Annotated in this window: 116 protein-coding genes, 5 pseudogenes and 1 other annotated feature (2 of these 122 running past the window's edge); of the genes and pseudogenes, 106 read left to right on the forward strand and 15 right to left on the reverse strand. The window is 48.3% G+C overall.

Features of this window, described 5'->3' with window-relative positions:
- From VN24_RS18400 to VN24_RS18585, 38 genes and pseudogenes are all read left to right on the forward strand, one after another.
- Window positions 1-679: the 3' portion of a sensor histidine kinase gene (locus VN24_RS18400; protein WP_148505273.1), read on the forward strand. It extends 1,160 nt beyond the left edge of the window; the window shows 679 of its 1,839 coding nt (coding positions 1,161-1,839); the start codon falls outside the window, past its left edge; the stop codon is at window positions 677-679.
- Between the two features lie 21 nt (window positions 680-700).
- Window positions 701-2,311, forward strand: a complete 1,611-nt coding sequence (locus tag VN24_RS18405) for a response regulator (protein WP_045671599.1) — start codon at window positions 701-703, stop codon at window positions 2,309-2,311.
- A 105-nt stretch (window positions 2,312-2,416) separates the two neighbouring features.
- On the forward strand, window positions 2,417-3,709 hold the full coding sequence (locus tag VN24_RS18410) for an ABC transporter substrate-binding protein (protein WP_045671600.1): 1,293 nt from the start codon (window positions 2,417-2,419) through the stop codon (window positions 3,707-3,709).
- Between the two features lie 344 nt (window positions 3,710-4,053).
- A complete protein-coding gene (locus VN24_RS18415) occupies window positions 4,054-4,935 on the forward strand; it encodes a carbohydrate ABC transporter permease (RefSeq protein WP_045671601.1) in 882 nt (293 codons plus the stop codon).
- Entirely contained in the window at window positions 4,935-5,768 is an 834-nt protein-coding gene (locus VN24_RS18420) for a carbohydrate ABC transporter permease (protein WP_045671602.1), read from the forward strand. Before VN24_RS18415 ends, VN24_RS18420 begins: the two co-directional genes overlap by 1 nt.
- 96 nt (window positions 5,769-5,864) lie before the next feature.
- Window positions 5,865-7,166, forward strand: a complete 1,302-nt coding sequence (locus VN24_RS18425) for an ABC transporter substrate-binding protein (protein ID WP_045671603.1) — start codon at window positions 5,865-5,867, stop codon at window positions 7,164-7,166.
- Between the two features lie 235 nt (window positions 7,167-7,401).
- Window positions 7,402-7,878 (forward strand): hypothetical protein, encoded by a 477-nt coding sequence (locus tag VN24_RS18430; RefSeq protein WP_045671604.1) that lies wholly within the window; start codon window positions 7,402-7,404, stop codon window positions 7,876-7,878.
- Between the two features lie 85 nt (window positions 7,879-7,963).
- Entirely contained in the window at window positions 7,964-8,326 is a 363-nt protein-coding gene (locus VN24_RS18435; RefSeq protein ID WP_045671605.1) for a hypothetical protein, read from the forward strand.
- 273 nt (window positions 8,327-8,599) lie between these two features.
- Window positions 8,600-8,884 carry a hypothetical protein gene (locus VN24_RS26495; RefSeq protein WP_052703036.1) on the forward strand — a complete coding sequence of 95 codons (285 nt, stop codon included), beginning with the start codon at window positions 8,600-8,602 and terminating at the stop codon, window positions 8,882-8,884.
- A pseudogene (locus VN24_RS26500) lies at window positions 8,881-9,608 on the forward strand (tyrosine-type recombinase/integrase). The gene VN24_RS26495 and the pseudogene VN24_RS26500 overlap by 4 nt, the downstream one beginning before the upstream one ends.
- 723 nt (window positions 9,609-10,331) lie before the next feature.
- Window positions 10,332-10,847, forward strand: a complete 516-nt coding sequence (locus VN24_RS18450) for a hypothetical protein (RefSeq protein ID WP_148505274.1) — start codon at window positions 10,332-10,334, stop codon at window positions 10,845-10,847.
- A gap of 190 nt (window positions 10,848-11,037) precedes the next feature.
- On the forward strand, window positions 11,038-11,589 hold the full coding sequence (locus VN24_RS18455) for a hypothetical protein (protein ID WP_045671608.1): 552 nt from the start codon (window positions 11,038-11,040) through the stop codon (window positions 11,587-11,589).
- 284 nt (window positions 11,590-11,873) lie between these two features.
- Window positions 11,874-12,920, forward strand: coding sequence for a DUF5677 domain-containing protein (locus VN24_RS18460; protein WP_045671609.1), 1,047 nt, complete (start codon window positions 11,874-11,876; stop codon window positions 12,918-12,920).
- A gap of 984 nt (window positions 12,921-13,904) precedes the next feature.
- The gene (locus VN24_RS18470; protein WP_045671611.1) at window positions 13,905-14,228 is read left to right on the forward strand and encodes a hypothetical protein; all 324 of its coding nucleotides are present in this window, start codon (window positions 13,905-13,907) and stop codon (window positions 14,226-14,228) included.
- Between the two features lie 247 nt (window positions 14,229-14,475).
- A complete protein-coding gene (locus VN24_RS18475; protein ID WP_045671612.1) occupies window positions 14,476-15,066 on the forward strand; it encodes an AAA family ATPase in 591 nt (196 codons plus the stop codon).
- A gap of 245 nt (window positions 15,067-15,311) precedes the next feature.
- Window positions 15,312-15,974 (forward strand): HAD family hydrolase, encoded by a 663-nt coding sequence (locus VN24_RS18480; RefSeq protein ID WP_045671613.1) that lies wholly within the window; start codon window positions 15,312-15,314, stop codon window positions 15,972-15,974.
- 136 nt (window positions 15,975-16,110) lie between these two features.
- Window positions 16,111-16,539 (forward strand): hypothetical protein, encoded by a 429-nt coding sequence (locus VN24_RS18485; protein WP_148505275.1) that lies wholly within the window; start codon window positions 16,111-16,113, stop codon window positions 16,537-16,539.
- A 231-nt stretch (window positions 16,540-16,770) separates the two neighbouring features.
- The gene (locus tag VN24_RS18490) at window positions 16,771-17,286 is read left to right on the forward strand and encodes a hypothetical protein (protein WP_045671615.1); all 516 of its coding nucleotides are present in this window, start codon (window positions 16,771-16,773) and stop codon (window positions 17,284-17,286) included.
- Window positions 17,287-17,531: 245 nt separating this feature from the next.
- Entirely contained in the window at window positions 17,532-18,083 is a 552-nt protein-coding gene (locus VN24_RS18495; RefSeq protein ID WP_052703038.1) for a nucleotidyltransferase family protein, read from the forward strand.
- Window positions 18,084-18,466: 383 nt separating this feature from the next.
- A complete protein-coding gene (gene tnpB / locus VN24_RS18500) occupies window positions 18,467-19,573 on the forward strand; it encodes an IS200/IS605 family element RNA-guided endonuclease TnpB (RefSeq protein ID WP_045671617.1) in 1,107 nt (368 codons plus the stop codon).
- 133 nt (window positions 19,574-19,706) lie between these two features.
- Window positions 19,707-20,081, forward strand: coding sequence for a VOC family protein (locus VN24_RS18505; RefSeq protein ID WP_045671618.1), 375 nt, complete (start codon window positions 19,707-19,709; stop codon window positions 20,079-20,081).
- Window positions 20,082-21,043: 962 nt separating this feature from the next.
- Window positions 21,044-21,214, forward strand: a complete 171-nt coding sequence (locus VN24_RS27045; RefSeq protein ID WP_274520451.1) for an HAD family hydrolase — start codon at window positions 21,044-21,046, stop codon at window positions 21,212-21,214.
- Window positions 21,215-21,318: 104 nt separating this feature from the next.
- Window positions 21,319-21,756, forward strand: coding sequence for a ribosomal-processing cysteine protease Prp (locus VN24_RS18515; RefSeq protein ID WP_045671619.1), 438 nt, complete (start codon window positions 21,319-21,321; stop codon window positions 21,754-21,756).
- A 224-nt stretch (window positions 21,757-21,980) separates the two neighbouring features.
- On the forward strand, window positions 21,981-22,364 hold the full coding sequence (locus tag VN24_RS18520) for a VOC family protein (protein ID WP_045671620.1): 384 nt from the start codon (window positions 21,981-21,983) through the stop codon (window positions 22,362-22,364).
- Between the two features lie 61 nt (window positions 22,365-22,425).
- Window positions 22,426-22,872, forward strand: coding sequence for an aminoacyl-tRNA deacylase (locus VN24_RS18525; protein ID WP_045671621.1), 447 nt, complete (start codon window positions 22,426-22,428; stop codon window positions 22,870-22,872).
- A gap of 75 nt (window positions 22,873-22,947) precedes the next feature.
- A pseudogene (locus tag VN24_RS27050) lies at window positions 22,948-23,079 on the forward strand (NUDIX hydrolase); the annotation flags it as partial.
- Between the two features lie 89 nt (window positions 23,080-23,168).
- A complete protein-coding gene (locus VN24_RS18530; protein WP_045671622.1) occupies window positions 23,169-23,594 on the forward strand; it encodes a GNAT family N-acetyltransferase in 426 nt (141 codons plus the stop codon).
- A gap of 232 nt (window positions 23,595-23,826) precedes the next feature.
- Window positions 23,827-24,342, forward strand: a complete 516-nt coding sequence (locus VN24_RS18535; protein ID WP_045671623.1) for a DNA topology modulation protein — start codon at window positions 23,827-23,829, stop codon at window positions 24,340-24,342.
- A gap of 15 nt (window positions 24,343-24,357) precedes the next feature.
- The gene (locus VN24_RS18540; RefSeq protein WP_045671624.1) at window positions 24,358-24,948 is read left to right on the forward strand and encodes an HD domain-containing protein; all 591 of its coding nucleotides are present in this window, start codon (window positions 24,358-24,360) and stop codon (window positions 24,946-24,948) included.
- A gap of 25 nt (window positions 24,949-24,973) precedes the next feature.
- Window positions 24,974-25,414, forward strand: a complete 441-nt coding sequence (locus tag VN24_RS18545) for a GNAT family N-acetyltransferase (protein WP_045671625.1) — start codon at window positions 24,974-24,976, stop codon at window positions 25,412-25,414.
- Between the two features lie 204 nt (window positions 25,415-25,618).
- The gene (locus VN24_RS18550; protein ID WP_045671626.1) at window positions 25,619-25,984 is read left to right on the forward strand and encodes a hypothetical protein; all 366 of its coding nucleotides are present in this window, start codon (window positions 25,619-25,621) and stop codon (window positions 25,982-25,984) included.
- 158 nt (window positions 25,985-26,142) lie between these two features.
- Complete coding sequence (locus VN24_RS18555; protein WP_148505276.1) at window positions 26,143-26,430, forward strand: hypothetical protein; 288 nt, start codon at window positions 26,143-26,145, stop codon at window positions 26,428-26,430.
- A 42-nt stretch (window positions 26,431-26,472) separates the two neighbouring features.
- Window positions 26,473-27,273 carry a phosphotransferase family protein gene (locus VN24_RS18560; protein WP_045671627.1) on the forward strand — a complete coding sequence of 267 codons (801 nt, stop codon included), beginning with the start codon at window positions 26,473-26,475 and terminating at the stop codon, window positions 27,271-27,273.
- Between the two features lie 21 nt (window positions 27,274-27,294).
- A complete protein-coding gene (locus VN24_RS18565; RefSeq protein WP_045671628.1) occupies window positions 27,295-27,810 on the forward strand; it encodes a DUF6886 family protein in 516 nt (171 codons plus the stop codon).
- Between the two features lie 105 nt (window positions 27,811-27,915).
- Complete coding sequence (locus VN24_RS18570) at window positions 27,916-28,194, forward strand: hypothetical protein (RefSeq protein ID WP_148505277.1); 279 nt, start codon at window positions 27,916-27,918, stop codon at window positions 28,192-28,194.
- Between the two features lie 92 nt (window positions 28,195-28,286).
- Complete coding sequence (locus tag VN24_RS18575; RefSeq protein WP_045671629.1) at window positions 28,287-28,901, forward strand: LysE/ArgO family amino acid transporter; 615 nt, start codon at window positions 28,287-28,289, stop codon at window positions 28,899-28,901.
- Between the two features lie 34 nt (window positions 28,902-28,935).
- A complete protein-coding gene (locus tag VN24_RS18580; RefSeq protein ID WP_045671630.1) occupies window positions 28,936-29,481 on the forward strand; it encodes a GrpB family protein in 546 nt (181 codons plus the stop codon).
- A 97-nt stretch (window positions 29,482-29,578) separates the two neighbouring features.
- Window positions 29,579-30,100 (forward strand): TetR/AcrR family transcriptional regulator, encoded by a 522-nt coding sequence (locus tag VN24_RS18585; RefSeq protein ID WP_045671631.1) that lies wholly within the window; start codon window positions 29,579-29,581, stop codon window positions 30,098-30,100.
- Here the strand turns inward: VN24_RS18585 and VN24_RS18590 are convergent.
- Window positions 30,097-31,005 carry a LysR family transcriptional regulator gene (locus VN24_RS18590; protein ID WP_045671632.1) on the reverse strand — a complete coding sequence of 303 codons (909 nt, stop codon included), beginning with the start codon at window positions 31,003-31,005 and terminating at the stop codon, window positions 30,097-30,099. The genes VN24_RS18585 and VN24_RS18590 overlap by 4 nt on opposite strands.
- 118 nt (window positions 31,006-31,123) lie before the next feature.
- Between VN24_RS18590 and VN24_RS18595 the strand changes: the two genes are divergently transcribed.
- The 15 genes and pseudogenes from VN24_RS18595 to sigK (VN24_RS18665) all read left to right on the forward strand — a co-directional run.
- Window positions 31,124-32,461, forward strand: a complete 1,338-nt coding sequence (locus tag VN24_RS18595) for an amino acid permease (RefSeq protein ID WP_045671633.1) — start codon at window positions 31,124-31,126, stop codon at window positions 32,459-32,461.
- Between the two features lie 193 nt (window positions 32,462-32,654).
- Window positions 32,655-33,356 carry an RNA polymerase sporulation sigma factor SigK gene (sigK, locus tag VN24_RS18600; protein ID WP_045671634.1) on the forward strand — a complete coding sequence of 234 codons (702 nt, stop codon included), beginning with the start codon at window positions 32,655-32,657 and terminating at the stop codon, window positions 33,354-33,356.
- Between the two features lie 351 nt (window positions 33,357-33,707).
- Window positions 33,708-34,508, forward strand: coding sequence for a GntR family transcriptional regulator (locus VN24_RS18605; protein WP_082083894.1), 801 nt, complete (start codon window positions 33,708-33,710; stop codon window positions 34,506-34,508).
- A gap of 337 nt (window positions 34,509-34,845) precedes the next feature.
- Window positions 34,846-35,646 (forward strand): creatininase family protein, encoded by an 801-nt coding sequence (locus VN24_RS18610; protein WP_052703041.1) that lies wholly within the window; start codon window positions 34,846-34,848, stop codon window positions 35,644-35,646.
- Between the two features lie 44 nt (window positions 35,647-35,690).
- On the forward strand, window positions 35,691-37,241 hold the full coding sequence (locus VN24_RS18615) for a glutathione ABC transporter substrate-binding protein (protein WP_045671636.1): 1,551 nt from the start codon (window positions 35,691-35,693) through the stop codon (window positions 37,239-37,241).
- 102 nt (window positions 37,242-37,343) lie between these two features.
- Window positions 37,344-38,159, forward strand: a complete 816-nt coding sequence (locus tag VN24_RS18620) for a carbon-nitrogen hydrolase family protein (protein WP_045671637.1) — start codon at window positions 37,344-37,346, stop codon at window positions 38,157-38,159.
- A 25-nt stretch (window positions 38,160-38,184) separates the two neighbouring features.
- A complete protein-coding gene (locus VN24_RS18625) occupies window positions 38,185-38,829 on the forward strand; it encodes an RraA family protein (RefSeq protein WP_052703042.1) in 645 nt (214 codons plus the stop codon).
- A 55-nt stretch (window positions 38,830-38,884) separates the two neighbouring features.
- Window positions 38,885-39,805 (forward strand): nickel ABC transporter permease, encoded by a 921-nt coding sequence (gene nikB / locus VN24_RS18630; protein WP_045671638.1) that lies wholly within the window; start codon window positions 38,885-38,887, stop codon window positions 39,803-39,805.
- Between the two features lie 14 nt (window positions 39,806-39,819).
- Window positions 39,820-40,725, forward strand: coding sequence for a nickel transporter permease (gene nikC, locus VN24_RS18635; RefSeq protein WP_082083897.1), 906 nt, complete (start codon window positions 39,820-39,822; stop codon window positions 40,723-40,725).
- Between the two features lie 29 nt (window positions 40,726-40,754).
- Window positions 40,755-41,768, forward strand: a complete 1,014-nt coding sequence (locus VN24_RS18640; RefSeq protein ID WP_045671639.1) for an ABC transporter ATP-binding protein — start codon at window positions 40,755-40,757, stop codon at window positions 41,766-41,768.
- The gene (locus tag VN24_RS18645; RefSeq protein WP_045671640.1) at window positions 41,749-42,714 is read left to right on the forward strand and encodes an ABC transporter ATP-binding protein; all 966 of its coding nucleotides are present in this window, start codon (window positions 41,749-41,751) and stop codon (window positions 42,712-42,714) included. The genes VN24_RS18640 and VN24_RS18645 overlap by 20 nt, the downstream gene beginning before the upstream one ends.
- Window positions 42,689-43,081 carry a thioredoxin family protein gene (locus tag VN24_RS18650; RefSeq protein ID WP_082083899.1) on the forward strand — a complete coding sequence of 131 codons (393 nt, stop codon included), beginning with the start codon at window positions 42,689-42,691 and terminating at the stop codon, window positions 43,079-43,081. The genes VN24_RS18645 and VN24_RS18650 overlap by 26 nt, the downstream gene beginning before the upstream one ends.
- A gap of 8 nt (window positions 43,082-43,089) precedes the next feature.
- A complete protein-coding gene (locus tag VN24_RS18655; RefSeq protein ID WP_238590941.1) occupies window positions 43,090-43,854 on the forward strand; it encodes a creatininase family protein in 765 nt (254 codons plus the stop codon).
- A complete protein-coding gene (locus tag VN24_RS18660; RefSeq protein WP_045671642.1) occupies window positions 43,841-45,067 on the forward strand; it encodes a trans-sulfuration enzyme family protein in 1,227 nt (408 codons plus the stop codon). Before VN24_RS18655 ends, VN24_RS18660 begins: the two co-directional genes overlap by 14 nt.
- A 215-nt stretch (window positions 45,068-45,282) precedes the next feature.
- Window positions 45,283-45,794: pseudogene (gene sigK / locus VN24_RS18665) on the forward strand (RNA polymerase sporulation sigma factor SigK); the annotation flags it as partial.
- Between the two features lie 108 nt (window positions 45,795-45,902).
- Here sigK (VN24_RS18665) and VN24_RS18670 read toward each other — a convergent pair.
- Window positions 45,903-47,030 (reverse strand): acyl-CoA dehydrogenase family protein, encoded by a 1,128-nt coding sequence (locus VN24_RS18670; RefSeq protein WP_045671643.1) that lies wholly within the window; start codon window positions 47,028-47,030, stop codon window positions 45,903-45,905.
- Window positions 47,031-47,635: 605 nt separating this feature from the next.
- Between VN24_RS18670 and VN24_RS18680 the strand changes: the two genes are divergently transcribed.
- From VN24_RS18680 to VN24_RS18720, 9 genes and pseudogenes are all read left to right on the forward strand, one after another.
- Entirely contained in the window at window positions 47,636-48,172 is a 537-nt protein-coding gene (locus VN24_RS18680; protein ID WP_045671644.1) for an NADPH-dependent FMN reductase, read from the forward strand.
- A 151-nt stretch (window positions 48,173-48,323) separates the two neighbouring features.
- A complete protein-coding gene (locus tag VN24_RS18685) occupies window positions 48,324-49,607 on the forward strand; it encodes a Rieske 2Fe-2S domain-containing protein (RefSeq protein WP_045671645.1) in 1,284 nt (427 codons plus the stop codon).
- 4 nt (window positions 49,608-49,611) lie between these two features.
- On the forward strand, window positions 49,612-50,814 hold the full coding sequence (locus tag VN24_RS18690) for a dipeptidase (protein ID WP_045671646.1): 1,203 nt from the start codon (window positions 49,612-49,614) through the stop codon (window positions 50,812-50,814).
- 91 nt (window positions 50,815-50,905) lie between these two features.
- Window positions 50,906-51,535 (forward strand): Crp/Fnr family transcriptional regulator, encoded by a 630-nt coding sequence (locus VN24_RS18695; RefSeq protein ID WP_045671647.1) that lies wholly within the window; start codon window positions 50,906-50,908, stop codon window positions 51,533-51,535.
- Between the two features lie 115 nt (window positions 51,536-51,650).
- Window positions 51,651-52,787, forward strand: coding sequence for a sulfite reductase subunit alpha (locus VN24_RS18700; protein WP_082083901.1), 1,137 nt, complete (start codon window positions 51,651-51,653; stop codon window positions 52,785-52,787).
- A 302-nt stretch (window positions 52,788-53,089) separates the two neighbouring features.
- Window positions 53,090-53,395 (forward strand): rhodanese-like domain-containing protein, encoded by a 306-nt coding sequence (locus VN24_RS18705; RefSeq protein WP_420798633.1) that lies wholly within the window; start codon window positions 53,090-53,092, stop codon window positions 53,393-53,395.
- Between the two features lie 22 nt (window positions 53,396-53,417).
- A pseudogene (locus VN24_RS18710) lies at window positions 53,418-53,630 on the forward strand (sigma factor-like helix-turn-helix DNA-binding protein); the annotation flags it as partial.
- A 74-nt stretch (window positions 53,631-53,704) separates the two neighbouring features.
- A complete protein-coding gene (gene mobB, locus VN24_RS18715; RefSeq protein WP_238590729.1) occupies window positions 53,705-54,208 on the forward strand; it encodes a molybdopterin-guanine dinucleotide biosynthesis protein B in 504 nt (167 codons plus the stop codon).
- 174 nt (window positions 54,209-54,382) lie between these two features.
- The gene (locus VN24_RS18720; protein WP_045671650.1) at window positions 54,383-54,745 is read left to right on the forward strand and encodes a group I truncated hemoglobin; all 363 of its coding nucleotides are present in this window, start codon (window positions 54,383-54,385) and stop codon (window positions 54,743-54,745) included.
- 189 nt (window positions 54,746-54,934) lie between these two features.
- On the opposite strand, the gene VN24_RS18725 is transcribed toward VN24_RS18720, so the two are convergent.
- Genes VN24_RS18725 through VN24_RS18735 form a run of 4 tightly spaced genes read right to left on the reverse strand, consistent with a single transcriptional unit; the run spans window position 54,935 to window position 57,324 of the window.
- Complete coding sequence (locus VN24_RS18725) at window positions 54,935-55,390, reverse strand: heme-degrading domain-containing protein (RefSeq protein WP_045671651.1); 456 nt, start codon at window positions 55,388-55,390, stop codon at window positions 54,935-54,937.
- Window positions 55,391-55,393: 3 nt separating this feature from the next.
- Window positions 55,394-55,624, reverse strand: coding sequence for a hypothetical protein (locus VN24_RS28270; protein WP_238590730.1), 231 nt, complete (start codon window positions 55,622-55,624; stop codon window positions 55,394-55,396).
- A gap of 29 nt (window positions 55,625-55,653) precedes the next feature.
- Window positions 55,654-56,574, reverse strand: a complete 921-nt coding sequence (locus VN24_RS18730; protein ID WP_238590731.1) for an MFS transporter — start codon at window positions 56,572-56,574, stop codon at window positions 55,654-55,656.
- 3 nt (window positions 56,575-56,577) lie between these two features.
- Window positions 56,578-57,324 carry an IclR family transcriptional regulator gene (locus VN24_RS18735; protein ID WP_045671652.1) on the reverse strand — a complete coding sequence of 249 codons (747 nt, stop codon included), beginning with the start codon at window positions 57,322-57,324 and terminating at the stop codon, window positions 56,578-56,580.
- Window positions 57,325-57,527: 203 nt separating this feature from the next.
- Here VN24_RS18735 and VN24_RS18740 point away from each other — a divergent pair, with 203 nt between their 5' ends.
- The 13 genes and pseudogenes from VN24_RS18740 (at window position 57,528) to VN24_RS18800 (ending at window position 72,557) form a co-directional block, all read left to right on the forward strand.
- Entirely contained in the window at window positions 57,528-59,627 is a 2,100-nt protein-coding gene (locus VN24_RS18740) for a bifunctional aldolase/short-chain dehydrogenase (protein WP_274520452.1), read from the forward strand.
- Between the two features lie 26 nt (window positions 59,628-59,653).
- Window positions 59,654-60,936 (forward strand): annotated as a pseudogene (rhaA, locus tag VN24_RS18745) (L-rhamnose isomerase).
- 15 nt (window positions 60,937-60,951) lie between these two features.
- A complete protein-coding gene (locus tag VN24_RS18750) occupies window positions 60,952-62,418 on the forward strand; it encodes a rhamnulokinase (RefSeq protein ID WP_045671654.1) in 1,467 nt (488 codons plus the stop codon).
- 38 nt (window positions 62,419-62,456) lie between these two features.
- Window positions 62,457-63,215, forward strand: a complete 759-nt coding sequence (locus VN24_RS18755) for a DeoR/GlpR family DNA-binding transcription regulator (protein WP_045671655.1) — start codon at window positions 62,457-62,459, stop codon at window positions 63,213-63,215.
- Between the two features lie 31 nt (window positions 63,216-63,246).
- Window positions 63,247-63,975 carry a (Fe-S)-binding protein gene (locus VN24_RS18760; protein WP_045671656.1) on the forward strand — a complete coding sequence of 243 codons (729 nt, stop codon included), beginning with the start codon at window positions 63,247-63,249 and terminating at the stop codon, window positions 63,973-63,975.
- Window positions 63,972-65,483 (forward strand): LutB/LldF family L-lactate oxidation iron-sulfur protein, encoded by a 1,512-nt coding sequence (locus tag VN24_RS18765; RefSeq protein ID WP_045671657.1) that lies wholly within the window; start codon window positions 63,972-63,974, stop codon window positions 65,481-65,483. The genes VN24_RS18760 and VN24_RS18765 overlap by 4 nt, the downstream gene beginning before the upstream one ends.
- Entirely contained in the window at window positions 65,476-66,210 is a 735-nt protein-coding gene (locus tag VN24_RS18770; RefSeq protein WP_045671658.1) for a LutC/YkgG family protein, read from the forward strand. Before VN24_RS18765 ends, VN24_RS18770 begins: the two co-directional genes overlap by 8 nt.
- A 356-nt stretch (window positions 66,211-66,566) precedes the next feature.
- Window positions 66,567-67,460, forward strand: a complete 894-nt coding sequence (locus VN24_RS18775) for a helix-turn-helix domain-containing protein (protein WP_148505278.1) — start codon at window positions 66,567-66,569, stop codon at window positions 67,458-67,460.
- 117 nt (window positions 67,461-67,577) lie between these two features.
- On the forward strand, window positions 67,578-68,414 hold the full coding sequence (locus tag VN24_RS18780) for an aldo/keto reductase (RefSeq protein WP_158453686.1): 837 nt from the start codon (window positions 67,578-67,580) through the stop codon (window positions 68,412-68,414).
- Between the two features lie 301 nt (window positions 68,415-68,715).
- A complete protein-coding gene (locus VN24_RS18785) occupies window positions 68,716-70,407 on the forward strand; it encodes an ABC transporter ATP-binding protein (protein WP_052703045.1) in 1,692 nt (563 codons plus the stop codon).
- A complete protein-coding gene (locus tag VN24_RS18790) occupies window positions 70,397-71,179 on the forward strand; it encodes an energy-coupling factor transporter transmembrane component T family protein (RefSeq protein ID WP_045671660.1) in 783 nt (260 codons plus the stop codon). The genes VN24_RS18785 and VN24_RS18790 overlap by 11 nt, the downstream gene beginning before the upstream one ends.
- A gap of 193 nt (window positions 71,180-71,372) precedes the next feature.
- Window positions 71,373-71,966 carry a hypothetical protein gene (locus VN24_RS18795; RefSeq protein ID WP_045671661.1) on the forward strand — a complete coding sequence of 198 codons (594 nt, stop codon included), beginning with the start codon at window positions 71,373-71,375 and terminating at the stop codon, window positions 71,964-71,966.
- Between the two features lie 147 nt (window positions 71,967-72,113).
- On the forward strand, window positions 72,114-72,557 hold the full coding sequence (locus tag VN24_RS18800) for a Fur family transcriptional regulator (RefSeq protein WP_045671662.1): 444 nt from the start codon (window positions 72,114-72,116) through the stop codon (window positions 72,555-72,557).
- An 84-nt stretch (window positions 72,558-72,641) separates the two neighbouring features.
- On the opposite strand, the gene VN24_RS18805 is transcribed toward VN24_RS18800, so the two are convergent.
- Window positions 72,642-73,643: a CobW family GTP-binding protein gene (locus VN24_RS18805; RefSeq protein ID WP_045671663.1), complete on the reverse strand. Its 1,002-nt coding sequence runs from the start codon at window positions 73,641-73,643 to the stop codon at window positions 72,642-72,644.
- A 195-nt stretch (window positions 73,644-73,838) separates the two neighbouring features.
- Here VN24_RS18805 and VN24_RS18810 point away from each other — a divergent pair, with 195 nt between their 5' ends.
- The 7 genes from VN24_RS18810 (at window position 73,839) to rpmG (ending at window position 79,567) form a co-directional block, all read left to right on the forward strand.
- Entirely contained in the window at window positions 73,839-74,921 is a 1,083-nt protein-coding gene (locus tag VN24_RS18810) for a CobW family GTP-binding protein (protein ID WP_045671664.1), read from the forward strand.
- 104 nt (window positions 74,922-75,025) lie between these two features.
- Window positions 75,026-75,538 (forward strand): Fur family transcriptional regulator, encoded by a 513-nt coding sequence (locus VN24_RS18815; RefSeq protein WP_045671665.1) that lies wholly within the window; start codon window positions 75,026-75,028, stop codon window positions 75,536-75,538.
- Window positions 75,529-76,236 (forward strand): metal ABC transporter ATP-binding protein, encoded by a 708-nt coding sequence (locus tag VN24_RS18820; RefSeq protein WP_045671666.1) that lies wholly within the window; start codon window positions 75,529-75,531, stop codon window positions 76,234-76,236. The genes VN24_RS18815 and VN24_RS18820 overlap by 10 nt, the downstream gene beginning before the upstream one ends.
- Window positions 76,182-77,072: a metal ABC transporter permease gene (locus VN24_RS18825; protein WP_045671667.1), complete on the forward strand. Its 891-nt coding sequence runs from the start codon at window positions 76,182-76,184 to the stop codon at window positions 77,070-77,072. The genes VN24_RS18820 and VN24_RS18825 overlap by 55 nt, the downstream gene beginning before the upstream one ends.
- Before the next feature lie 55 nt (window positions 77,073-77,127).
- Complete coding sequence (locus tag VN24_RS18830; RefSeq protein ID WP_045673461.1) at window positions 77,128-78,108, forward strand: metal ABC transporter substrate-binding protein; 981 nt, start codon at window positions 77,128-77,130, stop codon at window positions 78,106-78,108.
- Between the two features lie 66 nt (window positions 78,109-78,174).
- On the forward strand, window positions 78,175-79,386 hold the full coding sequence (locus VN24_RS18835; RefSeq protein ID WP_045671668.1) for a GTP-binding protein: 1,212 nt from the start codon (window positions 78,175-78,177) through the stop codon (window positions 79,384-79,386).
- Between the two features lie 31 nt (window positions 79,387-79,417).
- Window positions 79,418-79,567: a 50S ribosomal protein L33 gene (gene rpmG, locus VN24_RS18840; protein ID WP_045671669.1), complete on the forward strand. Its 150-nt coding sequence runs from the start codon at window positions 79,418-79,420 to the stop codon at window positions 79,565-79,567.
- A 102-nt stretch (window positions 79,568-79,669) separates the two neighbouring features.
- Here rpmG and VN24_RS18845 read toward each other — a convergent pair whose 3' ends face one another.
- Window positions 79,670-80,428 carry a YdcF family protein gene (locus VN24_RS18845; RefSeq protein ID WP_045671670.1) on the reverse strand — a complete coding sequence of 253 codons (759 nt, stop codon included), beginning with the start codon at window positions 80,426-80,428 and terminating at the stop codon, window positions 79,670-79,672.
- A gap of 148 nt (window positions 80,429-80,576) precedes the next feature.
- Here VN24_RS18845 and VN24_RS18850 point away from each other — a divergent pair, with 148 nt between their 5' ends.
- From VN24_RS18850 to leuS, 19 genes are all read left to right on the forward strand, one after another.
- A complete protein-coding gene (locus VN24_RS18850) occupies window positions 80,577-80,759 on the forward strand; it encodes a hypothetical protein (protein ID WP_045671671.1) in 183 nt (60 codons plus the stop codon).
- A gap of 213 nt (window positions 80,760-80,972) precedes the next feature.
- Window positions 80,973-81,428, forward strand: a complete 456-nt coding sequence (spoVAC, locus tag VN24_RS18855) for a stage V sporulation protein AC (protein WP_045673462.1) — start codon at window positions 80,973-80,975, stop codon at window positions 81,426-81,428.
- The gene (gene spoVAD / locus VN24_RS18860) at window positions 81,428-82,447 is read left to right on the forward strand and encodes a stage V sporulation protein AD (protein ID WP_045671672.1); all 1,020 of its coding nucleotides are present in this window, start codon (window positions 81,428-81,430) and stop codon (window positions 82,445-82,447) included. Before spoVAC ends, spoVAD begins: the two co-directional genes overlap by 1 nt.
- Window positions 82,444-82,794: a stage V sporulation protein AE gene (gene spoVAE, locus VN24_RS18865; RefSeq protein WP_045671673.1), complete on the forward strand. Its 351-nt coding sequence runs from the start codon at window positions 82,444-82,446 to the stop codon at window positions 82,792-82,794. The genes spoVAD and spoVAE overlap by 4 nt, the downstream gene beginning before the upstream one ends.
- Window positions 82,795-82,984: 190 nt before the next feature.
- Complete coding sequence (locus tag VN24_RS18870) at window positions 82,985-83,941, forward strand: AAA family ATPase (RefSeq protein WP_045671674.1); 957 nt, start codon at window positions 82,985-82,987, stop codon at window positions 83,939-83,941.
- A 1-nt stretch (window position 83,942) separates the two neighbouring features.
- A complete protein-coding gene (locus VN24_RS18875; RefSeq protein WP_052703046.1) occupies window positions 83,943-85,202 on the forward strand; it encodes a DUF58 domain-containing protein in 1,260 nt (419 codons plus the stop codon).
- Window positions 85,189-87,453 (forward strand): transglutaminase TgpA family protein, encoded by a 2,265-nt coding sequence (locus tag VN24_RS18880; protein ID WP_045671675.1) that lies wholly within the window; start codon window positions 85,189-85,191, stop codon window positions 87,451-87,453. Before VN24_RS18875 ends, VN24_RS18880 begins: the two co-directional genes overlap by 14 nt.
- A gap of 197 nt (window positions 87,454-87,650) precedes the next feature.
- Window positions 87,651-88,175 (forward strand): YqeG family HAD IIIA-type phosphatase, encoded by a 525-nt coding sequence (locus VN24_RS18885; RefSeq protein ID WP_045671676.1) that lies wholly within the window; start codon window positions 87,651-87,653, stop codon window positions 88,173-88,175.
- The gene (yqeH, locus tag VN24_RS18890) at window positions 88,172-89,308 is read left to right on the forward strand and encodes a ribosome biogenesis GTPase YqeH (protein ID WP_045671677.1); all 1,137 of its coding nucleotides are present in this window, start codon (window positions 88,172-88,174) and stop codon (window positions 89,306-89,308) included. The genes VN24_RS18885 and yqeH overlap by 4 nt, the downstream gene beginning before the upstream one ends.
- A 28-nt stretch (window positions 89,309-89,336) precedes the next feature.
- Window positions 89,337-90,251 carry a shikimate dehydrogenase gene (locus tag VN24_RS18895; RefSeq protein ID WP_045673464.1) on the forward strand — a complete coding sequence of 305 codons (915 nt, stop codon included), beginning with the start codon at window positions 89,337-89,339 and terminating at the stop codon, window positions 90,249-90,251.
- A gap of 32 nt (window positions 90,252-90,283) precedes the next feature.
- Entirely contained in the window at window positions 90,284-90,574 is a 291-nt protein-coding gene (yhbY, locus tag VN24_RS18900; protein ID WP_045671678.1) for a ribosome assembly RNA-binding protein YhbY, read from the forward strand.
- 58 nt (window positions 90,575-90,632) lie between these two features.
- Window positions 90,633-91,223, forward strand: a complete 591-nt coding sequence (gene nadD, locus VN24_RS18905; protein WP_045671679.1) for a nicotinate-nucleotide adenylyltransferase — start codon at window positions 90,633-90,635, stop codon at window positions 91,221-91,223.
- On the forward strand, window positions 91,213-91,782 hold the full coding sequence (yqeK, locus tag VN24_RS18910) for a bis(5'-nucleosyl)-tetraphosphatase (symmetrical) YqeK (RefSeq protein ID WP_045671680.1): 570 nt from the start codon (window positions 91,213-91,215) through the stop codon (window positions 91,780-91,782). Before nadD ends, yqeK begins: the two co-directional genes overlap by 11 nt.
- A gap of 52 nt (window positions 91,783-91,834) precedes the next feature.
- A complete protein-coding gene (rsfS, locus tag VN24_RS18915; protein WP_045671681.1) occupies window positions 91,835-92,182 on the forward strand; it encodes a ribosome silencing factor in 348 nt (115 codons plus the stop codon).
- A complete protein-coding gene (locus VN24_RS18920) occupies window positions 92,179-93,087 on the forward strand; it encodes a CvfB family protein (RefSeq protein ID WP_045671682.1) in 909 nt (302 codons plus the stop codon). The genes rsfS and VN24_RS18920 overlap by 4 nt, the downstream gene beginning before the upstream one ends.
- Window positions 93,088-93,090: 3 nt before the next feature.
- Complete coding sequence (locus VN24_RS18925; RefSeq protein ID WP_045671683.1) at window positions 93,091-93,864, forward strand: class I SAM-dependent DNA methyltransferase; 774 nt, start codon at window positions 93,091-93,093, stop codon at window positions 93,862-93,864.
- A 271-nt stretch (window positions 93,865-94,135) separates the two neighbouring features.
- Window positions 94,136-95,242: an IS200/IS605 family element RNA-guided endonuclease TnpB gene (gene tnpB, locus VN24_RS18930; protein WP_045671684.1), complete on the forward strand. Its 1,107-nt coding sequence runs from the start codon at window positions 94,136-94,138 to the stop codon at window positions 95,240-95,242.
- Window positions 95,243-95,740: 498 nt separating this feature from the next.
- Window positions 95,741-96,328 carry an adenylyltransferase/cytidyltransferase family protein gene (locus VN24_RS18935; RefSeq protein ID WP_045671685.1) on the forward strand — a complete coding sequence of 196 codons (588 nt, stop codon included), beginning with the start codon at window positions 95,741-95,743 and terminating at the stop codon, window positions 96,326-96,328.
- Window positions 96,329-96,374: 46 nt separating this feature from the next.
- Window positions 96,375-96,628, forward strand: a binding site (T-box leader).
- Window positions 96,629-96,723: 95 nt separating this feature from the next.
- Window positions 96,724-99,156 carry a leucine--tRNA ligase gene (leuS, locus tag VN24_RS18940; protein WP_045671686.1) on the forward strand — a complete coding sequence of 811 codons (2,433 nt, stop codon included), beginning with the start codon at window positions 96,724-96,726 and terminating at the stop codon, window positions 99,154-99,156.
- 64 nt (window positions 99,157-99,220) lie between these two features.
- On the opposite strand, the gene comER is transcribed toward leuS, so the two are convergent.
- Window positions 99,221-100,072 (reverse strand): late competence protein ComER, encoded by an 852-nt coding sequence (gene comER / locus VN24_RS18945; RefSeq protein WP_045671687.1) that lies wholly within the window; start codon window positions 100,070-100,072, stop codon window positions 99,221-99,223.
- Between the two features lie 141 nt (window positions 100,073-100,213).
- Between comER and VN24_RS26510 the strand changes: the two genes are divergently transcribed.
- From VN24_RS26510 to VN24_RS18965, 4 genes are all read left to right on the forward strand, one after another.
- On the forward strand, window positions 100,214-100,762 hold the full coding sequence (locus VN24_RS26510; RefSeq protein WP_052703047.1) for a ComEA family DNA-binding protein: 549 nt from the start codon (window positions 100,214-100,216) through the stop codon (window positions 100,760-100,762).
- A 61-nt stretch (window positions 100,763-100,823) separates the two neighbouring features.
- Entirely contained in the window at window positions 100,824-102,116 is a 1,293-nt protein-coding gene (locus VN24_RS18955) for a homocysteine synthase (protein ID WP_045671688.1), read from the forward strand.
- 203 nt (window positions 102,117-102,319) lie between these two features.
- Window positions 102,320-102,850 (forward strand): deoxycytidylate deaminase, encoded by a 531-nt coding sequence (locus tag VN24_RS18960; RefSeq protein WP_045673466.1) that lies wholly within the window; start codon window positions 102,320-102,322, stop codon window positions 102,848-102,850.
- A 315-nt stretch (window positions 102,851-103,165) separates the two neighbouring features.
- Window positions 103,166-105,862 (forward strand): ComEC/Rec2 family competence protein, encoded by a 2,697-nt coding sequence (locus VN24_RS18965; RefSeq protein ID WP_052703048.1) that lies wholly within the window; start codon window positions 103,166-103,168, stop codon window positions 105,860-105,862.
- Window positions 105,863-106,527: 665 nt separating this feature from the next.
- On the opposite strand, the gene VN24_RS27055 is transcribed toward VN24_RS18965, so the two are convergent.
- The 5 genes from VN24_RS27055 to VN24_RS18985 form a co-directional block, all read right to left on the reverse strand.
- Complete coding sequence (locus tag VN24_RS27055) at window positions 106,528-108,069, reverse strand: TniQ family protein (RefSeq protein WP_082083910.1); 1,542 nt, start codon at window positions 108,067-108,069, stop codon at window positions 106,528-106,530.
- Between the two features lie 156 nt (window positions 108,070-108,225).
- Window positions 108,226-109,371: a TniB family NTP-binding protein gene (locus VN24_RS18975; protein ID WP_045671690.1), complete on the reverse strand. Its 1,146-nt coding sequence runs from the start codon at window positions 109,369-109,371 to the stop codon at window positions 108,226-108,228.
- A gap of 6 nt (window positions 109,372-109,377) precedes the next feature.
- The gene (locus VN24_RS18980) at window positions 109,378-112,062 is read right to left on the reverse strand and encodes a DDE-type integrase/transposase/recombinase (protein ID WP_045671691.1); all 2,685 of its coding nucleotides are present in this window, start codon (window positions 112,060-112,062) and stop codon (window positions 109,378-109,380) included.
- Between the two features lie 130 nt (window positions 112,063-112,192).
- A complete protein-coding gene (locus tag VN24_RS27060) occupies window positions 112,193-113,527 on the reverse strand; it encodes a TniQ family protein (protein ID WP_082083913.1) in 1,335 nt (444 codons plus the stop codon).
- Window positions 113,528-113,686: 159 nt separating this feature from the next.
- Window positions 113,687-114,013, reverse strand: coding sequence for a hypothetical protein (locus tag VN24_RS18985; RefSeq protein ID WP_045671692.1), 327 nt, complete (start codon window positions 114,011-114,013; stop codon window positions 113,687-113,689).
- A 140-nt stretch (window positions 114,014-114,153) separates the two neighbouring features.
- Between VN24_RS18985 and VN24_RS18990 the strand changes: the two genes are divergently transcribed.
- Window positions 114,154-114,498 carry a helix-turn-helix domain-containing protein gene (locus tag VN24_RS18990; protein WP_045671693.1) on the forward strand — a complete coding sequence of 115 codons (345 nt, stop codon included), beginning with the start codon at window positions 114,154-114,156 and terminating at the stop codon, window positions 114,496-114,498.
- Between the two features lie 742 nt (window positions 114,499-115,240).
- Here VN24_RS18990 and VN24_RS18995 read toward each other — a convergent pair.
- On the reverse strand, window positions 115,241-115,343 hold the 3' end of the coding sequence (locus tag VN24_RS18995) for a hypothetical protein (RefSeq protein ID WP_052703049.1). The gene runs 419 nt beyond the window's last position; only the last 103 of its 522 coding nucleotides appear in the window; the start codon falls outside the window, past its right edge; the stop codon is at window positions 115,241-115,243.

The following is a 115,343-nucleotide window of genomic DNA, read 5'->3' on the forward strand; positions in this document are numbered from 1 at the left end:
AGAGCTCGTGCAGAAGGTCAATGATGAAGAAAAGCATAAGCGGGTGTTGGAGCTTCGGCTGCTGTACTCTCAAATCAAACCGCATTTTTTATATAACACGCTGGAAATGATTCGCTCGATGACGCTTATGATTGCGGCCCGGGACATTAGCAATACCGTGAAGGCGCTGGGCGATTTTTATCGAACGTCGCTTAACAACGGGGGAGAACTGACAACTGCCGCGGTGGAAAAAAAACATCTGGAAAGTTATCTGTTCATCCAAACAAAGCGCTACTCCCATATTCAGTACCGGATTGAATTTGATCAAAGTATCGAGTCATGCTGGATTCCGAAGCTGCTGCTGCAGCCGCTCGTGGAAAACGCCATCTACCACGGACTGCGGGAAAAAGCGGAAGGCGCCATGTGCGAAGTTGCCGGCTTCATTGAACCGCATGATGACGGCGACATCATCTGTTTTGTCGTCAAGGATAACGGCAAAGGGATGGATGCCGAGCAAATAAGCCGAATTTGGAGCCAGGGGCCGGACCGCCGCGACTTGTCCCATTTCGGAATTCGCAATGTGCAGGAGCGGATCTTGCTCCGGTACGGCGGCAAATACGGCATAACGATTTTGCCGGAGGCGGGCGGCGGCGTGCAGGTACAGGTGCGGCTTCCTATTCAAAGCGAGCGGAATGAATGAAACGGAAAGGATGTTGCTTCAATGGAGGGAGTCTTGACCGATACCGGTTTACGGGTTCTGATCGTCGATGATGAATATTACTTCCGCAAGCTTCTGGTCAATTTGATTGACTGGAACGCCTTAGGCTACGAGATTGCTTCCGAGGCGGAGGATGGTCTTGAAGCTTTGGAGCTTGCGTGCAAAGAGCATTTCCATCTCATTATCGCCGATATTAATATGCCCCGATTAACGGGTCTTGATTTTGCAAAGGAATTGAGAGCATCGAACAAGGAAACCAAAATTATTTTTATTACGAGCCACGATGAATTTCAATATGCGAAGCTTGCCATTGCACTCGGTGCATCCAATTATTTGATGAAGCCGGTTGATGAAGTGGAATTGGAAGATGCTTTAAACGAGATCCGCGATCAGATCGGCCAAATGCAAGCTTCCAAAAGACAAGCGGAGCTCGCGCTGCCGATTTTGGGCGAGAGGTTCGTCCGGCAGCTTTTGCTGAACGAGCTGCAGGAACCGCTGGAAGCCGTTCAGAAGCAAGCCAATGATTACAATATCGCTGCCACTGATAACGGTTATGCCGTCATTATCGTACAAATTGACGAGCTGCACGTCCGGTTTGAACAGGAGCGGGATCGCCGTGAGTGTTATGGTGCCGTTAAAAATATGATCGCCCAAAAACTGCAGCCTTTAGGGTCGTGTTATGCGGTCGTGGACGGGGACGAGGATAACATCATTATTTTGGCGGGAGTGAGCGAGGCAAAGGAAATCCTATTAAGCGATTACTGCGAGCTGGCCCGCTCCTTGCTCGATTCCGCCTTGCCGGGCATTCCTTGTACGTTTTCGTTCGGAAAAATTTATAAGCAAATGAACGAAGTCCATTTGTCCTATGCCGAGGCGCTTTATATGCTCAAGAGGAAGTTCGTTGAGGGCGGAAATCGTGTATTCGACTATTACAGCCAAACGCGGGAACACGCGTCTCACGGTGTCATTCAGCCGCTAATTATACGTAATGATTGGCTTAAACTTTTAAGGAACAGAGACGTGAAGTCGATCAATGAATCCATCGATGAACTGATCCGTATGCTTGTCGAAACCCGGGCAAGCAAAGATCGGGCGATTTTGGCGTTAATGGAGTGCATCTCGATCGGCTCCGCCGCGATTCTGGAACGCTATGAGTCGCTGCCGGCACAATGGATGAGCGAGGAACATCCGCACTTCCGCCAAATCCGCAGGCTGGAAACGGTGTTCGGCGTGGAGCAATGGATACGCGACTTTTTTCTTAAGATCGTTTTTCGTGCGCTAGACGGCCAAGAAAATTTGAACAGAAGATCGGACATCGTTCATCAGGCAATGGTGTTCGTTTCCGAAAATTTTATGAATGAAGGGCTGAATCTGCAGCAAACGGCGAAAGAATTGTTCGTCAATCCAAGCTATTTAAGCCATCTGTTTAAAAAAGAAGCCGGAAAATCTTTTGTCGAGTATTTATCCGATCTAAGACTGGAACGTGCGATGGAGCTTCTGAAATCGTCCTCGGACAAGATGGCGGATATCGCAAGTCAAGTAGGCTATTCCGATCCGTACTATTTCAGTAAATGCTTCAAAAAAAAGTTCGGAGTTGCGCCTAAAAACCTATAGCGTTTGATCATCTTCTAAAATTTTTCTGAAAAATCAAAAACGATTTCATTTGTTAGGAAAGCTTACATTGATATACTTTGGATATAAAAAAACAAGGAGGCGGACATGCTGAAGCGCGAGCGGTTATTGGCAATCGGTCTGATGATGACGGCAGCTGTCGTTTCGGCATGCCGCGGCGGTGGAGGGGACGAGGCATCTTTATCCGGCGACAAATCATCCCAGGTAAAGGAAACGTTGACGGTATGGGTTAATCGTCCGGATCCGTTGTATGAAAAGACGGCAAACGAAATCGCGGAAGAAATGAACGTCAGCTTGAAATATGAATTGACGAACGGAGACGATCTGTATACGACCAAACTTAAAACGGCTATCGTGGCGAACGAACTTCCGGACGTGTATATGCAAGACGCGGGACTTTCGGACCGCTCCATGCTGCTGACTTCAAAGTCGGCCGCACCTTTGAACGATACGCTGAAACAATTGGGAGCAGAATCGAAGTACTACAAGGGGCAGTTAACGAAAGATAAAGACGGCACCATTTATTCGCTGCCGTATCGTCCGGACACCGGATATGTACTGCTTTACAACAAAAAGCTGATGGCTAAGCTCGGCAAGCAGCCTCCGAAAACATACGATGACTTGTTGAATATATCCGAAGCGGCACTCGCAAACCGGCTGCTGCCGATCGCATTAGGCAATAAAGACCGATGGCCGGGCGATTTGCTCTATAACATGCTGGTGCTGCGGCAAGATACGGAAGCTTATGCGAAAGCGGCGAAGGGCGAAATGAAATTTACGGACAAGCCGTTTGTTCAGGCGGCGGAGCAGATTATTGAGCTCGTCCGATTAGGCGCTTTCGGTAACGAGGTGCTGGCAAACGGCGATCAAGAAGTGATGAATATGTTTTACAGCGGCAAGGCGGTTTTTTATCCGACCGGATCCTGGGTGTTTTTCAGCGGTGCGATTGAGCATTTGAAGAATGACCTCGGATTTGCGATTTTCCCGAAAACCGGTCCGGTAGATGATTTGTATCTGTCCTCCTTAAGCAATCATAACGATGAAGCGCCGTACGCGCTTTTTGTAAACCCAAGCTCGAAGCGGTTAGCGGAAGCGAAAGAATTCGCCGTTCGATTTTCGCTGCAGCTGAATGATGTGCAGGTGAAGTCGGGGCAAATTCCTTACGCGCAGACGGAAGCGAAGCCGGAGGGACCGATTTCCAAGTCATTCAGTGAGTTTGTGGGTTATACGTTAAAGCTTAAAGGAACCCAAACGTTCTGGTTTGATGTGCTCCCGCGAGAAAAAGGCGAACGTTTCCGTGACTTGACGCAAAAATTGTATACCGGAGATTTATCCGCTGCCGATTTTACGCTGCAACTGGAGGCTGTCATGAGAAAGTAGCCGCCGTTATCGTGGGGGAGGCTTCCCCCTGCCTACTAAACACTCTATCCGCTCCGGATGTTCCTCTTTCAATCCGCATTGTGGTTCGTGCGATCCAATTCCATCCATATGTAATTTTATAACTCGTTTTATTATTTATTATTCATTATATATTATCCCGTTTATTTTTTTAACTATTTCATAATAATTGATATAACTTATAAATATACATATTAATATATTTCACATTCATATTTCTTATGTCCAGATTCATAATAAATATTTAACATAATATAAAATAAAAGTTACTATTTAACTATAAATTATTATACACATACAGGTTGACTTCTGAAAGGAGTGACGGCATGAAAAGGTTTTTCACATCTCAATGGATGCAGCAGACCGTTTTTGTTGGTCCGGCTTTACTGGTCTACGCCGTAATCATTGCTTTGCCGTTCGTCTTTGGAATTTATTATTCCTTTACGAACTGGAATGGGGTTTCGGAAAGCTACGATTGGGTGGGCTTGCGAAATTTTGTAACGGTGCTGACGGACGATCCGCAATTCGGACAATCGTTCTGGTTCACGATCCGATTCACGGTATCCGTCGTCGTGATCAGCAATGTACTCGGGTTTATGCTGGCGTTTATCGTCTCCAAACAACTGAAATCCCGCAATGTGCTGCGGACGATCTTTTTTATGCCTAACGTGCTTGGCGGTTTGGTACTCGGCTTTATATGGCAGTTTATTTTCGTGCAAGGGTTCTCCGTAATCGGAACGAAAACAAACCTTCCATTTTTCAATTTGCCGTGGCTTGGGACGGAAGTAACCGCATTTTGGGCGCTCGTCATCGTAAGTGTGTGGCAAGGAGCCGGTTATCTGATGGTCATATATGTCGCCGGTTTGGCGAACGTGCCCAGCGATCAGATCGAGGCTGCATCGATAGACGGAGCAAACGGATGGCAGGTTATGCGGCACATTATTTTGCCGCTCATTATGCCGGCCGTGACGGTTTGTCTGTTTATTACGATTTCATGGACGTTCAAAATGTTCGATTTGAACTTCTCGCTAACAAAAGGCGGTCCGTACAACTCTACCGAATCGGTCGCGATGAATATTTTTGCCGAGGCGTTCCAAAACAATCGTTACGGGCTTGGGACGGCAAAAGCGCTTCTGTTCTTTATAGCCGTTACCCTGATTACATCCGTTCAGGTGTATCTTACGAAGAAACGCGAGGTGGAAATGTAATGTTGGAAAAACCGTATTCCTTCAAGGTGTTTGGAGTCGAAGCAATTGCAATTTTGCTGGCGTTGATTTTTATCGCACCGTTCTATTTTGTATTCGGGAACTCGGTCAAGAGCTTTGCCGAACTGCTGACGAATACGGCAAGCCTGCCGACGAGTCTGCACTGGGACAACTATTCCCGGGCCTGGGAAGCGCTGAACTTCCCGCTTGCATTGCGAAATTCGTTCGTGATTACCGTGCTGAGCAACATCGGCCTCGTATTCATTTCCTCCATGGCCGCTTACCGTTTGGTACGCCATCCGAGTCGTTTGAATCGGGTACTGTTCTCGTTGTTTGTCGCCGCGATGGTGATCCCGTTTCAAACGATTATGATTCCGATGGTGAAGCTGTTCAGCTGGCTCAGCCTGATCAACACCATACCGGGCATCGTCATTTGTTACATGGGACTGGGCGTTTCCTTCACCATTTTCTTGTACTGCGGTTTTATTAAGTCGATACCGAGGGAAATCGAAGAATCCGCCGTTGTGGACGGCTGTACGCCTTACGGCACTTTTTTCCGAATTATCGTGCCGCTGCTGAAGCCGATGACCGTCACCGCCATTGTGCTGAACAGCTTGTGGATTTGGAACGATTTCTTGACCCCGCTGCTCTTTTTGCAAAAACCGGGTCTGCAAACGATCCAGACGGCGACGAATACGTTGTTCGGTCAATATATGAAACAGTGGGATCTTGCACTGGCCGCGCTCGTGATGGGCATGATTCCGGTAATGGTGTTCTTCCTTTGTTTGCAGCGTTTTGTAATTAAAGGCATCGCAGATGGAGCGGTCAAAGGTTAAGTTGTTGCGGGGCAAGGCGAGAAAACTTGAGTGTCCGGTTTGTATAGGGCACCTTCACATACAGCCATAAACAACGCTAATGGGAGGTTTTTTCAGATGAAACGATTGGTAAATGTTGCTTTTGTTTCGGTTTTGATGGGGTCTGTGCTTGCGGGATGCGGTTCCGGCGGTTCGGCAAATAAAGAGAACAGCAGCGGTACAGGGGCTGAAAACACGGGTTCCAACAAGCAAGTTGTGGTGAAAGTGTTCCAACAGAAGGTTGAAATTGCCGACCAGCTTCCGGCGCTGGCAGCGGAATATGAGAAGACTCACCCGGGCGTCAAAATTGAATTCGAATCGGTACTGTCCAGCGATTATATGACAAAGCTGAAGGCGAAGCTGTCGGCGAACGAAATGCCGGATATTTTCAATAACGGCGGATACAGCGAATTGAACGTATGGAAGGACCAACTCGAAGATCTGTCCGATCAGCCTTGGGTGGGCGAAGCTCTTGACGTTGCGAAAGAACCGATGATGAGTGACGGCAAGCTGTACGGCATTCCGATCAACCTCGAAGGCGACGGTCTCGTCTACAATAAGGACATGTTTGCCAAAGCCGGCATTACCGAGCTGCCGAAAACCCGTTCGGAGCTGGAAGAAGTAAGCAAGAAGCTGCAAGCGGCAGGATTTACGCCATTTATTAATAACTACGACAGCGCTTGGACGCTCGGCATTACGATGTTCAACTATCCGATGGCGGAGCAGCAGGACCCGAACGCCTTTATTGCCGGCCTGAACGGCGGAACGGCCACGTTCAAAGACAATCCGTTGTTCAAGGAATGGACGAAATTTATCGACTTGAGTTTAAAGTACGGCAACAAGAATCCGCTGACGACCGACTACAACGGCTCGCTGGCGATGTTTGCATCCGAACAAGGCGCGATGACGGTTGGCGGCAACTGGATTCAGCCGGTCATCGACAAAATCAATCCGAATATTAATGCCGGCCTGATGCCGATTCCGATCAGCGACGACGCCGCATTGAATCAAAAAGCCGTGTTCGCCGGACCGACGACTTGGGTGGTGTACAAAAATTCGAAAGTAAAACCGGAAGCGAAAGAATTCCTGAACTGGCTCGTTACCTCCGCCGAAGGACAAGACTATCTTGTGAAAAAATTCAAGCTTATGCCGGCTTTCAAAAACGTTAAAGCCGATCCGGCCGATCTTGGCGGAATTGCCGGCGATATTCTACCTTATATCGCCAAAGGCGATATTCTCGGATGGCAGTATGCGAAATATCCGGACGGCAGCACGAAGGAATTCGCCGCTTCAATGCAAAAGTATATTGCCGGCAAATCAAACGGCGACCAAATGCTGGCTGAATTCCAGCAAACGTGGGACAAGCTGAAAAGCAAGTAATGACACTAGGAGAGTCATGCCTGTTAACTCCAAGCCTATAACTCAGAGTTATCGCTAGAGTTATCGATATGAACAACGGTTGCTTTACTGACGCCCGAATTATTTTGATGGTATGAATGTGGGGGAGCCGAAAGCTTCCCTTTTTTTCTCAGCGTGCCTCATCTATACGTGAACGATTTGAATATTTCCCCACTCCATCTTATATGTTACAAATATACATTAAGAAGGTCGTTACATGGATAAAACTTATCATATCGATGTGATTTTCAAACAAATTCCGTTGTTAAGAGATTTTGTCTATCATTACGTCGCTTACAAAGAGCTTTATTCCCGGGGCAGAGGACCTGAAGGAGAAGAGAAGTTTTGGACTTACATAGTAAATGCTCATCTGTCGCAAGCCATCATTAATTGGGTGACCGTATTCGAAGTCGTTAGCGATCAATCCCGTTGGAATAGAATGGATCTTAAATTGGATCCTAAACGGAAAACAAGGGAAGAATTTGTATCCGACCTGTTAACACATATCCAATTTACCGAACAAGAATGGAAACAATATTGGAACGAGGTCTCTGAATTCAGGGATAAGTTTGTAGCCTATGGGGATATTCTCTTTGAAAAGCCAGCGGCGTATTTAGACATTGCATATAAGGCAGCACGTTTTTACGATAGATGGATAAGGGAACAGGTTAACGGGATTCTTATAATGGACTAACACTCAAGGAAATGGAAGGTGTATACCACATATTATCTGCTCATTCCACATATTAATAGAGGAGTGAGAGGAGAGTGGATCCGGAATGGAATCGCTGGATGCCCATGAATGGGTCAAACGGTATACATCGCTCAAAAAACGCAAAACCGAGTTGGAGAACGAGATGAACCAACTGCGAAGCCAAATTATCGAATACTGCGAACAGCGGCATTTGACAGAATTTGAAACGGGACATTTCCGTGTGAAGCTGATCTACCAGGAACGAAAAGAATACGACGATCAGAAGCTGTACGAAGCTTTGCCTGATCCGGATGTTTGGCGCTACATATCCAAAGCCGACCCCGGTAAAATTTCAAGCTTATTGAAATTAAACGTTCTTTCCGAAGACCAATTGAGCAATACCTTTAAATTGAAACGTATTTCGCTGCTGCAGGTGGACAAACAATAGTATCTTACACCTCGAATTTCTTAACTGTGACATGGAAAGAGGCAATATGATAGGCGGATATCTGATGTATGTACCAAGGTCCGTGTCGCCATTGTTTCCGCAAAGAAATCTATCTTTTGTTTACCGCCTATCATACAAATGGTAGAATGAAAGTATGATTTTTAACAAAATTCCGAAAGCATCGGGAGATTTCAAAGTCCATTTGGGCTTTGTGATCTCCCTTTTTTAATTTCCAATATTTAGAATGGTTGCTATAATGGAAGGTGAGACGTGATGGAGATATCGCTAACAAAACGCGACGAGACAGCGTTGGCCGTAAAGTTCAACAACTTCAACCATAATGACATTGCCAAATTGAAGAGCTTATCGGGGAGAAGATGGATTCCTGAACAATCCATTTGGACAGTACCGTATACGATCCAAAAAGTCGACCAACTGTTAAACCTGTTTAACGACAGCATTTTTCATGTGGACGCGGAATTGCTAGAAGAGTGCTACATTCTTCAAGAACGGCTTAACTCACAAAAGCCTACTGCGATCAAATCGAACGATTTATGAATTATACGCAGGAACAAGCGGCTCACACACATCGTCAAATGATCGAGAACTATTCTCTCTTCTTGCTGGATCGAAAATGCTCGCATGCTTACGTTAATCAGGCTATCAGTGCAATCAAATTTTATTTTCAAAAGGTTCTTCAAAAATCCGCTTCATATGTAAGACCGAAAAAAGAAAACAAACTTCCTAATGTATTGTCTCTAAACGAATTGATCCTTATTTTGAAATCGATCCAAAACTTGAAGCATCAAGCTATATTATATTTAACGTATTCCTCCGGTTTACGGGTCGGAGAGGTCGTACGTTTGCGACTACAAGATTTGGACAAAGAACGTCAATCATTGCGTATTCGCCAAGGAAAAGGGAGGAAAGACCGCCTAACCTTGTTGTATGATCTGGCTTTTGAGATTGTTCAACGATACATACAGCAAGAAAGGACGGATGTATGGTTGTTTCCCGGTCAAACGGCGGGGAGGCATTTGACGGAACGATCTGTTCAAAAAATCTTTGAACGAGCATTAGTCTCGTCCGGTGTTATGAAGAAGGTCAGTGTACATTCGTTGCGCCATTCATTCGCCACTCATTTATTGGAAGAGGGATCGATATTCGCTATATTCAGGAGTTGCTTGGTCATCAAAGCACCCGTACAACGGAACGTTATACACATGTGAGTGTAAAAGATATTCGACGCATCAAAAGTCCGCTAGACCAAATGAATGATTAAACGCGTTGTTGACTGAAAAATCGCAAACCCAACGTTTTGGGTGGTTTGCCCGAAGTTCACAAATACCGCCTAGTAAGCAACATTTACGAATTTCGTGAAAAAGACGTTAGACGAAATACCCTGAAAGGATTGAAAACCATAGACATCGAAATCATTGAAGTGGATAAAACACATTCAAAAATCTTACATAGTAACGGAACCCTGGGGTACTGGGCCAGGTATCGACATTACTTTGTTGAGGGTTGTTGCTACTTTGTTCCGTATAACAGTCAACCTATAGAGCTATTTAAGAATTATTCAGTGGAGACAAGTCAAGAGTCAGTAATAAATATTAGGCATACAACTATAGAGAAGTATTCAATTAAATATATTGAGAAGATAAATACATATCAAATTATAGGGACTGTAAGTTTTATAAACGAGGATAAAGATCTAATAGTAGTTTCTGCTCAAGATGTTGATTTTTGTATAAGCAATGAGGAATACGAGATAAGTAATATAAGAATGAATGATTGGTTGGAGGTTGAGATTGAAGGATTATCATTGTGGGATGAGGGCATTTACTAGAAGACAGGGTACTTCGTCTAACACCGTATTCACGATGCGTCGCAGACGCTCCTTGGTTCGCCCGAGGCAATTTCATTGATGTTAGATCAGGCGAACAACCCTGCACCACCTAACCGCATCGCGACCGGCCTGACGGCCTTAAGGTGGTGAGGGTTCGTGAATACAAGAACGTTATACGACATACCACTGAGGGGTGATTCGATGAAGTTACTATTTAAAAAGCAGATTAAACCCAAGTTTATGTCTATTTATATAAAGTCAAATGATCATTTATATTTAGTTGCCAATTCATTTAATAAAGATAATTGGATTGTTGAAACCGATTTTTATAATGAAATCCCTTTAGAAGCTTCAGATAAAGAAATTTTAACCAAATTTAAAGAATGTCTAGATAATTGCAATAAAGCACTGCCTTTAGATTTAAATGATAAAACTCACTTAAAAGCAATTTGTAAAATAACAGGTTATAAATCTTACACAAGAGCAACACAAGGAATTAAATTAATATCAATAGAAGCAAATGATAATTGTGAGTATATAATCACGCCTACAGAGAAGAAGAAAGGTCAAGGTTATCTGCATATAGGAGAAAAGAAAATTATTTGTAATGAAGTTGATTTAATTCTATCAATAAGATTAGTAATAAAGATTGTTAGTATTTCAAGTGAGTAGTGGTACGTCATATAACAACGTGTTCACGCATCGGGCTACGCCCTCGGTCCGCAGAAGTTGAAGTCGAAGAAGGTTAATCAGCGGACACATCCATCCCCCTAAGATAAGAGCTATCTAAGGGGAATGGACGTCGTGAATACAAGAGACGTTATATGACATTCTCCAAGTGCATAAGAGAGGAAAAACCTAAATGTTTAACTTGTCAACATTAGCTCAACTTCTCAAACAAAAAAATGAAATAGACAGACAAATGGCTTCAATTTTGAGGCGTCCTGCAATGCTTGGTCATACTGGTGAATTCATTGCTTCAAATATTTTTAATATTACTCTTCAAGAGAGTGCCAACTCAAAAGGTATTGATGGATATTTTAATAAACAACCACTTCAAGGTTATTCGGTAAATATTAAATGGTATACCAAAGATTCAAGAATGCTTGACATTAATCCTAATGGATTACCAGATTATTTCCTTGTTTTGACGGGGGATGGAAATTATTCACTAGGATCTTCGAAAGGCACTCATGCTCCTTGGATTATTAAAAAGATTTATTTGTTTAATACAAAACTGCTGATGGAAAATTTGAAAACAAGGAAAGTAAAAATCGGTATTGCTACAAGTATTATTAAAACAGTATGGGAACAAGGAGAAATATACCCGGAAAACATCAATAAAGAATTAGTAATATCGAATGAACAAAGGGATCTTATAAGACTATTCGATGAAGCGGAGAACGTCATATAACACCATACTCCCGCTGCGTCGCTGACGCTCCTTGATAATCTGCCCGAAGATAAGTCGGAGAAGAAGAATCAGGCAGATAACCCTGCGAGGCTAAGTCTTCGACCCGTTCGCTGGCGCTCACTTAAGCTTTTCGGGTTCGGGAATACAAGAACGTTAGACGAAAGCACCTAGCCGGACAACCACTGCGAGCCTAAGTGTTTACGCACCCACTCCCGCTTGTTGTTTAAGGCTCTTAGGTTCGTGAATACAAGAACGTTAGACGAAATTTATTGGGGAGAGAAAATATGAAAAAAATGCCCTCACGAAATTCTCAATGTCCATGTGGTAGTGAAAAGAAATTCAAAAAATGTTGTATAAATAAAAATTTCAGTTGGATTTTAGATGATGACGGGATTTATAAACGTTCAATACCTATCAAAGATCCAGATTTAATAGCAGCTATAGAGAAACATCAAAACAGATTTGTTGAGATATATGGTAGAGAACCAAAGGACGACGACCTATTCTTCTATGATCAATATGTATCACCTATGGATGAAAATGAAGTTGAAAAAATGACGGTGAAATTATTAGAAGAAGTAAACGCAGACCCAGCATTTATCCATGCCTATAAGAAGACTGGTAGATTAGTAGTCAAGGGATATGAAGGGAATTTAACTGATGCAGAGTTAAGTGAATGGCGTAGTGCTTTGGCAGAGTATTATAAATTGAGTGAGGAACTTCAATTTGAAGAAACCGTATCAGAAAGTGAGAATAATGATTATCTGGTAGAATTTGAATCTTCACTCTATTTGTTTGGAATGATCATCGCAAAGTATGGCCATGTTGAGGGCATAAAGCTTACTCACAATGATTTTATTATGTTTTGTGTCACGAAGTCGTTTAAGACCTTTAAATCTATTCAAGTTCAATTAAAAGCCGGACTGATTGAAGATTCGCTCAATTTGTTAAGGTCGGTTTATGAAAATTATCTTAACATAATATATGTTTTACGATATCCCGAAAGATTAGATGATTTAGTAGCAGCAAGAATTGGTATGGAAGAAGGAACTCACGAGTATTTAACCCATAGTAGTGGTAAGTCTGATAAGAGGACTATCGTTGATAAAGTAACTGGGCAGAAATATATAGGTCATATCTCTACTTATTCAATGGCCACTGCAAGTCCCTACAAAGAAGATATATTAATATTTGATAAATTGTATGAAAAGCTATCGAGATTTACTCATCCAAACATATTAGTTTTTAAGCATTATGTTAGTAACGAAAAATTTAATCCACACCATCGGGGCAAAACTGACGATGTAATTATACTTTCTATATTTACTTAGCATGCTTCTGTTAGAACAACTGTTGAGTATCAACACAGACAAACAAATGAAACAAGACATAAGGAATCGTCTACTAAAAATGAAGAATATTATTATAGAAATATTTATTGATTTTGCTACTGAAGAAGATGAAATGTATGTTCTTGAAAAATCAATTTACGAAAGAATAAATAATATTGAGTAAACTCGATGAGGATTCAATAAACTTCGTCTAACACCATATTCACGCTTCGGGCCATTCGGCCCTCGGTCCGGACCGATGTAGAAGAGGCGTGGGTGAATTTAGCCGGACACATCGATCCCCCTAGGATAAGAGCTATCTAAGGGGGATCGACGTCGTGAATACACAAACGTTATGTGAAATGACCTTAAACCTTTAAACCAAGACTATAAAAACTGAAAGGAGGAAAACTTTCAATGTCATTTTCAATTTCAGTTTATTTACCTTTTACCGAAGCTCCATTACCGTCAGAATCACATGAGATAAATGAATGGATCGAAAACTAAAATAAATATATGAAAACCCACTCGGTTCTGATACGGACGTCTATGAATATTGGCATTGCCAGCACACGAAATTGGGTTAAGGCTAATATCAAAAATATATAATGAAGAGACTTAAAATAGCAGGCAAGGCTGAACTGAATGAATTAATAATTGAAATAAAGAAACTAGTAACATATTGGAAGAATAAAGACCTAGTAACAACAGTAAATGACTTAGAACAAAGAGCTAAGTATTTAATTGAAGGAATTGAAACCACTATGGAAATAAATGGAAAATTATAATATCTTGAATGAAATTCGATGGGGAAGATCACTTCACATAACACCGTATTCACGCGGCGTCTGCGGGATGCAATAAGCAGAGAAGCGAATTCAGCAGACAACCCGCTCACCCATCGCGTCCGGCACTAACGTGCCTTAAGGTGGTACAATAACGTTAGGTGAAATATATCATGAATGATTTTCGGAGGTGGATTAAATGACTATACAAAATTCAGATTTAGAAAAGCAAATCATTGAAGTGTGTAAAACCATAGTTGTACAACTGAGAGGAAATCAAGCTGGCGAAGGTAATACTATTATTAACTTGGAATTAATAAAAACACTTCATGAAATACTCGAATCTTATAAAGTTCATATTGATAACGAAGAATTTGTGAATAAGAATATTGTTGGGCTGCTATTTTATACTTGTTCGAGATTTTATATACAGAGCAAGTACTCGAAAAACTCTGCTGAATTACTAACAAACTTTGATAAACTTAACTTCAAATTAATAAAACTTTACACAACTAATTTATAGAAAATCTATTTAGGCGATTATTCTTCGAAGGACATACTTCACCTAACACTGTATTCCCACTTCGTCGCTTAAGCTCCTTAATCTGCCGGATGATAACTCAGGGAAGTAATCTCAGGCAGATAACCCTGCGAGGCTAAGTCTTCGACCCGTTCCAGTTGGTCACTTAAGCCCCTCGGATTCGTGAATACAACAACGTTAGCTGAAATCAATGCAGTGATAAATATATAAGTAAAAAGAGGCGAAACAATTGATCCTATGGATTAACGGAGCATTTGGGTCTGGAAAGACTACAATAGCTTACGAACTGAAAAAAAGAATTCCAAATTCGTTTGTTTATGATCCCGAGAATGCAGGATACTTCATTAGAAAAAATGCTCCTAAACAAATACTGAAAGACGATTTTCAAGAACATGGAATATGGAGAGAGATTAACTTTTCAATTCTAGAAACAATAAACAATGAATTTCCTGGAATCATTATTGTTCCTATGACAATAGTTAATCCTCAATACTTTCATGAAATCATTAATAAGTTAAGATCAAATGGAGTTGAAGTAAATCATTTTACTTTACTTGCAAACCGTGAAACATTAATAAAACGATTGAGAAGCAGAGGAGATAATAAAAACTCATGGCCTGCAAAACAAATCGATAGATGCATCTCTAGCTTATCTCAAGACATCTTTGAAATACATATTCATACTGACAACTTAACACCAGAAGAAATATTGGATCGAATAGCGAAAGAGGCTAACATTCAGTTACAACCGGACAATAGAGGAATCATAAAAAAGAAAATAGATCGATTAGTAGTGCAAATAAAACATATTAGAATCTAAGCTTTTAGAAGTATAGTCGAAGAAGGCAATGACTTCAGCTAACACCGAGTTCACGCTTCCGGGCTGACGTCCCTCGGTCTGCCAGAAGAGTTTTCAGGGAAGTGGAATCAGGCAGACAACCCTGCACCACTTGAAGGTGGTGCAGGGTTCGTGAATACAATAACCGCATCGCGGCCTTTCTTCGGGCTTAAGGTGGAGGGACGTCGTGAACGTTATCGGAAATTGCATAAGATCGGAGGAAAATCATGGAGGATATCAAAGCAGTCATATTTGACTTGGATAACACTATTTTGGATCGAACGAGTACCTTCCGTAATTTTACAAACACATTCTTGAAAACCTATTTTGATCATTTAGAATTGAAACAATACATATTTGACCGAATCATTTTTCTTGATCAAGACGGATACAAAGATAAACAGGAATTGTTTTCTGAGCTACTCGAAGAATTACCTTGGAAAGTGACGCCTCTAAAGACGGAATTATTAGATTTCTACAGCACTGAATATGTTAAGAATGCCGTTCTAATGGAGCATGCCAGAGAAGTAGTTCAGCACTTAAGAACGAAATACAAAACGGGACTAATTACAAATGGGAAAACCTTCATTCAATATGGGAAGATCGATCAATTAGGAATGAGAAGTGATTTTGATCTGATTATTGTTTCAGAAGAAGCAGGTGTCAAGAAACCAGATCCAAGGATATTTGAAATGGCATTAATGGAGCTGGAATTAAGACCAGAACAATGCATTTACATAGGAGATCATCCTGTAAACGATATAGAGGGAGCAGCAAAGATCGGAATGGAGACAATATGGATAAAAGTAAATCAACCCTGGAAAGACGGATTAACGGCCAAACCACTACATACAATTGAAAGATTAAGTACATTGATGAAGCTGATCTGAGAGGAAACATCCGATAACACCGCATTCTCGCTGCGGGGCTGACGCACCTTGGTTATCAGATGTATAATCATAGAAGTAAGCACAGACAACACACGACCCAGCCTAAGATAAGAGCTATCTAAGGCTGGGTCGCGTCGTGATGGCAAGAACGCTATGTGAAATATCTGCCAATACCATTGAGTTTTTTCGCGGAAAAGTATGGGAGAGTCCTGGATATGGTGAAATTGAACTTGGGGGAAGAGGGCCAGGAGCAAAAAAACTGATCCAAAGCTTAGGATTAATTATTGGAGAAAAATGCGAGTATGTATATGATTTTGGTTCCAGTGTCTATTGCACTGTTGAATTGGTAGGGATAGAAGAAGAAAATTGTGATATAAATTATCCTAGAGTCAGTGAGCAGAATAAGAAACGGAATAAATATTGTGATCGTTGCAACAATAATGGAAAGAAAGAAGTAGCATTGTACACCGTTTATGATTTTGAGGATGACTCTGTTGAACTTTTGTGTGAAGCATGCTTAGAAGAAGTATCAGAGGATGTTGATGTTTCGGAAATCGTATATTAAAGAGCTTTTGTAAGTAAACCCGAAGATGGCAGATAAATCACCTACCACCGCATTCACGCTGCGGGTTGATGCCCTTGATCTACCCGATGCATTTCGAGGAAGTGGAGTCAGCAGACAACCCTGCACGGGCTAAGTCCGACCCGGCTCCCGTTGGTCGTCTTAAGCCAGTGAGGGTTCGTGAATACAAGAACGTTATGTGAAATAGGGCAACAAATAAGGAGGCCAAGTTAAATGGCCAATAAATATCTAAGAGTCAGTTTTCTTTTAATAATGATTATTGTTGCTCTAGGAAGTGTATTTGGATGGTTGAAATACAAAGAAAATAAAAATTTTATGATTGAGCTATTGTTACACAAACCAATATCAAAAAATGACATTAAAGACACAAAAGCTAGTAAGGTAATTTACAAAAGTATGGGTTCAGGAATGGCAAAAGTTGAACATGTCGAAATTAATATAACTGAGGAAGAAATAAATAAATTGATAAGTTGGTTTAATTCAGTACCTGTTAACTCGGTTCATGAAGTTGGCTCAGTTGAGGGAAGTATTATTGCTGGAATCGTATTAGATATGAGATCTGGTTCTGAGGTTAGAATTCAATATAACTCAATTAATATATATGTAACAAGAAACGATATTAAAGGAAAAGGAATCTATATTAAATACATTATTGAACATGATTATATAAGGGAGTTTTTTGAAGGTTTAACGAAAGGATATTATTTTGGTCGTGATAAAGTAGCTTAATAGAATCTTTTTGAAATGAATGTTCGAAGATGGCTCCCAATCATATAACACCGTGTTCACACCAGCGGGCTGAGGCCCTTGGTCTGCAGAAGTATTCTCAGGAAGAAGAATCAGCAGACAACCCTGCACTGGTTAACTCGGTCGGACCCGCTCGCTATCGCTACTTAAGCCAGTGAGGGCTTATCAATACCGGAACGTTATGCGGAAGATCGAAGGATAGTATTTTATGTTAGGTGGATACAGAGATGTTACTTGAAAAACTTATCAAGATCATGCAAACCAACGAACACTTGATGAGGGATCTTCAACTTGTTCGACAATTGGATCTGCCTAATTGGTGTATTGCAGCGGGATATGTTAGAAATTTTGTTTGGGATTACTTACATGGTTATCCTAATCGAACTCCCCTGAATGATGTGGATGTGCTTTATTATGATCAAGATGATCTTAGCGAAGAAACTGAAAAGAAATTTGAAGTCCTACTAAAAAACCAATTGCAAGATTATAACTGGTCTATTAAGAATCAAGCCAGGATGCATGTAAGAAATCATGAAAACCCATATATGTCTGTAACAGATGCAATGAAGAGATGGCCGGAAACGGCAACTGCTGTAGGAATACATATTGATAAGAAGAATAATCTTGAAATAACAGCACCTCATGGATTGAATGATTTATTTGATATGGTGATTCGAAGAAGCTCGTATTATAAGGATAAAGACTATTTTTATACAAGAGTACAAAGCAAGAAATGGCTTGAAACATGGCCTAAATTAAGGTTAATTGAAGACAAGTAAAAATAATTTCGAGGGTAATTAAGGTCCTTCACATAACACCGTATTCCCGCTGCCCTTGGTCAATAGAAGTTAAGTCGGGGATGTAGAGTCAGGCGGACAATCCTGCAGGCTAAGTGGGGGAGATCACCTGGCTGCTGTGGCATCCTTAAGCCTCTCGGAATCGGAAACACAAGAAACGTTATTTGAAAGTCGGTAACAAACAATTGTAAACCCTTAACTATAATTTATCATAAGTAACGGAGAAGACCCCCAACTCTAAGCGAAGCGTAGGTGGCGGGATGAATCCGCTTCGGGTGTACCCGATATTTGTTGCCCCACCCGCGACAAATACGAACATATGTGCTATAATGAAGATGACTACCCGTGAAAGGTGGTGACTCTTCTTGCACAAAGCGTTCCGGTTTCGGATCTATCCCGATCGAGAACAACAAACGCTCATCAATCAAACTCTCGGATGCTCCCGATTCGTCTACAACCGTTTTCTCGCCCTTCGTACCCAAGTGTATGAGAACGAGCGGAAAACATTAACCTACAAAGCTTGTTCCCGAAAGCTTACGCTGCTTAAGCGCGAATCGGAATTCGACTGGCTGCGTAAAGTGGTTGCCACCGCCCTGCAAAGCACGCTAAAGTCACTCGATGATGCGTTTAAGCGGTATTTCTCCAAACAGAACGATTATCCGCAGTTCAAGCGAAAGCGTGCGCCCGGGCAGAGTTATACGACCAAGAACAATAAGAACGCGATTCGCGTGGAAGGAAACTGGATTCAGCTGCCCAAGCTTGGTCTCGTGCGATTTGCAAAAAGCCGCGAGATCGAAGGCCGCATCTTATCCGCCACCGTACGCCGGAACTCGAGCGGTAAATATTTTGTCTCGGTATTATGCAACATGCTCTACTGCCCCTATGTGCGGGTGGACAAGACGAAAAGCGTGGGCATCGATCTGGGTCTGAAGCATTTTGCGATCCTTTCTACGGGAGAAACCATCGACAATCCGAAGTATCTACGTAAGTATGAGACGAAACTGGCCTGTTGGCAGCGGAGATTATCCCGCCGGCAAAAGGGCGGTCAAAACCGTGCCAAGGCCCGAATGAAACTCGCCCGGCTGCATGAGAAAATCGCAAACTGCCGCGAGGATTTCCTGCACAAACTGTCGATCCGGCTGATTCGTGAAAACCAAACGATCTGCCTGGAAGACCTGCAAGTGGAAAACATGCTCAAGAATCATAAGTTGGCGCGGTCCATCGCGGACGCGTCATGGTCCAGGTTCGGCGAAATGCTCGCCTACAAAGCCGAGTGGCATGGGCGGAACGTCATCACGGTAAACAAGAGCTTCCCGTCAAGCCAGATATGCTCGGTATGCGGCCAGCGAAACCCGGATGTGAAAGATTTAAAGGTACGCGAATGGACGTGTCCGATGTGCGGCGCCGAACATGACCGTGACCATAATGCGGCGATCAACATCGAACGGGAAGGACTTCGTTTGTTGGAATGAAGGAAGTTGAACTGCCGGGACGGCAGGGATCGCCTGGTCAATTTCCTTTCGATAGAAGGGATTACCCAGGAATCCCCCGCCTCAAAGCGGATGCATAGGCGGTGGGAGGTTCAAGCTGAGGAGTGTGCCTGACATGAGCATTATCGAGAGAATTGATGGAATCTTTATTCCGGTTACCGACATGGACAGATCTGTAGAATGGTATAAAGAAATTCTTGGCTTGGATCTATTGTATAGATGGGAAGGCGGAGCTGGCTTCAAGGTATACAATGGAGAGAGCTTATTAGGATTAATTCAGGTTACTGAACATACACCCGCTTTCTTTAAAACTCAAACCAGTAAAATGCATTTCTTCAACTTTAAAACATTTGACATTGAGGAATCTTGTAACAAGCTCCGTGAACGAGGAGTAGATATTAATGAAATCGTAGATGCAGGGAAGGTTAAACTTGCATATTTTCTTGATCCTGATGGAAATCTTTTGGGGTTGTGTGAAGAAGTGAACTGAGATTGTGTGGGTAACACAAAGAATTCCGACCCATCATCTAACATCGCATCACCCATTTTCGCCCTCGGTCCGCGAGCAGCATAGGCAGAGGAGCAGACACCCACTGGCTAAGTCTGACGACCCGCTCGTTACGCTCACTTAAGCCAGTGGGGTTCGTGTATGCAGAAATGTTAGATGAAACCACCCAATATTATAATGAGGTGAGCTATGGATAAGTTTCATCATGCTCGAGCAGAAGAAATAACGTACCATGAACGATTTTATAATGAATCGGCTCTGTTTGAACCAGGTTCATGGTTATCAAAGCCAGTAAAGGTAATCATGGATTCTCTTAATGAACTCAGAAAGCGAAAGGCTTCAATGGCTTAGTGACATGTGTAGATTTGATACCCAGTGCCATAATTAAATTATTGGATAATGCAAAGAAATATAATGTTGAGGACACTATCATTGCTGAAACGGCCGACGCTGAATCATACGAAATCAAACAAGATCACTATACATACATAATAGCTTGCTCATGCCTTGAACATGTATCGAATGAGGAGGCATTACGGTTAGTAATAAAAAGGATGATACAGGGAAAAAAAGTAAATGGAATTAATAGTATATTAATGATTTGGAAACAGGAGAAGTAACGGATGGACTAATAGAACTTAATTTAAAAACTAAACAAGCGATTTCAGTTCTACGAGATTTATATAAGGACTGGGAGATTCTTATTGAAAGACATGCACCCCAGAAAATAAACGAACACAAGAATGGTAAGTACATCGAATTCAGAGGGGAATGGTTAACGTTTGTAGCTCAAAGAAGAGTTCGCATTATCTAACACCGTTTTCCCACTGCGGGCTTTCGCCCTTGGTCTGCAGAAGATTAAGTCGCTGAAGTGCAGATAGGCAGACAATCCTGCGAGGCTAAGTCTGGCGACCCGTTTGCTAACGCTCATAAAAGCCTTTCGATTGGTTTGTTTTGGAGATAACTTAAACTACTTACCCATGTTTGAAGTAGCGGATGAGAAATATGCAGTAAAAAATGCACATGAAATCGTTCTAAATATAGCGGACAAGATCATTGAATGTAACAATAATAACGGAGTAGCAAGATACTTGAAATCAGTATTGCAAGGCTAATCTCCGACCATTCGCTGGCAATACTTGCCCCTCGATTTGTGAATACAACATCGTTATGCAAAAGACTTAGTATTTATAAAACACTGAAGAAAAGGGCTGAATCAATGGAGTCTTCTCATGAGATTGAAATTCAAAGATCTATCATTGATTATGAAAGCGAGGAATATAATCCATTCGTTATAACTTTCTATTATAACAACAAAGATATATTATATGGTTTTGTAGCGAGAGGCGAAACTGGATTTACTCAGTATGGTCTCGATATAGTTGCGGCAGGTGTCTCGTCTTTAGTCATAAATACAATACACTCTATACAACACTTAACTAACGATCAAGTAGAATCGGAAGTGAAGCGTAATTTTACAAAATGCATTTTACCTAAACTTCAGGATAATAATGGGAGCCGAGAATCAATTGTATTATTAAAGTCTCTTAAGATAGGAATACATAGTATACAAAACACTTACGGACAAAAATATATAACCATAGAAGAAATTAAAGAGGAAAGGAAAACTTTAGTTCAGAGATTATTTGTAAGGTGACTTGACTCCAGTATCCGAAGAGGGTACTTCACATAACACGATGTTCCCGCTGCGGGGCTTTCGCCCCTTGGTTGTCGGATGTATAATCATGGAAGAAGCTCAGACAACACACGACCCGGCCTAAGATAAGAGCTATCTAGGGCCGGGTCGCGTCGTTTATTCAAACAACGGTATAAGAAACCTCCGCAAATAAAATAAAAATGCTAATGAAAGGACGAAAAGAAATGATGAATGAAAAAGAAGCGACGTTAATAAAACCGGAACTGGGAGGATACTTTCTGTATGTTAGGGATTTAAAGAAGGCCATTCAGATGTATTGCAGTTTATTTGAGTTCCCAGTTAAAGAAGAGGAAGTGCTATTTGGACATTTATACTTCATGCCGAATGGCATTATCATTGACAGCAATGACATGGAAGGCAGACCAATTCCAGAGTGGCTTCCGGTATCTTTGAAATTAAGTACGACGGATATTAATACAGCTTTTAACTATGTTCAGGAATTGGGATTTAATATTGTGTACGGAATTGACCGGAGTCCAATCGTATCATGGTTTCTCTTTAAGGATCCAGATGGAAATACATTAATGATGTGTGAAGACCACAAGTAATATTGTGAGGTAACTCAGCAGATAACCCTGCCATATCAATCCATACGAGAGAAGGAAGACTATGGATAAGTTAATTGCAATTCTTGCGAAACAGCAAGTTGAGTATGAGATCATAGAACATCGTAAACAAATTAATACAGCTCAAGAAGGCGCAGAGTATTTTGGAATTCACATTGGACAAACTGCCCCAACGTTGATATTAAGGACAGAAAAAGGCTATTATTCATTGATCATTTCAGGGGACTATGGACAAGTTGATTTGAAATCAATGAAGGATTTATTACAGGTGCAAGAGATTAAATTAGCCAAACCAAAAGAAGTTGAGCAAATTACTGGGAGTAGCATTGGAAGTGTGTCGTTAATTAATCCAGGGTTACCGACAATTTTTGATAGAGAGTTATATCGATATTCATATGTTTATGGAGGTACAGGTGTACCAAAGACGACATTAAAGATTTCGCCAAAGGATATAGAGGATTTAAATGAAATAATTAGCTACATTCGTTAAGTAATTTGGAATGATAACACATTCGCGTTGGATGAAATCAGAGCAAAATATCGAAATAATGAAAGGACTATTCTGATGCATTATCCTCCGAAGCATATTGTATTCGCCACCGCGGTTGTGCTGAATCATGAAAACAAGATTTTATTACTTAATGGGCCCAAAAGAGGGTGGGAAATGCCAGGTGGTCAAGTTGAGGAAGGTGAAGCTTAACGGCTGCTGCAATTAGAGAAAGAACGAATTGAATACTGTCTAAACCGACAAGAACCATTTTTAGTAGAATTTAAGGAGCTAACCCAATGAATCTTAACTTTGAACAATTTTTGATTAGTGATAATCAAGAATTATTAGATCTACCAACAATAAAAAGCTTCTTATCTAGAAGCTATTGGGCTAATAATCGACCAGAAGAAAGAATTGAAAGATCTATCCATAGCTCTGTATGTTATGGGATCTATGAAGATCAACGACAAATTGGCTTTGCCAGAATTGTAACGGATGAGGCAACAATGTACTGGCTCTGTGATGTATTTATAGACGAGGAATATAGAGGTAAAGGACTTGGCAAGAAATTGGTTGAGACAATAACGAGGTCAGAGCGATTCAAAGATTTGACGGGAATATTAGCAACTAGGGATGCCCACGAATTATATGAGCAGTATCATTTTATTAAAGACGGCGAACGGTTTATGAGAAGAACACCCGATTATATTAGAAATAAGTAAGGGCAGAGTTTTAAGCAAAGGGATATTAAATTTATTAAGGGATGATGGGACCCGTCCTTTAATAATGGCAGGATCCTGTGTTATTGTCCTCAATCATGAAGGACAGATACTGCTGTCAAGCAGCGGGTTATCGTCTAATGGAATGTTGAACATCAAGTAAATTAAAAGGCTTGATGTTTTTCTTTTTAAGAACGATAGCTGAATATGTAGCCTGAGAACAGGAGACCATTCAATGAACCGTGTATTAGTTTTAGGCTCGGCTGGATCGGGTAAATCAACTCTCTCTCAAAAGCTCGGTACGATTCTCGACCTTCCAGTAATTCATTTAGATAGCTATTATTGGAAACCGAACTGGGTTTCAACATCGAATGAAGAATGGGATCAAATTGTTGAAGAGTTGACTATGAAAGATCAATGGATTATGAACGGTAATTACTCAAGAACTATGGATATCAGAATAAAGAGAGCTGACATGATTATCTTTTTAGACATGCCAATGTTGCTATGTATTTACCGAGTTATTAAACGAAGACTAATGTATCATAAGAAAACTAGACCGGATATGAATGAGGGATGTCCAGAAAAATTAGATTGGGAGTTTTTTAAATGGGTCTGGAATTATAGAAAGAGAAGCAGAATGGGAACATTACATAAGCTTGAACAAGTAAAGAAAGATAAACAAATTATTATTGTAAAAACAAAAAAGCAAATTAACGAATTAATGAACACACTTGAGATTATGAATTAAAAGGAGCGAATTCAATTGAAAGAAAACACATTTCAAAAACAAATAAAGTTTCTAATCGAAATTGACAAATTAAAAACCATAGAAAGAAAGACGAGAATTATCCATGGACCACGTCTAGAAAATGATGCAGAGCATTCATGGCATCTAGCCATGATGGCACTGATTTTACACGAGCATGCAAATGCTGAAGTGGATATTTTTAAAGTAATTAAAATGTTATTGGTACATGACTTGGTGGAAATTGATGCTGGAGATACTTTTGCCTATGATGTGCAGGGGCAAGAAGACAAGTTTGAACGTGAGCATAGAGCAGCAAACCGACTTTTTGGATTATTACCAGATGAACAAAAGAACGAACTAATGGACTTGTGGGTTGAATTTGAGCAAAAAGAGACAAATGAAGCAAAATATGCGGCAGCATTAGATAGATTACAACCATTAATACATAATCACATGAATCAAGGCGACACTTGGAGGAAGTATGGAATTACAAGTAAACAAATATTAAACCGCAATTCGGAGATTGCTAATGGATCGGAAGAGCTATGGAATTATGCTCAAGAAATAATACAGAAATCTTTAGATGAAGGCATGTTATCTGAGTAAATATTGCTTTCGGGAGAGGATAACAATGATTGTTAGAAACTTTGAAAAGCAAGATCTGAAGAAATGTATTTCTTTATATATTGAAGTCTTTAACCAGCCGCCTTGGAACAATAACTGGACATACGAATTAGCTGAAGGTTTGTTTATGGATTTTTGTAATACACCAGGATTTTTGGGATATGTAGCGGTTGATGAAACTGAAGAAATAATTGCAGTCCTAATAGGGAAAGAGAAGAAGTGGTGGAGAGGTAAAGAATATGTTACTGAAGAATTTTTTGTTCGCCCTGAATTACAGGGGCAAGGTGTAGGTTCACACATACTTGATTTTATTTACAAGGATATCAAGGCGAAAGGGATAGAAAAAGTAACACTACTAACAAGTACCTTTACACCAGCCTATAAATTCTATTTAAACAAAGGCTATAAAGAGAATCAATCATTAAGACTATTGTATAAAAATATTTGAATCTAATCATAAATACACATTTTGGGCAAGGATTATTGACGAAGAATTCGCTTAACGAAGTATTCCCGCTGCGGGCTAGCGCCCTTGATCTGTCGGAAGATAAAGCGAAGAGGTTGTTCAGGCAGGGAATTCTGCTAGGCTAGTCCGGCGACCCGTTCGTATTGGCCCAATCGGATCAATTCAAAAAATATTAAGGAGAGATAGATGAGAATATTCCAATTTGATAAAGAAACTGGAAAATCGATTACTGATTATGGAAGTAAAAACTCTTTTTTCTCAAGAATAATCAAACATAACAAACCCATACATATCGGATGTATATTTGTTGGGCAAGATGGAGTTGTAGGATTACATGAAGCAACGATTAAACAGTTATTTTTAATTGTCAATGGAGAAGGATGGGTAAAAGGTAAAGAAGGAATTCAATACAACATTAAATCAGGATTTGCAGCATTATGGGAACTTGGAGAAGTACATGAATCAGGATCTGAATTAGGAATGACAGCAATAGTAATTGAAAGTGATGATTTAGAACCTCAAATGAATGAAGTTAATTTAGTTGACGGTTGAATATAAGAAGAAGCAGCAATGACTCTGACGCTCACTTAAGCCTCATGGATTCCGAATATAAGAGCGATGGATAAAATTACAAATAAATACTTATTGAATTTGATAATGAAGTGAGCTATTGCCTGGAACGATTATTTTAACTTTTTAGTCAATTGGGCTTGAAAGATATTGAGTGCAGGGTAAGTGATAAGGTAAATTTCCTCGACCAAAACATGGACTTGCAAAGTAGAGAAAAGCTTTTTAACTCTTTAAGAGAAGAAGGTCTTGGAGAAAAACCAAGTGAATTAGAGGAAATGGGAAATAATTTAGTGGAGCGAGGGTTAACTTTTGATGAAGCTCGGGAACAGTATGAGGCTGAATTATTATTTTCTGAGGAATTTGGAGTGGATTCTTTTTTAACATACGCACCAAATATGAAAATTACATTTGGGAAAGTAAAGAGATAATACTAATCCTTGAAATACAAATCCAATTGGAGATGGTAAAATTTGATACATATCGGGCAGGGTAGAACGGCCGATATATACAATATTCAAGAAAGCCAAATATTAAAGCTGTACAAGCAAGAGTTTCCTACAGGAGCAATACAGGACGAATTCTTGATTAGCAGGTTTGTCCACTCACTGGGGATTAGGACCCCGGAACCCATCGAATTTACCTCACAAGACAATAGAAACGGAATTCTATTTCAGAAAGTAGAGGGTGAATCTTTACTTAAGAGAATTGCGAAGAAGCCATTGTTCATCAAGAGGTATTCGATGATTGTAGCCTCATTACACCACGAGATACATACCCACAGTGCTGTTGGATTATTGAGAAAACAGAAAATGGTTCTAACTGATCAAATTATGGCGGCTTCCCTGTTAACAGAAGATGAGAAGTTTCGGATCATTACTTATTTGGAAGAATTACCTGATGGTAATATGCTGTGTCATGGTGACTTTCATCCTGACAATATACTAGTTGGTGAAGAAACTTGGATCATTGACTGGATGACAGGGATGGCCGGTAATCCCTCCGGTGATGTTGCGAGGACATTAGTTCTATTGAATTTTGGAACGATGCCAGAGGAAACACCGAGATTAATAAAATTCTTTGTTAACTTACTAAGGAAAAAAGTGCAGCGTGAATATCTGAGTCATTATTTAAAGCAATCGAAACAAGATTATATTGAAATCGATAGATGGATTTTACCGGTTGCTGCCGCAAGATTAGTAGAATGGATACCTAAAGAGGAACAAAATCAATTATTGTTGGAGATAAGGAAACGTTTAAGTGCGATCACATAGAAGGGCCATTTAGGAGGACGCATGAAGTTATTTCATTTCAGTGAAGAAAAGACGATTGAAATCTTTAAGCCCCGAGTAAAAGCGAATCGTACAGATATGTCGCCTGTCGTCTGGGTGATCGACGAAGAACACGAATTTACATTTTATTTTCCGAGAGATTGTCCCAGAATTGTCTACACGAAAGATGATGAAGTAACGGAAGAGGACAATCGTAAATTTTTTGGCCTGACAAGCTCAAATATTGTGGTAACGGTTGAAACTCACTGGTATGAGCGAATCATGAATACAACGATTTATAGATATGAGCTCCCTAGTGAAACTTTTAAGCTTTTTGATCAAACAGCGGGTTATTACATATCGACTGAAATCGTGAAGCCCGTGGAACGAGTAGAGATTAAAAATTCCCTTGAAAGACTAATGGGTATGAATATCGATGTTCGGTTCACACCCAATTTGCATCCTCTTAAAGAAGCGATATTAACTTCATCCATTAAGGATTTCGGAATACACAGATTTGCCAATGCAGCCAGTATGTAAGTTGAAAGATCTATTTATGACTATTTTTGGAACGATAATTGCGCTAGTAATATCGGTTGTAGCTTCTTTTTATTTGGGCCAATCGGAGTATGGATGTTGCTTTGTTTGATCTTTGGTGTCGTTTTTAGTACGAATGCGAGGAATAAGAGGATTGAAAATGATTTACAAATGATCAAGGAAAAGCTCGGGATCGTTCAAGAGAATAGAGATTTTAATTTGAGTGATGAGGAAATTGAAGAAGAATTGGAAAGAGACGCCTTACTTGAGAGAGAATCGAACGAAACAGGCAGAATCAATACAACGAATGAATTAAATGAACAGATCGAGAAAGAATTAGAAGAATATTTAGAACTCGACGATAAAGACAAGGACAGAAATAAATGAGGACTGAGCGGAATATTTCCGTCAGTTATTCCAAAATAATGATGACATCAGCTAAGTTGGTTTGGATAATATAAAAACAGGTGATCCTATTCATGATTACAGCATTTGTACACGGCATTTTTCTTGCTTTTGGATTGATTTTACCGCTAGGTGTTCAGAACTTTTTTGTATTTTCTCAGGGAGCTGTCAACAAGAGGTTAATCTCTGTATTGCCGGTCGTCGTCACAGCTTCTTTGTGCGATACCGTATTAATTATGCTTGCAGTGTTCGGTGTTTCCTTGGTTGTGATGAGCTTTTTCTGGATGAAATCATTGCTCGTTATAGGTGGATTTATCTTTTTAGTTTATGTTGGATTCGTGACTTGGAGAAGCAAGCCGGATCATAGCGACCTCAGTAAAAGCGATTCTCAACAAATAAGTTTTGGCAAAATTGTCAGTTTCACGCTCATGATATCGTTATTGAATCCTCATGCCATATTGGACACCATTGGAGTCATTGGTACAAGTTCGCTCCGTTACCAAGGAGTGAATAAAGCGGCATTTACGATCGCTTGTATCTTGGTTTCGTGGTGCTGGTTCTTTACATTGGCATTGCTGGGGCGGCTCATACGAAATAAAGACAAGACAGGGAGCTTTTCGAAAAATGTTAACAAAGTGTCTGCAATTGTGATGTGGGCGGCTGCGATCTATCTGGTCAGTACATTTTAGAAATGTTGTCATGACAGGTTGGTGGGTGAAGCATATGAAAGATCCGGTAATTATAGAGCCATACAATGAAGAATGGCCAGCGATTTTTTTTGAATTAGGCAAACGAATCAAAGAGGCTATTGGGGACCATGCGATAAGAGTCGACCATATCGGTTCGACGGCCGTTCCAGGTTTGGCGGCAAAACCGGTTATTGATGTTCAAATATCGATTCGAGACATCAACCATTTCGATTTGGTGAAAGATGGTCTTGAAACAATTGGGTTTCGTTATATCCAAGATAACCCCGATCGGACCAAAAGATATTTCAGAGAACAGCCTGGAATGAGAAGAACCCATATCCATGTAAGAGAACACGGTAGTTGGGCGGAGCAATTTAATCTGTTGTTCAGGGATTATTTGAGGACCCATGAGAAAGAAAGAGAAGAATATGCCGACCTAAAGAAAAAATTGAGTTTGATATTTCGAAATCAAAGAGAACAATATGTGGAGGGAAAAACGGAACTCATTTGGAACATCATGATGAAGGCAAGCAAGTGGAGTCAAGAAATCGGATGGAAACCGGATAAAGCGGATTTCTGATTGTCGTTGCATTCCGTCTGAGAATCGATTACAATGAACTCATTGGTAATTGGCCAATCAATAGCAATTGCTTTTTAAGTAAAGGAGAACTTCATTTATGGTCAAAAAAGCTGCAACTTCGGCTAACCGCCGTACCGACATTGTATCTGCAGCAATTGAAGTGTTTGCAGAAATTGGTTATTATCGGGCTACCACTGCGCAGGTGGCGGAGCGCGCAGCGATCTCGCAGCCATACGTTTACCGCTTCTTTACCAAGGAATCGCTGCTGGTGGAATCGCTGGAGGTCTCTTGGCAGCGGGTTCTTAAAGCGTTTCAACGCGTGATCGAATCGGCGCCGCCGGAGCATTTGGAGATCGGCTTGATCCGGGCGTACGAGGAGATTACAGCATCGCACCGCAATGAAATCCTGCTTCAAATGCAGGCACAAACGATTCGGGAAACGCCGATCCGCGAAGCAATGCAGCAGGGGATGAGCCAGGTGAAGCAGCTGGTACAAAATGCTTTTCAGCAGGCAGGGTTTGCGGATGCGAACAAGCGAACGTCTGATTTTTTGGCAAGAGGAATGCTGTGCAACGTATCGATGGCAATGGATATGCCGGATTTGATGGTAAAGAGTTAATTCGTTTCTTCTCGCCCCCACATTGAAGCATGCCTCCCGACAATAAGCAAAAACTCATTTAAAGCCGGAGATTTCCATTTTTTCATATGATAGACGATTTGAGTGGCCACGCGCTGCGATGTGTCATCCCAAGCCAATTTGGCCAGTTTGCCTTCACGAAGTTCATTTTGCACGGTAATCAGCGGCAAGAAAGAAATACCAAGCCCGGCCATCACGCACTGCTTGATGGCCTCGATGTTCCAAAATTCAAGATTGAGATCGGGAAATACGCCGTGACTGTTCAGGTGCCGTTCAAACAAAGTCCGATACGTGCAGCCGGGTTCGGTATGAAGTATCGTTTCATCTTTGAGATGGACGGGTTCAACCAGCTGCAAACGGGCGAGCGGGTGATCGACTGGTGCGACCAGCGCCATTTTTTCATGGATCAGGATTTCTTTATGAAGGTCCTTATCCTCCGTTTCAGGCTGCAGCAGGAAGGCGAGATCCAGCTCTCCCGAGTGGACCAGAGCGCTCAATTCCCAGCATACGCCGGGTTTTAACATAATTTTCACTTTCGGATACCGTTGTCGGTACTCGCGGATGATGCCCGGCAAGCGAAAAGCGGCCAGCGATTCGGGAGCGCCGATCACGAGCGTACCGGCTATTTCAGCTTGGGAACGAAGCGCATCCTTTGCCAGGGCGTGCATTTTGGAGATCTCCTGGGCGTACGGCAGCAAACGTCGGCCGGCATCGGTCAGGATCACTTTTTTGCTGATCCGGTCAAAAAGAGGAGCTTCCAATTCGGTCTCCAGTGCTTGAATTTGTGCGGTTATACTGGATTGGGCATAGTCAAGCTTCTGAGCCGCTCGTGTGAAACTGCCCGCTTCGACCACGGCCAAAAAAGTAAGCAAATGGCGTGATTCCATCGCTGCCTCCTTATGATCGATTTTTTGAATGGATACGATTCGATTTTTCCGTTTTTCCGATGGATCTATTATCTGATACCATGATGAAAAATACAACAGGAAAGCGAGACGAATCATCATGGATCATTCGAATAGACTTCAACGTACGATTGGGCTGCCGCAGGCCACCGCCCTGTATGTAGGCGCCGTGCTGGGCTCGGGTGTGCTGATTGTTCCTGGCCTGGCGGCGGAAATGGCCGGTCCTGCCTCACTGCTTGCATGGGGATTTATGACGCTGCTGCTGTTCCCGCTTGCCCTTTCCATGGGGCTGCTGTCGGCCAAATTTCCGAATGCCGGAGGTGTCTCCTATTTTGTGACGTTAACGTTCGGACAGAAGGCCGGAGCGCTGGTCGGCTGGTTTTTTCTCATGTCGGTACCGATCGGCGCTCCTGTGGCTGCGCTAACCGGGGCGGGATATTTGACGGCGGCGATGGGCTGGAGTGAAGGGGCCCGAATTGGGATCGCCGCTGTCATGCTATCGTTCGGTCTGTTGACCAATGTGATCGGCATGAAAGTGGCGGGTCGGGTGCAGATTGCCGTTGTGCTTGCCATAATCGCCGTTCTCATTGTGGTGATTGCAGCCGCTTTTCCCAATATTCGTGAGGCCCATTTCACACCGTTTGTGCCTCATGGCTGGGCGAGCGTCGGACAGTCGGCAGCAATTTTGTTCTGGTGCTTTATCGGCTGGGAAGCGGTATCCCACTTATCCGAGGAATTCGTTGACCCTAAGCGCGCGGCAATTAAAGGCGTCATGATCGCCGCCGTCATCGTCGGACTGCTCTATTTTCTGACGGCTCTGGCCACGGTCGGCACGCAAAGCTACATGAAGGCGGGCTCGGACGCTTCGCTTGTGTGGGTGATCAGCCAGTTAATGGGCAAATGGGGAGCGCTTGTTGCGGGAATGACAGGTATCTTTATTTGTACGACAGGTGTTATCGCTTATACAGGGGCTGCTTCACGGCTTGCGTATGCTTTATCGCGGCAGGGAGACGCTCCCGAGTGGATGGGGCGGTTGTCCGAACGTTATCGTACGCCTATTAGCGGAATCGCCTTTCTTGCTCTGTGCTTTATAGTGGTGCTGATACTGTATGGAAGCGGCGCTGTATCCCTCACCACACTTATCCAGCTGCCCAACGCAACCTTTATATTGACCTATCTCGGCGGCTGTGCAGCCGGAATCCGGCTGTTAAAGGGCAGTGTTTGGGGCGTGCTCATCAGCTGGGTGTCGTTTCTTGCGACAGCGATCGTGTTCCCTTTCGTAGGGTGGGCGATTGGATATCCGTTCGCCATTGTTACCGTATTCTGGATTGTGAATCTGGTGAAAAGCAGAAAGAGCAGCCAAGCGTTATATCCATCCGCCGGAAATCGGGCTGAAACGGCAGCAAAAACGGCTCCATGCAAGAGTGCTTTACATTAACCCAGCCCATTGCAAGCTCACGCTTCATACGAAAATAGGTGAGCTTATGAAGCTTCTTAATGTAGAAATTTGTCTGTAACGAGGAAGTACATGCACTTCTGGGCGGCCGCCCACATAAAATACAGAACAGACTTCATCGTGTACCGGAGCTTAAGGCAGCGCCGGTAATTACAGCATGGGGGTGGCCCGAATAATGCCTGGATTGTTTGCTGCAATCGCAATTTTTATTAAGCAGCTGTCACTGCTCGTCTCCTACGTCAAGAACAATGCGTTCCCTCAACCGCTTCGTGAAGAAGATGAAACAAGGCATCTGCAGCTGATGGCCGAAGGAAATCAACATTCCCGCAATGTGCTGATCGAGCACAACTTGCGGCTCGTGGCGCATATCGTCAAAAAATTCGATAACACTGGTGAAGATTTGGAAGACCTGATCTCGATCGGTACCATCGGCCTGATCAAGGCGATCGAAAGCTTTCAAACCGGGAAAGGTACTAAATTGGCGACGTTTGCAGCTCGATGTATCGAGAACGAAATTTTGATGCATCTGCGGTCGCTGAAGAAAACCCGAAAGGACGTATCGCTGCATGACCCGATTGGGACGGACAAAGAGGGCAATGAAATCACGCTAATAGATATTCTTGGCTCGGAAGCGGACGATGTGGTCGACAAGGTGCAGCTTAAAATCGAGAAGTCAAAGATTTATAAAAACCTGGAAATATTGGACGATCGGGAAAAAGAAGTCGTGATCAACCGTTTCGGATTGGAGCACGGCGGGGAAGAGCGGACGCAGCGCGAGATTGCGAAGGAGCTCGGGATCAGCCGCTCATATGTGTCACGGATCGAGAAGCGGGCGCTGATGAAGCTGTATCATGAGTTTTATAAGGCGAAGAAGTAAGAAATGTTGTACATGTTAGAAATAATGCGAAATGAAAGACCCGAAGCGGATAACAGCTCTGGGTCTTTTTTCATGTGGGGTTTAATCGGTTTATATTGATGAGAAACCGTTAATGTAGTTCCGGTCCCAGAACTCAAAAACAGAAATTACTCAAATCACTTCTCCAACATTAATCGCTGGTGTGGACATTGCTAAGTTCAAACATGTGGTTCGGGTACACTGACTTGCGTGTGGTCTAAGGATTCGTCCACAACTGGCTGGACCGCTACTTTCCTGAATTCCTCACGGTCTTTAAGGATTGGGAGTGTAAATCGGCCATTCAAAGTCCGGAGAGCAATGTAGACATCGTCTATGAATGAGTATAATATTATAATAATTGGTCTGCATCAATCAGGTGTAAACGCTAAACGAGGAGGGGATCTTCTGAAAAATCCACTGAATGTCATGATCTTTAATGACCTTTATAACAAAATTTTGACGAAATACTATGAACCTGGTGATATTCTACCGACCGAATTGGAAATGGAAAAAATATATGGGACGAGCAGGGCGCCGATTCGACAAGCATTAGCCAAACTTGAAATGGAAGGATTGATCCATCGAAAAGCTGGCAAGGGTACTTTTGTCGCCCAACATGAAGTTAGCGGTCCCTGGGTGCCCATGGGGGGCTTTGGTAGCGAATTCAGCAAGAAAGGCAGTCAAATCCGGCATCAGACCTTACTTGTCGAAAAGTTAATACCGGACAAGGACATCGCGCATTATCTCTCCTTGTCCAACCCGGATGAGGTTGTTCATATTGCGAGAATCCGCTACGTGGATGAAATTCCGATCTTTTATTTACATCATTATATCCCTAATTTGGATATGGATAAGATTAGTGGTCTTGGAAATATCAGTAGCATGAGGACGTTCATTCGGGAGAAATGCGGTTTTAATATCTGCTATGAATCGGAGGAACTCGCGGCTGTTAAAGCCGATGAGCATGTTTCCGGTATGTTGAAAGTGGAAAGCGGCTATCCCATAAACGAAATTGTGCGAATATCTTATAACGACGATTTCAAGCCGATGGTATTTGCGAGATATTACGTTAGAACGGACGTTTGGAAGTATAGGGTGATGTTTAGCAAGGACAACAACGGATTTCCTTTTTGATACGGATAGTAACATTTGAATGAGAGAGCTTGCTTCTTCTCCAGTGCCGGCAGATCGCCACCTCGGAGCGTCGGAGTAAGCTCTTCTTCATTTTATTTGAGTCTTTTTGTATGTCATGATACATGACGCTATCCGAAAAGTATCTTTACGAGCGATATGCTTTTATGGTTTTTTATATTGATATTTCAATCTAAATGTTATAATATTATAATAAATATAACATAAGATGACGTGAAGGGGGGGTGGTTGATGGATGGAACCCTAGTGAGAATGAAGTGTTTTGTTAAAGATTATAATATTATAACTTCTGGGATGGATAGACGGAGGAGAGACGGGATTGAGAAAGAAATATGCGCTTCATCACATGACTTGGAAAGAAATCGCGGAAGCATTTAAGCAAGATCCCATTGTTTTGATTCCATTGGGGTCCATGGAAGAACACGGTCCGCATTCGATTACCGGGGATTTCCTTGCTGCATCCGAAATCGTCAAGCAAATCGCCGAAAGAACGGGAGCGTATTATCTTCCGGTCATTCCTTTCGGTTACTCCGAACTATTCAGGGGCTACCCTGGCACTATCTCGCTCTCGCCTAACACGCTTTATGGATTGCTGATCGACATCTGCGAAAGCCTGATGGAACACGGGGTCACGAAGATGGTGATCTTTAACGGACATACCGGCAATTCACCCATCATTGGTCAGGCTGCCAGGAAAATAAAACGGGAAAGAGGTATTATGGTGGCCTCAATCAATCTGTGGCAAAGCATTCCAATGGAATTTAAAAAACATTTATATGGGAATAGCTTCAATCCGTCGGGGCACGGCGGCGAACCACTTACTTCGGTGATGCTTCATTTATATCCCGAAGACATGAGAATGGACATGTTGGCCGGATGGCGTAATCAGCAGGAAGTTCCCGAATGGGAAGGATTTCGGATTCACAGCCCCGCGACTGTAGAGACGGAGGATATTCAATTTCAGGTCTATTTAAATATGGAAGAGATTTCACGAGACGGGATTTTGGGTAACCCGTTGGCTGCATCGGCCGAGCGGGGGGAAGCAATAGTCGGCGAGCTTGTCCGGCGAGGGACCGCTCTGGTTGAGAAATTTACTCAGGCCAATACGATTGTTAAATAATTCTTGCCTATCAGCTTAGTAACATGATTGAGGAGGATTGGACGATGAAACGTATACCGGCTTCAAAACTTGCTATTGCCATGATACTCATTTTATCTCTTATCGCGACTGCTTGCAGTTCCGATTCATCGAAGGGAACCTCGAATGAAGGCAATGGGGCCCCTAATTTAACGATTGCCTTGGCGGGAGAACCGGAGGGACTGGATCCGCAAAATTCCAGCGACAATATTTCCAATATGATTACATACCAAATCGCAGACAATCTGGTAACCTTCAATCAAGATATGCAAATCGTTCCACAGCTGGCCGAAAGTTGGATGGTCTCGGATGATGAGAAGAGCTGGACCTTCAAGCTTAAGCAAGGCGTTACCTTTCAAGATGGAGCACCGTTTAATGCAGATGCGGTGAAAACCAGTTTTGAACGTGTCATCAACGAAAACAACAAATTAACTCGCTATTCATTGCTGGGTCCTTTCATCGATCACATCTCGGTCAATGGCGATACGGAAGTGACTTTCCATTTAAAAAATCCTCTCGGTCCCTTTCTGAATAACTTGGCGGCTCCCGGCAGCGCCATTCTTAGTCCGAAGTCGATAAAAGAAAACCCTGCCGGCATCGATAAAAATCCGGTGGGAACCGGCCCGTTCAAATTGAAGGAATGGAGCACGGGTAACCATTTGTTGCTGGAGGCCAATCCCGACTACTGGGGAGGAAAGCCGAATGTCGGCACGCTAACCTTCAAGCCGGTGCCTGACAACTCCGCGCGTGTCCTGATGCTGGAAACCGGAGAAGCGGATGTCATTCTTCCGGTCCCCACTTCGGATATTGACAGATTGGCCAAAAACGATCAACTGGCTATATCATCAAGACAAACGAACCGCGTCCTGTATATCGGGTTAAACAATGCCAAGGCCCCCTTAAACAATGTGAAGGTTCGTCAAGCTCTGAATTATGCGATCGATAAAGAAACGCTGGTAAACAAGCTGCTACAAGGGCGTGTAAAAGTGGCAACTTCGGCAATCGGTGAAAAAGTATTCGGATACAGCAATGTCGGAGCTATCCCTTATGACCCCAACAAAGCGAAACAACTGCTGCAGGAGGCCGGTGTCATAGAAGGCACGACTCTAAGATTCGTATATTCCAGCAATGTTCCCCAAGACCGTCAGGCGGCGGAATTTGTTCAAAATAGTTTGCAACAGCTGGGGCTTAAGGTTGAATTGAGACAGCTTGAACTGGGAACGTACACGGATACGATCAAAGATCCCGAAAGCTTTGAGATGTATTTAAGAGGAGCGGCTCCTCTTACCAATGACGCCGATTATGTGCTGCGTGCGCTTCTTTTATCCGGGAGCAAAAACAATTATAACGGTTTTGCAAATCCGGAAATCGACCGGCTTCTGGAGACCGGTTTTACGGTCACCCGACAAGAGGAGCGGGAAAAAATTTATGCCGATTTGTTGAAACGGATCAAAGAAGAGGCTCCGTGGATATTCCTCTATGAGGACATGGCGCATATAGGTATGAGAAAAAATGTGGAAGGCATTGGTCTTCTGGCTACGCAAACCATGGATTTCCGCAAGGTGATCAAAAGGTAAACCGACTTCGTAGCAAATCTGGAGCCGCCGACAGAGCTGCGGGCCAGTGGGATGGTCAATGACCATCCCATATGTTTACAAAATGAACAAAGGAGGCGGAAGATGTCTTTTCAATTGGTTATGGCTCAGTTGGAATCGACGGACAGCAAGCAGGTAAACTTGGAAAAAGCGGAACGCGCACTACAGGAAGCAACCCGTATTTACGGAGCCGACATGGTCGTTTTTCCCGAGGTTTATATGAGCAACTATCCGGTTGGCGTCCCTCGGGAAGTGAAGTTGAATGATGCGGAACCGCTAAGCGGACCGTTTGTGACGAGAATGTGCGAATTGGCCCGAAAGTATGGTATCTGGATCATATTTGGAATGCGGGAGACAACGGAGGACGAGGGGGACGACAGGGTTTATAATACGACGGTTATCGCAGATTCCGCCGGGTCCATCGTTAGCCGTTATCGAAAGACACACTTATATGACGCATTCGGGGCCAAAGAATCCCGCAACATCAAGCCGGGAAGTTCTTTATTTAAACCGGTAGTCACCCCTTTCGGCACGATCGGGCTGCTTGTTTGTTATGAACTTCGGTTCCCTGAAATCGCCCGTTACCAGGCGGTCCACGGAGCGGATATTATTATTATTCCTTCCGGCTGGGTAAAAGGTCCCGTGAAGGAAACGCATTGGGAAAGTCTGGTGACAGCCCGCGCCTTGGAAAATACAGCATATGTGGTGGCTTGCGATCAGGTCAGCGACAATTATTATATCGGGCAAAGCATGATTGTCGACCCCATGGGCATTGTATTGGCGCGCGGCCCTGAAACGGAAGCATTAATTCCTTGCCGTCTCGATTTGAACCGGGTCAAGGAGGTTCGGACAAAGCTGCCATCCCATATGCATCGGCTGCCGGAGCTCTACATGCATTAAACGATTCACGAAGGAGGAAGAGCATGTGTTTCGCATTCAATCAAGGGTTCAAGGCGTGACTCCGGAGTTGCTCAAAATCTATCAAGATGTTTCCTCTTCCACGATTGGGCATTTGACCGACTTCGGATTTCTGAAAGGACTGAAGCCGCTTTACCGGCCGATCCGTTTTGTCGGCAACGCGGTTACAGTGCGCATCCCGCATCTGGATTCGACTGCCGTTCATAAAGCGCTGGAATTGGCTCGGCCGGGAGACGTACTCGTTATTGATATGTCCGGCGATGTGGAACGCTCATGCTGGGGAGGAATCGTCTCCTATGCCGCTCAGGTCAAGGGTATTGCCGGCGCGGTCATTGAGGGCTGTGTCAACGATTTCGGCGAAATAGCGGAAATGCGGTTTCCTGTTTACTCACTCGGTGTAAGTCCGTTAACCACACGCATCCTCGGAATCGAAGGGGAGGTTAATACAGCCATAAGTATTTGCGGCGTCAGTGTAAATCCCGGCGACTTGGTTCTGGCTGACGATGATGGAGTTGTTGTTCTAAATCCCCAATTGGCAGTTGGTTACGGGCAAGTGGCAATGGAGAAACAAAGCAAGGAAACCGCGGTCAAGCGCAAATTAGATCAGGGTATTCCGCTCGCTTCCATCAGCAAAGCGCATACATTTTTTTGAGAATTGTCACGGGCAAGTGCCTATACCATTACTGTGCGGATAAGGAGGCACCGGTTTGTTCAGATATATCGTAAAACGCCTGTTGCAAATGATTCCGACATTGATTGGCGTTTCCGTCATCTGCTTTTTGATTATGCATTCGATACCGGGCGATCCGGCACGGTTGATTGCAGGGATTGACGCTACGGAGGAGGAGGTGGAGATGGTCAGGGACCGATTAGGCCTAGACCGTCCCTTGCCTGAACAATACGGCAGCTATGTCTGGAATTTGCTTCATGGAGACTTCGGCATATCCATGCGCTCCGACAGGCCGGTCTTGGAGGAAATCCTTTCGAGATTTCCGGCTACGATCACACTAACGGTTTTTTCGATCCTCATTATGGTCGTCGTCGGTTTGTTTGCCGGGATTTTCTCTGCCACCAAGCCGAACAGTTTGAGGGATAATGCCACCATGTTGTTCTCCTTGTTCGGTCTCTCCATCCCCGTCTTCTGGCTGGGAATTATGCTTATTCTTCTGTTTTCCTACTATCTTCCGTGGCTCCCGTCCGGAGGAAGCGGCGGTCTCCAGAATTATATCCTGCCGTCGATTGCCCTGGGGGTTTCATCCTCGGCCGTGCTGGCACGTCTTACACGGTCAAGCATTCTGGAAGTGATCCATCAGGACTATATTCGTACCGCGCGCGCAAAAGGTGTTAAGGAAAGGCTGGTTATCTACAAGCACACGTTAAGGAACGCATTAATACCCGTCATTACGATCGTAGGATTGGAGTTTGGTCATTTGCTGGGGGGAGCTGTGCTGACGGAGACCGTATTTTCGCTCAACGGCATCGGCCGCTATATTATCCAATCCATCCAATACAGGGACTATCCGGCTATTCAAGGGAGCATCCTGTTCGTCGCCGCCATTTTTGTCATGCTCAATTTGATAATAGATCTTTGTTACAGTGCGGTGGATCCGAGGGTTAGATACGATTGAAGGAGGTTTTCGTTATGAGCCAATCCAACGCCACGGTTTTTCAAAGCGGGACTCGTTCCTTTGCGGACGCCGGCCTGCCCCGTTCGCCTTGGATTTTGATGATTCGACGTTTCGCAAAGAACAAACGAGCTTTGGTCGGACTCGGAATGGTAATCGTGTTTGTCATCGTCGCATTGCTTGCTCCATGGATCGCTCCCTACGATCCGATCGAACAGAACATGGAGGTGATTCTTCAATCCCCCAGCTTGGCGCATCCATTTGGAACCGACGAATTCGGCCGGGACTTGCTTTCGAGGATCGTACACGGCGCACAGATATCGTTGATGATCGGAATTGTCGGCGTCCTGATCTCTCTTGTGGTTGGGGTGGCGCTTGGTACGCTTTCCGGTTATTTCGGAGGGGCGGTTGATTCTATCATTATGCGGTTCATGGATATTCTGATGGCGTTTCCGAGTTTTCTTCTGGCCTTGGCCATTATCAGCGCCTTGGGCCCCGGCATGATCAACGTCATGATAGCGATTGGCATTTTCTCTGTTCCGACTTTTTCGCGTGTTTCACGCAGTGCGGTCATCGCCATCAAACACAAGGAATACATTGAGGCCGCCCAGTCGATGGGGGCAGCTCATTTATTCATCATTGTGAGACACATCATTCCAAACAGTATCGCTCCGATCATTATTCTAACCACGTTGCGGATCGCCACAGCCATCTTGACGGCATCGGGATTGAGCTTTTTGGGTATGGGCGCCCAGCCGCCGACTCCGGAATGGGGCGCGATGTTAAATGCGGGGAAAGAATATATTAGAACGGCTCCATATCTTTGCATGGTGCCGGGCTTTGCCATTATGTTTGTTGTTTTGGCTTTTAATATGGTAGGCGACGGCCTGCGAGATGCGCTGGATCCCAAGATGAAGCTGTAAGCGAATGAGAGGGAGAAGGGGGCGGAAAAATGGAAGATGAGGTTTTGAAAGGTAACCTATTGGAAATCCGAAATCTGAAAACATATTTTTACACCGATGAAGGCTTCATTCCTGCCGTCGACGGGGTGGATATAACGATCCGTGAAGGCGAAACGCTTGGAATTGTAGGCGAATCCGGATCGGGAAAAAGCGTGACTTCGCTAACGGCAATGAGATTGACCCAGGGTAAGGTGGTGGAAGGCTCGATCATGTTTAACGGGCGGGACGTACTGGCTCTCTCGGAAGGGGAAATCATCGGTATCAGGGGAAACGAAATGGCGATGGTTTTCCAGGAACCGATGACTTCCCTAAACCCCGTATTTACGATAGGCGAGCAGATCGGTGAAGTGGTCCGCATTCATCGAAAATTCGGCAAAGCCGAGGCAAAGCGGCATGCGATCGAGATGCTTGCATCGGTAGGCATCCCTAGGCCGGAACGGATTGCGAACGAGTACCCTCACCAGCTGTCCGGGGGGATGCGCCAACGGGTGATGATAGCGATGGCGATGTCTTGCAACCCGAAGCTATTAATTGCCGACGAGCCGACGACGGCACTGGATGTCACGATTCAGGCCCAAATCCTGGATTTGATGAGAGATTTGAAGGAAAGACACCAAACAGCGATCATGTTGATTACCCATGATTTGGGAGTTATTGCCGAAATGTGTGATCGAGTATGCGTTATGTATGCCGGTAAGGTGGTTGAGGAAAGCGGAGTGTCCGAAATTTTCGCCAATCCGTTGCATCCTTATACGCAAGGACTGATGAAGTCGATTCCTACGCTGGAAACGGAAGAGAGAAGATTGTATTCGATCAAGGGAAGCGTACCTCTCCCCGGCACCTTGACACAAGGATGCAGATTTGCGCCCCGTTGCGAGTGGGCGATGACGATTTGCCTTGAAAAAGAACCGCCTAGGTATGAAGTGGAATCCGGGCATTTCAGCTACTGCTGGCTTCATCAGACCGAGCGGAAGGAGGATGGAAATGAGCTACCCGCTCGTTGAAATCAAAAATTTGAAAAAATATTTTCCTATAAAGAAAGGGCTTATGGGCAAAACCGTAAACCATGTAAAAGCGGTAGACGGGCTGGACTTCACCATTTTCAAGGGAGAGACGTTGGGTTTGGTAGGCGAAAGCGGCTGCGGAAAATCCACAACAGGCCGAACGATTCTTCAGCTTCTGAAGCCTACCGAGGGGCAAGTATACTACGAGGGTACCAATTTGGCTGCGCTCAAACCGAAAGAACTGCGAAGGTTGCGCCGGGATTTTCAGATGGTATTTCAAGATCCTTATTCATCATTGGACCCCCGGCTAACGGTGGACAACGTTATCGCAGAGCCGCTGGTCATTCATAACCTGTACCCTGGAAAAGAAAAAGAGAGGCGTGTTCATGAACTCCTCGAAATTGTTGGATTGAACAGCAGCCACGCTAAAAGGTATGCTCACGAATTCAGTGGCGGTCAAAGGCAGCGGATTGGCATTGCACGTGCGCTTGCCTTGAACCCGAAACTGATTGTCGCGGACGAACCGGTATCGGCTCTTGATGTCTCGGTTCAGTCCCAGGTTATCAATCTTTTTCAGGATTTGCAGGAACAATTTCAACTGACTTATTTATTTATTGCCCACGATTTAAGCGTGGTGAAGCATATCAGCGATCGCGTCGGTGTCATGTATTTGGGCAGAATGGTCGAACTGGCCGAGAAAAAGGAACTCTTTGCCGACCCGCTGCATCCCTATACGAAAGCCTTGTTATCTGCCGTACCCGTTCCGGATCCGAAGGCCAAAAAGGAGCGGATTGTGCTCCAAGGGGATGTTCCCAGCCCCGTAAACCCTCCGGAAGGATGCACCTTCCATCCGCGGTGCAGCGCCTGCTTCGATAAATGCAAGACCGTAAAACCTGAATTTAAAAAAGTGGACAACCGTTATGTCGCTTGCCATTTGTACGATTAAAAAATGGAGGGAAATCGATTCAATGATTAAAATCTCGGATATTCAAACTTTTCGCGAGAAGATCGGGACTGAAAAACCGACCGTTGTTGTGTTTAAAACCGAGTGGTGTCCGGATTGCCGATTCATCGAACCGTTTATACCAGAATTGACAGAGCTTTATAAAGAACGGTTCTCGTTTTTTCAGATTGACAGAGACGAATTACCCGATTTGAGCGAAGAATATCAGATCATGGGCATTCCCAGCTTTATCGTGTTCAAGAGCGGAGAAGAAAAGTCGCGTTATGTAAACAAGCTTAAGAAAACACGTGCAGAGATCGAGGCCTTTCTTGATGAAGCGTCGGCAATCTGCAGCAAGGAGGCTCATTAAGTTTGTATGTGCACAACCGTATTAAAGAGATGAGTTGGAAGACATTTGCAGAACGGAAAAAGCAAACAGATCTCGTCATCATTCCCACAGGGGCTTTCGAAGTGTACGGTCCGCATCTGCCCCTCGGGTCCGACACCCTTGTGGCAATGAAAATCGCCGAAATGGTGGCTTCGCGGACGAATGCTCTGATCGGCCCAGCGCTAGAGGTTGGGGATTCCTCTATGCTCGATGAATTCCCGGGAACGATTACCATCCGGCCAGAAAGCTTCAAAGCGTATTTGGAAGACGTCGTGACAAGTCTGGTGAAATGGGGGTTCAAAGATTTTCTCTTCTTGAATACCCATGCAGGCAATGTGCCGATCATCAACCAAGTATCCTATTCCCTAAGGAATATTAAAGAGATACGCCGGGCTCAAATCGATTATTGGCGCTTTATCAAGACAATGGATTACGGTATTCTCGAGTCGGGGGCGGCAGCTCATTCCCATGCTGGTGAAGCCGGAACCTCGGTCATGATGTATTTGTATCCGGAACTGGTTGATCTAAACCGAATGACAGACGAACCGGGAAAATATCAGGATTCTTTTCCGGAGGTCATCAAATACATACCCCTTTCTTCCAAGACCGAATCGGGGACCGTAGGCCGCTCAACATTGGCGACGCGTGAAAAAGGTGAACAATTGGTTCTGCGGTCAGTGAATCGGATTGTTCGGTTTCTGGTTGAATGTTGGAGTATCCCCGAAAAGGAAGTGGAACAACATGGAAGTGCCTGAGAAGATAAAACCGGACTGGAAATTCGATACGAGAGTCATCCATGCCGGCCAGAAGCCGGACGAGAGGACGGGCGCCATTTCCCAGTCGATCGTTCCTGCGGTTGCTTATGCTTTTCCGGATACGGAAACGGCTGCTGCAATTGTGGCAGGTCGGCAGGAAGGGACTTATTATGGCAGGTACGGAAACCCAACCACCCGGATGCTTGAACTAAAAATTGCGGAATTGGAAAACGGCGAGGATAGCATTGGGCTGAGCAGTGGCATGGCCGCCATTTCCTCATCGCTGCTCGCCTTTTTGCAGAACGGTGATCATCTGTTGGTCACGAAGGATGTATATGGAGGAACATTCAGCTTCGTAACCTCATTAGCGCCGCGTTTCGGCATTCAGTATGATTTTGTCGATTGTACCGATCCGGATGCCGTTCGAAAGCATATAAGAGACAACACCAAAGCTATCTACATCGAAACTCCTTCAAACCCCTTGCTGACCGTGCTTGACATTCGCATGTTGGCCGGCATTTCAAAGGAGCGGGGAATCCCGCTGATCGTGGACAATACCTTCATGACCCCGTATTTGCAACAGCCACTAGATTTGGGGGCCGATTTGGTCGTGCACAGCGCGACCAAATATTTAAACGGGCATGGCGATGTCCTTGCCGGATTTGTCGTGGGCAAGAAAGAAATCATTCAATTGATTCGCAAAAAGATTGCGGGAGACCTCGGTCAGAATCTGAACGCTTGGGAATCCTTTTTGATCTTAAGAGGAATGAAAACAATGGGAATGAGAATAAGAACCCACTGCGACAATGCCCGACAGATTGCCGAATACCTGAGTTTGCATCCCGGTGTGGAAAAGGTCTATTACCCGGGACTCTCTTCACACCCGCAGCACGAATTGGCCAAAAAGCAAATGAGGGGAATGGGAGGGATTGTTTCTTTTGAGATCAAAGGAGGCATGGACGCAGCTAAAGCTTTCATGAATCGATTGAGCCTGGCCATAATCTCTTTTAGTCTCGGAGATCCTGAAACACTGGTGCAACACCCGGCCAGTATGACCCATTTTTCCATACCGGCAAAAGATCGTGAAAAATTCGGAATCTCCGACGGGTTGATTCGGTTGTCGGCAGGGCTTGAAGATCCAGATGATTTGATTTCGGATTTGGATCGGGCGCTTGCGTTACCGCTACCTGAAAAGTTGAAAAAAGCAGACTGAACTATTTCTTTCGTCGCTTCTAGTCAAACTTAAAGAGGAGGCAGTTCTGCTATTTTGTCGGAGTACAAGAACATATAGACATAAGAAACCGCGTATGCCGCGTAGTTCCTCGATACGTAACAGATACTAATCACCGATAATTAGGATGATATTTAATGACATCTCCTTACAACACTTATCTTTAAGTGATTAATGAAGTGACATCAGGTTGTGTTCACAACGTCAAAAAATTCGATAACACTGGAGAAGATTTGGAAGACCTCATTTCAATCGGCACAATCGGCCTAATCAAAGCGATCGAAAGCTTCCAGACGGGGAAAGGCACAAAACTGGCAACGTTTGCGGCCCGCTGCATCGAGAACGAGATATTGATGCACCTGCGGTCGCTGAAGAAAACCAGGAAGGACGTATCGCTGCACGACCCGATCGGAACGGACAAAGAGGGGAACGAAATCACGCTGATCGACATCCTTGGCTCGGAAACGGACGATGTGGTCGACAAGGTACAGCTGAAAATCGAGAAGTCAAAGATTTATAAAAACCTGGAAATATTGGACGATCGGGAAAAAGAGGTCGTGATCAACCGTTTCGGACTGGAGCATGGCGGGGAAGAGCGGACGCAGCGCGAATTGCCAAGGAGCTCGGGATCTCGCGCAGCTACGTCTCGCGCATCGAGAAGCGGGCGCTGATGAAGCTGTATCATGAATTTTATAAGGCGAAGAAGTGAAGAAGAGCCCGGGCTTGGGAAGCCCGGGCTCTGTTCTTATTTTCGCCAGCGAGGTCATCATGGCGCTGAATCCCTTCCACACCTCGATGCCTTTGCCGGTTGGCAGGGTCAGATGTAGCCGGGCATCGGCGGCACGCCCAGGAATACCGAGCCGGCGTTGTCGTACATGCCTTCGCTGAGGAATGCGTGCTGGGTCACGACCATCGCGTCGCGCAGATAGCGCTGCAGCGGGTGCCCGTCGTAGATCGCCGCGGTGCCGGCAAGCAGGTAGGCTGACTGAACAGCGCTCGCGCCTGCGCGGGTAGCTTGTACGGATGCCAGACGCAGCATGCTTGTTTGGTCAGCGGAGACACCGTCGCCCCTCAGGATCGAGTCCCAAGCGGAATCGGTGGCCTCGTAGAAGAAGGCGCGCGCCGACCTTAACGAGGCTTCTGCCTTTGCCACGGCGATTCGCAGGTAAGCGCGATCGGCCATCTTCGGTGCACCGGTGATGCCAGTACGGCCACCGGCCATTCGAGAAACTTCATCAAGCGCGGCGCGGGCGACGCCAAGATTGACCACCGCCAGTACCTGCGCCGCATAAGCGATGGATGGGTACTGGTAAAGCGGCTCATCGATAGAAGGCACACCGCCACGAACAAAGGTCATTTCGTCAGAGACGAAAACATCTTTCACCCGCAGGTCATGGCTGCCCGTTCCTCGCAGCCCGAACACTTCCCAGTTCTCGACGATTTCCACGTCCTCGGGCATGAGCACGGCGGTGCGCGGCTTGCCGCCGTCCCCGGCGCCAATACCGACGCCGAGAATGTCGGCGCCCTTGCAGCCGCTCGCGAACTTCCAGAGACCGTTCACGCGCCAGCCGCCCTCGACCTTCTCTGCGGGCTGGATTGGAAACAGGCCGCCCGCGAACGCCAAGTCCGGCCCATTTGCGTAAAGGCGTGCGAGCGTGTCGCGCGGCAGGGCCGCCAGGTAGACCCCAGCAGAGCCGAAGCTCGCCACCCATCCGGCGGAGCCGTCAGCCTCGGAGATGGTTTCGATCAGCCTGAGGAACTCCGAGGGCGAGCTGGCATCGCCGCCAAAGCAACGCGGCGTAGCAGCACGAAAGACGCCCAGTTGCTTTAGTTGCGCTACCATGTCCCGAGGCACGTGCCGCTTCGCGTCAAATTCGTCCCGTCGGGCGCGGATTTCGGTAAGTACGCGGTTGAGCAGGTTCGGACTTTGCACTTCAACTTTCATGATTGTTTCCTCCTTTGGATGTTTTAATTTAGGGGTATATTTGCGGCGTTAGGATTCCAATAAGAAGAATGGACGCCCAATGATGGCCTTAAGACGGAAATAACGGTCGATTCCGGTAGCGCGGAATGCGTGAGTCATATTTGTTACTGTCTGCAAATTCGGAACATCGTAAAGTAATACGGCGTGATAGCCCTTATCTCCCGCATGACCGGCAGTAAGGATATCTCTGTCAAAAGTTCCTAGAAGCGTAATATCGTATTGCTTCCAGCCGGAAATCACTTCGTTCAGCCATGCAAATCACCTCTTCAATCAATTGATTTGTTAAAGGATGTTACTGTTTGTTCCACACCACTAACATTAAATTAATTTACATTTGAAGAAACCAATCGAACCTTGCTGTATTTTTTAGGTTTTACTGTATGAATCGATCAGTCTTACTAAACGACTATGAATAAGTCATACCGGAGTTTTTTTTAGGAACCGTGGCATATGGGAGAGATTCAATAAAACAAGAAATAAGTAAACTTCTTTACAATAAACTTGAGTGACTCAAATTATAATAGAAGCAAACTAACCATTATTTAAAATTATGAGGAGAGCAGAAGATGAAACTATTAGGGATTTCCGGAACGATTACAGGGTCGAAAACAGTGGTTGTGGTGAATAAAGTGTTAGAAAAAATACAAGCGGATTACCCGGAAATAGAGGTTGAATTGCTGGATTTAAAAAAATTCGATGTGCAGTTTTGCGATGGACGAGATCCGTCTACTTACACGGGAGATACGAAAAAGGTTATCGATCTCGTTTCTTCTGCAGATTTTTATATCATTGGTACGCCTATTTTCCAAGGATCCATTACAGGAGCACTAAAAAATCTGTTTGATCTGGTTCACCCACAAGCTTTGCGTAATAAAGTGATGGGCTTTGTGGCTACAGGGGGAACCTACCAGCATTATCTTGTCGTTGAGAATCAATTGAAGCCGATCGCCGGTTACTTTAGAGCTTTCGTGGCCCCGGGCTATGTTTATGCTCAAAATGATCACTTTAATAAGCAAAATGAAATCATCGACGCGGAGGTTCTGGAAAGAATTCATAATTTGGCCGATGAAGTCGTTATGATGCAAAAAGCCTTAAAAGTATAAAAATTAAGTATTTGTGTAAATCGCTTTACAATTTTGATCTGTAAAAGTTCGTATAATTTGATTCAAGCCAATACATTTATGTTCTACGCAATTTTTAACAATTGCATACGAATGCTAAATTTCCAGCAAAAATAATAGGAGGTTCAACCACATGTTAAAAACTGAAGATAACAAACTCTTAACCCAAACGGATGCGGGCACACCCATGGGCGAATTATTTCGCAAATACTGGATTCCAGTCGTTAACTCGAATGAGATTGCAGAACCGAATGGCAAGCCGTTGAAAATTAAAATTTTGGGAGAAGATTTGCTCATTTTCCGGGATTCGGAAGGTAAAGTGGGACTCGTTGACGAGAAATGTCCACACCGTCGTACATCTTTATCTCTAGGTATTAACGCTGATTGTGGATTAACCTGTATCTACCATGGATGGAAATTTGATGTGGAAGGAAACTGTTTGGATATCCCTTCAGAACCGGCCGAAAGCAAAATGAAAAAAGCAATTCATTTAAAATCCTATTCGGTGCAAGAAAAGAACGGCATCATTTGGGGATACCTTGGTCCCAAAGAATCCGAACCGCCGTTTCCTGAATTTTACTGGATGGGTCTCCCTGACGATCAACTGATTTCAGAACGTGTTTGGCAGGAATGCAACTACCTTCAGGTTATGGAAAATGATGTGGATTATGTGCATGCCGCTTTTTTGCATAAGGCTTTGAATGAACAGAATATTAGCAGCGAATTATTAAGCAGCGATCTGGGGATCAATCCATCTCATCCTTTGGTGAAGAATCCTCCGGTTAAACAAGCGGTTGAGAATACGAATTACGGTAAACGTTGCATAGGTGTTGGCGTTGAGGATGAGGACAATTTTGCTTTTATGGAAATTCATTATATTTTCCCATTCTATACCTTTCCACCGCGGATGGAGGGTGAGGATGGCATGTGGCATGCATTTATTCCGCGCGATGACCACAGCACATGGAGCTGGGATGTCCAATTCTCCCATAATAAACCGATTGACGGGGCAGGGCAAAGCCAAAGAAGAGGCTTAATCTTGGACGAAAACTTCCGTAAGCTTCGTAACCTTGGAAACGATTATGAGCAGGACCGCGACTTGATGATTGATGGCAATTATTCGGGAATTCGCGGAATCGCCAATCAGGACCATGCGGTAACGGAGACGATGGGGCCAATCGTTGACCGCTCCAAGGAGCATCTGGGAACCAGTGATTTGCCACTCATTCATATACGCAGAATGCTGCTTGAGCAGGTTAAGGGTTTAAAGAAGAAAGAAAAAGAACTGCACGAAATTCCATTAAAGAAGCTCTTCAGCTGCGGAACAGTGGATTCGAAAACAAAAACCTGGAGAGAGGCTATCCCGCTTCAAGAAAGCTTTCAGCTGGGCACTGACAAACATTTTGAGGAGACCTGATTCCATGAAACAGAAAGCTTATGACGGTTACACTTCGTTCTCTTACTTGGCTGAGGGGGCCCATTATCAAAACGTACCGTTATCAAGCCAGGAGGCCGCTCCAGAGTCGTATGTTTTCGATTTAACCGGAAAGCAGGAGGCACAAGTTCAACGAATCTTTGACGAGCATATCATGGTATCGATGAGAGATCATGGATTTATCATGCCTGCACGTCGTGAGGATATCGATCCCTATTGTCGGGATGGATATACCGCGTTTGCTTACGAAGGGTTAGCCAAATCCGGGCTGGATGTGGTGTTCGATAATTTTATGGATGGTATCATGAACATTACCTCCAAGGCAGGGTTAAAATGGGATGATGTCATCTACAATCTAGGTTTGAGATATTGTGATATTGCTAGGCAGGATACAGCGATCATAGCAGGAACCTTAACCGATATCCACAAAGCGCATAAGGGCGGCAAGGTCGCTATAGTGCCTTGTCTGGAGGCTGCTACAGCCATAGAAAATGAGATTGACCGTGTTGATATCCTGTATGGATTAGGCATTCGCTGCATGGGAATGACCTACAATGAAGCGAATACGATTGGCACGGGATTGGCCGAGGAAAGGGACGGCGGTTTAACCAAGTTTGGAAAAAGAGTGATTAAACGGATGAATCAACTAGGGATGGCGATCGACATCTCTCATTGCGGAGACGTGACAAGTATGGATGTCATTGAAACGAGTGAGAAGCCGGTGTTGATTACGCATGCCGGAGCAAGGGCTCTTTGGAACACGCCACGTATGAAATCGGATGAGGTACTCAAGGCTTGCGCAGCAAAAGGCGGCATTATAGGAATATTGGCGGCGCCAAATACAACCTTGACCAAGGAACATCCAGGACATTCATTAGACTCGGTAATGGCACATTTTGAATATATCCGTGAGTTAGTCGGAATAGATCATGTAGGGTTTGGTCCGGATACGTTTTATGGCGACCATGTCGCTTTGCAACATGCGGTTGATCAGCGACTAAGCATCGGCGACTCCCATAGCGGGGAAAAATTTAATGAGGCTCCCTTTGTGTTGGGTGTAGAAAATCCTACTGAGGCCATGCCCAATATCGTGAAGTGGCTTGTTCAGCACGGTTACAGCAATAAGGATATTGCAAAGGCAGCAGGCGGAAACGTCATGCAGGCTTTACAGAAAATCTGGATTAGATAAGGGCTAAATATTGGCAGCCAATTTGTGTTCATTGTAAAGACCTCATGGGATCTTTTATAATATAAGAAACTCTTCCAAAAGGAGGTTTCTTATGACTGAACTAATATCCATTAATGATCCATGGGATGGGTTCAAACAATTCGGAGAACGCAAATTTGTACCCAAACATACCGTTATCTACAATCAGGGAGATATTATTAATGGGTTTTATTGTGTCGAGAAGGGGCTTATCAAAATTAAAACCTGCACCAACCTTGGGGAAGAGAAAAATATCAATTTTATCGGGTCCCGGCAAATGTTTGGTGAGCTTGCACTCATACAGGAACCCTCGATTTCAACGGCAATTTCAGCAGAGGATTCGGTCATTTATTTTTTTACGCTACAGCGTTTCAAAGAATTACAACAGCAATCGGACAAACCGCTTATGCTCATTTTCAGCTCCATGCTAAAGAAGATGAGTGTGCTTGTCGAACAATCATTTCACTCTACAGCCGAACAACAAATTGCCCATGCACTACTTCAATTATGCGAATCGTCGGGAAACGAGAAAATATACATTAAACAAAAGGATTTGGCTGAATTTTCCGGACTTACTCGAGTTACCGTGAATAAAGTGCTGAAAATTTGGAGGGAAAAAGGGATTATTGAAGCACAAAATAAATTGATTCATATAAAAAACAAGGAAATACTAGCTACTTTTAGCCAACATACTACATTATAAATAATTTAGAGCCGGTTATCTCTATTATTTAAGGGATTAACCGGCTTTTGTAGATGCTGTATAATAAAATCCGATATCATCATCATAAACTCCAAATACGAAAGAAGGCAAAAAGGTGAGTACAATATTTTCTAGAACAAATCCATTTCATGCGAAAGTTCTCAAGAATGTAAATTTAAATGGAGTTGGATCGAGCAAAGAGACCAGGCATATCGAGCTGTCGTTAACACGATCTGACCTTTCTTATGTCCCGGGCGATTGCCTGGGGATGATCCCCACCAATGATCCGGTACTCGTGAATTCCATTCTTGAGGAAATGAAATTGGACGCCGAAACGGCGGTTGAAATTAATAAGCAAGGTGAAACACTCCCATTAAAGGAAGCTCTTACAACATACTTTGAAATTACGCTATTAACGAAAAAAATTGTACAGCAGGCAGTGAATTTGACAGAAAACGAAGAGCTGCAAAAGCTTGTATCGAATGAAAATGCCGATCAACTCAAAGAGTATGTAGACGGGCGTGATCTGCTTGATTTGTTGCGTGATTTTGGGCCATGGAAAGCTTCTGCACAAGAGCTTGTCTCTTTGTTAAGAAAAATGACGCCACGGCTGTATTCAATTGCTAGCAGCATTACGGCTAATCCTGAGGAAGTGCATCTAACCATCGGTGCTGTGCGCTATACGGCTCACGGACGCGAACGAAAAGGAGTTTGTTCGATCTTATGTGCTGAACGTCTCCAAGAAGGAGATACGCTGCCGATATTTATTCAACAAAACAAGCACTTTAATCTGCCGGATTCTCAAGAAAAAGACATTATCATGGTTGGTCCGGGCACAGGCATTGCGCCATTCCGTTCTTTTATTCAGGAACGTGCATGGAATAAAGCGCCAGGCAGAGCTTGGCTATTTTTTGGCGACCAGCGTTCAGCCACGGATTTCCTTTATCAAACCGAGTTCGAAAGTTATCTAACAGACGGGGTACTGACCCGATTAGAGACTGCGTTCTCCCGTGATACGGCCGAGAAAGTATATGTACAGCATAAAATGCTTGAAAACAGCAAAGAATTGTTTGAGTGGCTGGAAAATGGCGCTTACTTCTACGTTTGTGGAGATAAGCAGTATATGGCGAAAGACGTCCACAACACACTCATTGACATTATTGAAAAAGAAGGCACGATGACCCGTGAAGCAGCCGAAGCGTATCTGAATGATATGAAAGAGCAAGGGCGTTACCAACGCGATGTGTATTAAAATCAAAAAGCGATGCACGGACGAGTGATTTAGAAGAAGAGGAGTGACTTTATGCCGCATTAGCGGTTGAAGTCATTCCTTTTTTACAGCTTTGTAGAGGGCAGCATACTGCCATTTCATTTGCTTTTTGCGGTTCGAGATAAGGGCGCGTTTCCGTAATAACAGGTCGGGAGGCTTCGTATTCTCTTGGTGCTCTTTGGCTGCGTATGAAATAGGACTCTCCCTTTATTTAGAGGAATTTTTCTTGCTTAAACCACACTATTTCAATTGGAAATCCGGAATATACAGAGAGCTATGGGGAAATTGACGTTCACCAGCTTCATGCGCGGCTTGATGATAACAGCTATTGTCTGGTGGATGTGCGCAATCAGAACGAATGGGACGAGGGAAGAATTCCCGGAGCGACGCATATCATGCTTGGCACCGTGCCGGAACGGTTAAACGAATTGCTTGAAGGGAAGTTGTTTATCGTACAATGCCATAGCGGCGCACGGTCGGCAATTGCCGCCAGCTTGCTGCAGGCAAACGGCTTCAAGAACGTGCTTAATGTCAAAGGAGGTTATCTGGCTTGGACCAAAGCCAAGCTTCCAGTCATCAAAAAATCATAGTAGCGGGATTGACTGGGCAGTTAAAAAAGAAGTCGTGATCAACCGTTTCGGACAGGAGCATGGCGGGGAAGAGCGGAAGCAGCGCGAGATCGCCAAGGAGCTTGGGATCTCTCGCAGCTACGTATCGCGGATCGAGAAGCGGGCGCAGATGAAGCTGTATCATGAGTTTGACAAATACAAAATTCATACCCAAAATAAAGCTACTCATGTTGTGGCATGGAATCGATCTCTGTAAGGATAGTATCAGCCTTGTATCGGATAGGAATGAGCGGAAAAAAATCTGCAGGAAGTAGCAGGAGGGTACGGGCATTGATAAACGCGATCGGTTTCGCAGGGTTTTCGAATAGCGGAAAGACGACGCTGATTACACGTTTGGCTGCCTGGTACGAGGGGCGGGGCATCCGGGTAGCCGTCATCAAGCATGATGCCCACGGGCATTATAAGGAATTGCCGGGTACAGACTCGTCTAAGTTCATCGCGAGCGGTGCGTCATCGGTTGTGGTCGTTTCGCCGGAGGAAACCCGGATTTACGAACGCCAATCTATTGGGCTCCAGGAACGGTTGAAGCGGATGGAAGGCCAGTACGATTTAGTTCTGATTGAAGGTTTTAAAACGGACAGTCACGATAAAATCGCGGTATTTCGTTCACCCGAACAAGCAGGTGTTGTGAGCCTGTTATCACCCCCGGCAATAGCCTGGGCGGCAGAAGATCCCGCGCATGCCGGGAGCGCCAAGGTTCCAATATACAGCATCAATGATATTGAAGGAATTGCATGCTTTATTTCGAACAGATTCAGCTTGCCGGTACTTTGAATTCAAGCAGGCAGCGTGCGACAGTGCATTCAAAATATGTTTTAAACGGCAACAGGAACCCTAACTAGCTTAAATCATAAGTAATCTTGCTTATGTGATGATGGGAAGTTATATTAAATACAAGTTAAGGGATAATGATTGAAGTTGAAGTTACGATTAAAAGGAGGAATTGCTATGGAGTCTGCTTCGTTGTATGAGAAACTTGGTGGAGAAGAAGTCATTGCAAAAGTTGTGGATGAATTTTATAAGCGAGTTTTAGCCGATGATACCGTCAATTCTTTTTTCGTGAAGACCGATATGGAGAAACAGCGTTCCCATCAAACGAAATTTATCAGCTTTGCCTTGGGAGGGCCCAATCAATATACCGGGAAATCGATGGCAAAGGCGCATGAAGGCATGAATTTGCAGCCGGCTCACTTTCAAGCCATTGCCAAGCATCTGAACGACACTCTTGTATTTTTTGGTGTTGACGAAGCGGATGTCCGAACGGTTCTGACCCACATTGGATCTTTAAAGGATGATGTTTTGTTTAAATAACACATGAGATTTTATCGTATCTTCACGAACGGATTACATACTAAATAAGAAGCGAATTCCAATGCAGCTGCTGGGATAAGAACATACATCTTTTCAAAGATCCGCGCTTGGCGCGGGTTTTTTGCTTTCTGAGGAAGTACTTATAGTGGACTGCCTATCGAAGGCAGTCCACTTTGGGCTGACAGGCTATTATCGGTTCAGCAATCTTCTAATCCCTTCCACGGCGTAATCATGATCAAGCTGGCCTGTCAGTCCGCCGACCGTAACAGTGCCGACGACACCGATTCCTCTTATCCGGATCGGAAACGATCCGCCTACCGCCTGATATTCAGCCGGGGAGAGAAGAGAGCTTTCCGAATGCGTCGTTCCGTTTTGGGCAAAACGGGCTTCAATATAGGCAGAGCTCCGATTGTAATGATCGACGATCCGTTTCTTCCGGAACAGCCACGTGTAATTCTCTTCAGAAGTGCCTTCCATAAGGTGGGTGAAAAGCGGGACACGATTGCCCTCAATGTGCACAGCGATGGAGGTGCCGTTTTCTTTGGCATATTCAATGATCTTCAAACCGAGCCTAAGGGCGTCCTCATTCGTGAAGCTCGTAAATTCCAGTTCTTGTTCCTGTTGTTCCAGTATCTGCAGGTTCATGGGTCATCTCTCCTCAAATAAATGTTGTTTTTTGTCCAATCGATAGTTGACAGCAGCTAAAATCAAAGCGAAACCAACGATAGTGGCACCGATCCAGGCGGTGTCCAAATAATTCATATCATAAACCGAGTAACTGCCGAGAGTGGAGCCGCCGGCAATGCCTACGTTGAAGGCGGAAATGTTGAGTGCGGAAGCAATATCTTTGGCGGAAGGGACCAGCCTCTCGGCCAGCATTAGAATATACGCCTGAACGCCCGGAGACATCATAAAGGCGAACAAGCCCAATAACAGAACATACTAAGCGATCGGCTGGGCAGCAGCACCATTTGCAGCAGCAGGACGATACCCTGGAAAAGAAAGACGGTCTGCAATGCTTTGACAGGGTGTCCGTTAGCTAGTTTTCCGCCCACGACATTACCGATTGCGACAGCAACGCCATACACTAGCAGCAGTAATGAAATCGATTTGGATGAAAAACCGCTCACTTCTTCCAGAATGGGGGACAAGTAGGTAAACAAGGCAAAGGTTCCGCCGAAACCTAGCACGGTCATTAGAAGAGCCAGTAGAATGCGCCGGTTCCTGATAAGGCTGACGACATCCGTCATGGATGGCGGCTTGCTTTGTTGGTTTATTTTGTTCAAGGCGAACAGGTTGACGATAAATGCGATCAAACCCAATCCGGCAACAGCGCCGAAAGTGAAACGCCAGCCGAATTGTTGTCCGATGTAGGTACCAAAGGGAACGCCTGCAATGGTGGCGACAGTTAAACCGGTGAACATGATCGAGATTGCCGTTCCTTTTTTGTTTGCCGGCACGATATCGGCGGCAACGGTTGCCGCGATGGCAAAGAAAACTCCATGCGCAACGGCTGTGACGATACGCGATAACAGCAGAATAGAGTAAGATTGTGCAATGGCGGATAGCGCATTTCCTAAGATAAAAACAGCCATTAAAAACAAGAGGAAGCCTTTTTTGGGAAAACGTCCTGTCATGGCTGTAATGAGCGGCGTTCCGATTGCAACAGCGGCCGCATAACCGGAAATTAACGTTCCGGATTTGGTGATCGTAATTCCAAGATCGTCCGCAACGGTTTGCAGGAGACCAACGATAACGAATTCCGTCGTTCCAATTGCAAACGCACTTACGGCAAGCGACACGAGGGCGATATAGACTTTAGGGGACATGTTTCACCTCATGATTTCTAATTGCTCGGAGATTTGATTGCTGCACTCCAACAGCTTTTTGCTGAATGTCCGGTCTTTCTGCTTGGTCAAGCGTGCGGATGGCCCGGATAAAGCGATCGCGGCAATTACTTCTCCGTGGTAGAAAACCGGCGCTGCGATACAGCGTAAACCGATTTCCGTTTCTTCATCGTCGACTGCGTAGCCTTGCTGTCGAATCACCTTCAGATGCTCCTTCAAAAGGTGAGGATCAACGAACGTATTTTTCGTATTTTTTTGCAGGTTTAATTGTTTTAGAATCGCTTCGCGTTTGTTTTCATCCAGGAAAGCTAAAATCGCTTTGCCAAAAGCGCTGAGGTGGGCGGGCGCTTGTTCGCCGACCTGGGAGTGGATCCGCATCGTATGCGTGCCTTCGACGACTTGTGTCGTTACCATATTTGTCCCATGGAGAATGCCGACATAAAGCGTTTCGCCAATCTCCCGGCTTAACTGATAGAGTGGAGGGACCGATTGCCAATCCAGTCTCGGATTGGATGGGGAAGCCGGCTTCCCGGCCTTTTCAGTTGCGCGGTAAGCATGGTCTTCTTTTTTCACATAGCCCATACTCTCAAGCGTATAGAGCAATCGGAACGTCGTCGATTTGTTAAGCCCGAACGCCCGCATCAGTTCTGTCGACGTCATGCGATCCGTTTGCTGCAAAGCCTCCAGAATCATCAGCCCTTTTTTTAATGTGGCTAGTTCGTATTGGCTCATCTATTCACCTCTCCTTCATATGACCCCCATCGTAGAGCACATGCAATAATAAATCAAATAAAGGGAGAAGAGTTTCAATTATAGAACCAAACGAAAGATGAAGTGTGAAAGTAAGCTAACGAGCGGAGCGGGTTGAAAAAACAAAAACAAATCTATTCAAACGAAAACAAAGGTGATATAGTAGGAATAAGCAAAAACAAACAATCACAAATAAAACTAATCGGAGGAAGCTTATGGTGCACAATTTATGGGACAATAATGCGGCTGGCGGGCTTAAGAGCGTGCTCGACGAGCTTGTTTACCGTTCCAACCTGATCGGCTCGGACCGCAGCGTGTGCAACTGGGGCGGCGGCAATACGTCCAGCAAAACGACGGTTAAAGATTTTCGCGGACGCGACGTTGAAGTGATGTTTGTTAAGGGCAGCGGATCCGACCTTGCGACGATGAAGGCGGGCAACTTTACGGGGCTCCGGATGGAGGATATCCGGCCGCTGTTCGAGCGCGACGATATGTCCGACGCGGAAATGGTCGCCTACCTGGCGAACTGCATGATCGACGCGAAGCACCCGCGGGCGTCCATCGAAACGCTGCTGCATGCGTTTCTGCCGTTCAAGCATGTTGATCATACGCATCCCGATGCGATCATCAGCCTTTGCTGTACGGATAACGGCAAAGCGATCGCGAGGGAGATCTTCGGCGACCGATTCGTTTGGGTGCCGTACATCCGCCCCGGCTTCAAGCTGTCCAAGATGATCGCCGAAGGCGTGCTTGCGAACCCGAAAGCTGAACTGGTGCTGATGGAGAAGCACGGTCTTGTAACATGGGGTGAAACGGCCGAAGCGAGCTACGCCAAAACGATCGGCATCATCAACGAAGCGGCAAGCTACATTGAAGCGCGGGTGGACGAAAGCAGTCTGTTCGGCGGGGTGAAATCCCGTCCATTGGATCACGATACGCGCAGAGCGATTGCGGCCCGGGTTATGCCGGTTATCCGCGGCGCGGTGAGCGACGGCAAGAGAATGATTCTTTCCTTTGACGATGCCGACGACGTCCTGCAGTTTGCCGGCGGCCGCGACTCCGCCGCGCTGTCTCAAGTGGGCGCAGCCTGTCCGGACCATCTTGTTCATACGAAAATGGTCCCGCTCTTCATCGATTGGGAACCGGATCAGGATGACGTCGAAGGGCTGAAGAAGAAGCTGCAAGAAGGTATTGCCGCTTATAAGACGAAATATAAAGCCTATTACGAGCGGAACAAAAATGAAAGCGATGTCATGTTCGAAGCGGCGCCGCGCGTTATTCTCATTCCCGGAGTCGGCATGATCAATACGGGGAAAAGCTGGGCGATGTCCCGGGTCAGCGGCGCGCTCTATCACCGCGCGATCGCTGTGATGAGGGGAGCAACCGCACTCGGCAGTTTTGTATCGTTAAGCGAGAATGAATCGTACAACGTGGAGTACTGGCCGCTCGAGCTGTACAAACTGTCGCTCGCCCCGGCCGAAGCGGAATTCAGCCGCAAGGTTGCGTTCATTACGGGCGGCGCCGGCGGAATCGGCAGTGAAACGGCTCGCCTTCTTGCAAGCGAAGGAGCGCATGTCGTGCTCGCCGACTTGAACCTCGATGGCGCATTGAAGGTCGCCGAAGAATTGAATTCGCAATATGGGGAGAACCGTGCGCTCGCAGTTCATATGGACGTAACGAGTGAAGAAGCCGTGCAGGCTGCTATTGCGGATACGGCACGGGCCTACGGCGGCGTCGACATCATTGTCAATAACGCGGGTCTTGCCACCTCCAGCCCGTTTGATGAGACGTCTCTTAAAGAATGGAATTTAAATTTAAACGTGCTGGGCACGGGATATTTCCTGGTTGCCCGCGAAGCGTTCAAGCTAATGAAAGAGCAAGGGAACGGCGGCAGCATAGTATTCGTCGGCTCCAAAAATTCCGTCTATGCGGGGAAGAACGCTTCCGCGTACAGCGCGGCCAAAGCGCTCGAGACGCATCTTGCACGCTGCATCGCTGCGGAAGGAGGGGAGCATGGCATCCGCGTCAACTCCATTTTGCCTGATGCGATCTTGCAGGGCTCGGCGATCTGGAATTCCAGCTGGCGGAACGAACGCGCCGCGTCATACGGCATTGAGCCGGAACAACTGGAAGAATACTACCGCAACCGCACGACGCTGAGGGTTAATATTTTTCCGCGGGACATCGCCGAAGGGATCGCCTTTTTCGCTTCCTCCAAAGCAGAGAAAACGACGGGCTGCATGCTGACGATCGACGGCGGGGTACCGGCGGCGTTTACACGGTAATAACACTTTGAACAAGGAGGAAAACGATGCAACCCGCGATCGAAAAAAGCTATGAGGCGGCGAAGGAACTGTATCGGCAGCATGGCATTGACGTTGATCAAGCGCTGCGGAATCTCGAAAAAATCAAAGTTTCCGTCCATTGCTGGCAGGGAGACGACGTGCGCGGCTTCCTCTTTCGCGATCGGCAATTGACCGGAGGCATATCGGTGACGGGCAATTATCCGGGTGCGGCACGTACGCCCGATCAGTTAAGAAGCGATTTGGAGAAAGCGTTCACAATGATTCCGGGCAAACATAAAGTGAATCTTCATGCGATTTATGCGGATACCGATGAACAAGTCGATCTGAACGAGCTGAAGCCGAGGCATTTTCAAAAGTGGGTGGATTGGGCGCGGGAGCAAGGGCTTGGTCTGGATTTCAATCCGACCTGCTTTTCGCACGAAAAATCGAAGGACGGATTTACGCTGAGCCATCCGGATGCTGCCATCCGCCAGTTCTGGGTTGAGCATTGCAAATCTTCGCGTCAAATCGGCGCGTATTTCGGCGAGCAGCTGGGCCAAACTTGCGTGACGAACATTTGGATTCCCGACGGCTACAAGGATACGCCTGTGGACCGGCTGTCGCCCCGCCAAAGGCTGAAAGCTTCGCTTGATGAGGTTTTCGCCGAGGAAATTGATCCGGCATTCAACCTGGACGCGGTGGAAAGCAAGCTGTTCGGACTCGGCTCGGAAGCGTATGTTGTGGGCTCCCATGAATTTTATATGGGCTACGGCATTCGCAACAACAAGCTGATTTGTCTGGATGCCGGTCATTTCCATCCGACGGAAACGATCTCCGGCAAGCTGTCTTCGCTTGCGCTGTTCGGGAGCGGCATGCTGCTGCATGTCAGCCGCCCGATGCGGTGGGACAGCGACCATGTTGTCGTGCTCGACGATGAATTGCTGGAAATCGGGAGGGAGCTGGTGCGGGGGAGCTGCTGGACATCACCCATATCGGCCTGGACTTTTTCGATGCCAGCATTAACCGTGTCGCCGCTTGGGTCATCGGCACGCGCAATACGCTCAAAGCACTTCTCCGCGCGATGCTTGAACCGGTCGATAAGCTGAAGAAAGCGGAGCGGGATGGTGACTATACAACGCGGCTGGCCTTAACGGAAGAGTTCAAATCTTATCCGTTCGGCGCTGTCTGGGATTATTATTGCGCATCAAAGGGCGTTCCCGTCCGGGAAGAATGGCTTGCCGAAGTAAAATCGTATGAACGGGAAGAATTGCTGAAGCGCGACTCGGAAAATACAGTCATTCCCACGTAAAGGCGGTAGCTGCCGATGAGTATTCTCGCATATGATTTGGGCGCGAGCAGTGGGAGGGCGCTGCTCGGACGGCTGAACGGACAGAAGATCGAAATCGACGAGCTGCATCGCTTTCCGAATGAGCCCGTTCAGGCGGGCGGCCGCCTCCATTGGGATATTTTGCGGCTTTTCCATGAAATGAAGCAGGGTCTACTAAAGGCAAAGCATGCGGGTATCGCCCTGGACAGCATAGCCATTGACTCTTGGGCCGTCGATTTCGGATTGATCGGCGAAAACGGTGAATTACTGGGCAATCCATACCATTACCGTGACCCTCATACGGATGGCGTGATGGAGAAAGTGGGCGGGAAGCTCACGCATTCGTTCATTTTCGAGCGGACCGGCATTCAGTTTCTGCCGTTCAACACGATTTATCAGCTGGCTGCGCTCCGGGAGGCGAATTCGCCGCTTCTGCGGGAAGCGAAGCGTTTCCTGATGATTCCGGATTTGCTCCGCTATTTTTTTACCGGAGAAATGCTCAGTGAGTTCTCGAACGCAACGACAACGCAGCTGTATAATCCTATCGCAGGCGGGTGGGATGGCGATCTGCTTGCCGGCATCGGCATTTCGCCGTCGCTCTTCGGTCCGGTTGCGGATCCCGGCTCAAACGCCGGACAGCTGCTTCCGTCTATTGTCCGCGAACTGGGGATCCCAGCGATCCGGGTCATTGCCGCAGCGGAGCATGATACCGGCTCAGCCGTAGCGGCAGTGCCGTCGGCGACGCGGTCCTTTGCTTATCTCAGCTGCGGCACCTGGTCGCTCCTGGGCACGGAAGTGAATGAGCCCGTCCTTTCCGAGCAAGCGATGCGGCTGAACTTTACGAATGAAGGCGGCGTCGGACGAACGTACAGGCTGCTCAAAAACATTATGGGGCTATGGATTATGCAGGAAACGAAACGCGAATGGGACAGGGCGGGTCGCGAATTCAGCTACCCCGAGCTTGTCCGGCTTGCGGACGGGGCGCCCGCCTTGCGCGCGTTCATCGATCCGGACGATCCGCTCTTCCTTGCCCCCGGCGATATGACGCCCCGCATTCACGAGTACTGCCGCCGGACCGGCCAGCGGCCGCCTGAGATGCCGGGTGAGGTAATCCGTTGTATTTTGGAAAGCCTGGCTTTAAAATACCGTTATGTGCTGGAGCTTACGGAATTGTTGTCCGGGCGGTTGTTTGACGGCCTGCATATGGTAGGCGGCGGGATCCGGAACGAGCTGTTGTGCCGGTTCTCCGCAAACGCAATCGGCAAGCCGGTATGGGCGGGTCCCGCGGAGGGCAGCGCCATCGGCAACCTGGCGGTGCAATGGATGGCCCGGGGGGATTTATCCGATATTTGGGAAGCGCGCCGGGTGATCAAGGAATCGTTTCCGGTCGTCGAATACGAACCGGAACAACAAGAGGTCTGGGAAGACGCATACGGCAGATTCCGGCGGATCATCGGATATTAATTTTTTCATTACAAGGAACGGATGGAGGGATCTGCAGCATGCTGGTCGCGGAACGGTATGAAAAAATCGTACAGTTGGTGAACGAAAAAGGAAGCATGCGTGTTTCCGAGCTCAGCGAGCTGTGCGAGGTGACGGAAGAGACGATTCGGCGCGACCTGGATCGTCTGGAGGAGGCGGGCCGCCTTCGCCGTTCGCATGGCGGCGCGGTCAGCGTCAAGGATCAGCAGCCGGAGATTCCATATTTCGTGCGGGAAATTGCCAATATGGAGGAAAAGCGCCGGATCGCAAGCGAAGCGGTCAAGCACATTGAGCATGGCGAGCGGATTTTGCTGGACGCCAGCACGACGGCTTGGTATATGGCCTCGATTTTGCCCGATATTCCGCTCACGGTGCTGACAAATTCCATCAAGGTCGCGACGGAGCTTGCATCGAAGGAGAAGATTCAGGTTATTTCCACCGGCGGCATTCTGGCGCAGCGTTCTCTGTCATTCGTCGGCCCGCTGACGGAACGGTCACTGGACGCTTATTACGTCAATAAGCTCTTTTTTTCATGCAAGGGCGTTCATTTGGGGCGGGGCATCAGCGAATCGAACGAGCTGCAGGCGACGGTGAAACGAAAAATGATCGGGATCGCGGATCGGGTCTATCTGCTGGCAGACGCATCCAAATTCGGCATCCAGGCGTTCACCCATGTTGCGGAACTGAGCGAGGTGGATCATCTGATTACCGATAAGCGGGCTTCCGCGCCGCTGATCGAACTGCTTGAGGAACGATCGATTGAAGTAAGCGCCGTATAATGATTTGGATAAGGGCAAGGAGTTGATCTTCATGAAGGTCTCCTTATTCATCACCTGTCTGAGCGACGCCGTTTATCCCGCGGTGGGCGAGGCGATGGTCAGGCTGCTGGCGGCAGCCGGCGTTGCGCTGGATTTCCCGAAAGTGCAGACATGCTGCGGGCAGCCTGCATATAACAGCGGATATTGGAAGGAGGCCCGAACGACGGCCAGGACGATTCTCGATGCGTTTGAAGACAGCGATTTTGTCATCTCGCCTTCGGGCTCCTGCACGTATATGGTTCATCACTATCCGGAGCTGTTCAAGGATGAGCCGGTTTATTACGCGAAAGCGGAACGCCTTCAGCAGAAAACGTACGAATTTGCACAATTTATGGTGAGCGTGCTGGACGTGACGGATATCGGCGCCGTTTTTCCGCATAAGGTCACGTATCATCCTTCCTGCCACGGCAGCAGACTGCTTGGGGTGAAGAATGAACCGATGGAGCTGCTCCGCCATGTGCGCGGTCTGGAATTTGTGCCGATCCCGTACGCAGAGGACTGCTGTGGTTTCGGCGGCACGTTTGCCGTCAAAATGGCACCAATCTCCGGCGCCATGGTAACCGAAAAGGTGGATCACATCAGGGAGACGGGTGCAGAGGTGCTGGTAGGTCTCGATATGGCCTGCCTGATGAACATTGCCGGCAACCTGCGCTACCGGAACGAGCCGGTTCGGGTCATGCATCTGGCCGAGCTGCTGTACGAAGGAGTGAAAGGGAGATGAGCGCGGCCGGGACGAAAAATGAAAGCGTTAAACAGCGGGCGGAGCAGGCGCTCCGCGACGAATTTTTGCGCAAGGCGGTACGGTTCACGACGGAGCGGCTTAGGCTCGGTAAGCAATTGGCTTCGGAGCAGCACGGCAATTGGGACGAATGGCGCGAACGCGGCCGGCAGATCCGGCTGCACACGATCGCTCACCTGGACTATTACCTCAACCTGTTTGCGGAACAGGCACGGGCAAACGGCGTTCACATCCATTTTGCCGAAACCGGGGCGGAAGCGGTGCGGATCGCGCTCGTTATCGCCCGGAGCAAGGCGGCAAAGACCGCCGTGAAATCGAAATCAATGGTGACCGAGGAGCTGCATCTGAACGATGCGCTGGAAGACATCGGCGTGGAAGCGGTGGAGACCGATCTCGGTGAATACATTATTCAACTGGCGGGCGAAACGCCTTCGCACATCATCATTCCGGCGATTCATAAAAACCGGCATCAGATCGCGGACCTGCTGTCCAAGGAAGCGGGCGAAACGCTGGAGCCCGATACGACGATACTGGCCGGATTCGTCCGCCAAAAACTGCGCGAGAAATTTCTCGAAGCCGACATCGGCATCACCGGCTGCAATTTCGCGGTCGCCGAGACCGGTTCCATCGTGCTGTTTGAAAATGAAGGAAATGCGAGAATGGTCACCACTTTGCCGAAGACGCAGATTACGTTTATGGGAATGGAGCGAATCGTTCCGTCGTGGGCGGATCTGGAAGTGATGGCCACGCTGCTGCCCCGTTCGGCGACCGGCCAGAAGCTGACGGTTTACATGTCCGGCATTACGGGACCGAAACGGGAAGCGGATGCGGACGGACCGGAGGAGATGCATATCGTCATTGTCGACAACGGCCGTTCGAACCAACTGGGCGACCCCGAGTTCCAGGAGCTGCTGAATTGCATCCGCTGCGGCGCCTGTTTGAACGCTTGCCCGGTGTACCGCCATATCGGCGGCCATGCCTACGGCGGCACCTACAGCGGGCCGATCGGTGCCGTTCTGACGCCCGCTTTGCAGCGTAACGCGGCGCAGTGGGACGATATCGCGAATGCGTCCAGCCTGTGCGGCGCCTGTTATGAAGCGTGTCCGGTCAAAATTCCGCTGCACGATATGCTTGTTTATTTGCGGCGGCGCAAAGTGGAAAGCGGTTACGGGAATAAGTTGGAGACGCTCGGCATGAAAGGTTTTGCCGCCGCAGCGGGAACGGCGGGTCGAATGCACGGCGCGTTGAAGCTCGGACGAATCGGCCAAAGGCTGGTCGTGCAAAACGGCGGGATCCGGATCAAGCTGGGTCCGCTGAAAGGCTGGAACAGCTGCCGGGTCGCGCCGAGTTTGCCGAAGGAATCGTTCCGCGACCGCTGGACGAATCTGGAGCGCGAATCCCGCGAAATCGCGTTGAAGCCGGAGCTGCGGCATCGCATGGAAGCGATACTGAAGGAACGGGAGAAAGGAGGCGGCAGGCATCATGGCTGATCCGCACCGGGAAATGCTCGCGGGCATGGCGAAGGAATCGCGGCTCAAGCAGGAACTGTTCATGAACTTCATCGCGGGCAAGCTGAAGAGGCCGAGGGTAACGGAGCCGCCGGCCCATCCTTACAGGGGGGCGCCCGGTTTTTGGAATCGTTTTGAATGGCCGCCGGAGGAAAGGATCGAACGATTTATCACGCATTTCAAGGCTGCAGGCGGCCATGCGGTACGCCTTGAAGGGATGGCGGACGCCAAAGCTTTCATCGCGGACAAAGCGGCGGAAATGGGGGCGGGGCACGTGCTCAGGCAGGATTGCGAGGAGCTGGCTGCGCTCGATCTGGAAGCCGCGCTTCCAACTGCAAAGGTTTCCGTCTGGAACCGCGATGCGGACGAGAACTGGAAGGCTTGCGCGGCAGCATCCGACGTTGGCGTCGTCATGGCCGATTATGCCGCGGCCTATACCGGCTCCGTGTGCGTTCTCTCGGATAAAACGAAGGGCAGGTCGGTCAGCCTGCTGCCGGCCGCGCTGTTTGTGATCCTGCCGGCCGAGCGGCTGAAGACTCGGCTCGGCGAAATTTTGGGACATTTCGACAAGGCAGGACGGGCAAACTTGCCCGCGGGGATTCATTTTATTTCCGGCCCGAGCCGCTCGGCTGATATTGAGAACGACTTGACGATTGGCGTGCACGGTCCCGGAATCGTATATGCGCTGGTGGTGGAGCAGTCATGCTGAGAACAGCCTATAACAGGCTCCTTCGCTTTCTGGATGATAGCGCTGAGCTGGCGCGATAAGGGCCGGATATCCTGCTCAAGGAATCGAACAAAGCCGCGAAGCCGACCCGCGACATGCATCATTTGTTCTCGGATGCCTTATTCGAAATGATTATGTTTTCATAACCGCTATCCAACAATTTGAGAGAGCCCGGGTGTAACTGTCGCCCGGGCTCTTGCTGTTCATCCGGCCTTAAATGGCGACGGAAATGCTTTACGTAAAAAATAGGGTTCATGCGATATAATACAAAGAAGCGGCATTAAATCGGGGTAGTGGCAGGAGTTGTACGCCGATTGTTGTGGAAGGAAGGTGAGGAAATGGCAAGCATAAACAGAAGCATAAAGCGCGATCGCATTCCCGTATACAATTTTCGCGATGCTGGGGGAACCGGTCACGAAACCTGCGTTGAGCTGAAACGGCTGGAGCATCTTTCGGAGTTCATTATGAATGAAACAACCCGCTGGCATCGCCACGACCATTACGAGCTGTTCTGGATAACAGGAGGTGCCGGCAACGCTTCCGTCGATTTTCAGGAGTATTTCATTGAAGCCGGGACGATGATGCTCATCTCGCCGGGCCAGGTTCATGCGGTAAATTTGATTCAACCGTTAAAAGGGTTTTTATTAATTTTCAGCCCGTTCTATATGGCCGGACTGCGCGAAAGCTCATTTGAGCGGTCACCGGTTTCGCTATCCGGAAATATCGGACAACCCGTCATGACTGTAGACGAAGAACGGTTTGACGTCATGAACGGTCTGCTTCGCCTCCTGGAGCGTGAATATCGATCAGATCTGGACCATCGGCAAACCGCTCTCGGCAGTTTATTGAATCTCGTGATGATTGAAGCGGATCGCTTTTCGCATTCCAAGCTGCAAGATCATCGGAACGATGCCGGCTATATGCTGGCAAGCCGGTTTTTGTCCCGGGTGGAGTCCGATTTCCGAACCCGCTTGAGGGTAAGCGACTACGCCGCCCTGTTTCATGTGACAAACAATCATCTTATCGATACGGTGAAACGGATCGTTGGCCGGCCCGCAGGCGAACTGATACGGGAACGCCGGCTGCTGGAAGCGAAGCGGCTGCTTCGTTATTCAGGGCTGACGGTCGATGAAATTGCTTGTCAGCTCAGCTTTGACGATCCTTCTTATTTCAGCCGGTTTTTCAAAAAAAATACGGGGACGTCGCCGACTGCTTTTCGCAGCCATCCATAAAAAGTACTGTTCTTACCGGAATGTGTCCTAACCAATGTTCATGAAGTCCGGATATAATATTGACTTATTCTGAAGCTGCTGTTTTCACAGCAATTTGTTCTTTGGGGAGGAATCAAGTTGAGCAGACAATTGGAAGATTCAATCAGGCTGAACAATGATATTTTAATGCCGCAGCATGGCTTTGGCGTTTATCTGATCGAGGATCCGTCGGAAGCCGAAATGGTCGTCAATAAAGCTTTGCAGGTCGGTTACCGTTCTTTTGACACCGCGCAGTTTTATAATAACGAAGGTTTGCTCGGCCGCATATTAAAAGAAAGCCCTGTTGATCGTGATGATTTGTTCATTACAACGAAAATAACAAACGAAAAACAAGGCTATGATCTCACGCTCTCGTCCTTTGAACAATCGTTGCAAAAGTTACAGCTGACCCAGCTCGATCTGCTGCTCGTTCACTGGCCCAGCGAAAAACATTTTTTCGAAACTTGGCGCGCGTTTGAAAGGTTGTATGAAGAGAAGCTGGTTCGCGCGATCGGGGTTTGCAACTATCAGATCGAACATTTGCAAAAACTGGAGACGAGGGCGAATGTGGTGCCGGCGGTCAATCAAATTGAATGCCATCCTTATCTAACCCAGTATCCGCTCAAACAATACTTGAAAGAGCGCCATATTGCGGCAGAAGCATGGAGTCCGCTTGGCCGGGGGGCGGTTTTAAACGATCCTGATCTGAATGAGATCGCGGGTCGTCTCCGTAAATCCACTGCGCAAGTTATTTTACGCTGGCATCTGCAGCAGGATACGATTATTATTCCGAAATCAAGCACTCCGCGCCGCATCGCCGAAAATGCGGACATCTATGATTTTGAATTATCGGAGGACGATATGGCTGCGATCGATAAATTAAATATTGATCATCGTACCGGACCCGATCCTGACGAAATGTACTTGAAAATTTGATGTTTCATATCGATTTATGGAAGAAAACATAACATTTTAGTATTTACAGCTGTTAGTTATGAAGTATAATAGGGTTATAAGTTATGTTTAGGTTATATAAACTTACATATTATATTAAGAGGGTATTCTTGAGTCGTTTCCGATGATGGACATCCGTTGTTAGACGAAGCATGACTCTAACAACGGATGTCCCTTTCTCATTAGCGGATGTGCAAGGGATCATAATGGCCTGAACAGCACAAACGTTTAATCGCTGCAATCATCGTCATAGAAGCACATATGCGGCCAGGAGGGGAATCAATTGCCGATATCCGTTCAAAATGTGTCCTACCGTCATCTGCATGGATCGTCTCGTGCGCTTGAGGCGGTTAATCTCGAAATCGGGGCCGGCGAAATCGCTGCTCTCGTCGGTAAAAGCGGAAGCGGAAAGTCGACGCTTGGGTTTATTATAAGCGGCGTCATTCCCGGTCTTATTAAAGGAAGTGAGCTAAGCGGCGACATCATTTATGATGATGAGCGGCAGCATGGGGTCGGTTTTGTGTCGCAAATTCCGGAAAACCAGCTGTTCGGCTACCGCGTTGAAGATGCAATTGTGTTCGGTCTTGAAAATATGGGACTCGGTCAAGCGGAGATTGGCGCGAGACTCGAGCGAGTTCTAAAGCTGTTCCGGATCGAAAAATTACGGGACAGCCCCGTCAGCGCTTTGTCCGGCGGCCAGAAGCAGACGGTTTGCATCGCGTCCGTATTGGCGATGGCGCCGAAGCTCATTATTTTGGACGAGCCGGTCAGCTCCCTGGACCCGCAAGGCAAGGCGCTTGTGCAGGAGGTGCTGCTTCAGTTGAAAAGCGAGGGCCAAACGGTGCTGCTGATCGATCAGAACCTCGACTGGTCGGCGCAGGCCGTTGACCGGGTGATCGGACTTGAGGCGGGGCGGATCGTTTTTGACGGCGCAAAGATGACTTTTTTCCGGGATGCAAATCTGTACCGGAGGCTTGGGGTTACGGTGCCGCAAATGGTTGACCTGTTTCATGAATGCTCGCCCGATCCGGGAACAGCTCCGTTTACAACGGTTGAGGATGCGGCGGAGTTTTTTCGGGATAAACTGGCTGACGGCTGGAAGGACGAGCTGCGGGAAGATTCGGTTTCGCCGGACGCGTCGTCCGAACCGACAATCGAGCTCAAAGATGTCGTCAAGGAGTTTGACGGATTTCGCGCGCTTGACGGGGTAAACGCCCGTTTCGATCCGGGCAAGGTCACCGCGGTCCTCGGGCAAAACGGTTCGGGCAAAACGACGATGGTCCGTCATTTGATCAATCTGCACCGGCCGACATTCGGATCCGTCCTGTACCGAGGGCAATCGCTGCAGCAGCGGAGTACGGCAGATATTGCGCGGTCGGTGGCATATGTGTTCCAGCATCCCGATCAAATGATTTTCGAGGATTCCGTACATAAAGAAGTGACGTTCTCCAGCCGGATGATGCAGTTTCCGATTGCCGAGGAGCGGGTCGAAGAGCTGCTGGCGGCGCATGGCCTGCTCGCATACAAGGACTCGTTTCCGATGAATCTGTCGATGGGGCACAAGCACATGCTGACGATTTTGTCGGTTCTGTTGACCGATCCGGACGTTATTATTTTGGATGAACCGACGCTTGGGATGGACCGAATCATGAAGGATTTGTTGGCCCGCTTGATCGAGGACCTTAAGGCTAACGACAAAACGGTCATTATGATCAGCCATGAGATGTCTTTTGTAGCCGAAACGGCGGATGAAACGATTTTGATGAAAAACGGACGCATTTTGCTGCAAGGAACGACACGGGATGTGTTCGGGCGCAGCGAACTGCTGCGGAGCGTCTGTATTGAACCGCCGCAAATTAAGGAGCTCGCCGATCGGCTCAGCGTTCCCGGCATCCTGACGGTTCCGCAATTTATGAGCGCCTGCCGGGCTTCTCGCAGTGCTATCAACCGGGGAGGAGTCTTCAATGAAGTTTAACGGGTATGTGCACAAGTCTTCTTTTTTGCATCGCACGGAACCTCGGGTCAAAATAATCTGGTTTGTAATCATGACCGTCATGGTTGTCTATTACAAGCATTTGCTGGTGCTCGGATTGTTTGTGGCGGCCTGCGGGCTGTTATGGAGCATGTCCGGGCTCAGGCGCGAAATCGCCGGTATGCTGAGGCGCTTGTCTCCGATGCTTACGCTGGCGTTTCTGACCTGGCTCCTTATCGGTTCCTTTCAGGAAAGCGGGGGTGCGATGCTCGTTCATTTCGGCCGCTTTGCAATGGAAGAAAGCGACCTGCTGAGAGCCGTTACCGCGTCGGTCCGCATTTTCTTAATGGTGTCGGTATTTTATACGCTTATCATGACGACCAATTTCAGCGAAATCATTTTTGGACTGCAAAAGCTTCGAATCCCCTTTAAAGCCGCCTTCATGTGCGGGCTCGTCTTTCAAATCATTCCGATTATGATCTCTGAATTTCAAACGATCGCCGACGCCCAGCGCGCGCGGGGGCTCGAGCTCGATAAAGGCGGACTCGTCAAGCGGATCAAGAGCTACTCGGTCATTTTGTTTCCGCTGTTCGTCCGGGCTATCCAATCGGGTCAAAGCATCTCGTTATCGATGCATATTTACCATCTCAATTTCCGCCAAAAACGAAGCTCGTTCCGGACGTTCCGGATTACCGCGAACGATTTTCAATTTATGGCGAGCTTTCTCCTGTTATGGCTGATTGCCGTTTACCTCGGCGTTCAATATCCGATGTGACTTTCATGGCGCTGCGGTTCCGCATGGGGCGATCAAGCGAGCAGTCGATTTGTGAAAGGGGGTAATCGGGCACCTGCACTGGCGAGTAGGAAAGTGGAGCAGACAAGTAAGGCATCGGCTGCCGGCATGAAGCACGAAACGGTTGACGGGCGATTCAAAGGGAACGACAAAATCTGCTGAGGAGTGAAAGGGAATGGAAAACAAGGTGAGTTTGCAAAGCGAAGCAAGAACAAGCTCGACAGGCGTAATGAGCATTGTATTCTGGGTCGTCTTCGGGGTGCTGACGGGCGTATTGTGGGCGTATGTCAATCCGATCGCGCTTGTGCCCGGCGTCATTCATTTACGGATTTTCGCGTTTTTGCCCGCTGTTGTCGGCATCATTTTCGGACCTAAAACCGGTTTTTTCGCCGGCTATATCGGCACCGTCGTATGGGCGCTGCTCGCTGGTACGTTCCTTCCCGCTCATTCATTGCTCGCGGACGGAATCATGGTCGGCTTTACCGGATGGCTTCCGGCGATGATGGTCGGCAGAGGCAAAACATTGGCGCAGCTTGGACACGACAAATCCGTTGTCATTAAATCGGCACTGTGGTCTCTAGTTGCCGGCGTCATTATGATTGTCATTGCATGCGCCAGTCTCGATTTTCTCGGCATCTTCGACTTCTGGTGGTCGGTGCTATGGATCGGCATCAGCGACGTTCCCCCGCTTGTCATCGGGACGCCGATACTGGTCGTGTTCCTGGCGCGCAGGCTTGAAAAAATGCAAACGATGATTCCTTGGAGCTGATCGGAACGAATCGACCTCCAGTCACCGATATGGGCGGCTGGAGGTTATTATTGTTTCACTTGTGCCGGCACGAGCCCCGTTTCTTGACAATATTGCTTTCATTGCGTCATGATAAATATATATTCCATTTGGAAAGGAACCTTGTTTATGGCAGAAGCGAATCTGGTCCAGGAGATGGTTGGCATCATGTCCCGGAATGGATGGAGAATTACGGAACAGCGCCGCAAGCTGGCTGAAATATTTGCAAAATCAGATGGCTATTTGTCCCCGAAGGATGTTTACGATCAGATGGCGGTCCATTACCCGGGCGTCAGCTTCGATACCGTTTACCGCAATTTGCGTCTGTTAAGCGAAATGGGGGCACTCGAGCAGTTTTATTTTATGGAAGGCGGTTTAAAGTTCCGCGGAAGCTGCACAAGCCATCATCATCACCATCTGATTTGCGTCAATTGCGAAAAAACGCTGTCTTTTGACTATTGTCCGATGGAGCACTCCCTGATGCTGCCCGGCAATTTCAAAATCGTGAGTCATCGTTTCGAGGTGTACGGTGTTTGCGAGCAGTGTCAAAAAGAACAGGCGGCCGAGTCTTAAGAGCAATCTTAAGCGCCCGGCCGCTTATTTTTTTACCGCTAAACGCGGTCGCTCATGTTCGAATGACTCCGATCGGAGTTTTTCTCACCCGGCCACACAGCCGGCAAATTGGTTTCGGAACCAGCCTTCGTCCAGATTGCGTCCGATAATGACGAATTCGCTTCGACGCGTTTCATCCGGTGCCCATTCCCGGTCCGGTGTTGAGGCGAACAGCATATGAATGCCCTGGAATATGATCCGCTGGGGCACATCTTTAATATTGAGGACGCCTTTATACCGGAAGGTGTCGGCTCCGTGTTCAGACAGCCACGCTTGCAGGAACCGCTCCAGCTTGTTTAAATCGAGCGGTTTATCCTCGATAAAAAAGAGCGACGAAACTTCGTCGTCATGATCGTGGGCTTCCTCGGCGAGAAAGCCGGGGTCTATCTCCAGTTTTTTCTCCAGTTCAAATGCATCAATGCCAAGAATCCGGTTCACGTCGATCTTCGATTTCTGTGTCCGGTACTGCCGGGCAGCCGGATTGATCGATTTCAGCCGCTGCTCCAGATTCTGTACTTCTTCTTCGGCGACAAGGTCCGTCTTGTTGACGAGAAGCACATCGGCAAATCCTACTTGCTCCTGGGCTTCGTGACCTTCGTCCAAATGCTGCCCCGCATGCATCGCGTCGACAACTGTGACAATCGCATCCAGCTTGTAAAAATCGGCGATTTCCTCGTCGACAAAAAAAGTTTGAGCAACCGGCGCCGGGTCTGCAAGACCTGTCGTTTCGATGAGGACGCGGTCGAAGTCTGTCTTTTTCCGTGAACCGCCTCCAAGCTTTGCATCCCGAAGATCGCCGAGAATCCGGATCAGGTCTCCGCGCACCGTACAGCAGATGCAGCCGTTGTTCATTTCCACAATCTCTTCATCCGCGCCGACGATGAGCTGGTTATCAATGCCCACTTCGCCGAATTCGTTGACGATAACCGCAATCTTTTGGCCGTGAGCCGCTGTCAGCACATGATTGAGCAGTGTTGTTTTGCCGGCCCCCAAAAAACCGGTCAAAATCGTAACGGGCACGCGCGGGTCTGCTGAAAGGTTGGACAAATGTAACACACCCTTATATGTAATATTTACTATTAAAAAGTATAATGAAGCATTCTCAGCTTGTCAAACCGATATTGAGGTCTGTGTTGACTTTGTCATTAAAAAGAACTATATTCTATTCGTCAATGTGTAAAAATTACCATTAAAACGCTTTGTAGTTCATTTTCGGTCTATAAGGGTGGAGGTACATAACAAATGAAACCGATCGTTCCGATTTATCTGTTGTCCGGCTTTCTCGGGAGCGGTAAGACGACCTTGCTCAATCAACTTCTTGATTATTACGTAGAGTCGGGTCAAAAACCGGCTTTGATTATGAATGAAATCGGAGACATCAATGTCGACGGACAATTGATCGGCAGCGAAGTGCCGATGGCCGAGCTGCTCAGCGGCTGCATTTGCTGCACAATCAGCGGCGACCTGGGAGTGACCCTGTTAGAGCTTTGCCGGGAATACAAACCTGATGTTATCGTAATCGAATCGACAGGTGTCGCGAACCCCATGGAAATTATGGACAGCATCACGGAAGCATCCTTGTTTACGGAAACGGAACTTCGGCTGGTGGTCACGGTTGTCGATACGCCTTATCTTCTGGAGTTGGCTCGGGGACCTAAAGGAAAAACGTTCCGTCTTATGCATGAACAGATCCGCTGTGCGGGCTGGCTCATTCTTAACAAAATCGACCAAATGACCGAAGATGATTTGAAGGAAGCTGAACGGCTTGTTCGCTCCTGGAATCCACATTCCCCGATGCGGGCTACTATTCAGTGCCGGGGCAGCCTCGATTTTCTGTTCGCTTACATCGCTTCTGCGGGATTCGAACAGCACGAAGCCGGGAAGACCGACTTTTACACGGAGGATGGGGAAGAGGAAAGCGGCCCCGGTGGCGAAGAAAAGCATGACTGCGGGCAGCATCATCATAAGCTGGAAGAAACGGATAAATGCGCGCATCGGCATTCTTCTTATGACCATGTAATGGTTTATACGCATTATTTTAATAAAAAGGTAGGCAAGGAAAGTTTCCTCGAAATGATCCGCCAGCTGCCCAAGGAAGTATACCGGGCGAAAGGGATTGTCACTTTTTCCGGTGAAGTGCGGCCGGTTTTATTCCAATATGCCTTTCGGGAGCTTGATTTTCTTGCGATTCGTCCGAGAACGGAAGTGCCTAATTCGGCGGTGTTTATCGGGGAGCATTTCTCCGCAGATCAGCTGACCCTTGCTCTTGCAGCGCTGGAGAATGTCTTTAATACAGAAAACGTTGACGAAACGACGGCAAGATGATACATTCTTAAATGTAATAATTACGTTTAATCGGGAGTGTCCGATTTTTTCTTGTTGTAATATCGTAATAATTACATTTTAAAAATCCGGAAGGAGCGTATCGTATGGCTCAAGTTGGGGAACGGCTCATCCGCACTTTGTCCGCCAAAGGACTGCGGGTGACGGAACAGCGGCGCACGCTGGTCCGGTTATTTGCCGAAACCTCCAGTTATCTTTCACCGAAAGAAGTTTATTTTCGGCTGGTATCGACCCATCCGGGACTCAGCTATGATACGGTATACCGAAATTTGCGTCTGCTGCAGGATCTGGGGGTACTGGAGCGCTATCATTTTGATGACGGCGTCAAATTCAGGATCGGATGCTTTGAAGACCGCCACCACCATCATCATTTGATTTGCTTGTCCTGCAGCCGGATCGTTCCCATTGACTTCTGTCCGATGAAGCATCTGAATGTACCGGGAGAATTTCAAATTGTGGACCATCATTTCGATGTTTACGGATATTGCGGTCAGTGCCGCAGCCAAGAGGATCGAGGAGCGGAAAGTATGGAAGGTCTGAATCATTCGGGATTCGAACGCAAGAAGCCTTCGGGAAAGGAAGAAAGATTATGCTGTTAGCCTCGATGAAAGACGTAACTTTCGGTTACAGCGACGTTCCGTGTTTGGAAAATGCCAATATTGATGTTTACTCCGGGGAGTTCGTGGCCGTGACCGGCCCTAACGGGGCTTCGAAAACGACGCTGCTCAAGCTGCTGCTCGGGCTGCTGAAACCCTGGAAAGGGAGCGCCAAGCTCTCCGCGCGCAACGAAGCCGGAGAGAAGCTTCGGGTGGGGTATGTTCCGCAGCAGATAGCGGCGTTTAACGGAGGGTTCCCGAGCACGGTGCTGGAGCTTGTACGTTCGGGAAGACATGCCGGAGGTTCTTGGCTGCGAAGGCTTCGCCAGCATGACAGCGAGCTCACGGAGCAGGCGCTTCGCCAGGTAGGCATGTGGGAGCTCCGCAACCGCAAAATCGGGGAACTTTCCGGCGGACAAAAGCAGCGGATTTGCATCGCCCGGGCGCTGGCACAGGAGACGGATTTGCTTGTGCTGGATGAGCCTACGACCGGCATGGATCAGGACAGCCGGTTCGGCTTTTACGAGCTGATGCATCATCAGGTTAAGGAACACGGGAGAACGGTGATTATGATTACGCACGGATTATCGGAGGTAAGCCCCTATCTCGACCGAATCATTGAACTGGAGAGAAAGGAGGACGGAGGATGGAAATGCTGCACTACGACTTCATGCAGCGGGCATTTTGTGCCGGTGGGATAGTTGCTCTGCTCGCCTCGGTGCTTGGCGTTTATTTGATGCTTCGCCGTCAGGCGCTCATGGCCGATATGCTCTCCCACGTTTCACTCGCCGGCGTGGCAGGAGGAGCCTATCTGCATATCAATCCGACCTTGACGGGATTTCTTGTGGCTATAGTCGGCGCGATTGTAGTTGAATACGTCCGCCGTTCCTATAAAACGTATAGTGAAGTGTCCATCGCGATCATTATGGTAGGCGGATTATCGAGTGCGGTCGTGTTAATGGCGCTTAATCAGAGTTTGAACAAAAACTTGTCCTCTTATTTGTTCGGTTCAGTAGTCGCCGTAAACGAGACCGAGCTGCGGCTTATAGTTCTAGTGGCACTGCTCGGGGCGCTATTCTTCTTTTTATTCCGCCGCCCGCTCTATCAGATTTCGTTCGACGAGGAGACGGCAAAGACGAGCGGGCTGCCCGTCAAACGGGTATCGCTTCTGTTCAGCGTTCTGACCGGGATGATCGTCGCTGCAGCGATGCCTATAGTGGGCGTGCTGCTCATCTCGTCCTTGATTGTGCTCCCGGCGGCATTGGCAATTCGGATCGCACCGAGCTTTACGGCAGCGCTCTTTATTGCGATGGGCATCGGACTGTCCGGCGTATTTACGGGTTTGTCCGCTTCTTATCAGCTCAGCACTCCGCCCGGAGGAACGATCGCCCTCGTCCTGCTTGCATTTCTAGTGTCCGGCATCGGCATAAAGAAGCTGATTCAGCAAGCTGGTAAAAGCCGCAGCCGGTCATCCGAAGCGGAGCGGGCGATCACCCCAAACTTCACGCGTTTTTCCAAAGACTCCTCGATGCATTAATTAGGAGCGCTTTATCCATTATTTTTTTTCAGGAGGAACAAACGAAATGAAAGCGATGAAATGGCGGTCAGCAAAAATGATTGCAGCGGTGGCGGCATTCTCGATCCTGCTTGCCGGATGCGGCAGCGGCGCCGGCAGCTCAGGCACAAATGCGGCGGAAGCTACCGGGGCGACCGATAACGGCAAGAAACTGAAAGTGGTCGCGACTTTTTATCCGATGGTGGAATTCAGCCGCCAGGTTGGCGGCGACGATGTTGAAGTGACGGGACTTATTCCTGCCGGAGCGGAGCCGCACGATTGGGAGCCTAGCGCGAAAGACATGGTGTTGATCAAGGAAGCGGACGTATTCGTTTATAACGGCATTGTCGAGACCTGGGCTGAAAAGGCGATGGAGAGCGCGGTCAATGACAAGCGTGTCGTTGTGGAAGCGAGTAAAGGCATTGCATTAATGGAAGGAACTGCGGAGGAGGAAGAGGAGGAAGGACACGACCATGAGACGGCTGACGGCAAAGTGCTGGACCCTCATGTTTGGCTTGATCCTGTGCTGGCGCAGCAAGAAGTGCAGGCAATCGCAGCTGCCTTTGAGCAGGCCGATCCGGGCCATAAAGACAATTACAGGGCGAATGCCAATGCTTATAACGCGAAGCTGCAGGAGCTGGATAAGGCTTTCCAATCCGGTCTGAAAGATGCGAAGCGCACAGATTTTATTACGCAGCATGCCGCGTTCGGTTATTTGGCCAAACAGTACGGCCTGACCCAGGTTCCGATTGCCGGATTGTCTCCGGAGCAGGAGCCGTCCCCGGACAAAATGGCGGAAGTTGTACAATTCGCCAAAACGAACAACGTCAAAACCATTTTCTTTGAGACGCTGGTCGAGCCGAAAATTGCAGAAACGATCGCGACCGAAGCGGGAGCGAAGACCGATGTTCTCAATCCGCTTGAAGGCTTGACTGATGAGGATAAACAGAAGAATCTCGATTATATCGGTATCATGAATCAAAATCTCGAGGCGTTGAAAAAAGCGCTGAATGAATAATGTCGGCTGTTGAATTTCGGTTATAAACCGTAAAAATTACACTAATGAATGAGGGGATAAAAACCGATGAATCAGAACAAAATTCCCGTTTCCGTCCTGAGCGGTTATCTGGGTGCGGGTAAAACGACCATTTTGAACCATGTCTTGAACAACCGGGATGGGCTCAAGGTGGCTGTCATTGTGAACGATTTGAGCGAAGTGAACATTGACGCGGACCTTATCCGAGATGGCGCGGGACTGTCGCGCACGAACGAAAAGCTGGTCGAAATGTCGAACGGCTGCATCTGCTGCACACTGAGGGAAGATCTGCTCAAGGAAGTGGAGAAGCTGGCACTGGAAGGCCGCTTCGATTACATTCTCATTGAATCGACGGGAATCGGGGAGCCTGTTCCGGTCGCGCAGACGTTCACCTACATCGATGAGGAGCACGGCATCGACTTGTCGCAAATTTGCCGTCTCGATACGATGGTTACCGTTGTCGACGCGTATCGTTTCTGGAACGACTTTTCCTCCGGTGAAACGCTGCTGGACCGTAACCAGGCGGCCGGAAGCGACGACATAAGAGAAGTCGTTGACCTTCTGATCGATCAGATCGAGTTTTGCGATGTGCTTATTCTGAACAAATGCGACATGGTTGAGACCGATGAATTGGATGAGCTGGAAGGGGTGCTGCGCAAGCTGCAGCCGCGCGCGAAATTCATCCGCTCGGAGCGGGGAAAAGTAGACCCTGCGGCGATTTTGAATACCGGCTTGTTCAATTTTGATGAAGCGAGTACGTCCGCAGGCTGGATCAAGGAGCTGGAAAACCCGGTACATACGCCGGAAACGGACGAATATGGCATCTCTTCCTTCGTCTACGAGCGCGTCAAGCCTTTCCATCCCGAGCGTCTGATGAAGTGGATGGAAGATTGGCCGGTCGATATTGTGCGGGCCAAAGGGACGATGTGGCTGGCGACCCGCAACGATATGGGCCAGAGCTTCAGCCAGGCGGGTCCTTCGATCCAGCTTGGTCCGGCCGGATATTGGGTTGCGGCGCTTCCAGAAGATGAACGCAAATTTTATCTGCAGGATGAACCTGAGCTCGCCCGCGCTTGGGACGCCGTCTATGGTGACCGGATCAACAAAGTCGTTCTGATCGGCATCGATATGAACCGGAATGAAATTGAATCCACGCTCGATCAGTGTTTGCTGACCGACGATGAAATGAGGATGGATTGGAGCCGGTTCGCGGATCCGTTCCCAAAGGCAATTGCCGAGCTAGCTGAACAGCTTCAATAAGGAAGAGTAAACTTGTACGGGAGGTGAGAGTATGAGGGTTATCGTAACGCTGGCTTGCACCGAAACGGGAGACCGCAACTACACGACGTCGAAGAACAAGAAAACGAATCCCGAGCGTCTGGAAAAGATGAAGTACAGCCCGCGCCTCAAACGGCGTACGCTTCACCGCGAAACGAGATAAAGCTTCCTATTTAGATGAAGCTTCATAAATGCAAAGATGGCCGGACCTTTGAGTCCGGCCATCTTTGCATGGTTGGGTGGCGGTGCAGTCTGCTTGATTGGGTCACCACATTTTCTTTAATTCGAGGGCGGCGATGCCCAAATATTCCTTGAGCGCGGTGCCACTCGCCGAAAAAGCGCTCGATGAAGGCGAAAATTTGGCCGGATACAACGATTCGTTTACGCTGGTCCAGTAATCGACGGGATAAGGAGTCACGGTGACGCCGATACGCTCGAAATTGAGAACGGAGCGGGGCAAATGGAAGGCCGACGTCATCAGGATCGGACGGGAGTAGCCGCGTTCCTTCAACATCGCCGCCGTGTACATAGCGTTTTGCTCCGTATTGAGGGAACGGTTTTCGGTCAGCAGGTCGCTAGCGGGAATGCCGAGCTCCAGCAGCTGCCGCGTGGCGATATCGGCTTCATTGCCGCTGTCGGAAAATACTTGTCCTCCGGAAAATAAGATCGGCAGTCCCGTCCGCTCGTGAAGTCTGGCCGCCGCCAGCAGCCGGTTGCCTGCGGAGCCGGACAAATTGCCGCTGCCTCCGAAATCCGGCGTATCCTTCGTCGCTCCTCCTCCGAGCACGACGATAACGTCGCCTTGTACATTGGAAGGAGGCTCGTAACTTTGTTCGAGACTGCGGACAAGCTTGTCGCTGACGAATCCGGTTGACAAGATGTAGAACAGAAACGTAATCCCGAGCAGGATCGATGCGTACATGGGCTGCTTTTTCCACAGCCGGATCGCGACAACGAGCAGCAGCAGGAGGAGGAGACCCGGCGGTAGGATAAAGCTGTACACAAATTTGATGAGATAGATCAAAACAGCGAAACCACCTTTTTCCAGAAGTGACGGTCATTTTTCATTGTAGCACGCCTTTGTATGGGATGGTCAATGTGAAATGAAAATGAAGAGGGACAAATTCCGCAGCTGCGTAAATCGCATATGATACGGATAGAAGCCCGGGCGCATGCCAAGTGCTTGGGCGTTAGCGTCGGCCCGTCCGCCGGGAGCCGGGCCGGCTGAAAGGAGCGGAAAATCGGTCGTGAGTTCGGTAACGTTACCGTATCAGGATGTTTTGCTTATTATTCTCGCTTTATATGTGCTGCTTGTTTTCCTGCTGATGATCGCCCTTATGATGCAAAAGAATTGACAGCGGCACGTTCGTCACCGGTTGGTGATCGGCGTGCCTATTGTTATGCAGTTGAATCATTTCCCCTTCCGTTTGCTTCCATTAAAAATGGCATAAACAACGTATTTTTTACAAATAATAACCATACTTCAATGGCTAGCCGTTATGAAACGGAAATTTAAGGGGGATAAACATTTGTCAACGAAAAGCTCCAGACGCGGCAAGTTTAAAAAAATGACGATGTCGCCTCAAGAATACCAAAATTTCGCAAAAACACATGAACCGACCCGTTCCGTGCTGGGCAACTGCGTGAAAGCGTTCCTCGTCGGGGGCATCATCTGCGTGATCGGACAAGCGTTCCAGGAGCTGTTCGTTCATTCGTTTGGGATGACGGAGGCTCAGGCGGGCAACCCGACAGTGGCCGTGCTGATATTCATTTCGGTTATTCTTACGAGTCTCGGCGTTTATGACAAAATCGCCCAATGGGCAGGCGCCGGCTCCGCCGTGCCGGTAACGGGCTTCGCCAATTCCATGGCGTCCGCCGCGCTGGAGCACCGCAGCGAAGGGCTTGTGCTGGGCGTCGGGGGCAACATGTTCAAGCTGGCCGGTTCGGTTATCGTGTTCGGAACGGTGGCTGCCTTTTTCGTCGGCATTGTCCATCTCATTCTCGGAACGGGAGGGCAATCGTAATGCTGCGCGGCAAACAGACGTGGTGGTTCGAGAATCGTCCCGTCATTATCGGAACCGGCACGGTAGTCGGTCCGGATGAAGGCGACGGTCCGCTCGCTGCGGAGTTCGATCTTGTTCATCCCGAGCTTGACATGCAGCAGAAAAGCTGGGAGAAAGCGGAACGGCTGCTGCTTGAGCAGGCGTCGGATCTGGCGATGAAAAATGCGCGTATCCAAAACGACCAGCTGGAATTTTTCGTCGGCGGAGACCTGATGAACCAGATCATCAGCAGCACGTTTGCCGCAAGGACGATCGGGGTCCCTTATTTGGGCGTGTTCGGCGCATGTTCCACATCGATGGAATCGCTCGCGCTCGCTGCGCTCATCGTCAATTCAAATTCCGGCAAGTATGTCCTTGCCGGCACGAGCAGCCACAATTGCACGGTGGAGAAGCAGTTCCGCTATCCGACGGAATACGGCTCGCAAAAACCTCCGACAGCCCAGTATACGGTTACGGGAGCGGGCGCGGCCATTGTCGCCGCAGAGGGAACCGGGCCGGTCGTGGAATGCGCCACCATCGGACGCATCGTCGATCTCGGTATAAAAGACCCGTTCAATATGGGAGGAGCGATGGCTCCGGCAGCGGTGGATACGATTCAGATGCATTTGACCGATACCGGGCGGTCGCCCAAGGACTATGATTTGATCGTGACGGGCGATCTGGCATCGGTCGGCCATTCGATCGCGGCCGATTTGCTTGAGCGTGGCGGAGTTCCGATGGACCAGACGCAGTTCGGCGATTGCGGGCTGATGATATACGATGTCGAAAAGCAGAAGGTGCAGGCCGGAGGCAGCGGCTGTGGCTGCTCTGCAGTCGTCACCTACGCTCATTTGCTCAAACGGCTGGCCAAAGGCGAACTAAGCCGCATACTTGTCGTTGCGACAGGGGCGCTCCTGTCACCGCTGTCGTATCAGCAGGGCGAGAGCATCCCTTGTATCGCGCATGCCGTTTCCATTGAACGAAATGAGGTGTTTGCATGATTTTTTTGTGGGCCTTTATTATCGGCGGTGCAATCTGCGTACTTGGGCAGCTGATGTTCGACGTCGTCAAGCTGACGCCGGCTCATACGATGAGCGTCCTGGTCGTTCTCGGCGCGATCGTAGACGGTCTCGGCTGGTATGAGCCGCTTATCAAATTTGCCGGCGCGGGTGTGACGGTGCCGATTACCAGTTTCGGCAATGCGCTTGTGCACGGCGCGTTGACCGAACTGCATGCCGTAGGATGGATTGGCGTCATCTCCGGCATTTTTAAAGTGACGAGCGCCGGTGTGTCGGCGGCGATTATTTTTTCGTTTCTGGCAGCGCTCGTCGTGCGCCCGAAAGGGTGAGCCGCTTCAAGCTCAAGCAACCCGATCTTAATAGCGCCGGCCAAGCGCCTGTATGACAACGGAGATTCCTGCGGGATTCTCCATTTTTTTTTCGAAAATCCCTTCCGGTTGTGTCCATATGGTTGATTCTAGTAAAATAGGAGTAGAATGGCCTTCGTGCTACTAATGTGATTCCGGGAGGGGAAACGCCATGGAAATCTATACAGCCGACTTGCAGTTGTGCTCTGCGATACGTCATAACTTGGAATCGTGCATTCTGGGGAAACAGCAAGAAATTGAACAGCTGCTTATTGCCGTGCTGGCGGGCGGCCACATTCTCATCGAGGACGTACCCGGAACGGGCAAGACGCAGCTTGTCAAAGCGCTGGCCAAATCGATCGGCGGACAGTTCCGCCGCATTCAGTGCAATCCCGATTTGCTCCCGACCGATATTACGGGCGTCTCGATCTATCACCCGAAGGAAGAGAAGTTCCGTTTCCGTCCGGGACCGGTCATGTCAAACCTGCTGCTTACCGACGAAATCAACCGCGCCACGACCAAGACGCAATCGGCCTTGCTGGAAGCGATGGAAGAGGGCAGCGTTACCGTGGATGGAGCAACTTACAAGCTCCCGTCTCCGTTTATTATGATCGCGACCCAGAATCCGATCGAGTTCGAGGGAACCTATTTGCTTCCGGAAGCGCAGCTGGACCGGTTCATGATGAAGATGTCGCTCGGTTATCCCACTGAGGCCGATGAACGGCGGATGGTGCTGGCCCGGGGCGGAGGGCATCCTTCAGATGCGCTAGCCCAAGTGGCCGAGGTGGAAGATATTGAACGGCTTCAGCAGCAGGCGGAGCTCGTGCATGTGGATGACGCCGTCGGCGATTACCTCGTGCGGATCATTCGCGGAACGCGCGAGCATCCGAACGTTCGGCTGGGGGCGAGTCCGCGCGCTGCGGTATCTCTGATGAAGGCGGTCAAAGCGTGCGCGCTCGTTCAGCAGCGGGATTACGTTATCCCCGACGATGTGAAGCGCCTCGCGGTGCCTGTTCTCGCCCACCGGCTGCTGCTGCTGCCGGAAGCGAGAATGAACGGCATCCTTGCTGAGGATACCATAGCGGAAGTGGTGCGCCAGACGGCGGTGCCGGTCCGCCTGGAGCGCTAGCATGAAGAGGATGCGGACCAACTCATTCCGCTGGCTTTTGTTTGTCGTCATCGACGTCTTCAGCCTGCTTTACATGCTGTTTCAGGGCGGCAAGACGGCGGTGATGCTGTTCTGCATTTTAAACGGGCTGCTTCTTTATTTGGGGATCGGCTTTTGGAGTGGTCTCCGCAACGCGGCGGGCGACCGGCGCATCCATCATACGGGAGCGAAGGAACCCGGGAGCATCAATCTGTCGGCGGGCTCGCCGGTCGAAGTGAAGCTGCAGGTGCGGATTCCCGGTTATTACCCCGTTCCGTATGTCATCGTACGGGACAAGCTGGAACGCCATAACGGCGAAATCGTTTCGTTCGAAACGTCATTTGTGCCGGGTGTAAAACGAAGCGGCGAAGCGCATTATACGACACCGCCGCTATCAAGAGGCATGTACCGTTTCCTCGAAACCGAGTGTTCGACCCGGGATGTGTTCGGTTTTTTTGAGCATAAAGGCCGCTTTTTGGCGGAGGCAAAGTTCTCCGTTCGTCCCCGGACCGTGCCGCTCCGCGGATGGGAGCGGATAAACCGCGGTGCAAGAGGCCCCTATTCCTTCGCCTCCAGCTCTCTCGCTGCCAAAGAAACGACGCAAATTAACGGAATCCGGGAATATCTTCCCGGCGACCGGCTCACTCGCATCCATTGGAACGCAAGCGCCCGAACCGGCGAATGGAAATCCAAAGCGTTCGAGCGCGAATCGCTGCCGCGCACATTTGTCGTGCTGGACTGCTGGCAGCAACCAGGGAATCCGGCTTCGGCGGAAAGCTTTGAGCTTGCGGTTTCGGTCGCCGCGTCGCTGTTTCAATATGGAATGCGCGGAAATACAACGATGGGATTTTTTGCTTCGAGCGCCGTGCGTGCGGGCTTCGCTCCCCGAGGGGGGGAAGCGCAGCTGCATGCCGTGATGGAGCTGCTGACTCGGATCGACGCCGACGGACGGGAGCCGATTGCATCGGCGATCGGACATGCGGAGACGCTGATCGATCCCGGATCCATCGTTTTTTTAATTACTTCATCGGGCACGGAGGAAGTGCAGGCCGCGATGAACCGCCTCAATAAACGGGGCATTTCGCCTTGCCTGATCCAGACCGATGTGCGGGCCGGCGGCATCCGGAGCGTCCGGAAGGGCAGGACGCGCGACCGGGGATGGCCGGTATTTGACATCAGCAGACTGCAGGAGCTGCCGTCCGTGCTGGAAGGAAAGGAGGCGGCTTACGATGCTGGCGGCTAAAGCGGTCGCGAAGCCTATCGATCAACCTGCCCAACGCCCTGCCGCCAAGCCGCAAAGCTGGTTCCGACGGCTTGGCTGTCTATTTATCGCGATTTTGTTTTGGAACGACATTCAGGTGATGCAAGGATTTTGGTGGACCGAAACGTATCAAATTGTATATGGCACGCTCATCGTAACGGCTCTTGTCGAAATCGCGCTGCCGGGTAAACGGACTTACCGGATCTTGCTGGAAGCGGCGGCGGTGCTGGCGCTGAACATTGTGATTTCTCCTTTTCAATGGAATTGGGCCGAAAATGGGACTCTTAGGGAGAGAATCAGCGGTTTCTGGCATGACTTGACCGCTTTGCATCCGTTTATTGAGATTTCGGCCGGCATTTGGCTGCTCTTTCTGCTGTTTGCCGGATGGGCGAGCACACGCTTGCGCATTATCGGGGTAACCGCCGTCTGCCTGATGACGCTGGCCGTGACGGATTCATTCACGCCTATTTATTTGTGGGATAACGTCGCGTGGAGCGTGTTTGCCGGGCTTGCATGGCTGGTTGCGGAGCACTATTCCCGGTTTCAGCGCGAGCATCCGCGCAGCTGGAGGGAGCTGTTTCGCTACCCGGCCCAGTTTATACTGCCGATCGTGCTTGTTCTTTCGCTCGTTATGTCGTCCGGATTATTCGTTCCGGAGATCGGGCCGGTATTTCGGGACCCTTATACGATCTGGAAAGAATCGCGCGGAGAGACGGTAAGATCGTTCGTAGGCGACAAGGGCGTCGGCGCTGCCGCTGAGTCCGCCTTCAGCGCCCAATCCGGCTACAGCCGCGATGACACCGAGCTGGGAGGGGGATTCCAGTTCGATTATTCGCCCGTGATGACGGTCGAGTCGTCCGCCAGAAGTTATTGGCGCGGCGAAACGAAAGCGGAATATACGGGCAGCGGTTGGGAGGACAACGACGCGGAAAGGTCCGAAAGCAAAATTGTCGGCCCGAGCACGAGCAGCCGGCTGCCTCTGTCGGAAAATCGTTCAAAAGCGAAAACAGCGATCGTGCAGCAGACGATTACGATGAAGGGGGACGACCGCTATCCGGTTCTGTTCGGGGCTGGACCGATTACTTCGATTCTTGCGATGACATCCGGAAATTCGGAACGGTCCGTTCTGGACGCTCTTGCATGGGGGCCGGAATCCGGAGAGCTCAGAATGCCTGCGGGCAGAGCGATGAATTACCCGGAAACGTATACGATCGTCTCAGAGGTAACCGAATTGGATGAAGGCGGCTTGCGGAGCACTCACACGGGAGGCGTGAGCGCGGCGTATTTGCAACTGCCGGCCACGGTCCCGCAGCGGGTGAAAGATTTGGCCGATCAAATTACGCAGGACATGAGCAACGATTATGATAAAGCGAAAGCAATCGAAGCGTACTTGCGCACGAACTATTCCTACACGAACACACCCGATCTGAAGCGGAAAAACAGCAGCGATTTCGTCGATTCGTTTCTGTTTGAAATTAAGGAAGGATATTGCGACTACTTCTCCAGCGCAATGGCCGTCCTGGCGAGAGCGGAGGGAATACCTGCGCGCTGGGTGAAAGGGTACGCTCCGGGAGTGAGCGGACTGAACCCGTCCGATTTGAGCGATACGGCGCCATTAAGAAACGAGGCGGCCGTTTCAACGCTCTACTCCGTCCGCAATGCGGACGCTCACTCGTGGGTGGAGATTTATTTCGACGGCTACGGCTGGATTCCGTTCGAGGCTACCGCCGGTTTTTCATTCCCGTATACGATCGCCGCGGACGAAACGGGCGCTGCGACGCCCCAGAACGAGCAGGAACCGGAACAAAATCAGGAGAACGAGAAGGCTTCAGCCCCGCAGGAAAACGCGGCATTTACGATTCCTTCCTATGTGCCGGTTTTGGCGCTGTCGCTCCTGGCCGTTACCGTCTTGACGCTGGCCATCCTGCGGCGCAAAGCGATTGCAGACGCTTGGACCCGCTACCGGGTGCGGACTTTTACCGCCGATGAGCGGATTGTATGGGAGACGGAAAAGCTGGTGCGAAAGGCGCGCCGCCGCGGGTTGTCCAAAGCGGAGCACGAGACGCTGCGCGAAGCGATGGTGCGCTGGTCCGGGCAGCGGGACTCGCTGCAGAGCGATTTGAGCCGCCTGCTGACCGTCTTTGAAAAAGCGAAATACAGCGGCGTTCAGACGACGCCCGAGGAAGCGCAGCGTTACTCGGAGCAGGTCAAAACGGTTATCGAGAAGCTGTAGCGATTGTTCACCACGCTTCTGCAAGCGGGTTTTAATGCCGCCGGATGCGGGGATTTTCTTCGCAAATCGCCAGATACGACAAGTTCCAGACAGACTGTCCGGCAGTGAACTGCCGGACAGTCTTCTTTTTGCAACAAATTCCGGTTGTATGGTATAGTTTCGTAGTATAGCAGGTAAAAGCAGGGGAGATTAAAACGATGTTTGAACGGCTCGTGCCGCATATGCGTGTAAAATCAATCTACGATATTGATTTGAATATGCTCGCTCAAAAAGGAGTTAAAGGGATCATAACTGATCTGGACAATACGCTGGTCGGTGCCCGCGTCGCGCTTGCTACGCCGGAGCTGGTCCAGTGGCTGGATACGGTGCGCAGTCTCGGCTTCAAGGTTGTGATCGTATCCAACAACCACGAAACGAGGGTATCCCGTTTCGCGCTCCCGCTCGCCATTCCGTTCATCCATGCCGCGCGCAAGCCGGGCGGCCGCTCGTTCCGCAAAGCGCTTAGGGTACTCGGGCTTCAGGCGGAGGAGACGGTTGTCATCGGAGACCAGATGCTGACGGACGTGCTGGGCGGCAAGCGTATGGGACTGTACACCATTCTGGTCAGTCCGATTACGCCGGCCGATGAAGGCATCATGACCCGTTTCAACCGGCTGATCGAGAGGATTGCCCTCTCGCGCCTGCGCAGGAAGGGATTGTGGCAGGAGGAGGAAAAGAAGTGAAAACAGAAAACAAGCAACGGGACCAAAGTAAAGGGCCTTCGTGCGCGGGGTGCGGCGCGGCGCTGCAAACGGCGGAGAAGGACAAGCCGGGTTTTGTGCCGGAGGCGGCCCTTAAGCGGGAGCCGGTTATTTGCCAGCGCTGCTTCCGGATTAAAAATTATAACGAGGCATCGACGGTCGCGCTTGATCATGACGAGTTTTTGCGGCTGCTCGGCAGCATTGGCGGTACGGACAGCCTGGTCGTTCATATCGTCGATCTGTTCGATTTTGAAGGCAGCCTTATTTCCGGCTTGCAGCGGTTCGTGGGCGGCAATCCGGTGCTGCTGGTCGTGAACAAAATCGATCTGCTTCCCAAAGGAACGAATTACAATCGGATCCGCAACTGGGTGCAGCGGCAGGCAAAATCGCAGGGGCTGCGCGTCGTCGACGTCGTGCTCTGCAGCGCGAAGCGCAATATGGGCTTCGAGCATGTCATCGACGCCCTGGAACAGTTCCGCGGACGCCGCGACGTCTACGTCGTCGGTGCGACGAACGTCGGCAAATCGACGCTCATTAACCGTCTAATCCGCGATTACAGCGATTTGGACCGCGAGCTCACCGTATCCCGTTATCCGGGCACGACGCTGGATGCGGTGCGCATTCCGCTCGACGACGGCAATTTCATTATCGATACGCCGGGCATCGTCTACCCATCGCGCCTGACCGAAATGGTGCCGCGCGAGGTGCTGCAGGCGCTGCTGCCGGACAAGCCGATCAAGCCGTTTGTGTATCAGCTTAATCCCGGCCAGACGCTGTTTATGGGAAGCCTGGTGCGGTTCGATTATGTGGATGGCGAGCGGCTCTCGTTCACGCTGTATGTATCCGGCGGACTGCCGGTGCACCGGACGAAGCTGGAGCGGGCGGACGAGCTTTACGCGGAGCATAAAGGCGTTCTGCTGAGCCCGCCGAATGCGGAGCAGCTGGCTGAAATTCCGGCATGGACGCGCCATTCGCTGCGCATTCCGAGAGGAATCAAAACCGACGTGTTTATCTCGGGACTCGGCTGGATTCAAGTGAACGGGGACAGCGGCGCGTTGGTCGAAGTGTATGCGCCCAAAGGGGTTAAAGTGCTGACGCGGGAAGCTTTAATATAGAAGAAAAGCAAACGCGGGGTGAATGGGAATGAATGCAAATGCAGGACAAACGGGCGGAGGAGCCGCCGTGCCCGGAAGCGGCGTGCCGGTGGACAGCCATACGACGCTGTTCGGGGTCATCGGCGATCCCGTGCGGCATTCCAAATCGCCGCTGATGATGAACCGTGCGTTCCGGGAAACCGGCGTAAACGGCGTCTATGCCGCGTTCCATGTTGGGGCGGAGCGTCTCGGCGACTTTTTCGCGGGCGTCAGGGCGATGGGAATACGCGGCGTCAATGTGACGATTCCGCACAAGCTGGATGTCATGCGGCATTTGGATAACATCGATGAGGGAGCGCGGGCAATCGGCGCGGTCAATACGGTCGTGAACGAGAATGGCGTGCTGACCGGATATAATACGGATGGAATCGGCTATGTCCGCTCCCTTAAGGAAGAAGCGGAGCCGGACCTCGCCGGCAAACATATTGTAATAGTAGGAGCGGGAGGCGCAGCCAGAGGCATCGTATATGCGCTTACGGGCGAGCGTCCCGAGACGGTCACGATATTGAACCGGACGCCGGAGCGGGCGGAAGAGCTCGCGGCCGCTTTCAGCACTCGCGCCGACATCAAGGCGTGCGCTGCGGGAGGGGAGTCGGCAAAGAAGGCCTGCAACCGGGCGGACATCGTCATCAACACGACGTCCATCGGCATGTATCCGAACGTCAGCGGAGTACCGGTGGACCCCGGCTGGCTTTCTGAGGGAGCCATTGCCAGCGATTTGATCTATAATCCGCTTCAGACCGCATTTCTTCAGGAAGCGGAGCGGCGGGGATGCCGAACGCATGGCGGACTCGGCATGTTTATTTACCAGGGCGCGTATGCGTTTGAATATTGGACCGGCGTTGCGGCGCCGGCAGCGTCCATGCGCAGCGCGGTGCTTGAGGCGCTGCAGCGCCAGGATTAGAGCAACTTAAATGAAATGAGGACAATCAATCTATGCTTACAGGCAAACAAAAGCGTTATTTGCGCTCGCTCGCCCATCATTTGAAGCCGGTGTTTCAGGTGGGCAAGGGCGGCACCAATGAAAATCTGGTGCGTCATATCGAAGAAGCGATCGAGACCCGCGAGCTGATGAAAATATCGGTTCTGAACAACTGTCTCGACGATCCGAAAGAAATCGGCTCCGAGCTTGCGAAATCGTCCGGATGCGAGCTCGTGCAGGTGATCGGAAAAACGATCGTGCTGTACAAGGAGTCCAAAGACAACAAAACGATAGAGCTTCCTTAAAGAAGCGAACGCTTGGGAGAGAAGTTCGTTTGTCCGCGGGGAAGGAGTTACGTTTAACATGAAAAAGATCGGCATTATGGGCGGCACATTCGACCCGATCCATCTGGGTCATCTGCTGGCTGCCGAGACGGCGCTCGAAGCATGCGGATTGGATGAGGTGTGGTTCATTCCGTCCGCACAGCCGCCTTTGAAACTTGGCGATCCGGGCGCTGACGGCGACAGCCGTCTGGAAATGGTGCGTATTGCCACCGCTTCGCACCCGCGCTTCAAGGCCGTTGATTTGGAGCTGCAAAGAGGCGGCATCAGCTATTCGTACGATACGGCAAAAGCGCTGCGGAAGCAGCATCCGGACTGCTCGTTTGCCTATATTATCGGCTCCGACCGCATCAACGATCTGTCGCAGTGGCACCGGAATGAGGAGCTTGCCGAGCTCGTCACCTTTATCGGCGTGGAGCGTCCGGACGAAGCGGCCGACACGGCTGCGCTTCCGGTCTATTTGCGGGACCGTCTCGTGCTGGCGGTTATGCCGCAGATCGGCATATCGTCCACCGACATCCGTCATCGGCGGCTGAGCGGATATTCCGTTCGTTATTTGGTAACGGACGGCGTTTATGAATATATTGCAGAGAAGGGATTATATGAATCGTGACAGTCTGATTCAATCGGTGCGTGAACAGATGCCGGAGCGGCGGTGGAGGCACGTTGAAGGGGTCATGGAGACGGCGGTTATACTCGCGGAGCGATTCGGAGGGGATCCCGTCAAAGCGGATCTGGCGTCCATATTGCACGATGTCGCCAAATATTGGCCGGTGGACCGGATGGAGCAAGTGATCCGGGAAGAGGCGCTTCCGTCCGACCTGCTCGTCTTCGACAAAGAGTTGTGGCACGCTCCCGTAGGCGCCGTCGTTGCCGAGCGGCAGTACGGCATCAGCGATCCGGATGTGCTGGATGCGGTCCGTTATCATACCTCCGGACGGGTCGGAATGACGCTTCTGGACAAAATCGTCTGTCTTGCCGATTATATGGAACCGGGACGCGATTTTCCAGGCGTGCATAAAATTCGGGAATTGGCCGAGCATAGTCTAGAAGAGGCTTTGATCGCCGGTTTTGACTCCACCATTTCCTTCCTGCTGCAAAAAGGAAAGCGGATCTACCCGCTCACCGTTGCGGCCCGGAATGATCTAATTTTACTTTCGCAAAACCTTTAGACTATGCTTACGATGCTGGTTTTGCTAAAGCAAAACCTATAGGAGGGTTCATATGACCATAAACTCGGATCAGCTGGTACAGCTGACAGTTGCCGCGGCGGAAGACAAGAAGGCAGGCAACATCGTGGCGCTTAACCTGAAAGAAATTTCGCTTGTGGCCGATTATTTTGTCATTTGCCACGGGAATTCGGATACGCAAGTACAGGCGATCGCCACTGAAATCCGTAAACGCGCGGAGGAAAAAGGAGCCCGTCTGCGCGGCCTGGAAGGCATGGATACGGCGCGTTGGGTGCTGATCGATCTGGGCGATGTAGTCGTGCATGTGTTTCACCGCGACGAGCGCGATTATTACAATATCGAGCGGCTTTGGTCCGATGCGAAGGTTGTGGAATTCGCATGAGCCTCGTCGCGGGAACGGTGCAAACATTGAGGGTGGCGCGCGAAGTGCCGCCCTACGGGTACTTTTTGACCGACGGCAGCACGGACGTGCTGATGCACTACAACGAAATTATCGGCAGTCGTCCGCAGCCGGGGGATGAGCTTGAAGTATTCATTTTTCACGATACCGAGGACCGTCTTGCCTCCACGATGAAGCGCCCGCTGCTGCAGCTTGGCGAACTGGGCCGGCTGCGCGTGGCCGACGTAAATCCGCGGCTGGGCTGCTTTCTGGAGATGGGTCTTGGCCGCCAGCTGCTCCTTCCGATCTCGGAGCTGCCGGAGCGGATCGAATACCGCCCGCTGCCGGGGGATGAGGTGTACGTGCGGATGGACCATGACAAGGCCGGCCGTCTGCTTGCCCGCACCGCGCGCGAAGAGGAGCTGGCGAAGCTTGTGTTTACGGCTCCGTCGGCTTGGCGGAATGAGTGGGTCGAGGGCTGGGTGACGAAGACGCTGCAGATGGGCTCGTTCGTGCTCATTGACGGCGGCGTTGTTGGATTCGGCGCGTACGGTCTTATCCCGGATTCGGAGAGGCCGCATCCGCTTCGCCTCGGTCAGAGAGTTCGCGCCCGCGTTACATATGTTCGCGAGGACGGACGCGTCAACTTGTCGATGGCGGAACGCAAAGAAATCGGACGCGTCGAGGACGCCGACAGGATCCTCTCGTTTTTGCAGGAAAGACCGAACGGTTCGATGCCCTACTCCGACGAGACGCCCGCAGACATCGTCAAGCAAAAATTCGGCATCAGCAAATCCGCCTTCAAGCGCGCGCTCGGCAAGCTCATGCGCGAAGGCCGCATCCGCCAGGAAGGAAGCTGGACGCACTTGATTCCGTCCGGGAGCGCCGAAGAGGAGCGGAAGGAGTAGCGCATGAGATCATACCGCCAATTTGCCACGGTTTACGACCGGCTCATGGAGGACATGCCCTATCCGAAATGGCTCCGATTTATGCGCGAATGCTGGGACCGTTACGGCATCCCGTCTACCGTCGTCGATCTTGGCTGCGGCACGGGCAGCATTGCCATTCCGCTTGCGCACTCCGGCTTTCACGTTTACGGAATCGATTTGTCCGCCGATATGCTGACGATCGCCCGTCAAAAGTGGGAAGAGACGCCGCAGCAGGCGATCCGTTCGCACGGCGGCACGATCCGCTGGCTCCAGCAGGATATGCGGAACTGGCAGCTTCCAGGCGAGGTGGATGCCGCAGTGTCATTTTGCGATTGCTTGAATTATATAACGGAACAAGAAGATGTGGAGGCGGCTTTCCGCGCAACATACCGGGGATTGAAAGAGGGCGGCGTCTTTTTGTTCGACGTCCATCCGCTGAAGACGTTAAAAGATTACGCGCAGCAGCAGCCGTTCATTCTCGATGAGCGCGACATCGCCTACCTGTGGACGTCGGAAATGGACGAGGAACGGTCGGAAATCGAGCATAACCTCACCATTTTTGCCAAAGATCCGCAGGATAAGGAAGGACGCTTCGTCCGAATCGAAGAGACCCACGTGCAGCGGGCTTACGACTCCGATTGGCTGGAGAGCGCACTTCTGAAGGCGGGCTTCTCCAAGGTCGAGAGATTCGCCGATTTTCAGCTGAAGCTGCCGCTGCCTTCTTCCGAAAGGCTGTTTTTCGCGGCGGTCAAATAGGCGGATAATTGATTAGGAGCTGTCTTGAGCCGGATATTCCGGCATGAGGCGGCTTTTTTTCGTGCAAATCATGGGGTGATTTGACCGCTTGATGCGCGACAACCGTACATTTATCATTTGTAACGGAGAAGACCCCCAGCTTTAAGCGAAACGTAGGTGGCGGGATGAATCCGCTTCAGGTGTACCCGACATATGCTGCCCCGAACCCGCGACAAACACGAACATATGTGCTATAATGAAGGTGACTACCCGTGAAAGGTGTTGACTCTTCTTGCTCAAAGCGTTCCGGTTTCGGATCTATCCCGATCGAGAACAACAAACGCTCATCAATCAAACTCTCGGATGCTCCCGATTCGTCTACAACCGTTTTCTCGCCCTTCGTACCCAAGTGTATGAGAACAAGCGGAATACATTAACCTACAAAGCTTGTTCCCGAAAGCTTACGCTGCTTAAGCGCGAATCGGGATTCGAGTGGCTGCGGGAAGTGGATGCCACCGCCCTTCAAAGCGCGCTAAAGTCACTCGAAGATGCGTTTAAGCGCTTTTTCACAAAACAGAACGATTACCCGCAGTTCAAGCGAAAGCATGTGTCCGGGCAGAGTTATACGACCAAGAACAACAACGAAGCCATTCGCGTGGAAGGAAACCGGATTCAGCTGCCTAAGCTCGGTCTCGTGCGGTTTGCAAAAAGCCGCGAGATCGAAGGGCGTATCTTATCCGCCACCGTTCGCCGGAATCCGAGCGGCAAATACTTTGTCTCGGTATTATGCAAGATGCCTTACTGCCCCTATGTTCGGGTGGACAAGACGAAAAGCGTGGGCATCGATCTGGGCCTTAAGCACTTCGCCATCCTTTCTACGGGAGAAACCATCGACAATCCGAAGTATTTACGTAAGTATGAGACGAAACTGGCCTGTTGGCAGCGGAGATTATCCCGCCGGCAAAAGGGCGGTCAAAACCGTGCCAAGGCCCGAATGAAAATCGCCCGGCTGCATGAGAAAGTCGCAAACTGCCGTGAGGATTTCCTGCACAAACTGTCGACCCGGCTGATTCGTGAAAACCAAACGATCTGCCTGGAAGACCTGCAAGTGGAAAACATGCTCAAGAATCATAAGCTTGCGCGGTCCATCGCGGACGCGTCATGGTCCAGGTTCGGCGAAATGCTCGCCTACAAAGCCGAGTGGCATGGGCGGAACGTCATCACGGTAAACAAGAGATTCCCGTCAAGCCAGTTATGCTCGGCATGCGGCCAGCGAAACCCGGATGTAAAAGATTTAAAGTTGCGCGAATGGACGTGTCCGATGTGCGGCGCCCGGCATGACCGTGACCGTAATGCGGCGATCAACATCGAACGGGAAGGACTTCGTTTGTTGGAATGAAGGAAGTTGAACTGCCGGGACGGCAGGGATCGCCTGGTCAATTTCTTTTCAATAGAAGGGATTACCCAGGAATCCCCCGCCTCTTAGCGAATGCGTAGGCGGTGGGAGGTTCAATTGAAAAAATCCGTCACAATCAGAAAAGATTGTTTATAATGGAATGATATATTAATTCGTCCCCGGACAGGTACGGGATGACACGCAATGTTCGACAGCTAAGCTCTATTAGTTTGAACAAAACCTTGGACTTGAAAAGTTTGCTGCGCGAGCAGATCATTCTTCCGATCGCTGTTGCAGCCAAATTCTTTTACTCTAATATTCCTATAGGGCAAGAATTTGACTGCAAAGGCAAACACTCAAAGCTTTCCGTAGAAAATCCGCTTCGGAAGCATAAGCTTTGGTTCTCCAGAACGATCTGCTCTCTACGCTAATCTAGTCCCTTTCTTTGGTTCAACTTATACAGAGATTTGCTGCCGCAACATTTGTAAAGGAGGAACGAACGTGACGGATAATGGTATGAGACCGGTTGTTAAGCCGTTCCGGTTCGGGTTTGTGCTGGGCCGCTTTCAGCACGTTCACGCGGGGCACGAATGGATGATCGACGCCGCCTTGGGTGTGTGCGACCATGTGCTGGTTCTGGTAGGCTCCGCGCAGCTTCACGGAACGGAACGCAACCCGTTCACCGCCGACTACCGGATCGAGCTGCTGCGGCGCTTGTACGGCGAATCGGTTCATATCGCGCCGCTGGCCGACTATACGCACGAAGGGGATCACAGCCATCATTGGGGCCGCTATTTACTGCAGTCGGTCCGTGATTTTGCGCGGAAAAACGATCTTCCCGAGCCCGATCTGATGATTTACGGCCGCGACGAGGAGCGGGAGCAGTGGTTTGCGGAAGAGGACGCAGCGGGTCTGGGAAGGCTTATTATTCCGCGCACGGCGCTGCCGATCAGCGCGACGCGGCTGAGGGAAGCGATTGTCGCCGGAGACCGGGCGTATTGGGAGCGCTATGTAAACCGGGAGCTGCATGGCGAATTTCCGCGTATGCGCGAGCTGCTCAAGGAATTGTTGAAAGACGTTCAACCTTGACACCTTCAACATGCTTCTTTATAATCGGAAATAACCATTTTTTTATATTTCGGTGTTGAAGAGGAGCAGTAGTTGCGTAAGCGAGGACAAGAGAGCCGGCGGCTGGTGGAAGCCGGACCCGCGAACGACATGACGAATCTCGCCTCGGAGCCGTGCGCGCTAATCCGCTGTATTCGCCCCTCGCGAAGCGGACAAACGCACCGTCTGGCCCGCGTTATGGGCTTAAAGTGAGCGGATGGCAAAGCATGCCGGCCGCTAACTAGGGTGGTACCACGGGAACTGCAGTCTCTCGTCCCTAGCGAATGTCGCTGGGGGCAGAGGCTTTTTTTGTGGTTTTTTTAGATTATGCTTACGAAGTGGTTTTGCCTTCGGCAAAACCTTGAGGAGGAACCGTCATGAGTCAAGAACAGCAAAACTACAACCCGCTTGTCATCGAGCCGAAATGGCAGCAGTACTGGGACCGCAACGAAACGTTCAAAACGACCGAGGACAGCGGCAAGCCTAAATTTTATGCGCTCGATATGTTCCCTTATCCTTCCGGCGCAGGGCTGCACGTCGGGCACCCGGAAGGGTATACGGCGACGGATATCGTCTCCCGCTACAAAAGAATGCGCGGCTTCAACGTGCTTCATCCGATGGGATGGGACGCGTTCGGACTGCCGGCGGAGCAGCATGCGCTCGACACGGGCGAGCATCCGCGCGATATTACGGTAAAGAACATCAACAACTTCCGCCGTCAAATCAAATCGCTCGGCTTCTCCTACGATTGGGACCGCGAAATCAGCACGACCGATCCGGATTACTACAAATGGACGCAGTGGATTTTTATCCAGCTGTACAACAAAGGTCTCGCTTACGTCGCCGAAGTGCCCGTGAACTGGTGTCCGGCGCTCGGAACGGTGCTGGCGAACGAAGAGGTCATCGACGGCAAGAGCGAGCGCGGCGGTCATCCCGTCATCCGCAAGCCGATGCGCCAATGGGTGCTGAAAATTACCGAATATGCCGAGCGGCTGCTGGAGGATTTGGAAGAGCTGGACTGGTCGGAAAGCATCAAAGATATGCAGCGCAACTGGATCGGCAAGTCGACGGGAGCGGAGGTTACGTTCGCGCTGGAAGGACACGACGCGGCGCTGACCGTGTTCACGACCCGTCCCGATACGCTGTTCGGCGCGACATACTGCGTGCTTGCTCCCGAGCATGAGCTGGTGGACGTCATTACGACCGACGGACAGCGCGCAGCGGTCGGCGATTACCGCGAAGCTGCAGCCCGCAAGAGCGACCTCGAGCGGACCGATTTGGCCAAGGACAAAACGGGCGTATTCACGGGTGCTTATGCGATCAATCCGGTCAGCGGCGCGAAAGTGCCGGTATGGATTGCCGACTATGTACTGGCAGGCTACGGCACCGGCGCCATTATGGCCGTTCCGGGACACGATCAGCGCGACTGGGAGTTTGCGAAGCAGTTCGATCTGCCGATCGTCGAGGTCGTTGAAGGCGGCGACGTTGCGAAGGAAGCTTATGCCGGCGACGGTCCGCACGTCAATTCCGAATTCCTGAACGGGCTTGGCAATGCCGAAGCGATTGCGGCGATGATTAAGAAGCTGGAAGAGAGCGGCAAAGGACAAGGCAAAGTGACGTACCGTCTGCGCGACTGGCTGTTCAGCCGTCAGCGCTACTGGGGCGAGCCGATCCCGATTCTGCACTTGGAGGACGGCACGATGAAGCCGGTGCCGGAAGACCAGCTGCCGCTGCTGCTGCCGGACGTCGATGCGATCAAGCCGTCGGGAACGGGGGAATCGCCGCTGGCCAATGTGAAAGAGTGGGTCGAGACGGTCGATCCCGAGACGGGCATGAAGGCGCGCCGCGAGACGAACACGATGCCGCAATGGGCCGGCAGCTGCTGGTATTACCTGCGTTTCATCGATCCGCATAATGACAAGGAGCTGATCTCTCCGGAGAAGCAGAAGCAGTGGCTTCCGGTCGACCTGTACATCGGCGGCGCGGAGCACGCGGTGCTTCATCTGCTGTATGCGCGGTTTTGGCATAAAGTGCTGTACGACCTCGGCATCGTATCGACAAAAGAGCCTTTCCACAAGCTGGTCAACCAAGGCATGATTTTGGGCACCAACAACGAGAAAATGAGCAAATCGCGCGGCAACGTCATCAATCCCGACGATATCGTGGGCGAATTCGGGGCCGATACGCTGCGGATGTACGAAATGTTTATGGGGCCGCTGGAAGCGACGAAGCCTTGGAGCGCTAACGGCGTCGAAGGCACATTCCGTTTCCTGAGCCGGGTGTGGAGGCTGTTCGTCGGCGACGACGGAGGGCTGAATCCGAAAATTTCGGAAGGTGCCGGCAGCGACGCGATGATGCGCGTATGGCACCGGTCGATCAAAAAGGTGACCGACGATTTCGAGAACCTGCGCTTTAATACGGCGATCAGCCAGTTGATGATTTTTGTCAATGAAGCTTACAAAGCCGAAACGCTGCCGCGCAAAGCGATGGCGGACTTCCTGCAGCTGCTGTCGCCGCTTGCGCCGCACATTGCAGAAGAGCTGTGGGAGAGACTCGGAAACAAAGAGTCGATTACGTATGAGCCGTGGCCGTCTTACGAGGAAGCTTGGACAGTGGACAGCGAAGTGGAAATTGTCGTTCAGGTGAACGGTAAAATCGCGGAGCGCGTATCCATTGCAGCCGATACCGATACGGCGGACATGGAACGGATCGCCAAGGAGCTGGATAGGGTCAAGGAATTGACCGCAGGCAAAACGATCCGTAAAGTAATCGCCGTCAAAGGCAAGCTTGTCAATATTGTAGCCAACTGAATCAATCGTTCTCCAAGCCATGGAAAGCATCCGTGAAGAGGTGAATGGTCCTGCTCCGCGCGCATTAAGGCGCGCCGGTCGGACCGTTCACCTCTTCGCCGTAGAAGGAGGCTTGCACCTTTTCCAGATCCTCCTTGAACTTTGCATGCGTCGTACGGATCAGCTTATTGAATATCTCATCCGTTTCGCTGTGCAGCAGCTTCAGAGCTTGCTCCGTAATGCCGCCCGGAACGGCGACGCGCTGCTGTACGAGCTTCGGCGTAAGACCGCCTTCGGTAAGAAGTCTGCCCGTTCCGAGCAGCATCGAGCTGGCTATGGACACCGCATCGTCGTATTCGATGCCCGTCTCTGCGACGGCCGCATCGATCAGCCGCTGAAGCAGAAAGGCGATGAAGGCAGGTCCGCAGCTGGAAAGATCGGACACGACCCGGGTAAAGCGTTCTTCTATGAAGATCGGTTCGCTGATGCCGCTTAGAAGCTGTTCCAACGCGTTGCGGTCTGCCGGTTGAATTCGGCTTCCATACATGCAAAGCGAAGCGCCGCTCATAATCCGGTTGGTGATGCTAGGAATCACTTTGGCGATTTTACAAGGCAGCCAGTCCTCCAGATGCGAAATCAGGACGGGACTTGTGATCGACACAATCAACTGTTCGGGGCGGGCATAAGGGCGAAGCTCGTCGACGACGCATTTGAAATCGGACGGTTTGATGCACAGAAACAGGCAGTCGCTGTGCAGCAGCGCTTCCTTGTTGGATGAGACGGCCCGCAAGCCGGGATAATAGGTTGCCAGACGTTCCACTTTTGAGAATGTCCGGTTAGCAGCGGCAATCTGTTCCGGCTTCAGCACCCCCGATTCGATAAACGCTTCGATTAATAGTCCTCCCATGCTGCCCGTTCCGATAAAACCGACCTTCATCAAGATCCCTCCCTGCGTAAACGTGCGTTTCATTCCGCGAATGCTCTTACTAGGGTATGCAGAGCGGCTCGGCTAACATGCCCGGTCATTTTTCAAAATTGTTTGCAGCTTTCATCAATACCGACAAGGGGTTGAATTTAAGTGAACAACGCTCAATGGTGGAGAGAAAAAAGATCGTGGGCGGTTGCGCTCACTGCCGCTGCCGGAGCTGTGCTGCTCATTATCGGGCTGCTGCGACCGGAAGCGGATGAACCCCAAGGGTGGAAGCGGCTTGATGCAGCGCTTGAGGAGGCGCTAATACCGGTGCAGCAAGAGATGGCGGGTGCAGGCAATGAGCAGGGCAGCAAAAAGATAAGTGAGCGGCTGCCTGACGAGCGAAAAGATGATCCGGGAAATGCGACCGATGCTGCGGGTGGAGGAAAAGCCGCATCTGCGGCCGCCGGTGGCGGCTCGGGGGACAGGCCGGCCGGGGGTCCGGTGTGGAGCGGCGACGGCAGGCTGAACATTAATTATGCGACGGCGGAGCAGCTGGACGAGCTGCCGGGCATCGGTCCTGCTAAAGCGAAAGCGATCGTAGCGGACCGGGAACGCAACGGACTTTTCCAATCCGTCGATGATATGCAGCGGGTAAAAGGCGTCGGCCCAAAAATGCTGGAAAAAATGAGAAGCGCTATTGTGGCGGAACCATAAATGTGCGAAAATGGTTTCAGCTTTATAGTATAGTTATCATATCTAATTAGGAGGAATTGAAATGGGCGAATATCGCACGTTATCCCCCGAAACGCTGGCTGTGCATGGAGGACAAGAACTAGACCCGGCAACGTTATCGCGGGCCGTTCCGATTTACCAGACCACATCATACGGATTCCGCGATACCGACCATGCCGCTGACCTGTTCGCACTCAAACAATTCGGCAACATATATACCCGCATTATGAATCCGACCAGCGATGTGTTCGAAAAACGGATCGCGGCGCTTGAAGGCGCTCCCGCAGCACTCGCCGTCGCTTCCGGACAGGCTGCCATTTCGTACTCCATTCTGAATATTGCCGGTGCCGGGGATGAGATCGTGTCTTCGACGAGCCTGTACGGCGGCACGTACAATTTATTTGCAACGACGCTGCCCAAGCTGGGCATAACGGTCAAGTTCGTCGATTCCTCCGATCCGGAAAATTTCCGGGCGGCGATTACGAGCCGGACAAAAGCGGTGTTCGCGGAAACGATCGGCAATCCCCGGGGCGATGTGCTCGACATTGAAGCGGTGGCGGGCATCGCCCATGAGAACGGAATCCCGCTCATTGTTGACAATACGTTCCCGAGCCCGTATCTGCTCCGCCCGATCGAGCACGGCGCGGATATTGTCGTTCATTCCGCAACGAAGTTTATCGGCGGCCACGGAACATCCATCGGCGGGGTTATCGTTGACGGAGGACGCTTCGACTGGAAAGCAAGCGGCAAATTCCCGTCATTGACCGAGCCGGATCCGAGCTACCACGGCGTCGTATATACGGAAGCGGTCGGTCCGATCGCCTACATTATAAAAGCAAGGGTTCAACTGCTGCGGGATCTCGGGGCGGCGCTGTCGCCATTCAACTCGTTCCTGCTGCTGCAAGGACTGGAAACGCTTCATCTTCGCCTGGAGCGGCACAGTGCCAACGCCCTTGCCGTTGCCAAATATTTGGAAGGGCATGAAGCGGTAGAGTGGGTCAGTTATGCCGGTTTGGAATCGCATCCGTCCTATAAGCTGGCACAAAAGTATTTACCCAGAGGACAGGGGGCCATTTTAACGTTTGGCATTCATGGCGGGGTGGAAGCGGGCAAAAAACTGATCAATGCGGTAGAGCTTTTTTCCCATTTGGCAAACGTCGGCGATTCCAAATCGCTCATCATTCATCTGGCGAGCACGACGCACCAGCAGCTGACCGAGGAGGAGCAAAGCGCGACCGGCGTGACGCCCGGACTCATTCGCCTGTCCGTCGGCACCGAAGGGATCGGCGATATTATCGCCGATTTGGAACAGGCGCTGCGTAAGAGCCAGGAATAAGAAGCAAACTCGAATTGAACCGCACAAGCTCGGAATAAAGCGCACAATCTCGAAATACCGAGCAAACCGCTTAAACGGGTTAAACCTGGACTTGATCCATTGCATGCTGGGCTTAATGGGAAATTTCCGGTATAATGGGAAACGACGAGAATCGACCCGGTTACATCGGTCGCCCGGAAATCGGCCCGAAAGGAATGGAACGTATGGCTGCTTCTGATCATGACGCATCCCGCAAAGATTGGGATACTTATTTTATGGATATCGCATATATGGTATCGACCCGTTCACGCTGCCCGAGAAGGCACGTCGGCTCGGTACTGGTGCAGGGCAAAAAGCTGCTGGGCACCGCTTATAACGGCGCGCCGATGGGCGTTCAGGATTGCTCCGAGGCCGGCTGCATGATCGTGGAGGAGTGGGAGCAGAAGCTTGTGGACGGCAAATCGGATTTGGTGAAAAAGCAGCGATGCATTCGCACCATTCACGCCGAACAGAACCTGCTGCTTTTTACCGACCGGACCGACCGCGAAGGCTCGACCGTATACGTAACGGACCAGCCGTGCTGGACATGCGCCAATATGCTCGCCAACAGCGGGATCCGGGAAATCGTATTCGACCGCCCCTATCCGAAGGATAGCGACAAGGTGATGAAGCTGATGGAGCAAAAAGGAATCGTATTTCGGCCGCTTCAAGGGTACGAGCCCCCCGCTCAGGCGGGAATGAACGTGATTTCATAGCGTCACCGGATCGGTCTGAACTTGTGCTGCCGCTTGTGCCCCGGTTTGGATGGTCCTATAGAACGCTGCCGAGGAAGAACCTCTTTATTAGCATCTTGCGATGCGGATAAAGGGGTTCTTTTTGCTGTAAACGATTGTTCCCAGGGGCACGAGGTTTTTTTGACCACAGATCGAATTTATAAATTTCGCAGTTGCGAAAATCAAAATCTTGGCGATAAAACCTACCTGTAAACACGGTCGCTCATCCCTGAGAGGCCTCGATAGAGGTTTTCTCATGCTGTTCGGATTTATCCGCCGCATGAAAGGAGGTTGTTGATGTTGCGCCATTTGCCGTATCACTTGAACAGCCGTCCGCTGCTGTGGTTCGCCGTCTGCTTTGTGTTCGGCAGCGCTGCGGCTGCAGGCTGGAGCGGCTCCGGCATCTTTCTATGCGGCGGAGGTTTGGCGCTGCTGCTGGCGGCGCTGGCTGCGGCCAGGCGCATGAGCGTTCCGCTCGCAGCGGCATGCCTGGCGGCGTATGCGGCGGCTGCGGGCGGGCGAATATGGAGCGATGCGCGCGGGGCGACCGCTCTGCAGGACATCCTTGCCGCTGCAGAAGTGCAGTTTCCGCCGCCGGAAACGAAGGCGGAAGCGGCGGGGACGATTGTGTCGCCGGTGGTGATCGACGGCGACCTCGTTTCGTTCAAGATGGCGGCGGACTCCGTCGCCGTCATCGGAGAAGCGGCGCCGCGCGCGGTGCGCGAGCGCCTGCTCGTCAAGGTCCGGCTGCAGCGCCAGCCGGAGCAGCAAACCGCCGCCGGCTGGCAGCGCGGCGACCGGGTTCGAGCGGCCGGCTTGCTTGCGCTGCCGGCCGAAGCGTCTAATCGCGGCGGATTCGACTACCGCCGCTATCTTCGCAGCCAGGGTATCCACTGGCTGCTTGAAGCGGACGGCGCCGCCGCCATCGAGGCGGCGCCGGGCAGCCCCTTCAGCGCCGCCGGCTTGTTGGCGCGCATCGACAGCGCCCGCGCCGTTATGGGCGCGGGCATGGACCGGCTGTACCCGGATATTCAGTCCGGGTATATGAAAGGACTTGTCCTGGGCATTACGGACGACCTGGACCCGGCATTGTACCGTCAATTTTCACAGCTCGGATTGACGCATATATTGGCGATCTCCGGCCTTCATGTGGCCGTCGTGCTGTATGCGCTCGGCGCGGTTCTCCGGCTGCTGCGGCAGCCGCGCGAACGCATACTCGGCGTGCTGATCGCGGCGGTTCCGCTCTACGTGCTGCTCTCCGGAGCGTCGCCATCCGTAATCCGCGCCGGCATCATGGCGGTGCTGGGGCTGACGGCTGCCCGCATGAACAAGCTGAAGGACGGACTGCACCTGCTGGCCGCATCCGCCGTGCTGATGCTCGTCTGGAACCCGCTCATCATCGAGAACGTCAGTTTCCAGCTCTCCTATCTCGTTACGGCCGGACTGATCGTCGGCGTTCCGATGGTGAACCGTTTGCTGCCGAATGGAAAGCGCGGCAAGCGGCTGCGCGATGCGGCGGTCGTGACGGTTACGGCGCAGGCGGCTTCCTTTCCGCTGACGATTTATTATTTCAACCAGTTCCATTTGCTTTCGCTGCCGGCCAATCTTCTGCTGGTGTCGTTTATAAGCGCCGTTATTATGCCTGTCGGTGCGGTTTCTTTGCTGCTGCTGCTGCTGTGGCCGTCCGCCGCCGGTCTGCTCGCGGATGCAGCCGCTTTCGGCAACAAATGGACTTTTGAGCTGATCGGATGGATGAACGGCGCCGATACGCTGCGCACGATCTGGGCGACGCCGCCGCTCTGGTGGATCGCGGCATGGTACGGGACGCTTGCGCTGCTGCTCAACCGGCTGGCGGGTCATGTGCGAGCTGCGGCCATGGTATCGAATCGGCAAGTAACCGCGCCGCGATCAACAGGGGCCGCGGTATTCCCGCCATTTGCGCCGAGTCGTGATGACACTGTGCCGCTTGGTGCGGGTATATCTTCAGCGCACCCGACCGGCGACATCGGATGGATGCGGGCGGGGGGAACGGCGGTGGCGGCAGGTGGGGCAGGCATGGCGGGAATGCTCGCTTTGGCACGGGCCGGGACAGGCGGCAGGCGCGGCTTTTCGGTGATGTGCACCGCGCTGACGGCTGCAGCTGCAGCACTGCTGCTCGTCTATGCGTGGAATCCCGGCTGGAACGACACAACTGCCCGCGTCAGCATACTCGACGTCGGTCAGGGCGATTCCATTCTGGTGTGCACGCCGTCCGGAAAGCATATGCTAGTCGATGGCGGCGGCACGCCCGCATTCCGCCGCGAGGGGGAGGAATGGCGCGAGCGGCGGGATCCTTTCGAGATCGGACGCAAAACGGTTGTCCCGCTCTTGATGAAACGGGGCGTCAAAGAAATCGATCTGCTTGTCGTATCCCATCTGGACAGTGATCATATCGGCGGATTGCAGGCGCTGCTGGAATCGGTTCCGGTTCGTCGCATTCTTTGGAACGGCTCGGTCAAACGCTCCGACGACGCCGCCAAGCTGCTGCAAACGGCGCTGAACAGGAATATTCCGCTCTACGGCGCCGAGAAAGGGCAAGCTTGGCGCATCGACCGGGAAACGACGATCGACGTGCTGTGGCCCTGGAAGCATGCAGAACCGGCCGCGATAGCGGCCACAACTGTACCCGCAATGGCCAACAACACGGCAACCGCAAAGCCCGGCTCTGCCGCAGGAGCCTCAGCAGCCTCTCTTATTCCCGTAGAAGAAGAGCAGAACGAGGCGAGTGTCGTTTCGTTGATTACGATGTACGGCCGCACCTTTCTCTTGACGGGAGATATCGGAACGGAGACGGAGCAGGCGATTTTGGAGGACCGTCGTGCCGCTGATGCTGCCGCTGCAGCATCGTCGGGGGCAAACTCTTTATCCGCAACCGGCAGCGCGACGCCGACGGAATCTTCGACGGCTCTTTCTTCTGCGGCAACGATGACTGTTACTAATACTATTGAGACTTAACTCATTTATACTCCGAAAATTAACCCATAATATTGCCTACAAATATTTAAAGCTTGTCATTACGGGACTTCTGAGGTTGGCGTTTAAAAATTTTGTCATTTGAATTACGAAATCAGTTCCATCTTGATCTTCATGATTAATTTCACCAGCTAATATTATGAACTTTTGGCAAATTTATTATTTCCATTGAGACTTCTGGCAAGTTTATTGTACATTGAAGTTAATTCAAAAGAAAAAGTAAGTTGCCGACCGATAGGGATTTTTTCATGGGAAAACAGGTCGTAAGAACAACCGTTACACTGAGTAATTAAAGAACGAAGTGTAAAGTTAGTGACCGAGGGGAAGGTTTCGGAAACGGCAACCATTTGAACAAGTAGCCTTACCAGGTTTGTCAGTGGAAGAAGGAAAGGGGGAGATTCGCCCGATTGCGGCAATCTAGTTTTTTGGATTCATTTACGAAGCGCGCGACCAAATGTCCGTCTAGGTGACGCGCATACGCTAGCGTTCCAGCGGGCACTACAACGCGCCGATCGTAGTTCAGCAGTGGGGTTAAGGCGGCCGAGTTGGAAACAATGGATGCCCATCCCCACGGTCATGCCGGCGATAGCCGACTCGGCAAACGGGGGATCGATTACGTGGTAGTCGCCTAATTCCTTCTGCAGAGTTTATATATATCTTAACTCTTTCAGGCGATAATGCCAAAGGGCAACCAATTCGCTATGATGTGTAAAATTGACATTTAATTTTTCTATAAGTTTTCTTTTAGAAGGATATTGGCCATCCTTATGTAATTCATCTACTGCATTAAGTAACCTTATCTCAAGTTCTTTTTTATTTCTAATTGATTTATCTTTTAAATTATTTTTAAACCGACTTACTATTAATTTGACTTGTACTGGAAATCTTTGTTTAAGGATATGACGGGGACATTTTATTCTTTTAGCTATTGAGGTTAAGGATTCAGGGCTCTCATTCAGTAGAGCTTTATCAAGTTCCAAAGATATTAAAGCTGTGTTTAATTCATTTTTTCTTTGCCTTGACAATTTGTATTTTTCTAAAAGTTTTTGGTATAAATCAGGACAATGTTGTTTCAAGGTTCTTTGAGACAAATTGATACTTTTACTGAATGCTTCTATGTTTGTATATTGACAGTATATAATCTCTAAAAGCATTTTCTCTTTGAGCGTATCAACATCAGATCTACTTTTGATTTTTCCTGCGCTTTTTCGTAAGAGCATTCTTTCTATAACATCGGGAAAGTTTTGAAGTAATTTTTGGTAATGCCAACCTGTAAAAGTCGTTAGTTCTTTAATCGTGAGAGGTTCTTTTTTCAATAACAAGATATTAAGGAGCTCCGATACCCTTATATTCTCTGGTGCCCAATTAGGATCATGATCTAGAAAAATTTCGGATATATGAACATTAAGGGATATTAATACATTTAAAAACGAACTTAGAGAGATGCTATCTGGACGGTTTTTCCATCTACTAATGCTTGGTTTAGATTTCACTTTTTTAAGCATTTCAGTACTGCCGAATTTATTAATAATTTGTGCAATATTGAGAATATATTTATTCTGTTGGCTTAACTGAATTAAATTCATTAGCATATTACTTTTAATTAGCTCATTTTTTTCGGTGAAAATAAGAGTTGGAGAACCCCAAAGTGGATTATTACAGTGTGGACAATAACCATAATCTTGATTTTCTAAAAAATAGATCAGTTTGTTGCATTTTTTATTTGGACATGTAGAGGTTAGATTTACCCTATGAATAGGGCAGCATTTACAATCTGAAATGGTCCACAAAAATGGTTCGAAAATTGGTTTACCTGATTGGCTCCAATCAGACAAACACAAAGGGCACCATTGCCTTGTAATTCTAAAAAGAACGCGAGTGTTAAATAAACTATCCCAGTTTTCAAAATGAAGATTTACAAGTTTTTCGCAGGAATTTAAATATTTAATTTTACCCAAAATGTTTCGCAATTTAGACAAGGATAAAGCAGAACGCTTGTAATGTCCCATTTGAAGATTGAATTTATATAAAAAATATCTAAAGGTAAGGCAATGAGCTTTGGACAGTCTGAGCATATAGCTGAAGGGACTTTCAATATAGCCCGTGTCTTCGGATAGGATTTCTAGCGAATAAAGAGTAGTTCGCTCCGGGATGTTAATGATTTGATTATGTTCAGAATAGAAATCCATACTTCACACCTCTATTAAAATGGTGATAAATACCAAACATAATGAAAGTATTCCCGAAAAATACAGTATTATACGCATATAGAGCGTTCCTAAGTGTGCATATTTGGTTATTGTTCATAGTTCTGTACAAATTTAATATGCAGACTAGGGCGTAATTCATTGGCCAACTGGATCACGTTTTGCCTTTCTTTCACCAGGCTTCCGTTTAAGTTTTTTATTACATTCCTTAGCAGGCTTTTTATCGTTTTTGTTAAATTCAGTAAGATTTAGTCCGAGAGTTGTAATTAAATTTTCTCGCTCTTCTTCACTTTCTAATAACTGGACTTCTCCTTCTCGTGCCTCTTTAGCCATTGTAATACATTGTTTTACGGTTAGAGCAGTACGTTCTAAATGTGAAAGTGAGAGGAAGTGTCCGTTATTACCTTCCTCATTTAAACATTGATCAAAGGCTCTCTCAAGCCATAGTTTTAAAACACCTACGCATCCAATACTGCGTTCATACAAAAATTCCCAGTTAGATTGCAAGTCGACTTCATGAACAGGGAGGTGATCTTCTAATGTAGCAACTAGGATTTTGAACTGCCGCAAATCCTTCTTGTCTTCTGCCTTGTAACGGGCCAAATGAACGTCTGAACTACGGTTACTCAACTGTGCACTTTGATTTCGAAACCCTAAGAGCTCATACGAGCCAGCCAATATATGTGGTGTTTTGGTGATATTGGCCAATGATTTAATGACATCCATTTGATGATGAACTTTGCTGCCTCGATTTATCCTTGCGATGTGTTGGGCTTCATCCACGATACATGCTAATGGACGTCGATGAACAATCGCCGATTCATAAGCCCATCTAAGAGCAGAATAGGTCTCCTTTGATGAGGATTTCGCGATATCGTGTTTTATTTGATGGAAAGGGATGATTTTTTTATCGATGCTGACCTCCTGTAAGGCCATAAGACCTGCTCTGTAATAATCTCCCCAATTGAATTTTGGTGATTCTGGAGCTTTTGCCTCAAAGTAAGCAACAGGTATCCGTTCTTTATCAACTTCAAGCTCCTGCATCAGGCTGGTGATTATGTCATTTCGAAGCTTAGTTAATAGCGTCGATTTTCCAACACCACTTGGTCCGTATAATAGAACTAAAGGTGTTTTATTTTTGAGAATTTTCACTTTTGCATCAAGAAAGGCTTCCTCAAGTTTGGGATGTTGAATTATTTTTTGCTCAAAGTAAGCCTTTCTTTCTTCTACTGATTTGCTAAGCAATTCACTCGGAAATCCTCCATGAAATCGATCGTTTTTCATTTTCGTTTAAAACTCCCCGTAACGTTCTTGAATATCAAACTCTGCCTCAACATCAAAATCAATCGTGACTTTTTTGACATAATCTTGCATGTTGTTGTTTTTTGATTCCTTTCCTCCAGGAATGACTTTTACATTTTGGTGTACTTCTTGGTCCTTCATTTGTTGCAGCAACAACTCATCAGAATCACAATCCCTTAAAAAATCCGCAAGGATTTTGATATTTATTTTGAATTGCTGGGTATGATTCTGAAATTTCTTTTTTAATTCCTTGGTAGCGATTTGAATTTGTTTTTCCGTCTTCCCATTAAACACCGCATAGTAATCCGATATGCATTGTGTCCATCGCTTATTCACATAAGCATAAGCAATGCCTAGATTGTATGGTTCGTAGCGAATAGGAACTTGCATTCCTTCGACCTCAGGATTCCGAAATGCATCCGACCAGTAGTAAATATAATTATTTTTGAAACCTTTACCAGGCTCTACTTTTGCAGTACCTTTGTCTGATGTCGGCAAGGTTAAAATGCGAAATGTTTCGTTGTATGGAATCATCATCCATGGTCGGTCCCCACAGCGCTTCATGCTGAGTAAGTATGCTTCCTGTGGTGATTGACCGCCCAAAGCAGGGTGACTCATTTGATCGTAAACTTCATACACAAACTGTTTGAGACGTTCAGTGAATTTTCCATATGTCCAAATTGCCAGTTTTTTCGGATTATTTTTTTTTGTAATCTGACGTACATTTTTGGTGATCTGTGTGTTTCCAGTGAGATTGTCAATGAATCTTGTGTTTGTCATGCCAAATATTCGTTCACAAACAGACCCAAATCTAGCTTTACTTGCTGGGCGTTGTTTTTTTGCACTTTTAAATGCTGACAGTACGGTTTCAAAATAAACGCTTGAAAATTCTTTTCCACCGTCTACAACAACGGTTTCAGGCAGACGTGACCATCTTTTTACACACTCACGTAAAACCATCATGCAAGAGCGGTACGACGGGGGATCAAATGAGACGTATATTGCAAGGAATTTTCGAGTGCACCCATCAGTCAAAAAGGTTGCCCAAGGTCGACCGAGATTTTTTTTCGTGTGAGAGTCAATTAACTCGATCTCCAGTTCAGTATGGTCGATATGTCCAATCTCAAAGGGGCGATCACCATGCCGAACAGTCGAGAGGTGATATTCTAAATAATACGATTCAAATCGATAAGCTGCCTTTTCTCCCTGCCTTTTCTTTGTTTGTTCATGAGTTGGACGTAAGCGCACAGCCTTCACAAATGTTTTGTAGCTGCAACCCTTTATTCCTTTAGCGTTGCATTCAAGTAAAAAATCTCCGTAAACCTCTGCAATCTTTTTTTGTTTGAATGTTTCGTAATGGGCTTCAATCCATTTTGCCATTAAGTCTTGTGTTTCAAAGAGCAACCTTTTGGTACGATTTCCCTTTTCATGATCTTTTGGCAAAAGAGCAATAAATCCGTTACCGTATATTTGATCATAAAGTCGGTATTTAGATAACCAGTAACGAATCGTACGTGATGGTACTGTTGGTTTTTCTACAATCTGCCCTTCAAGATATGGTTGGATAATTTGGAACCGTTCGTTTGCTTTCCGGCATTCTTCTTTACTAGCCTTCAGAAAAGCTTCATGAACTTCGGGATGAGACAGGATAGATTGATTAATCCCTTTCAGTTTTCCTTGTTTTACATATGATTCAAATTGATCATATGTAAGATCAATTACATTTTTGGCGGAACGTATGGTGATCATGGTATTACCGGTATTAATGATCTCCCAATCTCTTCCGTCCCAAACAACACTTTTTCCAATTTCCAATTCCACACTTGAGATCTCATTCGCAACGCAATCATTATTACTCGATGTGAAATAAACATATGCAGCGGCTTTCTCAGCATCGGTAAATACATGGGTATATAGAGGCTCAGCTAATACGTATTTTTTCAAATCGACATAAAGACTACCTGCTGCAATCATACTGTAAACACTATCGGAGGTTATTGCTAATTCCTCTGCTCTTTCCAACAGATCTTGCAACAGTATTGCCGGCTCCTGTTCTACGATTGAAATGAGTTTGGCAATTGAATCATTATTTGCATGTGCATGATGTTCAAAGTAGGCTTCAAGAAACTTTAAATTTCTTAGGAGAACCCAATCGATTTGGTCTGAACAAAAAACGTAAAACTTCAAGTTGTAAGCTTTTGCATATTCTTCACCTGGAGGACAGCGCCAGTAACCATTTTCATCTTTACAATACCGTTCGGGATCAGCCAGGGATAGCTTCTGAAGTTCCTCTTCCGTTTTACATTCGACCCATCCGGCGCTGCTTTCTTCAATCGTAAAGAAGTCAGGTGTGTATTGAAAAACCTTACGTTTTTTCTTTCCTCCTCTGATTGTACCGATATAGTCCAGTTCCACGAAGCTTGGTTGGTCAAAAAATTCTATAACTTTAGGATCATGCTCAGCTAGGTAAATGAAGGACAACTCCAACTTATGGCTTTCAAATTGAATCGAAACCCCCATTTTACGACTTGGATATATCCCAGAAACATTTTTTTTTCCGCTTTTTACTCTTCGAACTGGTTGAGAGTTCCTAATACTCTCTATTTTTTTCTTTCCCTTATCTGTAATTTGATTTTTAATGTACCAAACTTCAAATTGTTCTGGATTCATCATAATTTTCCCTCCAAATTAGAAAATTCCTTACTGATCATAATATTGCCAGGAGTCAAAAAATTATTCATGACCAGTTGAAAGAGTTAGAATCGTTTTTCTCTTGGAAAAACTCTGACACATAAAAGTAAATTCAATCTTCACACCCATAGATTATTTTTTTTGTTTCTTTCCAAGCCTGGGAGGCGAATTTTTCCCTTAAAAGTCCCTTTTTTCCTATTTTCTTTTCAATGGTTTTTGCGGTCGGAGTTATGCCTTGAAAAAATAGGTCAAAAGTTGAGTCTCGAACTTTTGTCATAATTGTTGTTCTCCGATCAGAAGAACGTTCAGAAACATAATCCCTATAATTTTGTTTAAGTAAATGATAGAGATCGGGGAATCTTCTTTTTAATGTTTTGGTAGTTATTCTGAGGCACGTAGACACAGAGTTCAAAGACGGTGGGGGTGATATGGAGGTCATATATTCCAATTTCCGCTCTATATACTTCCATTCTATTTCTGCTCTTTTTTTTAACTGAACTGTAGGGGGAATACGACTTCTACAATATATGAATGGACGACCAAGTATAAAATCGACTAGTGAGACATTCCCGCTATAGCATATATTAAGCAAAGTATCTAAAACAGGGACATACTTTCCACAGCAATAGCCAAATAAAGTGCTTTGTGGAATAAAGAGTACTTTACTTAATGCTTCAACATTGCCGTCGGCGAGTTGACTACATAGCCTTTGAAAACTATGTTTAATGTTCTCTCTACTTCCATGACGAGGTGAAAAATTAATATCTGATATTAATTCCCCTATTGATTTTGATATCCAAAGTTGCTTTACAGAACATCTTTTAACAACCGTGTTACGTTTCATACCAAGCCATTGTCCACATAATGAGCAAAAGCCAACATATGAATTATTAGAGAGTAGGGGAGGGTGATTATTACAGTGTGGGCATATGTCATCTAAGAATACTTCATGAATAGGACAAACATTGATATGTGAAATTGACCATAGCAACGGCTCATAGATCGGCTGATTTTGTTCTGCCATCTCAGCTAAACAGGAAGAACACCATTGTTTATTACTTCTGCATAAAGGTTTTGACACTAGAAGATCACCCCAGCGTTGAAGCGTTAAAAGAGAAAGGTTAGATAATTTTGTAAGGGACCCCAGTGCATTAATACAATAACTACTCATAGCATCCTTACTATTTATCGCATTAGCTCGTTCTAAAAATCTTGAACAACCGCGCCTTGAATCTCCAAGGATATAGTCTAAGTTAATGGTTGGTGCAATACAATCTTTAAGTAAAGATGACAAGGAAATACTATGAGCTTCTGCTAGTCGTTGTATATAACTGGTCAAAGATTCACAGTAAGGAGTGCCGATCTTTAGAGGCTCGAGTTGATAAAGAATACTTCTTTCTGGATAACAAAGCAACTCATTAGTTTCAAAAGTAACATTCTTGAACATAACTATCACCGTTTCTTTCGACAAAACTGTTAGTAATATAGAATTTCATTTTAAAATAAACGTCTATCAGCCTCTCGAGAAATAAGTAAAATCGTCTTTTAACCCGAAACTGCTTAATCTGGAAGGTTCAAGGTTGAATTGGATTTTTATGATTTTGTCTTATTTGTCCTCCCCTTTTTTTTGTTCTACAAAAAGCTCCTTTAGATTTGACATCACTTGAAAATAAGTTTCAACTTCTTCTTTTGAAATAGAGGATGTGTGTTCTATTGCAGTAGCAACCTCTATGGAATTCATATCAAATAAAAAGAGTTTGGTTGGAAAAGCTGGCGAATACAGCACTGGGACATGCCAATTTCCCTCCCTTTCACTAAGCTCAAACCATTTACTTTTAATCATCGCTTGATTCGAATAGAACTTATTGTTGAATAACAAGCCTTTTGGTGTAACCATCGCTAACCCAAATTGGATTTTATTTTTTTGATTCATATCGATCACCTCGGTAATAGTTATTGGCAATACACTCAATTTTAATACATATATATATCAAATTAATAATATGAATTGATATATATAAGTGGATGTATCCCTCTATCCAGTTTGTTTACACTTTTAATTGAGGTGTAGTGATGGATAAACGGATCCTTACTTTAATTGGAACACGTGTAAGGGAAAAGAGAAAAGAAAGAGGGTTGTCACAGGAGGAACTTGGTGAAAAAGCAGGCTTCCATTTTTCGTATATAGGTGGGGTAGAAAGATCGGAAAAGAATATCACGATTACAAATTTGCAAAAAATTGCGGATGCTCTAGAAGTAGAAATCTATGAATTATTAATAAGTGATAACGGATATCGTACAAGATCCGAAAAGGACGAAATTATATATATAATCAATCAACGTTTATGGACCATGTCCATCCGGGACCTAAAAAAAGTGATAGTATTTTTGAAAGAGATTATTGGTAAGAAAGATTAGTGAATTTCAAGTCATTTGAAAAATCTCTTTATGACCACTTCTAGGATCACTGAGAACAAAATAATTTGACGGCAAATTTGACTTACAACTGAATAACTTAAGATGCGAGGTCTTTACCACTACAAGTTCCTTAGAAAGAATAACAAATGAGTGTTGACTTCCTAATCAGAGTCGATATTTTTTGGTTTTCATGTAAAATCAAAGTTGCTGTAAAGATCAAATTCGCTTTAGGTTCGAGAGATTATATGACAAATTATTATTAAGTAGCAATTGTTCCTTCTCACTTGCTACATGACTCTCCCTTCTTGCGCATATTGCGATGTGCAGCGTGGGACTTTTTGTTTAATAAATGGCTTCGCATCGTAAATAAATAAATTTCTTGCCTACCAACGACAGTTGGGGTATATTGAAATTAAGTGAATAGTTGGAATGCGGAAGCACCGCATGATAGCAACCCTGAGAAGGGTCTGTCTCATCATGTGGTTTTTTGCGTTCAAGAATAAGGAGGAATCCAAATGAAGATCTGCGCATTTTGTTCAATCGAAACCTCTATGTTATTCAGTAACATGAACCTTGACATCGGTCAATTTTGTATTCAATGTTATTTACAGTTCCATGGTACCTGTTCGGTTTGCACCTCATCCTTCATCCCAAAGGAGGTGAAGCCCGATGTCACCTACAACCTTGAGGTAAAGTTTATCAGCATGGGTGAAGGGAAGAAAATCATAGTTTGTGATCCATGTCATGCCGCCATCCTTAAGAAATTCCCGCAGCTGCTTGGATAAGGGGAGGGGAATCTATCAAAGGTTGCGAAGTATCTCTCCGCGCATATAGTACCGCCCTTT

The organism is Paenibacillus beijingensis (assembly GCF_000961095.1).
In the GTDB taxonomy this organism is placed as follows: domain Bacteria; phylum Bacillota; class Bacilli; order Paenibacillales; family Paenibacillaceae; genus Paenibacillus_O; species Paenibacillus_O beijingensis.

Excerpts from the sequence above, each read along its gene's own strand:
- comER (WP_045671687.1), bottom strand. The coding sequence starts at position 100,072 with ATGAAGGTCGGTTTTATCGGAACGGGCAGCATGGGAGGACTATTAATC.
- yqeK (WP_045671680.1), top strand. The coding sequence starts at position 91,213 with ATGAATCGTGACAGTCTGATTCAATCGGTGCGTGAACAGATGCCGGAG.
- VN24_RS18660 (WP_045671642.1), top strand. The coding sequence starts at position 43,841 with ATGGAAGTGCCTGAGAAGATAAAACCGGACTGGAAATTCGATACGAGA.
- VN24_RS18620 (WP_045671637.1), top strand. The coding sequence starts at position 37,344 with ATGTCTTTTCAATTGGTTATGGCTCAGTTGGAATCGACGGACAGCAAG.
- VN24_RS18585 (WP_045671631.1), top strand. The coding sequence starts at position 29,579 with ATGGTCAAAAAAGCTGCAACTTCGGCTAACCGCCGTACCGACATTGTA.
- VN24_RS18430 (WP_045671604.1), top strand. The coding sequence starts at position 7,402 with ATGGATAAAACTTATCATATCGATGTGATTTTCAAACAAATTCCGTTG.
- VN24_RS18695 (WP_045671647.1), top strand. The coding sequence starts at position 50,906 with ATGACTGAACTAATATCCATTAATGATCCATGGGATGGGTTCAAACAA.
- VN24_RS18565 (WP_045671628.1), top strand. The coding sequence starts at position 27,295 with ATGAAGTTATTTCATTTCAGTGAAGAAAAGACGATTGAAATCTTTAAG.
- VN24_RS18965 (WP_052703048.1), top strand. The coding sequence starts at position 103,166 with ATGTTGCGCCATTTGCCGTATCACTTGAACAGCCGTCCGCTGCTGTGG.
- VN24_RS27060 (WP_082083913.1), bottom strand. The coding sequence starts at position 113,527 with ATGTTCAAGAATGTTACTTTTGAAACTAATGAGTTGCTTTGTTATCCA.
- VN24_RS18850 (WP_045671671.1), top strand. The coding sequence starts at position 80,577 with ATGCCAAGTGCTTGGGCGTTAGCGTCGGCCCGTCCGCCGGGAGCCGGG.
- VN24_RS18880 (WP_045671675.1), top strand. The coding sequence starts at position 85,189 with ATGCTGGCGGCTAAAGCGGTCGCGAAGCCTATCGATCAACCTGCCCAA.
- VN24_RS18435 (WP_045671605.1), top strand. The coding sequence starts at position 7,964 with ATGGAATCGCTGGATGCCCATGAATGGGTCAAACGGTATACATCGCTC.
- VN24_RS18960 (WP_045673466.1), top strand. The coding sequence starts at position 102,320 with ATGGCTGCTTCTGATCATGACGCATCCCGCAAAGATTGGGATACTTAT.
- VN24_RS18520 (WP_045671620.1), top strand. The coding sequence starts at position 21,981 with ATGATGAATGAAAAAGAAGCGACGTTAATAAAACCGGAACTGGGAGGA.
- VN24_RS18770 (WP_045671658.1), top strand. The coding sequence starts at position 65,476 with ATGGCTGATCCGCACCGGGAAATGCTCGCGGGCATGGCGAAGGAATCG.
- VN24_RS18765 (WP_045671657.1), top strand. The coding sequence starts at position 63,972 with ATGAGCGCGGCCGGGACGAAAAATGAAAGCGTTAAACAGCGGGCGGAG.
- VN24_RS18925 (WP_045671683.1), top strand. The coding sequence starts at position 93,091 with ATGAGATCATACCGCCAATTTGCCACGGTTTACGACCGGCTCATGGAG.
- VN24_RS18645 (WP_045671640.1), top strand. The coding sequence starts at position 41,749 with ATGAGCTACCCGCTCGTTGAAATCAAAAATTTGAAAAAATATTTTCCT.
- VN24_RS18815 (WP_045671665.1), top strand. The coding sequence starts at position 75,026 with ATGGCTCAAGTTGGGGAACGGCTCATCCGCACTTTGTCCGCCAAAGGA.
- VN24_RS18530 (WP_045671622.1), top strand. The coding sequence starts at position 23,169 with ATGAATCTTAACTTTGAACAATTTTTGATTAGTGATAATCAAGAATTA.
- spoVAD (WP_045671672.1), top strand. The coding sequence starts at position 81,428 with ATGCTGCGCGGCAAACAGACGTGGTGGTTCGAGAATCGTCCCGTCATT.
- VN24_RS18985 (WP_045671692.1), bottom strand. The coding sequence starts at position 114,013 with ATGAATCAAAAAAATAAAATCCAATTTGGGTTAGCGATGGTTACACCA.
- yhbY (WP_045671678.1), top strand. The coding sequence starts at position 90,284 with ATGCTTACAGGCAAACAAAAGCGTTATTTGCGCTCGCTCGCCCATCAT.
- VN24_RS18830 (WP_045673461.1), top strand. The coding sequence starts at position 77,128 with ATGAAATGGCGGTCAGCAAAAATGATTGCAGCGGTGGCGGCATTCTCG.
- VN24_RS18455 (WP_045671608.1), top strand. The coding sequence starts at position 11,038 with ATGTTTAACTTGTCAACATTAGCTCAACTTCTCAAACAAAAAAATGAA.
- VN24_RS18480 (WP_045671613.1), top strand. The coding sequence starts at position 15,312 with ATGGAGGATATCAAAGCAGTCATATTTGACTTGGATAACACTATTTTG.
- VN24_RS18590 (WP_045671632.1), bottom strand. The coding sequence starts at position 31,005 with ATGGAATCACGCCATTTGCTTACTTTTTTGGCCGTGGTCGAAGCGGGC.
- VN24_RS18550 (WP_045671626.1), top strand. The coding sequence starts at position 25,619 with ATGAGAATATTCCAATTTGATAAAGAAACTGGAAAATCGATTACTGAT.
- VN24_RS18640 (WP_045671639.1), top strand. The coding sequence starts at position 40,755 with ATGGAAGATGAGGTTTTGAAAGGTAACCTATTGGAAATCCGAAATCTG.
- VN24_RS18670 (WP_045671643.1), bottom strand. The coding sequence starts at position 47,030 with ATGAAAGTTGAAGTGCAAAGTCCGAACCTGCTCAACCGCGTACTTACC.
- VN24_RS18820 (WP_045671666.1), top strand. The coding sequence starts at position 75,529 with ATGCTGTTAGCCTCGATGAAAGACGTAACTTTCGGTTACAGCGACGTT.
- VN24_RS18825 (WP_045671667.1), top strand. The coding sequence starts at position 76,182 with ATGGAAATGCTGCACTACGACTTCATGCAGCGGGCATTTTGTGCCGGT.
- VN24_RS18990 (WP_045671693.1), top strand. The coding sequence starts at position 114,154 with ATGGATAAACGGATCCTTACTTTAATTGGAACACGTGTAAGGGAAAAG.
- VN24_RS18835 (WP_045671668.1), top strand. The coding sequence starts at position 78,175 with ATGAATCAGAACAAAATTCCCGTTTCCGTCCTGAGCGGTTATCTGGGT.
- VN24_RS28270 (WP_238590730.1), bottom strand. The coding sequence starts at position 55,624 with ATGCTGGCCGAGAGGCTGGTCCCTTCCGCCAAAGATATTGCTTCCGCA.
- VN24_RS18755 (WP_045671655.1), top strand. The coding sequence starts at position 62,457 with ATGCTGGTCGCGGAACGGTATGAAAAAATCGTACAGTTGGTGAACGAA.
- VN24_RS18425 (WP_045671603.1), top strand. The coding sequence starts at position 5,865 with ATGAAACGATTGGTAAATGTTGCTTTTGTTTCGGTTTTGATGGGGTCT.
- VN24_RS18595 (WP_045671633.1), top strand. The coding sequence starts at position 31,124 with ATGGATCATTCGAATAGACTTCAACGTACGATTGGGCTGCCGCAGGCC.
- nikC (WP_082083897.1), top strand. The coding sequence starts at position 39,820 with ATGAGCCAATCCAACGCCACGGTTTTTCAAAGCGGGACTCGTTCCTTT.
- rsfS (WP_045671681.1), top strand. The coding sequence starts at position 91,835 with ATGACCATAAACTCGGATCAGCTGGTACAGCTGACAGTTGCCGCGGCG.
- VN24_RS18725 (WP_045671651.1), bottom strand. The coding sequence starts at position 55,390 with ATGAACCTGCAGATACTGGAACAACAGGAACAAGAACTGGAATTTACG.
- VN24_RS18615 (WP_045671636.1), top strand. The coding sequence starts at position 35,691 with ATGAAACGTATACCGGCTTCAAAACTTGCTATTGCCATGATACTCATT.
- VN24_RS18810 (WP_045671664.1), top strand. The coding sequence starts at position 73,839 with ATGAAACCGATCGTTCCGATTTATCTGTTGTCCGGCTTTCTCGGGAGC.
- spoVAC (WP_045673462.1), top strand. The coding sequence starts at position 80,973 with ATGACGATGTCGCCTCAAGAATACCAAAATTTCGCAAAAACACATGAA.
- VN24_RS18460 (WP_045671609.1), top strand. The coding sequence starts at position 11,874 with ATGAAAAAAATGCCCTCACGAAATTCTCAATGTCCATGTGGTAGTGAA.
- VN24_RS18955 (WP_045671688.1), top strand. The coding sequence starts at position 100,824 with ATGGGCGAATATCGCACGTTATCCCCCGAAACGCTGGCTGTGCATGGA.
- rpmG (WP_045671669.1), top strand. The coding sequence starts at position 79,418 with ATGAGGGTTATCGTAACGCTGGCTTGCACCGAAACGGGAGACCGCAAC.
- VN24_RS18800 (WP_045671662.1), top strand. The coding sequence starts at position 72,114 with ATGGCAGAAGCGAATCTGGTCCAGGAGATGGTTGGCATCATGTCCCGG.
- VN24_RS18760 (WP_045671656.1), top strand. The coding sequence starts at position 63,247 with ATGAAGGTCTCCTTATTCATCACCTGTCTGAGCGACGCCGTTTATCCC.
- VN24_RS18775 (WP_148505278.1), top strand. The coding sequence starts at position 66,567 with ATGGCAAGCATAAACAGAAGCATAAAGCGCGATCGCATTCCCGTATAC.
- VN24_RS18535 (WP_045671623.1), top strand. The coding sequence starts at position 23,827 with ATGAACCGTGTATTAGTTTTAGGCTCGGCTGGATCGGGTAAATCAACT.
- nadD (WP_045671679.1), top strand. The coding sequence starts at position 90,633 with ATGAAAAAGATCGGCATTATGGGCGGCACATTCGACCCGATCCATCTG.
- VN24_RS18885 (WP_045671676.1), top strand. The coding sequence starts at position 87,651 with ATGTTTGAACGGCTCGTGCCGCATATGCGTGTAAAATCAATCTACGAT.
- VN24_RS18605 (WP_082083894.1), top strand. The coding sequence starts at position 33,708 with ATGAATGAGTATAATATTATAATAATTGGTCTGCATCAATCAGGTGTA.
- leuS (WP_045671686.1), top strand. The coding sequence starts at position 96,724 with ATGAGTCAAGAACAGCAAAACTACAACCCGCTTGTCATCGAGCCGAAA.
- VN24_RS18545 (WP_045671625.1), top strand. The coding sequence starts at position 24,974 with ATGATTGTTAGAAACTTTGAAAAGCAAGATCTGAAGAAATGTATTTCT.
- VN24_RS18575 (WP_045671629.1), top strand. The coding sequence starts at position 28,287 with ATGATTACAGCATTTGTACACGGCATTTTTCTTGCTTTTGGATTGATT.
- VN24_RS18980 (WP_045671691.1), bottom strand. The coding sequence starts at position 112,062 with ATGATGAATCCAGAACAATTTGAAGTTTGGTACATTAAAAATCAAATT.
- VN24_RS18795 (WP_045671661.1), top strand. The coding sequence starts at position 71,373 with ATGGAAAACAAGGTGAGTTTGCAAAGCGAAGCAAGAACAAGCTCGACA.
- VN24_RS18735 (WP_045671652.1), bottom strand. The coding sequence starts at position 57,324 with ATGAGCCAATACGAACTAGCCACATTAAAAAAAGGGCTGATGATTCTG.
- spoVAE (WP_045671673.1), top strand. The coding sequence starts at position 82,444 with ATGATTTTTTTGTGGGCCTTTATTATCGGCGGTGCAATCTGCGTACTT.
- VN24_RS18505 (WP_045671618.1), top strand. The coding sequence starts at position 19,707 with ATGAGCATTATCGAGAGAATTGATGGAATCTTTATTCCGGTTACCGAC.
- VN24_RS18920 (WP_045671682.1), top strand. The coding sequence starts at position 92,179 with ATGAGCCTCGTCGCGGGAACGGTGCAAACATTGAGGGTGGCGCGCGAA.
- VN24_RS18975 (WP_045671690.1), bottom strand. The coding sequence starts at position 109,371 with ATGAAAAACGATCGATTTCATGGAGGATTTCCGAGTGAATTGCTTAGC.
- VN24_RS18580 (WP_045671630.1), top strand. The coding sequence starts at position 28,936 with ATGAAAGATCCGGTAATTATAGAGCCATACAATGAAGAATGGCCAGCG.
- VN24_RS18685 (WP_045671645.1), top strand. The coding sequence starts at position 48,324 with ATGTTAAAAACTGAAGATAACAAACTCTTAACCCAAACGGATGCGGGC.
- VN24_RS18690 (WP_045671646.1), top strand. The coding sequence starts at position 49,612 with ATGAAACAGAAAGCTTATGACGGTTACACTTCGTTCTCTTACTTGGCT.
- VN24_RS18420 (WP_045671602.1), top strand. The coding sequence starts at position 4,935 with ATGTTGGAAAAACCGTATTCCTTCAAGGTGTTTGGAGTCGAAGCAATT.
- VN24_RS18405 (WP_045671599.1), top strand. The coding sequence starts at position 701 with ATGGAGGGAGTCTTGACCGATACCGGTTTACGGGTTCTGATCGTCGAT.
- VN24_RS18730 (WP_238590731.1), bottom strand. The coding sequence starts at position 56,574 with ATGTCCCCTAAAGTCTATATCGCCCTCGTGTCGCTTGCCGTAAGTGCG.
- VN24_RS18650 (WP_082083899.1), top strand. The coding sequence starts at position 42,689 with ATGTCGCTTGCCATTTGTACGATTAAAAAATGGAGGGAAATCGATTCA.
- VN24_RS18720 (WP_045671650.1), top strand. The coding sequence starts at position 54,383 with ATGGAGTCTGCTTCGTTGTATGAGAAACTTGGTGGAGAAGAAGTCATT.
- VN24_RS26495 (WP_052703036.1), top strand. The coding sequence starts at position 8,600 with ATGGAGATATCGCTAACAAAACGCGACGAGACAGCGTTGGCCGTAAAG.
- VN24_RS18790 (WP_045671660.1), top strand. The coding sequence starts at position 70,397 with ATGAAGTTTAACGGGTATGTGCACAAGTCTTCTTTTTTGCATCGCACG.
- VN24_RS18525 (WP_045671621.1), top strand. The coding sequence starts at position 22,426 with ATGGATAAGTTAATTGCAATTCTTGCGAAACAGCAAGTTGAGTATGAG.
- VN24_RS18495 (WP_052703038.1), top strand. The coding sequence starts at position 17,532 with ATGTTACTTGAAAAACTTATCAAGATCATGCAAACCAACGAACACTTG.
- VN24_RS18470 (WP_045671611.1), top strand. The coding sequence starts at position 13,905 with ATGACTATACAAAATTCAGATTTAGAAAAGCAAATCATTGAAGTGTGT.
- VN24_RS18515 (WP_045671619.1), top strand. The coding sequence starts at position 21,319 with ATGGAGTCTTCTCATGAGATTGAAATTCAAAGATCTATCATTGATTAT.
- VN24_RS18870 (WP_045671674.1), top strand. The coding sequence starts at position 82,985 with ATGGAAATCTATACAGCCGACTTGCAGTTGTGCTCTGCGATACGTCAT.
- VN24_RS18750 (WP_045671654.1), top strand. The coding sequence starts at position 60,952 with ATGAGTATTCTCGCATATGATTTGGGCGCGAGCAGTGGGAGGGCGCTG.
- VN24_RS18415 (WP_045671601.1), top strand. The coding sequence starts at position 4,054 with ATGAAAAGGTTTTTCACATCTCAATGGATGCAGCAGACCGTTTTTGTT.
- VN24_RS18895 (WP_045673464.1), top strand. The coding sequence starts at position 89,337 with ATGAATGCAAATGCAGGACAAACGGGCGGAGGAGCCGCCGTGCCCGGA.
- VN24_RS27055 (WP_082083910.1), bottom strand. The coding sequence starts at position 108,069 with ATGGATTTCTATTCTGAACATAATCAAATCATTAACATCCCGGAGCGA.
- VN24_RS18490 (WP_045671615.1), top strand. The coding sequence starts at position 16,771 with ATGGCCAATAAATATCTAAGAGTCAGTTTTCTTTTAATAATGATTATT.
- VN24_RS18410 (WP_045671600.1), top strand. The coding sequence starts at position 2,417 with ATGCTGAAGCGCGAGCGGTTATTGGCAATCGGTCTGATGATGACGGCA.
- VN24_RS18680 (WP_045671644.1), top strand. The coding sequence starts at position 47,636 with ATGAAACTATTAGGGATTTCCGGAACGATTACAGGGTCGAAAACAGTG.
- VN24_RS18875 (WP_052703046.1), top strand. The coding sequence starts at position 83,943 with ATGAAGAGGATGCGGACCAACTCATTCCGCTGGCTTTTGTTTGTCGTC.
- sigK (WP_045671634.1), top strand. The coding sequence starts at position 32,655 with ATGCCTGGATTGTTTGCTGCAATCGCAATTTTTATTAAGCAGCTGTCA.